Source organism: Paenibacillus sp. J31R109 (assembly GCF_059692055.1).
In genome coordinates this window covers 57672-153601 of record NZ_JCAUAR010000017.1, presented here as the reverse complement: position 1 = coordinate 153601, position 95930 = coordinate 57672, and the positions used below count along the sequence as shown (strand labels likewise).

86 protein-coding genes and 1 riboswitch (1 of these 87 only partly in view) are annotated in these 95930 nt (G+C 47.1%); of the genes, 28 read left to right on the top strand and 58 right to left on the bottom strand.

What is annotated here, in order from left to right:
• Positions 1-297 precede the first annotated feature (297 nt).
• From AC58QT_RS29600 to AC58QT_RS29575, 6 genes are all read right to left on the bottom strand, one after another.
• The gene (locus tag AC58QT_RS29600) at positions 298-1554 is read right to left on the bottom strand and encodes a CehA/McbA family metallohydrolase (RefSeq protein WP_497412107.1); all 1257 of its coding nucleotides are present in this window, start codon (positions 1552-1554) and stop codon (positions 298-300) included.
• Between the two features lie 15 nt (positions 1555-1569).
• On the bottom strand, positions 1570-2433 hold the full coding sequence (locus AC58QT_RS29595) for a carbohydrate ABC transporter permease (protein ID WP_497287620.1): 864 nt from the start codon (positions 2431-2433) through the stop codon (positions 1570-1572).
• 6 nt (positions 2434-2439) lie between these two features.
• Positions 2440-3315 (bottom strand): ABC transporter permease subunit, encoded by an 876-nt coding sequence (locus AC58QT_RS29590; protein ID WP_497287621.1) that lies wholly within the window; start codon positions 3313-3315, stop codon positions 2440-2442.
• 70 nt (positions 3316-3385) lie between these two features.
• The gene (locus AC58QT_RS29585) at positions 3386-4813 is read right to left on the bottom strand and encodes an extracellular solute-binding protein (protein WP_497412106.1); all 1428 of its coding nucleotides are present in this window, start codon (positions 4811-4813) and stop codon (positions 3386-3388) included.
• 27 nt (positions 4814-4840) lie between these two features.
• A complete protein-coding gene (locus AC58QT_RS29580) occupies positions 4841-5875 on the bottom strand; it encodes a LacI family DNA-binding transcriptional regulator (protein WP_497412105.1) in 1035 nt (344 codons plus the stop codon).
• Between the two features lie 261 nt (positions 5876-6136).
• Positions 6137-6646, bottom strand: coding sequence for a DUF2269 family protein (locus AC58QT_RS29575; protein WP_497412104.1), 510 nt, complete (start codon positions 6644-6646; stop codon positions 6137-6139).
• Between the two features lie 155 nt (positions 6647-6801).
• Between AC58QT_RS29575 and AC58QT_RS29570 the strand changes: the two genes are divergently transcribed.
• Together AC58QT_RS29570 and AC58QT_RS29565 are read left to right on the top strand one after the other, a co-directional pair.
• The gene (locus AC58QT_RS29570) at positions 6802-7494 is read left to right on the top strand and encodes a response regulator transcription factor (RefSeq protein WP_497412103.1); all 693 of its coding nucleotides are present in this window, start codon (positions 6802-6804) and stop codon (positions 7492-7494) included.
• A complete protein-coding gene (locus tag AC58QT_RS29565; RefSeq protein WP_497412102.1) occupies positions 7491-8858 on the top strand; it encodes a sensor histidine kinase in 1368 nt (455 codons plus the stop codon). The genes AC58QT_RS29570 and AC58QT_RS29565 overlap by 4 nt, the downstream gene beginning before the upstream one ends.
• Here the strand turns inward: AC58QT_RS29565 and AC58QT_RS29560 are convergent, their stop codons facing one another.
• The 6 genes from AC58QT_RS29560 to AC58QT_RS29535 form a co-directional block, all read right to left on the bottom strand.
• A complete protein-coding gene (locus tag AC58QT_RS29560; RefSeq protein WP_497412101.1) occupies positions 8859-9446 on the bottom strand; it encodes a nitroreductase family protein in 588 nt (195 codons plus the stop codon). It lies immediately after the preceding gene.
• Between the two features lie 212 nt (positions 9447-9658).
• Positions 9659-10444, bottom strand: coding sequence for a tyrosine-protein phosphatase (locus tag AC58QT_RS29555; RefSeq protein ID WP_497412100.1), 786 nt, complete (start codon positions 10442-10444; stop codon positions 9659-9661).
• Positions 10445-10521: 77 nt separating this feature from the next.
• On the bottom strand, positions 10522-11316 hold the full coding sequence (gene phnC / locus AC58QT_RS29550; RefSeq protein ID WP_497412099.1) for a phosphonate ABC transporter ATP-binding protein: 795 nt from the start codon (positions 11314-11316) through the stop codon (positions 10522-10524).
• Between the two features lie 20 nt (positions 11317-11336).
• The gene (locus AC58QT_RS29545; protein WP_497412098.1) at positions 11337-12128 is read right to left on the bottom strand and encodes a PhnE/PtxC family ABC transporter permease; all 792 of its coding nucleotides are present in this window, start codon (positions 12126-12128) and stop codon (positions 11337-11339) included.
• The gene (gene phnE / locus AC58QT_RS29540) at positions 12129-12920 is read right to left on the bottom strand and encodes a phosphonate ABC transporter, permease protein PhnE (RefSeq protein WP_497412097.1); all 792 of its coding nucleotides are present in this window, start codon (positions 12918-12920) and stop codon (positions 12129-12131) included.
• A 33-nt stretch (positions 12921-12953) separates the two neighbouring features.
• Positions 12954-13853, bottom strand: a complete 900-nt coding sequence (locus tag AC58QT_RS29535; RefSeq protein WP_497412096.1) for a phosphate/phosphite/phosphonate ABC transporter substrate-binding protein — start codon at positions 13851-13853, stop codon at positions 12954-12956.
• Between the two features lie 188 nt (positions 13854-14041).
• Between AC58QT_RS29535 and AC58QT_RS29530 the strand changes: the two genes are divergently transcribed.
• Complete coding sequence (locus AC58QT_RS29530; RefSeq protein WP_497412095.1) at positions 14042-14686, top strand: GntR family transcriptional regulator; 645 nt, start codon at positions 14042-14044, stop codon at positions 14684-14686.
• Between the two features lie 106 nt (positions 14687-14792).
• On the opposite strand, the gene AC58QT_RS29525 is transcribed toward AC58QT_RS29530, so the two are convergent.
• Entirely contained in the window at positions 14793-16016 is a 1224-nt protein-coding gene (locus AC58QT_RS29525; protein WP_497412094.1) for an MFS transporter, read from the bottom strand.
• A 141-nt stretch (positions 16017-16157) separates the two neighbouring features.
• Complete coding sequence (locus AC58QT_RS29520) at positions 16158-16871, bottom strand: FadR/GntR family transcriptional regulator (protein ID WP_497412093.1); 714 nt, start codon at positions 16869-16871, stop codon at positions 16158-16160.
• Positions 16872-17061: 190 nt separating this feature from the next.
• Here AC58QT_RS29520 and AC58QT_RS29515 point away from each other — a divergent pair, with 190 nt between their 5' ends.
• The gene (locus tag AC58QT_RS29515) at positions 17062-17457 is read left to right on the top strand and encodes a YuzC family spore coat inner layer protein (RefSeq protein WP_497412092.1); all 396 of its coding nucleotides are present in this window, start codon (positions 17062-17064) and stop codon (positions 17455-17457) included.
• A gap of 204 nt (positions 17458-17661) precedes the next feature.
• Positions 17662-19023 (top strand): S-layer homology domain-containing protein, encoded by a 1362-nt coding sequence (locus AC58QT_RS29510; RefSeq protein WP_497412091.1) that lies wholly within the window; start codon positions 17662-17664, stop codon positions 19021-19023.
• Between the two features lie 69 nt (positions 19024-19092).
• Here the strand turns inward: AC58QT_RS29510 and AC58QT_RS29505 are convergent, their stop codons facing one another.
• The 4 genes from AC58QT_RS29505 to AC58QT_RS29490 all read right to left on the bottom strand — a co-directional run bounded on the left by AC58QT_RS29505 (position 19093) and on the right by AC58QT_RS29490 (position 23749).
• Positions 19093-19890 (bottom strand): energy-coupling factor transporter transmembrane component T family protein, encoded by a 798-nt coding sequence (locus tag AC58QT_RS29505; protein WP_497412090.1) that lies wholly within the window; start codon positions 19888-19890, stop codon positions 19093-19095.
• Positions 19881-21383, bottom strand: a complete 1503-nt coding sequence (locus tag AC58QT_RS29500) for an ABC transporter ATP-binding protein (RefSeq protein ID WP_497412089.1) — start codon at positions 21381-21383, stop codon at positions 19881-19883. Before AC58QT_RS29500 ends, AC58QT_RS29505 begins: the two co-directional genes overlap by 10 nt.
• A 4-nt stretch (positions 21384-21387) precedes the next feature.
• Positions 21388-21984: an ECF transporter S component gene (locus AC58QT_RS29495; RefSeq protein ID WP_310501682.1), complete on the bottom strand. Its 597-nt coding sequence runs from the start codon at positions 21982-21984 to the stop codon at positions 21388-21390.
• Between the two features lie 136 nt (positions 21985-22120).
• Positions 22121-22231: riboswitch (TPP riboswitch) on the bottom strand.
• 72 nt (positions 22232-22303) lie between these two features.
• Positions 22304-23749, bottom strand: coding sequence for a methyl-accepting chemotaxis protein (locus tag AC58QT_RS29490; protein WP_497412088.1), 1446 nt, complete (start codon positions 23747-23749; stop codon positions 22304-22306).
• Positions 23750-23933: 184 nt separating this feature from the next.
• On the opposite strand from AC58QT_RS29490, the gene AC58QT_RS29485 reads away from it, so the two are divergent.
• A complete protein-coding gene (locus AC58QT_RS29485; protein ID WP_497412087.1) occupies positions 23934-24665 on the top strand; it encodes a DUF3105 domain-containing protein in 732 nt (243 codons plus the stop codon).
• Here the strand turns inward: AC58QT_RS29485 and AC58QT_RS29480 are convergent, their stop codons facing one another.
• Positions 24666-25448 (bottom strand): helix-turn-helix transcriptional regulator, encoded by a 783-nt coding sequence (locus tag AC58QT_RS29480; RefSeq protein WP_497412086.1) that lies wholly within the window; start codon positions 25446-25448, stop codon positions 24666-24668.
• A gap of 126 nt (positions 25449-25574) precedes the next feature.
• Between AC58QT_RS29480 and pyk the strand changes: the two genes are divergently transcribed.
• Together pyk and uvsE are read left to right on the top strand one after the other, a co-directional pair.
• Positions 25575-26987, top strand: a complete 1413-nt coding sequence (gene pyk, locus AC58QT_RS29475) for a pyruvate kinase (protein ID WP_497412085.1) — start codon at positions 25575-25577, stop codon at positions 26985-26987.
• Positions 26988-27541: 554 nt separating this feature from the next.
• Positions 27542-28489, top strand: coding sequence for a UV DNA damage repair endonuclease UvsE (gene uvsE, locus AC58QT_RS29470; RefSeq protein WP_497412084.1), 948 nt, complete (start codon positions 27542-27544; stop codon positions 28487-28489).
• A gap of 28 nt (positions 28490-28517) precedes the next feature.
• On the opposite strand, the gene AC58QT_RS29465 is transcribed toward uvsE, so the two are convergent.
• Positions 28518-29375 (bottom strand): YihY/virulence factor BrkB family protein, encoded by an 858-nt coding sequence (locus AC58QT_RS29465; protein WP_497412083.1) that lies wholly within the window; start codon positions 29373-29375, stop codon positions 28518-28520.
• A gap of 91 nt (positions 29376-29466) precedes the next feature.
• Between AC58QT_RS29465 and AC58QT_RS29460 the strand changes: the two genes are divergently transcribed.
• Positions 29467-31812 carry a UvrD-helicase domain-containing protein gene (locus AC58QT_RS29460; protein WP_497412082.1) on the top strand — a complete coding sequence of 782 codons (2346 nt, stop codon included), beginning with the start codon at positions 29467-29469 and terminating at the stop codon, positions 31810-31812.
• A gap of 90 nt (positions 31813-31902) precedes the next feature.
• Here AC58QT_RS29460 and tpx read toward each other — a convergent pair whose 3' ends face one another.
• Genes tpx through trxB form a run of 3 tightly spaced genes read right to left on the bottom strand, consistent with a single transcriptional unit; the run spans position 31903 to position 33747 of the window.
• On the bottom strand, positions 31903-32433 hold the full coding sequence (gene tpx / locus AC58QT_RS29455; RefSeq protein ID WP_310501674.1) for a thiol peroxidase: 531 nt from the start codon (positions 32431-32433) through the stop codon (positions 31903-31905).
• A gap of 35 nt (positions 32434-32468) precedes the next feature.
• Positions 32469-32780 (bottom strand): thioredoxin, encoded by a 312-nt coding sequence (trxA, locus tag AC58QT_RS29450; RefSeq protein WP_497412081.1) that lies wholly within the window; start codon positions 32778-32780, stop codon positions 32469-32471.
• Entirely contained in the window at positions 32770-33747 is a 978-nt protein-coding gene (trxB, locus tag AC58QT_RS29445; protein ID WP_497412080.1) for a thioredoxin-disulfide reductase, read from the bottom strand. The genes trxA and trxB overlap by 11 nt, the downstream gene beginning before the upstream one ends.
• Before the next feature lie 261 nt (positions 33748-34008).
• Between trxB and AC58QT_RS29440 the strand changes: the two genes are divergently transcribed.
• Positions 34009-34926, top strand: a complete 918-nt coding sequence (locus tag AC58QT_RS29440) for a peptidyl-prolyl cis-trans isomerase (RefSeq protein WP_497412079.1) — start codon at positions 34009-34011, stop codon at positions 34924-34926.
• A 207-nt stretch (positions 34927-35133) separates the two neighbouring features.
• Here AC58QT_RS29440 and pdaA read toward each other — a convergent pair whose 3' ends face one another.
• The 4 genes from pdaA to AC58QT_RS29420 all read right to left on the bottom strand — a co-directional run bounded on the left by pdaA (position 35134) and on the right by AC58QT_RS29420 (position 39099).
• Positions 35134-35898 (bottom strand): delta-lactam-biosynthetic de-N-acetylase, encoded by a 765-nt coding sequence (pdaA, locus tag AC58QT_RS29435; protein WP_497412114.1) that lies wholly within the window; start codon positions 35896-35898, stop codon positions 35134-35136.
• 117 nt (positions 35899-36015) lie between these two features.
• Positions 36016-37137 carry an HD-GYP domain-containing protein gene (locus AC58QT_RS29430; protein WP_497412078.1) on the bottom strand — a complete coding sequence of 374 codons (1122 nt, stop codon included), beginning with the start codon at positions 37135-37137 and terminating at the stop codon, positions 36016-36018.
• Positions 37134-37556, bottom strand: coding sequence for a response regulator (locus AC58QT_RS29425; RefSeq protein WP_497412077.1), 423 nt, complete (start codon positions 37554-37556; stop codon positions 37134-37136). Before AC58QT_RS29425 ends, AC58QT_RS29430 begins: the two co-directional genes overlap by 4 nt.
• Complete coding sequence (locus AC58QT_RS29420) at positions 37549-39099, bottom strand: sensor histidine kinase (protein ID WP_497412076.1); 1551 nt, start codon at positions 39097-39099, stop codon at positions 37549-37551. Before AC58QT_RS29420 ends, AC58QT_RS29425 begins: the two co-directional genes overlap by 8 nt.
• Before the next feature lie 156 nt (positions 39100-39255).
• On the opposite strand from AC58QT_RS29420, the gene AC58QT_RS29415 reads away from it, so the two are divergent.
• Entirely contained in the window at positions 39256-39900 is a 645-nt protein-coding gene (locus AC58QT_RS29415; protein ID WP_497412075.1) for a LuxR C-terminal-related transcriptional regulator, read from the top strand.
• Positions 39901-39940: 40 nt separating this feature from the next.
• Here the strand turns inward: AC58QT_RS29415 and lepB are convergent, their stop codons facing one another.
• From lepB to AC58QT_RS29395, 4 genes are all read right to left on the bottom strand, one after another.
• Positions 39941-40498, bottom strand: coding sequence for a signal peptidase I (gene lepB / locus AC58QT_RS29410; RefSeq protein ID WP_497412074.1), 558 nt, complete (start codon positions 40496-40498; stop codon positions 39941-39943).
• Positions 40499-40533: 35 nt separating this feature from the next.
• Positions 40534-41121, bottom strand: a complete 588-nt coding sequence (locus AC58QT_RS29405; protein WP_497412073.1) for a hypothetical protein — start codon at positions 41119-41121, stop codon at positions 40534-40536.
• Between the two features lie 66 nt (positions 41122-41187).
• Complete coding sequence (locus tag AC58QT_RS29400; RefSeq protein ID WP_497412072.1) at positions 41188-41955, bottom strand: hypothetical protein; 768 nt, start codon at positions 41953-41955, stop codon at positions 41188-41190.
• A gap of 80 nt (positions 41956-42035) precedes the next feature.
• A complete protein-coding gene (locus tag AC58QT_RS29395; RefSeq protein ID WP_497412071.1) occupies positions 42036-42494 on the bottom strand; it encodes a hypothetical protein in 459 nt (152 codons plus the stop codon).
• Between the two features lie 241 nt (positions 42495-42735).
• Here AC58QT_RS29395 and AC58QT_RS29390 point away from each other — a divergent pair, with 241 nt between their 5' ends.
• The 5 genes from AC58QT_RS29390 (at position 42736) to AC58QT_RS29370 (ending at position 47062) form a co-directional block, all read left to right on the top strand.
• Positions 42736-43029 (top strand): hypothetical protein, encoded by a 294-nt coding sequence (locus tag AC58QT_RS29390; RefSeq protein WP_310501662.1) that lies wholly within the window; start codon positions 42736-42738, stop codon positions 43027-43029.
• Positions 43030-43161: 132 nt separating this feature from the next.
• Positions 43162-43965 (top strand): helix-turn-helix domain-containing protein, encoded by an 804-nt coding sequence (locus AC58QT_RS29385; protein ID WP_497412070.1) that lies wholly within the window; start codon positions 43162-43164, stop codon positions 43963-43965.
• A 103-nt stretch (positions 43966-44068) separates the two neighbouring features.
• Positions 44069-45043 carry an ABC transporter substrate-binding protein gene (locus AC58QT_RS29380; protein ID WP_497412069.1) on the top strand — a complete coding sequence of 325 codons (975 nt, stop codon included), beginning with the start codon at positions 44069-44071 and terminating at the stop codon, positions 45041-45043.
• A 4-nt stretch (positions 45044-45047) separates the two neighbouring features.
• Entirely contained in the window at positions 45048-46067 is a 1020-nt protein-coding gene (locus AC58QT_RS29375; protein WP_497412068.1) for a FecCD family ABC transporter permease, read from the top strand.
• On the top strand, positions 46064-47062 hold the full coding sequence (locus AC58QT_RS29370; RefSeq protein ID WP_497412067.1) for a FecCD family ABC transporter permease: 999 nt from the start codon (positions 46064-46066) through the stop codon (positions 47060-47062). Before AC58QT_RS29375 ends, AC58QT_RS29370 begins: the two co-directional genes overlap by 4 nt.
• A 91-nt stretch (positions 47063-47153) precedes the next feature.
• Here AC58QT_RS29370 and AC58QT_RS29365 read toward each other — a convergent pair whose 3' ends face one another.
• Positions 47154-48188 (bottom strand): AraC family transcriptional regulator, encoded by a 1035-nt coding sequence (locus AC58QT_RS29365; RefSeq protein ID WP_497412066.1) that lies wholly within the window; start codon positions 48186-48188, stop codon positions 47154-47156.
• Between the two features lie 118 nt (positions 48189-48306).
• Between AC58QT_RS29365 and AC58QT_RS29360 the strand changes: the two genes are divergently transcribed.
• Entirely contained in the window at positions 48307-48891 is a 585-nt protein-coding gene (locus tag AC58QT_RS29360) for an NAD(P)H-dependent oxidoreductase (protein WP_497412065.1), read from the top strand.
• A gap of 60 nt (positions 48892-48951) precedes the next feature.
• Here AC58QT_RS29360 and AC58QT_RS29355 read toward each other — a convergent pair whose 3' ends face one another.
• From AC58QT_RS29355 to AC58QT_RS29335, 5 genes are all read right to left on the bottom strand, one after another.
• Positions 48952-52578, bottom strand: coding sequence for an Npt1/Npt2 family nucleotide transporter (locus AC58QT_RS29355; protein ID WP_497412064.1), 3627 nt, complete (start codon positions 52576-52578; stop codon positions 48952-48954).
• Between the two features lie 153 nt (positions 52579-52731).
• The gene (locus AC58QT_RS29350; RefSeq protein WP_497412063.1) at positions 52732-53166 is read right to left on the bottom strand and encodes a DUF6526 family protein; all 435 of its coding nucleotides are present in this window, start codon (positions 53164-53166) and stop codon (positions 52732-52734) included.
• A gap of 4 nt (positions 53167-53170) precedes the next feature.
• Positions 53171-53395: a DNA-binding protein gene (locus AC58QT_RS29345; protein WP_310501655.1), complete on the bottom strand. Its 225-nt coding sequence runs from the start codon at positions 53393-53395 to the stop codon at positions 53171-53173.
• Between the two features lie 85 nt (positions 53396-53480).
• Positions 53481-54236, bottom strand: a complete 756-nt coding sequence (locus AC58QT_RS29340; protein WP_497412113.1) for a GTP pyrophosphokinase — start codon at positions 54234-54236, stop codon at positions 53481-53483.
• Positions 54237-54369: 133 nt separating this feature from the next.
• The gene (locus tag AC58QT_RS29335; RefSeq protein ID WP_497412062.1) at positions 54370-56109 is read right to left on the bottom strand and encodes a methyl-accepting chemotaxis protein; all 1740 of its coding nucleotides are present in this window, start codon (positions 56107-56109) and stop codon (positions 54370-54372) included.
• Positions 56110-56981: 872 nt separating this feature from the next.
• Between AC58QT_RS29335 and AC58QT_RS29330 the strand changes: the two genes are divergently transcribed.
• Entirely contained in the window at positions 56982-57641 is a 660-nt protein-coding gene (locus tag AC58QT_RS29330) for a transmembrane-type terpene cyclase (RefSeq protein ID WP_497412061.1), read from the top strand.
• A gap of 259 nt (positions 57642-57900) precedes the next feature.
• Here the strand turns inward: AC58QT_RS29330 and AC58QT_RS29325 are convergent, their stop codons facing one another.
• From AC58QT_RS29325 to AC58QT_RS29305, 5 genes are all read right to left on the bottom strand, one after another.
• The gene (locus AC58QT_RS29325; protein WP_497412060.1) at positions 57901-60018 is read right to left on the bottom strand and encodes a CocE/NonD family hydrolase; all 2118 of its coding nucleotides are present in this window, start codon (positions 60016-60018) and stop codon (positions 57901-57903) included.
• Positions 60019-60030: 12 nt separating this feature from the next.
• Positions 60031-61191: a dipeptidase gene (locus tag AC58QT_RS29320; RefSeq protein ID WP_497412059.1), complete on the bottom strand. Its 1161-nt coding sequence runs from the start codon at positions 61189-61191 to the stop codon at positions 60031-60033.
• A gap of 12 nt (positions 61192-61203) precedes the next feature.
• Positions 61204-62157, bottom strand: coding sequence for an ornithine cyclodeaminase family protein (locus AC58QT_RS29315; protein WP_497412058.1), 954 nt, complete (start codon positions 62155-62157; stop codon positions 61204-61206).
• Positions 62158-62474: 317 nt separating this feature from the next.
• Positions 62475-62966, bottom strand: a complete 492-nt coding sequence (locus tag AC58QT_RS29310; RefSeq protein ID WP_497412057.1) for a CcdC protein domain-containing protein — start codon at positions 62964-62966, stop codon at positions 62475-62477.
• Between the two features lie 133 nt (positions 62967-63099).
• Positions 63100-64152: an NAD(P)/FAD-dependent oxidoreductase gene (locus AC58QT_RS29305; protein WP_497412056.1), complete on the bottom strand. Its 1053-nt coding sequence runs from the start codon at positions 64150-64152 to the stop codon at positions 63100-63102.
• Between the two features lie 221 nt (positions 64153-64373).
• Here AC58QT_RS29305 and AC58QT_RS29300 point away from each other — a divergent pair, with 221 nt between their 5' ends.
• Both AC58QT_RS29300 and AC58QT_RS29295 read left to right on the top strand, forming a co-directional pair.
• Positions 64374-65648 (top strand): MDR family MFS transporter, encoded by a 1275-nt coding sequence (locus AC58QT_RS29300; RefSeq protein WP_497412055.1) that lies wholly within the window; start codon positions 64374-64376, stop codon positions 65646-65648.
• A gap of 52 nt (positions 65649-65700) precedes the next feature.
• Positions 65701-65919 carry a hypothetical protein gene (locus AC58QT_RS29295; protein ID WP_497412054.1) on the top strand — a complete coding sequence of 73 codons (219 nt, stop codon included), beginning with the start codon at positions 65701-65703 and terminating at the stop codon, positions 65917-65919.
• Between the two features lie 17 nt (positions 65920-65936).
• On the opposite strand, the gene AC58QT_RS29290 is transcribed toward AC58QT_RS29295, so the two are convergent.
• The 3 genes from AC58QT_RS29290 to AC58QT_RS29280 all read right to left on the bottom strand — a co-directional run bounded on the left by AC58QT_RS29290 (position 65937) and on the right by AC58QT_RS29280 (position 69655).
• Positions 65937-66749, bottom strand: a complete 813-nt coding sequence (locus tag AC58QT_RS29290; protein ID WP_497412053.1) for a thermonuclease family protein — start codon at positions 66747-66749, stop codon at positions 65937-65939.
• Positions 66750-66885: 136 nt separating this feature from the next.
• On the bottom strand, positions 66886-67515 hold the full coding sequence (locus AC58QT_RS29285) for a hypothetical protein (RefSeq protein ID WP_497412052.1): 630 nt from the start codon (positions 67513-67515) through the stop codon (positions 66886-66888).
• Positions 67516-67735: 220 nt separating this feature from the next.
• Positions 67736-69655, bottom strand: a complete 1920-nt coding sequence (locus AC58QT_RS29280) for a DUF2334 domain-containing protein (protein ID WP_497412051.1) — start codon at positions 69653-69655, stop codon at positions 67736-67738.
• Between the two features lie 372 nt (positions 69656-70027).
• Between AC58QT_RS29280 and AC58QT_RS29275 the strand changes: the two genes are divergently transcribed.
• Positions 70028-70240, top strand: coding sequence for a hypothetical protein (locus AC58QT_RS29275; protein ID WP_310502391.1), 213 nt, complete (start codon positions 70028-70030; stop codon positions 70238-70240).
• 212 nt (positions 70241-70452) lie between these two features.
• On the opposite strand, the gene AC58QT_RS29270 is transcribed toward AC58QT_RS29275, so the two are convergent.
• Positions 70453-70824: a winged helix-turn-helix transcriptional regulator gene (locus tag AC58QT_RS29270; protein ID WP_497412050.1), complete on the bottom strand. Its 372-nt coding sequence runs from the start codon at positions 70822-70824 to the stop codon at positions 70453-70455.
• A 144-nt stretch (positions 70825-70968) separates the two neighbouring features.
• On the opposite strand from AC58QT_RS29270, the gene AC58QT_RS29265 reads away from it, so the two are divergent.
• The 3 genes from AC58QT_RS29265 (at position 70969) to AC58QT_RS29255 (ending at position 74025) form a co-directional block, all read left to right on the top strand.
• Positions 70969-71841 (top strand): SDR family oxidoreductase, encoded by an 873-nt coding sequence (locus AC58QT_RS29265; RefSeq protein WP_497412049.1) that lies wholly within the window; start codon positions 70969-70971, stop codon positions 71839-71841.
• A 30-nt stretch (positions 71842-71871) separates the two neighbouring features.
• Positions 71872-72582 carry a DsbA family oxidoreductase gene (locus AC58QT_RS29260; RefSeq protein WP_497412112.1) on the top strand — a complete coding sequence of 237 codons (711 nt, stop codon included), beginning with the start codon at positions 71872-71874 and terminating at the stop codon, positions 72580-72582.
• Between the two features lie 279 nt (positions 72583-72861).
• Positions 72862-74025 carry a GGDEF domain-containing protein gene (locus AC58QT_RS29255; protein WP_497412048.1) on the top strand — a complete coding sequence of 388 codons (1164 nt, stop codon included), beginning with the start codon at positions 72862-72864 and terminating at the stop codon, positions 74023-74025.
• 580 nt (positions 74026-74605) lie between these two features.
• On the opposite strand, the gene AC58QT_RS29250 is transcribed toward AC58QT_RS29255, so the two are convergent.
• From AC58QT_RS29250 to AC58QT_RS29220, 7 genes are all read right to left on the bottom strand, one after another.
• Positions 74606-77572 carry a rhamnogalacturonan lyase gene (locus tag AC58QT_RS29250; protein ID WP_497412047.1) on the bottom strand — a complete coding sequence of 989 codons (2967 nt, stop codon included), beginning with the start codon at positions 77570-77572 and terminating at the stop codon, positions 74606-74608.
• Positions 77573-77984: 412 nt separating this feature from the next.
• Positions 77985-78530: a hypothetical protein gene (locus tag AC58QT_RS29245; RefSeq protein WP_497412046.1), complete on the bottom strand. Its 546-nt coding sequence runs from the start codon at positions 78528-78530 to the stop codon at positions 77985-77987.
• Positions 78531-78585: 55 nt separating this feature from the next.
• A complete protein-coding gene (locus AC58QT_RS29240; RefSeq protein WP_497412045.1) occupies positions 78586-79818 on the bottom strand; it encodes a TerD family protein in 1233 nt (410 codons plus the stop codon).
• Positions 79819-79892: 74 nt separating this feature from the next.
• The gene (locus tag AC58QT_RS29235) at positions 79893-80468 is read right to left on the bottom strand and encodes a TerD family protein (RefSeq protein WP_497412044.1); all 576 of its coding nucleotides are present in this window, start codon (positions 80466-80468) and stop codon (positions 79893-79895) included.
• Between the two features lie 118 nt (positions 80469-80586).
• Positions 80587-81576, bottom strand: a complete 990-nt coding sequence (locus AC58QT_RS29230) for a LacI family DNA-binding transcriptional regulator (protein WP_497412043.1) — start codon at positions 81574-81576, stop codon at positions 80587-80589.
• Positions 81577-81675: 99 nt separating this feature from the next.
• Positions 81676-85014: a GH36-type glycosyl hydrolase domain-containing protein gene (locus AC58QT_RS29225; RefSeq protein ID WP_497412042.1), complete on the bottom strand. Its 3339-nt coding sequence runs from the start codon at positions 85012-85014 to the stop codon at positions 81676-81678.
• 24 nt (positions 85015-85038) lie between these two features.
• Positions 85039-87207, bottom strand: coding sequence for a glycoside hydrolase family 3 N-terminal domain-containing protein (locus AC58QT_RS29220; RefSeq protein WP_497412041.1), 2169 nt, complete (start codon positions 87205-87207; stop codon positions 85039-85041).
• A 400-nt stretch (positions 87208-87607) separates the two neighbouring features.
• Here AC58QT_RS29220 and AC58QT_RS29215 point away from each other — a divergent pair, with 400 nt between their 5' ends.
• From AC58QT_RS29215 to AC58QT_RS29205, 3 genes are all read left to right on the top strand, one after another.
• The gene (locus AC58QT_RS29215; protein WP_497412040.1) at positions 87608-88855 is read left to right on the top strand and encodes a sugar ABC transporter substrate-binding protein; all 1248 of its coding nucleotides are present in this window, start codon (positions 87608-87610) and stop codon (positions 88853-88855) included.
• Positions 88856-88967: 112 nt separating this feature from the next.
• Complete coding sequence (locus tag AC58QT_RS29210; RefSeq protein ID WP_497412039.1) at positions 88968-89855, top strand: carbohydrate ABC transporter permease; 888 nt, start codon at positions 88968-88970, stop codon at positions 89853-89855.
• A gap of 20 nt (positions 89856-89875) precedes the next feature.
• On the top strand, positions 89876-90733 hold the full coding sequence (locus tag AC58QT_RS29205; protein WP_497412038.1) for a carbohydrate ABC transporter permease: 858 nt from the start codon (positions 89876-89878) through the stop codon (positions 90731-90733).
• Between the two features lie 138 nt (positions 90734-90871).
• Here AC58QT_RS29205 and AC58QT_RS29200 read toward each other — a convergent pair whose 3' ends face one another.
• The 4 genes from AC58QT_RS29200 to AC58QT_RS29185 all read right to left on the bottom strand — a co-directional run bounded on the left by AC58QT_RS29200 (position 90872) and on the right by AC58QT_RS29185 (position 93924).
• A complete protein-coding gene (locus AC58QT_RS29200) occupies positions 90872-91885 on the bottom strand; it encodes an ABC transporter substrate-binding protein (protein ID WP_497412037.1) in 1014 nt (337 codons plus the stop codon).
• Positions 91886-92003: 118 nt separating this feature from the next.
• On the bottom strand, positions 92004-92816 hold the full coding sequence (locus AC58QT_RS29195; RefSeq protein ID WP_497412036.1) for a helix-turn-helix transcriptional regulator: 813 nt from the start codon (positions 92814-92816) through the stop codon (positions 92004-92006).
• An 87-nt stretch (positions 92817-92903) separates the two neighbouring features.
• Entirely contained in the window at positions 92904-93122 is a 219-nt protein-coding gene (locus AC58QT_RS29190) for a hypothetical protein (RefSeq protein WP_497412035.1), read from the bottom strand.
• Between the two features lie 193 nt (positions 93123-93315).
• The gene (locus tag AC58QT_RS29185; protein WP_497412034.1) at positions 93316-93924 is read right to left on the bottom strand and encodes a TetR/AcrR family transcriptional regulator; all 609 of its coding nucleotides are present in this window, start codon (positions 93922-93924) and stop codon (positions 93316-93318) included.
• Between the two features lie 172 nt (positions 93925-94096).
• On the opposite strand from AC58QT_RS29185, the gene AC58QT_RS29180 reads away from it, so the two are divergent.
• A complete protein-coding gene (locus tag AC58QT_RS29180) occupies positions 94097-94957 on the top strand; it encodes an NADPH-dependent F420 reductase (protein WP_497412033.1) in 861 nt (286 codons plus the stop codon).
• A gap of 319 nt (positions 94958-95276) precedes the next feature.
• On the opposite strand, the gene AC58QT_RS29175 is transcribed toward AC58QT_RS29180, so the two are convergent.
• Positions 95277-95930 carry the end of an S-layer homology domain-containing protein gene (locus tag AC58QT_RS29175; RefSeq protein WP_497412032.1) on the bottom strand. Its footprint extends 1383 nt past the window's final position, so the window shows 654 of its 2037 coding nt (coding positions 1384-2037); the start codon falls outside the window, past its right edge; the stop codon is at positions 95277-95279.

Genomic DNA, 95930 nt, shown 5'->3' with positions numbered 1-95930 from the left:
TTCATTATATCGTTGTCTTGAATCGCTCATGGACAAACACCTCTTAGTTCATAGTTAAGATTATTATTACTTCTACACTAAGAGACGTCCACTTTTTATTCTAGATGCATTCTGCCGAACTAAATCCAGGTTTCCCCTCGGCCACAGGCCGATAGTTCGATTCTGCCGAACTATTCTCCTATTTTCCCTACTTGCGACCCAGTTTAGGCGATTTAATTAGGCTAATTCGGACTAATCAAGATTTACCTCCGCGGATACTGAGATTAATTCGGCTAAATCAAACTAAGGATATTAAAATCAATCCATATACAGCGGATTACTTACAGCCGCGAGAAGCGTCTCTTGAACCTCACTGAAATAACGCCATACCTCTGCACGATAGAAGGTCCTCCCTTCCATTTCAGCCGACAACTCCAGTGATAGCTCATGGTGAGCAACACAGCTGACCTCCACGCCCCGATCTGAGATCAGCTTCACCGTATCGCCAACCTCCAGCTCATTAACTACAAGATCAACCTTGCCTTGACGCTCTGGTGCCTGCACAGGCACTACATCGCCCATGTGGTATATCCCTGCATGAAGTTCTAGGGTTGGCCCTTCCGGCGAAAAACTTAGAAAGACACGACCGGTATCAATGCCATCCAATACCCCTTTGGCGGTTCGACTAGCTGCATACACCCAAGTTGTCGGCATGCTATGCTTGACGTAGCCTCCTTGACGATGGAAATCACTGCCGCCTACAGCAATCATGCGTTTACCGCTGCAAAGCTGCTCGTGCCACCACGTCAGCGTTCGTTGATTGGCCTCACGCCAAGGACCATTCCAGATCTCTACCCAATCGTAATCGACAGACCAAGCCCACTCCCACCCACAGTTGGGACAGTGCGGATGATTGAGTACAATACGAGCACCGTTACTCCTCGCTTCTTGTATCCGTTCCTGCACCTGCTCCGAGCTTACTGCGCGGAAATCTTGCACAGGTTGAACCGCTCCCAGAAAATTGGCATGTCCATGATTCGTCGTCAGCTCCATGCCAGGGATCAACACAATACCCGTTTCCCTCGGATACGTAAGATTTTGACTATAGGTGTTATGGTCGGTCATCGCAAGAAAATCACAGCCTAGCTCTGCCATCATCTTCGCATTCTCAGCTACCGTCCATGCTCCATCACTATGAACCGTGTGCATATGGAGATCGCCCTTGAGCCAGCGGCCTTGCATCGTTGTGCATGTCACCTCAACACGCACCGTACAGCCCGCAGGCGGAATCCGGTACGTCCCTAGTAATACAGCCCACTCACCTGCCACTAATTCACCGGGAATGTAACCAGGAGTTGCTTGTTCTGCCTCGACGAAAAATTCAGTGCGTGCGCCCCCGCTCCAACCTCTTACACGAGCGGAATCTTTAACTCCTAAATCAATGACACAATCCCCTGGTCCATTCGCTACTACCTCGATCCGAACGTGAATACGTTCCGTGCCGCTCGTAACCTGAAAGGGCACCTCCACATAACGATCCGCTTCCTCATTTGTAATCAGACGAGTTATGATCATTGCGTTTCATTCCCCCTACTCCTTCGTTGCTCCGACCATTAGGCCGGTAACGAAATATTTTTGAACAAACGGATAGATCACGACGAGCGGTATTAGTGCCAGCATCACGCCAGCCATCCGTACATTAGGTGTCATAAATAAATTACTGCTCGTGGCATCCGATTGAATGACCAGTGCGCGCAGCGCTACTTGCAGGGTATAAAGCTTCTGATTCGTAATGTACAGCAGCCCCGGCGTCAGCTGGTTCCAACGGGACACGAATTCAAATAAAGTAATCGTTGCAAGTCCCGGTTTAGCTAGCGGCACATACATCGTAGCGAAAATGCGAAACTCACCAGCGCCATCGATCTTGGCCGACTCAGCCATTTCATAGGATACGGCACCAAAGAAATTCCGCATTAATAGGATGCTGAAGCCTGAAATCAAGCCATACAGAACGAGTGCGGAAACCGTATTTAATAGGCCAAGCTCCTTATTTACCACATAAAGAGGAATCATAACAGCTTCATTCGGCACCATCATCGTCAGTAGAATAAAGCTCGTCAGCAGCTTCCGTCCAGGCAAGCCCTTATGCAGCAGCACATAACCCGCCATCGCGCAGAGCAGCACATGTGCGAATGAGCCGAGTACGGTGACGAGTACATTCATGCCAAAAGGTCTCCACAGCTCCACACGCTGCCATACCGTTCGGTACCCTTCCATACTTAGCTCGGATGGCCACAACTGAAGCCCCGCATGCATGGATGAGATATTAGAGGAAATCGAAATGATAAACGTATTCCAAATCGGCAAAATCATGGTTGCCACAAGCAGCAACAAGAAGAGACCATTGGCTATTTGAAAGGGGATGTCTTGTCTAGTTAACGATTTACTTCTCACACGAATTCACTCCTCGTCATACCGAATTAATTTTCTAGTCGCAAACACCAGAATTAGCGTTGCCAGAACAACTAGGAAGCCTGCTGCTGATGCGACACCCATGTTAAACTCAAGGATCCCCTTTTGGTACGTGTAGGTCATCAAGACATCCACCTTCCGAGCAATAACGGGATTACTCAGAATCATCATTTGATCAAACATGCGAAGCATACCAATCATATTCAAAAGTGTAACGACCTTCATGGTCGGAATAAGCTGTGGTAAGGTTACATAGCGAATTTGCTGCCAGCGACCCGCTCCATCCATCCGAGCAGCTTCGTATAGAGAAGGGGATATCGAGACAATTGCAGCCAAGTAGAGAATGCAGGTAAAGCCCATTTCTTTCCATGTATTCGTCAGTATCATTAAATAGCGCGCATAATCAACCTCTGCAAAAAAGTGAATCGGCTTCGCAGCTCCTAAAAACTTCAGCAGCTCATTAACAAATCCGCCGTCTGGCGACAGCATCATGATCCATATCCCGCCTACAACAACCCACGAGAATAAATGCGGTAAATAGATGACCATTTGTGTTAGCTTTTTAAACCATGTTTTGAGTACTTCATTTAAAGATAAAGCCGTAATAATCGGAGCAAAAAAGCCAAGAACAAGCATACCCGCACCAATCACGAGCGTGTTTTCCAGTACGCGCCAGAATATCGGATCATGCCAAACCGTTTGATAATTCTCCAGTCCTATGAAGGGGCGATCTCCGATCATTCGGAATTTCTGCATCGATATTTGCAGGCCCTTAAACAACGGGAAATATGAGAAAATCGCAAAATAGATCACAATTGGTAGCATCATGACATACAACACACGATAGCGAGCCCATGCTGTCACTTGTTATTCCCCCTAGTCTGTGAATAGTAAAGCGAGGGCTGGGGAGTAATCCCCGCCCCCTCTTGCTCATTTAGTCAATTAAGTTGACGGCTTTCAGCTCATCATGCATCTTCTTCACAGCATCTGCCGCTGGCATTTTACCCATCATGGCTTGGAACGCATAGTTCGTGACAATTTTCTCGGCATTTGGCCAATCCTTCGTGGAATTCTCAATCGTCGCGTTGTTATCAAAAATGATTTGGCGTCCTTCTAATGCGCCTGGCAGTGTCCCGATCGGATTCTTAAAGTTGGTGTTGTTCGGGAATGGTGCTCCATGGTCCATCCCATGGCTAATACCATCAGGTGTTAACGAATATTTCCCATCTTTGACTGTGTAATCTGTCCCTTCAATCCCTAATGTACTCAGGATGTTTCCTTTGTCCGACTGCCAAAACTCCAGGAATTTCATAGCCGTATCCACATGCTCGGCATTCACTGGAATTCCCCATACGCTCGGGTCGCCACGGCGAAGCATTACTTTGCCATCTGGGCCAACCGCACCTGGAATGGCTTTCGCTACAAATTTAGGATCATCCGTCTTCTTCATATTGTTAAAGAGACCTACCCATGCATCCCAGTACGTAACCATACCTACACGGTTTGTTAAGAACAGCTCTCTCATTTTGCCTGAATCATTGGTCGCAAAGTTAGGATCTAGAATACCTTCCTTGTACAGCTTTGCAAACCATTCAAAGATGGGAACAGCAGCATCTGTCGCGTAAGGAATCGTACGCTTGCCATTCGCATCCATCACATATTTATACTTCACCCCTGCTGCGCTCATAAAACCTTGAATATCGTATAGGCCTGCAGTGGACAAACCGTACGTATCATCCTTGCCATTACCGTCTGGATCCTTCTCTTTAAACGCCTTCAACACCTGATAGAAATCATCCAGCGTTTTCGGTTGCTGCAGCTTCAACTTGTCCATCCAATCTTGACGAACCGTCGGCAGCGTACCGCCTTCCGATTTATTAAATACACTGTAGATTTTGCCGCCATTGTAAGTAATCATGTCCCATTCTTTCGTAGGGATGACCTTCGGGTCTGACAGCACTTTCGAGGCTTTAATCTTATCGTTTAACTGCGTTAGCGCGCCTTGTTCAACCAAGACGTCCATATTGCCCTTCCCCATATAAATGAGGTCATACTTTTCTCCAGCTGCAATAGCTGCGTAAAGCTTCTTATCGTAGTCAGCCGCTGGTTTCTCAATCGTCACTTTAATCCCTGTTAAGCGCTCAACTTCCTTTTCAAATAACGCATTCTCCTCTGGCGTCTTCCCTCCAACAACACCACTGAGAATACGCAGCGTTTCTTGCTTGGCTGGCTTGGACGTCTCGCTTGCTGGGCTTGCTGAGCTCCCTTGTGATTCTGTTCCTGTTTGCGTACTGCACGCCGTCACAAGTAAGCTAGTCGATAGGGCAACGGCTGCGATCATTCCTGCTTTTTTATTCAACATGGGTATGGCCTCCTATTGGGTTCTTCTCTATTGGGTAGGATCGGTTTTCACTTTGGCACAGGAGTCTCTAAACACGAGGCTCGCTGGAATTAAGATGCGTTTCACAATGGGATTCGGTTCTCGCAATTGTTCAATCAGCAACTTGGCTGCTTCACTCCCTAACACTTCTCCGTTTAGCCTGACACCAGTCAGCGGGGGCTTAAACTCAGTACCATGAATCGAGTCGTCGCTAAATGCGAACACAGATAAGTCCTCTGGTATTCGCAGCTTGTGCTCCTCAGCAGCTTGGTAAACGCCCAAAGCTACTTTGTCTGTATCCGTAATAATGGCCGTAATCTGCGGATAAGAAGCCAGTAATCGTTTGGTCATCTGATAGCCATATGCCGTCGATGTTAGTTTTTTATCTTTGTATACAATAAGCTTAGGTTCAATAGGCACATCCGCTTTTTGATACGCTCTAATGAAACCCAACTCGCGATCTTGCGCCACCGTTCGTTCCTTCTGTGTATTCAGAAATGCGATGTGCGTATGGCCTAGCTGCAGCAGATGTTCCGTAACGAGTTGCCCCATACCAATGTTGTCGTTATCGACATAGGACACACTAGATTCGAACTCTTGATGCGGTCTTCCAATAACAACGAGCGGCAGTTTGCGCATGATTCGTTCTGAGATTCGTTCATCATTCTCAGCGGGATCGAGAAGAATATCACCATCCACAGGATCTGTCGCTACATATTCAACTTGCTTGGAAAATTCGATGGATAGTGAATTCACGAGCAAGCGATAGCCTTGGCTATAGCACTCTCTTAACACGCCATTAAAAAGGCCAAGATGAAACTGACTGAATTTCACCTGCTCACCCGGCATATTAAGTCCAATAATATTCGTCCGTTTGTTCGCTAGACTTCGAGCCCAGTAATTCGGTCTGTAGTTCAGATCCAGAGCAGCATCCAGAACGCGCTTGGACACCTCCTTGCTAATGGGTCTCTTCTTGCTAAACACGTTGGAAACAGTACTTTTGGACACCCTAGCTACTTTCGCAACATCATCTATGTTTGCCATATGGGCTCGCCTCACTTCTTCTTAATAGTAAACCGGTTTTATCAACACAGTTTCATGGCGGAATAAATGAATTGTAAATAAAATAGATTCTTTGAAATAAGGAAATGCCAGTAAAATTAAGGTTTTTCTTGTATTTTCAGCATTTAACATGCATGAAATCATGAAACCGGTTCGACGATCTCCTTTTTACATAAAACAAAAAAGAAGAACTAGCGGCTTTAACTCTGCCACTAATTCTTCTTCTCGCCCTCGAGTTATGGACTAACTCGCAACCGTCTGTTTTTTCTTTTTCCACGGCCTAAACACCGAAATACAAAGGATAAACACTGTCACAACAACTTGCACGTAGACGGCATACTGACGCATCGTCTGATTGTGCAGAAACGCAGGATTGGTCAGTGCCAATGCTTGCTCTGTCTCTAGGAGGGTCATGTTGGCCAGCATTAACTTATCCACAACGAATATGCCAATGATGGTCTGTCCGACAAATAAAATCCATTTCACCGTGACCCACCGATGCTTGAAAAATCCCCAGCTCGTCGTCAGACCATACAAAACACCTACAAGCAAGGTACCCACCGCGCCTGTACGAATAATGCTGTCACTGATGATTACGATTCTTTTGTACGTAGCAACGGTGTCTTCATAGGTGGCAAGCTCAATACCCATACTCATAGCCACGGAACTCATGATGCCGCCAAAAAATAATGTCACCAGTGATATATGCAGGATTTTCAACCATTTCATGCCTGTTGGACCTAACTTTTTCATCCAAAATCCCTCCACATTGATTAACTAAGTTGCATTATACCTAGATCATGTTGCGAACTTGTGAAGATGCGTTGCGATTTGGATGAATCTCCCCACAAGCAGGGACAGTAAAGGTATACTAAGCTTAAATCGTTACGGAAATGAGGATTATTGGCATGGCACACACACTTTTACTCGTCGACGATGAGCGTCAGGTGCTCGAATTTATGGAGCCTTATTTGCGTCAAGAAGGCTTTCAAATCGTGACAGCAACAACAGGAACGCAAGCTTTGACGCTTGCTCACGAACATAAACCTGCACTCGTTGTACTCGATTGGATGCTGCCAGAAATGAGCGGGATCGAGATCTGTCGACGGTTGCGAAGCGGATCGAGTCATATTGGCATTATTATGGTGACTGCGAGGACGGAGGAAACGGACAAAATTGTGGGACTAGAGGTAGGCGCCGACGATTATTTGACTAAGCCTTTTTCCCTGCGCGAGCTTGCAGCTCGCATTCGTTCGGTTCTGCGAAGGCTGGCCGTCCATGAGGAAGGTCTTACAGAGGAGATACAGCGTGGAGAATTAACGATTCATGAGGCAAAATGCCTGGTGCGTAAACGCGGCCAAGAAATCTCGCTCACGCCAACAGAATTCAAGCTGTTACTTACACTGGCTGCGAGACCAGGGATCGTGTACAGTCGACTACAATTGCTGCAAAGCGCATTGGAGGATGATTTTCTGAACGACGAGCGCACCGTGGATGCACACATTAGCCACTTAAGGAAGAAAATTGAGGACAACCCCTCCACTCCGGCATTCGTTCAGACGGTATATGGGTTTGGGTATCGATTCGGGGATCAGCTATGAGTGTGCGGCGTAAGCTGTTTATCACGATGATTGCCTTTATTGTGGGGATGGGCATCATCTTTGCGGTGGTCACACAGTTCTTAATGCGGGACGTGCTGCAGGTGATGGTGGAAGCCTCTCGTCAGGATGAAATGAACGAAATCTCACAATCCCTTAAGCAGTATTATCAAACAAATGGAGGCGCTTGGAGAGGTATTGAAGCTTACTGGGCAGCCCATGTTCCGGATATCATAGGCGAAAAAGGGGCCAGTGTGATCCTAATGGCACCGGATTCCCGTGTCTTGTTAACGAGTGGGGATACTCCCTCCAAAATAGTTCGGACATTCGGCATTCGAAGTAATCTCATGTTAGGGGAACAGAAGATCGGCACGTTGATTTACCACGATAAGGGTGCCGAAATGATGTCGAAGCTGCGCATCGGTGTTCTCAGCTCGACTCGTTTTTTTCTCATTGTCGGTACCATTGCCTTTGTGCTATTTTCTCTAGCTCTCATCTATTGGCTTGCTAGGCGGCTAACCGCTCCACTTCGAGCGATCCTTCCTGTGCTTGACCGACTGGGCAAAGGAGAATACGGCATGCAAGCGCCTGTGACGAGTCGCGATGAATATGGCATGGTGGCTGAGGCGGTCAATGCCATGTCTGTTCAGCTTCATCACGCGGAGGAACTGCGCCGCAACATGTCTGCTGACGTAGCGCACGAGCTCCGCACACCACTGACGATCATCAGCGGCAAGCTGGAGCTGCTTCAGCAGGAGGCTCGGCCCATCCTGCCAGAGGTGCTGCTACCCCTGCAGGACGAACTCATTCGCCTGACGCGGCTCGTGGATGAGCTGCATCAGCTCTCGCTCGCAGAAGCCAAAAAGCTTCCGCTAGAACGGAAGCCTGTTGATATGCATGCACTTCTTCAGCGCATCGTGGAACATTTTTCTGCAGATGCGCAAAGCAAAGGGATTGCGGTATCGCTAACCACTTCCGTCGATCATGCGATCCTTTTCGTCGATTCGCATCGGATGACACAGGTGTTCTATAACCTGTTGACCAATGCCATTCGGTATACACCTGCTGGTGGCCAGGTAGAGGTTCTTATAGAGAGTGTTCACGGACAGTGCCTTCGCTTATCCGTCCGTGATACGGGTATGGGCATTGATGCCGAGCATTTGCCCTTCCTATTCGAGCGCTTCTACCGAATGGATGAAGCGCGCGCCCGCAATAGCGGTGGTATGGGGCTAGGGCTTGCCATCGCCAAACAATTGGTTTTGGCCCATGAAGGGACCATTGAAGTGAGCAGCCGTCTAGGGGAAGGCTCTGTTTTCACAGTTACACTCCCCATCGAAAAGAGCGCTCGTTCGGAAATAGCACGGTAGTTACTCCGTCACCCATTGCGTTTTTAGGGCAAAAGGAACACGCGCTGCCTTCGTTGGAATGACTTCAGGATAACCCACATAGATAAAGCCGACCATCTCTTCTTTGCCTGAGAGACCGAAGTTCTCTTGCATTTTCGGATGATACGTCGGATCACCGGTACGCCAGATGGAGCCTAAGCCAAGGGCATGTGCGGCTAGCATCATATTTTGTACAGCGCAGTGCACAGCCGCATATTCCTCAATCACGGGTACGACCGGCTTCTCCGACGGGGAGACAGCTACAGCAATAATGAGCGGAGCTCGGAACGCTTTTTTCTCATTGCTGCTACGCAGCTGCTCTTCTTCTTCCTCCGACAGTGCCGCATCTGCGCCTGCCTTCGCTTCTGCAAGGGCGACTTCGGCGTATCCGCGCCCCAACAGCTTTCTGCCTTCGCCTGACATCACCCAGAACCGCCAAGGTTCGGTATGCGCGTGGTTCGGTGCCCAGACTGCTGCTTCCAATATCTCTTCAATCAGCGTTTGCTCGATTGGGTCCTGCTTAAGCTTCCCAATGCTGCGTCGCTCGCGAATCGCTTCTTTCACATCCATGCTTCCCACTCCTTAAATGTTGTTGGTGTTGGTGCACTTTGCACATGCTAGATACCCCTTAATTTACAGCTTCCCCACGTTAATTTCAATTTCTATTCTCCCGATGCCGCCGCAAAATAGAAAAAGACCCCAAGCTTCCTATAAAGGAATGCTTGAGATCACTTGTCACTATCTAGTTGGTTACTTTCACTATCTACGGTCTAACAAGCCGTTTAGTTCTCCAAACAGTATTCCTGAAACTCTGCACGCTTCGCGGCTGTCATACCAAACTCTTGCTCCAGAAAGGCTGCTACAGACTCATATTTCTCATGAATCGCCTTAAATACAGCTTCCATGAACTCGCGGCGCAGCTCCATATTCGCCATAATCAGTTCCACATCTTCAGCTGGCATGAACTCGGAAAGTTGCGTTCGCATTTTTTCATTCATAGGTTGCAGCGTTACATTCGATATCAGATAATCCTCGATGATTGTTTCTTCCGGCACGCCAAGTGCGAGTAGTATCATAGCACCGCCAACACCTGTCCGGTCACGACCGCCAGCACAGTGATGCAGTACGCCGAGATTGTCTGAGTTCATGATCGTCGTCATCAGCGTTTGGAAGGATGCATTGTCGATCGCCATTTCCACATACATGTTGGCTAGAAAGTCTGGTGTCATACTCTTAAAATGACCCTGACGCATAAGCTCACGCATATCAGCAGGAATATCCTGTTTCATCGCGGATACGCGAATATTCGTAACCCCTGGAATCGCAGGATCTGGCTTCTGCTCCGCTTCTGAATCTGTACGGTAGTCAAAGATAGTTTTGATTCCCAAGGATTGGAACAAGGCCATATCCTTCTCCGTCATGCCTGTTAATTCCGCTGCACGAAATAAAATACCATATTTAACCTTACGGCCGTCAACGGCTTCATACCCGCCCATATCACGGAAGTTTAAAACACCTTCGAAAGGGAGTACGCGGTTTTCGGGATAGTTTGCAATTTGAATGGACATGGTCACAACACCTCATCGTATAGTTTGAACGTACATTTAACTCTTGCCACATAACAGTGGTTATCGTCAGGTTAGATTTAAGCAAAAGCAAGCTTTAACTCTTGGGGCTGATGAAAAGCTTCACTCTCTTTCCCCTCATAAATCAGCGACGTATGATAGTCCGTCAACGCTTCTGGAGGGCCGTCAAATACGATTTCTCCCGCTTTGATGCCGATAATGCGACTCGCATATTGCTTAGCCACCTCAACCTGATGCAGGTTAACCAAGCAAGCGATACCTTGCTCCGTACAATTACGGTGAATGGCATCCATCACGACACCCGACGACCGCGGATCCAAGGAAGCAATCGGCTCATCCGCTAGAATCATCTTGGGGTTCTGAGCTAGCGCTCGACAAACACCGACACGCTGCCGTTGACCGCCTGAGAGTTCATCCGCACGTTTATAGATCTCATTTTCCAATCCAACTTTACGTAGTAAGGCAATCGCTTCTTGCTTATCCGCTTCACTATAGCGATTAAACATGCCTGCCAATGAACTCATATAGCCCAAACGTCCATGAAGGACATTTTCTAGCACACTTAGTCGATTCACAAGATTATAATGTTGAAAAATCATCCCGATCTGCGAGCGTACTTTACGCAAATTCTTGGTATTCGCTTGTTCCACGCGTTGTCCAAGGAAATCAATACTCCCTGAGGTTGGTTCGATCAGACGGTTAATCGAGCGCAGCAGCGTTGATTTGCCGGCTCCACTGGGACCGATCACAGCGATAAACTCTTTTTCTTTCACTTCCAAATGACCAATATTCAACGCTCTAGTTGAATTGTTATATGTTTTTTGCAAATTTCGAATCGTTAATAGTGTTGACATACCTGTGACCTCCTTGGGGTTTAGCGACTGCGTCCAACAAGACGAATGCGAACTTGATTCGTCGTCATTTCGAGCAAGAATAACGTTACAAATACGACCAGAACGCCCATCCCTAAAGGAGCAAAGTCATAAAAGCCGATATACTCTTGCAAAAGCACACCTATGCCTCCCGCACCGACCATACCCAAAATGACCGTTTCAGCGACTGTCATCTCAAAGTTAAACGCGATAGATGCCAAGAAAGTCGTAGACAGGCTAGGCAGAACGCCATTAAAGACGACATGCCACCAAGTCCCTCCCGTTGCTCGAATCGCTTCCACAATGTCTTTACCGGATTCATCAATTTGCGCAGCGAACACTTTGATCAGGTACGATACAGTCGGAAAAATGAGTCCGAGCACGCCGGCCATAGGCCCGAACCCCATACTAGCTACGGCTAATAGTACCCACACTGTTGTAGGAATTGTACGAACAATAACAACAAAAGCACGTAATAGTTTAGCTGCAAATCGGTTAGGGCTTGTGTTGTCCGCCATTACAAAGGCAAGTAAGATCGCAATCACTACGCTAATTAGCACACAAAGAAAAGCAACAACAACAGAGGTCAATAGCTCCGCCAGAAGCATCGGCAGCTCATTGAAAGAAATTTGCATAAACTTTTGAGCGATATCCGGTATCCGCTGAACCCCATCCAGAAACTGTTTGGTATCCAGTTGAAGATAGAACATACAAGGAATGAATAATACGATCATGCCTAGGAAAAATAATTGCTGCTTACGCTGTGTAGTCTTATGGGCGATAGGCGTCTTCATTTATATCAATCGCTCCCTTATTCGCTGTGTCAGGAACTCAACAACCAAAATCATGAGTACCATAATGGTGATAACGGTGGCCGTTTTACTGTATTGGAAAAGATCCATGGTTAGCTTAATTTGGCTGCCGATACCACCCCCACCAACAAGTCCAAGCACCGCAGAGGCCCGAATTGTGATCTCAAACATGAACAGGGTCCATGAGATATACCCCGGCATAAATTGAGGAATAACCGCATGTCTTACCTTTTGAAAATAAGTGGCTCCTGTCGCATTGATGGCTTCCACCGCGTGTTTATCGATATCTTCAATAGATTCCGCATACACACGGGACAAAAAAGCGATGCCGAACAGAATGAGAGAGAAGATCCCCGGCATAGCGCCCACTCCGAAGAGCACAACTAAGAGCGACGTCCATACCAAGAAAGGCACGTTACGGAAAAAGGAAACAATACCGCGCAATACATATCGGATAACAGGATGCGGTGTTGTATTACTAGCCATCATGAAAGCAAAGATGATCGCGACAGCCGAAGAAATGAACGTTGCCACAACCCCAAACGCCAAGGTATCCAAGATCGGTTTGACATAACGGGATACATCAGAGGCGTTCGGCGGCATGAAATCAACGACTAAAAACCGCACAAAAATCGGAATTCCCATCATAAATTCCACGACATCAAACTTGATGTACCAGATGGAAAAAATGATGACGGAGGCAAGGAGGAGAAGCGACAAACGCCGCTTAACCTTCCTTTGCTTAAGTATAATTTCAGGGTGCATGACAGACATTTCTCCTTCTCCGGCTGTTACTTGATCGTTCGATTATTTAAGCAGGTCTTCTGTGCTAAGGTTCAGTGATTTCGCAATTTCACGAATGTTGTCATAGTTCTTGTCATTAGCTTCAATGAATTTACCATCAGCGGACCCTACTGTATTTTTGAAATATTCCGGATTGTTATAGCTGAGTAGAAATGCTTTTACTTTGTCCTTGATCTCTTGTGAGATATTGCCGCGAATACCAATCGCTGTTCCTGCGACCGATCCGGATTCTGCGATCACACGGTAGGAATCTTTCTCGATTAAACCTTTGGCTTCCAAAGTTGCAGGCAGCATAGCGGAAGTAGCGGCAGCGTCATACTGTCCTCTAACAACACCAAGCACAGCCTTGTCATGCCCTCCAGCAAAGGAAACTTCTTTAAAAAAGTTGTTTTCTAATTCTTTTGGCGTGATACCTAGTTGTTTAACGAACATCGACTTCGGTAATAAGTGGCCCGTTGTCGATACGGGATCGACGAATCCGAACGTTTTCCCTTTTAAATCGGCAAGCGTTTTGACAGGTGAATTTTTCGGAACGATAATGACTGAAGCCGGTTTACCAACCATGCTTGGCAGGGTAAGTTCAGCAATTGGCTCTACTTTTGCACGATCAACCGCAACGATGTAAGAGAATGGACCGAATAGGGCGTAATCGGCTTTATTATTTTTCATAGCCTCAATGGCCGCGTTATAGCTTGTAGCTTTGAAAGACTCAACCGGAATCCCTATTTTCTCAGAAAGCTTGTTTTCGAAGTCTTTATTAATTTCAGTACGCTTTTCATCACTTTCTTGTGGAAGGTAGGCAATAACAAACTTTTTCGGTGTTGCGCTGCTTGATGTGCTGCAGCCTGCCAATACAGAAATTAGAGCGAGTGCAGTAAGCATGATTGAAATGGTCTTCTTCATAGTACCCTCCTAAAATAACGTTCAAGTTGTATACAAGTTGAATTCTACTTGTTTATTGTTAGAAGAATATCTACGTGGTTTTAACGTTTTGTAAATGTTTCGTTCTGCCGTAAATGCCTTCACTTGGCCGAAAATCCATGCTAGACTAACTAGACAATTCCATTTTTATAGTGAGAGGAATAACTGAAATGTCTTCATCGTTGATTCAAGCCGCCTATGAATATATTCATACACAAATCATGCACGGAGAGTTTATGCCTGGCACCTTATTATCCGAAAATGAGCTCGCAGACGCGTTGAATATGAGCAGAACGCCCGTCAGAAGTGCTATCGCCCAGCTCGAACACGAGGGATTAGTTGTTTCTCTGAAAAATCGTGGGATTCTCGTGAAAGAATTATCGATGAAAGAAGCCATGGACACCATGGAGATTATGCACGCTTTTCAGTTATACACGTTGGACCATATGCAATCACAAGGTGAAATGCCCGACTTAAAAAAGCTCAAAACCATTCTGGATTTGCAATATGAGGCAACTGAACAAGGAGCCTATTATTTATATGTGAAATACAGCTTTGAATTTGCATGTAGCCTTATTAGCATTTTGAGCAATGCCAGCATGTTGAAGGTTTTGGAGCAGTCCATTAATAAAATCGTCCTTTATGCCACAATTAACTTTAAAGTCACTCCTCACGAGCCGCACTACTCAGCCAATAAACTCAATCAATCGGTCTATGATGCGCTGGTTGATCGCGATTTCGAGCTTGTAAAACGCATTATGAAAGAAGCGCATTTATTTAATAGAGAGCGCATGGTGCGATCTGGTCGTATCTAAAATTATGAACGATGAACGTACAGAGCCGCTGAGACGTAAAATGACCTCCAATCCACGAATGTGGAGTTGGAGGTTCTTTGTTGATTCGACTGTGCTTCGTATGCGATTAATTGATCATGTTCAATTTTTTATCCGTTGGCAAAAAGGCTGCAAGCAGTCCTAGCAAAGGTAAATACGCACATAGCTGAATCACAAAGCCAATGCTAGTCGCATCCGCCAGAGTCCCCAGCACCGCTGAACCAATGCCGCCTAAGCCGAACGCCAGACCAAAGAATAGCCCCGATACCGTGCCAACCTTGCCTGGCAACAGTTCCTGCGCGTAGACCACGATAACAGAAAATCCGGACAAAAGTATGAACCCGATACATGCACAAAGCACCGCTGACCAGAAGAGGTTCACAAATGGCAGCAGCAAGGAGAATGGCGCTGTCCCCAGGATGGAGAACCAGATCATATTTCGTCTACCGAATTTGTCCGCTAAAGGTCCACCCATAAAGGTACCGACGGCCCCAGCCGCTAACAAAATGAAAATAACAAGCTGCGCTTTCCCTGTAGTGACGCCGAAATGATCCATTAAATAAAACGCATAGAACCCCGTCATACTCGCCACATAAACGAATTTGGAGAAGAGCAGCATGATGAGAATAAACAACGCATAGGCGACTGTTTTTTTAGGCAGCGACTTCTTCACAACAGCCGATTTTCGCGCCACAGAGCGTACGACAATCGCGCCTTGATACCATTTTGCAACAAACACTTGAATCACAATCCCCGCTGCCGCGGCAAAAGTAAACCAAATGATCCCGAACTGTCCTAACGGTACGAAAATAAGTGCAGTAAACACAGGCGCCAACGCCTGACCAATATTCCCGCCTGTTTGGAAAATCGATTGCGCCAGCCCTCTCCGAGGACCCGCAGCTAAGTAGGCTACCCGAGAAGACTCTGGGTGCAGCACAGATGACCCTAACCCGACGAGAATAACGGCCATGATGACATGAGAGAACGTTCCCGCATAAGCCAAGACGATGATACCTATCAGCGAAAATACAACCCCGATTGGCAGCAAATAGGGCTTCGGCTTCGCATCTGTATACAACCCAATTAGCGGCTGGAACAAGGAAGCCGTCACATTAAGCGTGAAAGCGATCCAGCCGATCTGCGTAAAGCTCAACTGCAAGGAGTCATGCAGAATCGGAAAAATAGCGGGAATAACCGACTGAATGGAATCATTCAATAAGTGCACTAAGCTGATTGAAAATAAGATGGCGTACACCGTACGTGCCTGATCTTGTGCTGGGCTCGTTGCAGCTGTTGTTGCTGTTGATTGCATAAAATAAAATCACTCCTTATCATCATATCATCTGATGTTTAAATTTATAGAAGAGAAAGAGCTCCGTGGTGTCAGCCACTTTACTCTTTTTCGACTTTGATGTTGGCGATAGCTACTTTATATCCCCTTCTGTCGCAGCAGCTACTCCTGTTGAAGAAACTTTTTGACTTGCTGGACGGTTCCCTCCAGATTTTGAAGCGTCCAATTCTCCGCAGCGGCGACATCCTGATCTAGGATGGCTTGATACAAATTCACGTGAAAGAGATGATGGTGATCATGAACCTGCTCATCCTTCACTAAATTCGTTAAAGCTTCCAGCAGTACCGCTGAAAATGAACGATACAGATCGACAACAATGCTGTTCTTGCTCGCGACTGCAATCGCTTGATGAAACGCCAAATCCGCCGTTAGATACGCGTCCATATTTCCACTCTCGAGCGCCTTCAAACGTTGATGAAGCGCTTCTCTCATCTGCTCCAGATCCGCTTCATCTCGACGTTCCGCTGCGAGTCTGGATATTTCTAGCTCGAGCATTTTCCTGACTTCGTAGACTTCCAATATTTCAGCCCGACGCAGTCGGTGGACTAGCGGCTCCTGCATCGCAGCATCGGAATGCCCCGTTAAAAAGGTCCCAAAGCCCTGCTTCTTCTCCAGCAGACCCGCGTGCACAAGCACCCGTACAGCTTCACGAATGGTAGAGCGGCCGACGCCGAACTGTTCCATTAATTCCGGCTCTGTCGGAATTTTATCACCTATTTTAAGCTCGCCGTCAGAAATTTTCTTCTGCAGCTGTGTCACAACATCATCAACAAGCTTGGGGCGGCGGAGTGTTTGGAACGATACTTTCGAATTCATCTGATCATCTCCTGTATAAGTAGTATATCAGCTGTTTTGGGATTTTTCTATAGAATAAGAACAAGCTCATCCTTTTTTTATGAACAACTTCTCCTTAATACCCGCTCCATCCTAGCTTAACCATGCACACTCGCCCACATCTTACATATATTGCTAGTGCTCATCATTTTACAGAAAGGGGACGGTCTCCTTGTACAACGACCCAACCTTGTATCCTTATCGCCCAGTTCAGTATTACCTTTATCCGCCCCATCCTTACCACTATGCACCTTATTGGGCGTGGGATCGCGACTTTCCACCTGTGAATACCAAAACACTCTCCACCTCGGCCGCTACCTCTGAGCATATATTGAAGGATACCTCCCTTCTCGTCAAAAAGCTCACGGATCCCGCAATTGCTAAACAATTGATGACCAACGCTCAGAGTGGGAATAAAAAAGAAGTCGATCGCATCATACACACCTTCGGTTATGAATCCGCTATTGAAACAACGTACTCGCCAAGTGCTGTTCATTTCATTGTAGGTCCGCGCATTACAGGCAATCCCTGCTGCCAACTGACACTCATGCTCAAATGGGGCGAATAGTCAAAAAGAGCAATCCAACCCGCATTGGGTGAAAGGATTGCTCTTTTTTGACATTTATTTAGCACTCTCCTGGTGAGACTGCCAGAAATTTGACAATGACGTGGATGATCAGGCAAGCTATAGTTATAGCAACAAGACCAGCACGTGAAACACTAGATTGCTAGAAACACAAAATTCGCAACATGCCAAGGAGGCCTTTCCTATATGAAACCAAATAATAAACTTAAGCTTATTTCGACTACTGCCATGGCATTAACATTATTCGCTTCTCTATCACTGGTTCATCCTGCCTCCGCTGCTGTTAAAACAAGCGCTGATTTCACTGATTTGGCTGGAAGTAACGCAGCTTTAAAAACTAAAATTGATCGTATGATCGCTGATGGTATTTTTGAGGGCGTCTCGGATTCAACTTTCGGCATCTCGCAAAATATGACGCGTGCGCAATTCGCTAAAGTAGCTACGAAAATTTACAATATCCCGGTTGATCTTACGATTAAGGTGTCCAGCTTCACCGATGTTCATGCAGATGACGTGGCTAATGGTTGGGCGATCCCTTATATTGAAGCAGCCAAAAAAGCCGGTCTTATCGACGGTGTAACAGATACAACTTTCCTGCCTGGCGAGTCCGTTACTGCAGCCCAGTTGGATACCGTGCTTCTTAAAGGATTAGGCAAAACGGTTTCTATGACAAGTTCGCCTTGGTACACCGATGCAATCAAACAAGCTACTGCGCTTGGTATTCATCCAACTAGCAAAACTGGCGACCAAGCCGCAACACGTGAGGATCTCGTGCTTAGTTCATTTGGAGCTCAAGAAGCTTTCAACGCTCAGAAGCCACCTGTTGTAACACCAACTAACCCAAGCAATGTTTCCATTGTAGGTGATTACAAGTTAGCTAGCGTCATTGATAGTGGCCTTACAAGCTCAGCTACAGGTGTCTCACAAGCGGATGCGGAAGATCCTACTATAAGTAAATTTGCAAAAGAAATTAAAATAAAAGTAACCTCTGCAGCTGGTGAAGAAATTGCCATTCCTGGCGTTGTACAGTCCGTCTTCTCCTCCAATTCCAGCATTGCCAAAGTAGGTCTTAGCTCCGATCATCATGCTTATGTAATCGGAAATAAACCTGGAACAGCTGATGTAAGTGTGATGGTAAAAATTGGTGATGGGGAAGCTAAACAATTGCATGTTACCGTAACGGTCCAAAGCGACCCTGTGACTGTGAAGACATTAACAGCTGGGGAAACTTCCATTACCGAAACGATGACAGTTGTTGGTAGTGTGTATCAGGCTGACTTCAATGCTTATGAAGCCATGGATCTTACGGCTATTGATAGCTATGACAACAAGTACGAAGGCACCGATGTTTCAGATTACAACTTTGCTCTAGGAACTGTATTTATTACCAATGATATACAAGGCGAAGCAGGTTCAGCTGTTGGCTCCGTCATGGTCGAATCCGATGGTACTGTAAAAGTAACAGGTAATGTGACATCATTTGAACTTACAGCCGTATCCGCATCAGGAGTAAAAGCTACAAGCTACATTACATTAGTGAAAAACTAAGCAAAAATAAAAGAGCAATCCTTCCCCCTTCGGGGATTGGGTTGCTCTTTTTTTCTATGACAAGGCAGCCTATCGCACATCTACACTGTTCAAAATCGGCCAAGTCACGGCTAGCCAGTAAGCCGCTGCGATGAGCACAATCCAGTAGAGTATGTAATAGATATCTACCTTGGAGTAGGAGGATACATAATAATAAGTTCGTTGGCGACTCATCGAAAAACGCTTCGCTTCCATCGCCACCGCCGTCCGATGGGCACGGCGAATGCTTTGAGCTAGCAGCGGAATCGCAATCAACCGCATCGTGGTGTACCAGCCAGTGAGCGGATTCTGGCGCTTGGGTTTGCCCCTAACCTTGAGCGCATAGCGAAGCGTCTGCAACTCCTCAAGGATGACGGGCAGCATGCGCAGCGCTGCCAAGAAGCTGTACGCGTACTTCGGCGCGACCTTCCACTGCTGCATCATCGCGTAGAACAACGCGACAGGCCTAGTGGTCAAGCTGAACAGCAAGCCAACGGAGGCTACCTGCATACCGCGTAAACCAAGATGTATGCCGCGGTAGAAGCTCTCCTCCGTGATTCGTATAATCCCAAGGTGATACCACAACGTCTCACCTGTACCGAACATCATCATCCCCAGTGAGGATGAGATGAATAGAAGCAAGAACGGCGACGTATACAGCAGTAAGCGCTTAGCCGGATGCCCGGAGAGCAACGCTAGCGGAAGCATCGCACCGATTGTCAGAAACAGCATCATATTGATGTTATGGGTGAAGATGACCACGATGAATAGCCCAATCGATAAAATGAGCTTCACCCCGGGGTTCACCCGATGCAGCCACGTCTCCCGAAAGCTGAACGTTATTTGCATAGCAGCGGTTCACCTCCCGTGTCAGCGTGCACGTCGGTTAGAGCGGACGATGACGCGACCTCCGTCACGCGCCCCGCATCAACCTGCCAGGTGCGGGTGGCCCAGCGCTGGACGATCTCGTGATCGTGCGTGACCATCACGATCACGGTTCCGCTGGTGCGCAGCCGCTCCAGCCCCTCAAGCATGCGCATCGTGCCGCGCGCATCGAGCCCGAAGGTGGGCTCATCCAGCAGCAGGATGCGTGGCCGGCGAACCATCGCCGAAGCCACACTGAGCCTGCGCTTCTGGCCCAGCGAGAGCTGGAACGGGTGTTGCTCGCGCAGCGCGAGCAGGTCGTATTCGCGGAGCAGCCGCTCAGCAGCTGCCCTCTGGCCCTTTGACTGACCCTCTGGCAAGCCATAGGTCAGCTCTTCCTGCACGGAGTTCGTGACGAACTGGAACTCCGGGTTCTGAAACACAAAGCCGACTTGCTCCGCAAGCTGCTCGACTTTGTTGCCCTTCACGGCCGCGATGTCACAGCTACCGCGGGTTGGGATAAGCCGCATAATCGCGAGGAGGAGCGAACTTTTGCCTGCACCATTGGCACCGACAACGGTGATCCATTCGCCTGGATATACGCTGAAGTTATCCACAGAGGTCTTGATCTCTCCGCCGCGAAGCCCGACGAAATCCCGGAAAACCATAACAGGCTCCATGGGATTTACGACTTCTCGTGCTTCACTCGGCGTCCCAGCACCCTGATCTACCTGCACATTCTCCATGGCGTAATCTTCCCATACCTCGGGATACCAGATGCCGTATTCCCTTATTTGCTCTTTATAAGCTTCAAACATCGTAAGCGGAGGTCCATCTGCCAATACTTTTCCTTCTGGTGTCAGAATGATCAACCGATCGAGCAAATCCAGCATGCCGCTAATTTTGTGCTCTACGATGAGCAGGGTTTTGTTCTCGCTTATCAAGCGAATCGTATCCCAGACTTGCTTCGTACCCTCATCATCCAACAAAGCCGTAGGCTCATCGAGAAAGAGCACCTCTGGCTCTAGCGCTAGCACACTGGCAATGGCCAATCGCTGCTTCATTCCTTGTGACAGCGTACTGATCAGCGTGTGTGCATCCGGTAAATGTAACCCAACAAGGTTTAAATAATGGCGAATGCGCGCAGGCATCTCCTCCCGCGGCACTTCCTGATTTTCCAGCACAAACGCGATTTCTTCGTCGACGTATGGCATGCAGAACTGCGTATCCGGATCTTGAAACACATAGCCCCATCGGTCAGGTCTGTGAATCTCATCCACTTTGAGCGGAAGCTCAATCATGTCCGGGACAATGCCACTCAATACCTGAAGCAGCGTCGATTTGCCGCTGCCGCTAGGTCCAAGGAGCAGCACCTTTTCACCAGGTTTGATGTAAAAGGAAACCCCCTGAAAGATCAGGGGGGCGTCATCGCCGGGATATTTTAACCGTAGATTCGTAACGCTCATTCCTTCGCTCATCTTTTTACCCCAATACATCGTAATCTTTTTTGGAAACGGGGCGAATTAGATTCAGTACACCCGTGCGAGACAAAGCGCTCGTCAAATAGTAGGCGAACACACCTGCGATCAAAGCGCTGCCCAACAATCGCAAGCTGATGAATAACATGTAATTCCAAAAGGTTAGCTGCTCCATATAGCCATAGTAAGTATCCACGAAGATAGACATGATGGCTGATGCGAAAGATGCGAGAATCGTTACTCCTACAGTCGTACGGCGATAGCGGAATGCAGCAAATACCAGCTCTGCTCCAAGCCCTTGAAGCACACCGAACACTAGCGTCGCCACTCCCCAATGACCGCCATAGAGGGCCTCAATCGTGGCAGCCGCCACTTCTGCCAGTAAAGCAACCCCTGGTTTGCGAATGACGAGGAAAGCAAATGTCGCGGCCATGAACCACATGCCATAACTTAACTGCTCTGCATGCAAGCCCAGCGGCTTCATCAGGTCGTAAAATGGTCCCCAAATCCGATAAATCACACCGAACACTGCCGAGATCACAATCGTGATCAAAATATCGGTCAGCTTCAACCCTTGTTTACTTGCTTCCTTTTGCGCCATCTTCTACTCGACTCCTTTTCTCAATTCCTATTTGTCAATGAGATAGGCGAACACGCCAACCTTGGATGTATGTCTTCATTGCCCCCGAAAGGACAAAAAAAGCCCACCGGATTAACGGCAGGCTTGAACATTCGTGCAAAAAAAGCACATAAGGTCTCTACGCTGGCATTATCCAGATCAGATTAACGGTCAGTGGCATAGGGCCACTATCTCAGCCTGACTTCATCAAGCACCCGTGTTGCTATTCATTTGGCTTAACTGTAGCGGATTAGCCGCTTTTTGGCAATCCTTTTTTTTCCATGGGATTATCGCACACTGCTTATTTCTCAATCAAATGCTTGAGATCCTGCGTTAATCCGTTCAATTGACGGATGCTGTCTACGATATCCTGTACGCGATGCTGCTGCACTTCGGCGCTCGCCAACACTTCTTGAACGGATGCCGCAGACTCTTCGGTAATCGCTGCAACAGATGTCATTTCTTCCGCGACGTGTTGCGAAGAGATCTGCAACTGTTGATTCATGCGCTGCAAATGCCCAGCTTGCTCCATGACTTCCGCTGTATTCGTGTTGATAACCTCGAACAATTGGTTTACATTATCTGTCGATTTTTTCCCCGACTCTACAGCTTTAATCCCTACGGCAACCTTCTCAACCGCTGTCACGACTTTCGTCTGAATGGAGCCGAGAATCTCCGAGATATCGGTCGATGCGATGTGGGCGTTCTGAGCCAACTTCCGAATTTCGTTTGCAACTACGGAGAAACCTTTCCCATGTTCGCCTGCGCGAGCTGCTTCGATGGAAGCGTTCAGCGACAATAGATTCGTTTGGTTAGCGATGTCTGCGATCGTGGAAACGATGTTCTCAATTTTCACATTTTCTTCGTTCACTTCATTCATGATATCGGCGGTTTCTGTCACGATCAGGGTAATATCATTGATTTTGAGTGACAAATCCTGCATCTGTGTCTTGCCTTCATTCGTCATTCTCGCCGTATCTCGCGATCTGCTGCTCATCGTATTTGACGCCGCGGTCGTCTGTTCAACCGTTTCATTCACGTTTTGAATGGCGGTTGTAATATCGTTAATACTGGATGCCTGTGATTCAATACCTATCGTAATCTCCTGAAAAGCGGCAACCACTTCCTCCGTAATTCTGCCAGTTACAGCGGCGTTCTCTTGTAGGTTTCCACTAGATGTACCTAGAACTTCTGTCGTCGTACGTACACCTGCCAGTACTTCATCCGTCTTGATCTTAGAATTATCTGATTCCTTCGCGCTTCTCGCGACGTTCGTTAACATTCTGGTCCCAATCTGACTTTGACCGATGAGTGTCATAATCGTAAGGAGGTAGAAAGCATTGACTCCAATCGGGTCCACATGCGGAGTAAGAGACGTTATGTAAACATTCATATTAATGAGTCCGATGACACCATTCAGCACAAGCGGTTTGTAATCCATATATAAAGAAATGAGTGCTAAGCTAAGGTACAGTATAAAAAGACCAAATAACGACGCACTATTCGACATGAAAAAATAGGAAATCACACTAAGTCCAACCGCAATAATATACTTCGTATAGGGAATTGCAACCCTTTTCCAAGTTAGAATTGTACATATAATGGCAATTGGCACGCCAACCGATGAAAGGGTTATCATCATCGTAGCTGATGTGTACGCAGCCGCGACCCCCAGTGCAAGACACGCCCATAAAAGCTTAACCATTAAGCTATTTCTTCTGTTTAATTCGAGCAGTTGCTCCGACATCCTTACTCCCCCTAGATAACTTCTACAAAATGAGACATTTTCCTACACTATTCAACAAGGATGCTTGTTTACCCTCTATTTTAGATGCCAAAATCAGGATTAGATTAGAAGTTGACTTCTACCCCAAATAAAAACTACAATTTGTAGTGTCTTCATTTTTTTTCAATACAGGAACTTATCCAGGATGGATCATTCCACGACGCAGAAGGGGATTGAAACGATGACCATATTGCTCTATATCGGACTAGCTTTACTTATTGCCGCTATCATTGGCTATGTGCTCGCAGCACGCATTAACAAAGACAACACCTCTCGGTTGAAGAAGGCCGAAAAGCAAGCTTTGAAAAAGAAACATAAGACCTGGCAACTGATTTCACATGCCCTGCTCATTGTTGCTATCGGCAGTATGGGCACTTCACTCATTCAGAGCTCCGCCGGCAAATATAGTCTAGACAAGCTAAATCTACATGCCAACATTCAGGTCACGACAGATAAGGACTACGGACGCGATCACAAAGATGGTACCTTGATGTACGAGATGAAAATCCCTACTTCAGGCACACATAGTCCCCACGATTTGAAGTTCGGCTTCTATAAGGAGCGCCCTGGTTACGAAATGCTTGTCCACAACCTGGAGCATGGGGATATTATCATCCATTACCATCCCGACGCACCGAAAGAGCTGCTTGACCGCCTTGAGTACTTGACCCATTTTAAGACGGCTGGTGCTGGGGTGCTCGCTGTTCCTAATGTGGATGTGCCTGCTGATCAAGAGGTTGTCGTTACCGCTTGGACGAAAACGATGTCACTTACCAAATTTGATGAAGCTAGCGTTAGTACATTTATTTACGACAATATCAACAAAGGTCCTGAACAAATTCCAGCAAACATTCGACTGGGCGGCGGAACGATGTAATTATTTTCGAATCGTTTCACGATCTGAGACTAGCTCAGTCGGCACCAATCCTGTCATTCTCCGAAATACACGGTAAAAATAAGACGGATCGTTATAGCCGATAAATTCGGCTATTTCGGTTACAGTCAGGGCCGAATGGCGCAGCATATAGACGGCAGTTTTAATCCTTGTGACGTGCACAAATTCACTGATCGTCTGACCCGTAACCTGGCGAAAAAGGGAGGCTGCATAATTCGGTGACCGGCTGATGCAGAGGCCTAACTCGTCTTTAGTCACATGTTCGCGGTAATGATTCTGGATGTACCCCTTCATTTGCTCCACGAGAAGTGACGTTGCTGAGGTTGTAGCGGCCTGATCACACTCTCGTTGGAGGTACACAAACAACTCTTGCAGATGCGCTTCACACAGCGCTATGTAATAGGGCTGTTTATCTTGCCATCCACGATGAATCAACCGCAGCCGATCTGCGATAATATCGAACTTCCCCGTCTGACGGCAGGTGTGCGACGTTTGTTGAAGTAGAGGAAAGATGTGAGAGGCTGCTTGTGCATCCAGGTGCAGTACGAATTTCTCATGAATTTTTGTAGGCACACTTCGCCCATAATAGGGTGTGTCTCCCGGAATGAGCAGCCAATGCCCTTTGTCTAATACTTGTTTTTTCTCGTTGATCCAATACACACAGCGGCCATAGATCACAAAAATAAACGTCCAATCTTGGTGGATATTGGGCTGATCCTCGTTCCATGAACTGCTTTTATGATAGTCAAAGTCTGTTAGCTGCATAGATGACTCGGCACCCCTCTATCGTACTATATTGCATATATCATACTATAGTTCATAGAAACTCGCATCAATAAGGCATATAATGAAGCCAACTAATCTCTTACATTCGAAAGGAAGTCCTTCACGATGCGTAAAACGAAAATCATTTGTACAATGGGTCCAGCCTGCGATTCCGTTCCTACCTTGAAAGAATTAATTCGCTCTGGTATGAGCGTTGCTCGATTAAATATGGCTCACGGCGATTTGGATGAGCACCGCGGTCGTATCCAGCGTGTGCGCCAAGCAGCGCAAGAAATGGGTGTTATCATCCCGATTCTGATGGATATTAAAGGCCCTGAAATTCGCATCGGTCAATTGAAAGATGCTTCCTATGATTTGCAAACGGGCGATCGCATCGTCTTGACGACCGAACAAATTATCGGCGACTCCAGCCGCGTATCCGTGAACTACCCAGGCTTGCCGCAAGATGTTAAGCCGGGCAACCTCGTGCTAATCGACGATGGCTCCATCGAGCTGCGTGTCGAAATGATCGACGGCACAGAAGTGACTTGCAGCGTCTTGAACCCTGCTCAGCTAAAACAGCGCAAGGGTGTTAACTTGCCGGGCGTGCGCACGTCCTTGCCGGGTGTGACGGAGCGCGATGTCATGCATATTAAATTCGGCGTAGAAGAGAATATTTCCATCGTCGCGATGTCCTTCGTTCGTAACGGAAACGATGTTCGTGAGGTTCGCGCTCTTCTTGAGCAACACGGTGCTGGTTTGACACCGATTATCTCCAAAATCGAGAACGAAGAAGGCATGACGAACTTCGCTTCCATCTTGGAAGCTTCCGACGGCATCATGGTTGCCCGTGGTGACCTTGGTGTTGAAATTCCGACAGAAGAAGTTCCAATTGCACAAAAAGATATGATCCGCGCATGTAACTTAGCAGGTAAGCCTGTTATCACAGCTACGCAAATGCTGGATTCCATGCAGCGCAACCCGCGTCCTACTCGCGCTGAAGTGAGTGACGTAGCCAACGCTGTGCTTGATGGCAGTGACGTTGTCATGCTTTCCGGCGAGACGGCAGCTGGGAAATATCCAATCGAGTCAGTGACGATGATGGCGACGATTGCTGAGCGCGTTGAGCAAACAATGGTGCGCAGCTCCCTGGTGGATGCACAGCTGCAGTCCAACAACGAAATCACCGAAGTATTGTGCCAAGCTGTCGTATCTTCAGCGAACAAGCTGCATGCAGCGGCAATTTTGACGCCGACTGAGACAGGCTTCACAGCGCGCATGATCGCGAAATATCGCCCAGAAGCACCGATTATCGCAGTGACGAACAGCCAGCACGCGATCAGCCAATTGAGCATGGTGCAGGGTGTTATCCCTGTTCTTGGCGAGTTCTGCGAATCGACGGATGCGATGATTCGTGTTGCCATCGACAAAGCCGAGACGCTTGGCTATGTAAAAAAGGGCGACCTCACCGTCGTGTCCGCTGGTATTCCAGTTGGGAAGTCCGGTACGACCAACTTGTTGAAGGTTGAGCGGGTTTAGGGACCTGAGAAAGCCATTTTCGACCGCTCGGAGCGAGTTTGGTGCTGATGCCTTGCTGAGACTGCAAGTATCGACCGCTCATGTGGGAGTTTCGTCATTTCAAACTAGTTGGATTGCTGAGAAGGCTACTTTCGACCGCTCGGAGCAAGTTTGGTGCTGAGGCGTCGCTGAGACTGCAATAATCGACCGCTCGCGTGAGAGTTTCCGTCTATTCTGACTAGTTTGGTTGATGAGACTGCAACTTTGGACCTCTCAGAGTGAGTTTGGTGCTGATGCGTGGCTGAGAGTGCCTTTATTGACCTCTCATGTGCGAGTTTCGTCTGTTCTGACTAGTTGAAAAGTTACTATAGCTAAACTGCCTACGTAGTATAGACCATTAAGCCTCCCTTCCACCCTTGTCCTGTGGAATGGGAGGTTTTTACGTCCTGTTTCCAGTCCTGTTCGAGCCTGTTTGCTTCCTGTTGGCACCAAGATGAAAATTTGTGAGAAAGCTAGCTAGAAAAAGGGGTACACTAGAGTAATCCTTAACTAACGAGCAACGGAGGGCGCACGGCGTGATTATTCGACTTGGATTTGTTTCAACCGCAATGGCGATTTTTAATAACACACCTAGCTCGACGTTTACATACAAGCTTTTTTCGGAGCGGCCGCGCGAGGAGGCCATGCAGCGGGCTATTGACGTTGGCCGCAAAAACCTCCAAGCCACACAGCGCATCCTTTACTACAATGCTGCTCACGGCATTCGATTGTTTAGGTTGTCATCCGCGCTGATCCCACTGGCTACACATCCGGATGTGCGGATTGATATTGCCGCGGAGTATGCGGATGAGCTCCGCAAGCTCGGTGACTTCGCCAAGGAGCACGATATTCGGCTCAGCATGCACCCTAACCAGTTCACGTTGCTGAACGGAAGCGATAAAGTGGTCGATGCGGCCATTGATGACCTGAATTATCATGCAGCCATTTTAGATGGCATGGGAATGGACGAAGCCGGCATCATTAACATTCACGTCGGCGGTGTGTATGGCGATAAAGAAGCTGCGACGCAGAAGCTCTTCGACAACGCACCGAAGGTGCCCGAGCATGCCATGAAACGGTTGACGTTCGAGAATGATGACAAAACGTACACCTTAGAAGAGACACTCGCCGTTAGCCAGAAGCTGCAGCGCCCATGCATGCTGGACTTACACCATGACTGGTGCAATCCCTCGGCTCTATCTCCCATCGAGCTGCTTCCCCAGATTGCACAAACATGGGGCGATCTGCCGATGAAGATTCATGTCTCTTCACCCAAAAGCGAGAAGGAATTCCGTTCTCATGCTGACTACATCGAGCCAGAGATGTTGACTGCTTTTCTGAAAAGCTGCAAAGAGATCGATCTTCCTCGCGTTGACGTCATGATAGAAGCGAAAGTGAAGGATTTGGCGCTGTTCCGCCTAGCGGAGCAGCTTGGCAAAATTCGCGGCGTTAAGCGGTTGGAAGGCGGCGTTTTGAGCTGGTAAGTAGAAAAAGAACCGATTTCTGAAGATCTCAGAGTCGGTTCTTTTTCGTCGTATCCAGCGTCGCAGCATTCGCCATATTAATATTTTTCACATGTCGCAAAGCATTAATTTCGCCACCGATAATGATGATAAGCGCAGAAATGTAAAACCAGGTCATCAGCACGATTACCCCGCCGATACTGCCATAAGTCGCGCTATAGTTCGTGAAGCTATTAACATAGAAGGAGAACCCCAACGACGTACCTTGCCAACCGATGGCTGCAAATAAGGAGCCGGGCAGTACGCTTTTACACGTTAAGCAGGTATTAGGCGCTATGTAGTAAATACCGATGAAAACAATGAATATGATGACAAAATTAATAATCCATCGCAGGTGGTTCCACAGTTCAATATGTCCAGCAGCAATATGCACATGCTCCGCCGTCCAATCCCCAATCCGATGGCCAAAAACGCTGAGCAGCAGCGCCGATATGATTACCACGAGCATGCCTAAAGTAAGCATGACAGCTAGGAAGCGAGAATGGATGAAGCTTTTGCGTGCCGGCAGTCCGTACGCCTTATTCACGGAACGCACGATCGCATTCATCGCTGCGCTAGCACTGACAAGGGCCAAGATTAATCCGAAGGAAAGGGTCCCCCCTCTTTTGACATTGAATAAATTACTGAGCGTTTCCTCTAACCATCCTGCTACCGCACCCGGAATGTACTCTCTGAGCAAGCCAATCACATCGTCGGAGGAAAACGGCAAATACCCCAGTAAACTTATCATAAACAGCAGCAGTGGAAATATGGAGAGCAGAAAGTAGTACGCGCATTCCGCAGCAAGACCTGTGGCATCATGTTCGTTAAACTGTTTCCACAGCAATTTAGCGTAAGATTTAACCATACGGCTATTTTTCCTTTCATACGGCTATAATTGTGATAAAATAGGTAGTTCAGTCTTGCAAGAACATTGTTATGAAACAGGTGGTCGACTCATGAATTCCATGCCTATGTATACAACGCCATTAGGCTTTAAACCAACGACAGATCGTCCCGTGCCCCATGCGAAAATGGCACTTCTTACGAACAGCACGGCGCTCGTGCCGGATACGGATAATGACAGCTATTTTTTCCGTGATCTAGAGGAACACGGTATCCTTCTTAATGAAGCTCAAATCAAGGCAGTTCGCCATTATAAAGGCCCCCTGCTCACGCTGGCTGGCGCTGGTTCGGGGAAAACAACGGTGCTTGTGTGCCGCGTTGCTTATTTACTCCGTGTCCATCAGGTACAGCCTGTAAACCTGCTTTTAATTACATTTTCCAAAAAAGCCGCTGAAGAAATGCGGGAACGCCTCACCACGATGCCAGGTCTACATGCGAGTATGGCTAACGTGATGCAGGTGCGAACGTTTCATGCCTTTTGCCTGCGATTACTGCGAATGAACGGGCTGCAACAGGAAATTCTGAGTGATGGCCGTTTTCAGCAAATTGTGTTCAAGCGGATCATGCTTAGTATGGGCTTGCAGGACACATATCAGCCTGAGGTGCTCATCTCACTGCTTTCCTCCTATAAGATGCAGCTCACGGAGGTCGAAGATCTCCCGGAAGGCACGGAAGAGGAGCAGGAAGTTAAAAAGATTTTCTTACAGTATGAACAATGGAAAATGGAGCAACAGAAGATCGATTTCGATGATATTTTGATCAAAGCGTACCAACTACTCCTCCACAATGCTGACATTTTACGGTCCATGCAGCGGAAATTCACGTATATCAGCGTCGACGAATTCCAAGATACGAATACGGTTCAGTATGAAATCATTAAAATGATTGCAGCCGCACATCAGAATCTAATGGTTGTGGGTGACGATGACCAAACGATTTATTCGTTCAATGGGGCGAGAAATGAATTTATTTTACAATTTCATGAGCAGTATCCTACAGCTACTACCGTTACGCTAGATATTAACTATCGGTCAACGTCGAGCATTGTTGGTCTGGGCAATGCCATCATCAAGCATAATGTGCAGCGGAAATCAAAAACATTACTGGCTACAAAAGAGAGTACCCAAAAGCCGCATTATGTGAAACCGGCAAATAGTGATGACGAGGCGGATTGGTTAATTAGTGATATTCGGCTTAAAGTGGCCGAGGGTGGAAGCCAGTATGGGGATTTCGCGATTTTGTATCGAACAGCAAGCAACAGTCGGGCCATTATTGAGCAACTCATCCTGCATAACCTCCCTTTTGTGGATTATGGCACCAATGATTCGTTCTACGAGCAGTGGATGGTGAAGCCAATTATTGACCATTTGCGGATTGCGCATGAGCGGCGGAATTTCGAAGCCATTGAAGGCGTCCTCCCCTCATTATATATTGGACGAGACCAAGGCATGCGTATTATTCAAGATCAGGAAGCGATTCAGGCGAAAAAGTGGCCTTTAATCCACCTGCTCGGGCTTCCCCAGTTGAAGGATTTTCAGAAAGACAAGCTGAAGGCTCGCATTCGTCTAATCAAAACACTCGTTGAAATGACGCCGCTTGCAGCTATTCAGGCGATTCGTAAGGATTTCTACGATGCGTTCCTAGAGACTAACAAGCGCAGCAAGCTTACGCAGCATCGGGAGATGCTAAAGGAAACATTGGACGAGCTAGAGTCTTCTGCCAAGCGTTTTGATACGGTGGAGCAATTTCTTTATTTTATCCATGAAGTGGCGGAAAAACGCACCGAAATGAGCCGCCTGCCCAAAGAACAATTCGCGGATAAAATCTCGCTGATGACGATTCATAAATCGAAGGGACTAGAGTTCCCGATCGTGTACTTGCTCTGTGCGATTGAAGGCAATATGCCGCATAGCTCGGCACTCGATGCCAACCATTTGGACGATGTCAAAATGGCGGGGGTTGCGGGGCGCGACAAGGGAAACGCCGCGCTCGAGGAAGAACGGCGACTGGCCTACGTCGCCGTGACACGGGCCAAAGGCGAGCTGTTGATCAGCTCGCCGGCGTATTATCGCGGGAAGAAGGCGGAGCCTTCCCGCTTCCTGTTGTCCGCGTTCCCTGGCGCGGACGCAGCCGTTGTGACCAGCCGCAGCAAGCCGGCTGGTGGCGGTGCGGCCGCTAGCGCAGCAGCGGCCGGGCGGTCAGCCACGCGCGGAGCCGTGGCTGGAACTGCCGCGACCGCGACCGAGCGGGTCGCGGCGTGGTTGTGCAGCGCGACCGGCTGCAAAGCCTGGTCGCGGATCTCTTCGCCGCAGGAGGCACGACTCGCGGCGAAGGCGTGCCCGCTCTGCGGCGCGGGCATGGTCAAGGGCAGCCGCGAGATCGCGCTGTCGCGGCGGTAACGATCCGCCCGTTTTCAGCCTTTTCACGGCGGCAAACACAAACCAAAAGAGCAGCAACCCCACAAGGGATCGCTGCTCTTTTTTTCTACCTTACACTAACTCTTTCAACGCACTTAGAGCCGCCTCATAATCAGGGTGATTCTTCATTTCAGTCAAATACTCCACGTAGCGAACAGTATCATCCGCATCTACAATGAAAATCGCGCGTTGATCTAGCTGAATTTCTTTGATAAGCACGCCGTAAGCTTGGCCGAATGAGCGATTTTTGTAGTCAGACAGGGTGATCACTTTATCAATACCCGCCGCGCCACAGAACCGACTTTGAGCGAACGGCAGATCCACTGAAATCGTCAAGATAACGACGTCATCGCCAAGTTTGTCGGCTTCCACGTTGAAGCGGCGCGTCTGGGCATCGCAGGTCCCCGTATCGACAGATGGAACAACAGAGATAAGCTTTATTTTGCCAGCATAATCCGCTAAGCTCACTTCCGTCATCAGATCCTTATTCACTTTAAAATCCGGGGCCTTATCCCCTACTTTAATTTCCGGACCTAACAAAGTAATTGGATTTCCTCCTACAGTAGCTACCCCTGTGCGTTCTTGTACATGTGTTTGTGTCATATGAAATGCCTCCTAAAGTTAGTTGATTAAACGGCTTAAACGGCTGTAATAACTGCTTTTAATTTCTCTTTGCTCTGTACACCAACCATTTGATCGACCAATTGCCCGTCTTTAAAAACAAGCAAAGTCGGAATACTCATCACATTGTATTTCACGGCAGACTCTGGATTATCATCCACATTAATTTTCACAATTTTAGCGCTCTCGCCCACCTCAGCAGCTAATTCATCTAGGATAGGAGCGATCATTTTACAAGGGCCACACCATGGAGCCCAGAAATCGACGAGGACGGTACCTGTCGCTGTTTCATTTTGAAAGGTTGCATCGGAAATTGATTTAACGGACATTGTTCATTCCTCCTTGAAGTACTAGTTCTTGTTCTTGTGAAGCATGTTGTTCCGAAATAAAGCGTTCGGCATCGAGCGCGGCCATACATCCGCTGCCCGCTGAAGTAATGGCTTGGCGGTAGATTCGATCCTGTACATCGCCGCAAGCGAACACCCCTGGGATCGATGTCTGGGACGTACCTGGGATTACTTGCAAGTATCCAAGCTCATCCGTTGGCAGCTGCCCGCCTAAGAAACCCGTGTTCGGGGTATGCCCGATTGCTAAGAAAATACCGTCCGCTTCCAGCAATTCTTCTTCACCTGTCGCGTTATTATGAACTTTCAAGCCAGTCACACCCATTGGTCCCGCAACTACTTCAAGCGGGGTGCGATTCAAGCTCCAAGCTACTTTGTTGTTGCCGCGAGCGTGATCCTGCATGATTTTCGATGCTTTGAGATCATCTCTACGATGTACGACACGCACTTCAGACGCGAATCTCGTCAAGAACTGCGCTTCTTCCATTGCGGTGTCGCCGCCGCCAATGACGATGATCTTTTTGTTCCGGAAGAAGAATCCGTCACAGGTTGCGCAGGTACTTACCCCTTTGCCTATATTGTCAGCCTCGCCAGGTATCCCTAGTTTCTTAGCTGTTGCCCCCGTTGAAATGATCACCGAATCTGCCGTCAATTGTCCCCCGTCCTCGAGGAATAAGGTAAATGGACGTTTCGAGAAATCTACTTCTTTTACACGTCCAGACTGAATCGCAGCCCCGAAACGAAGTGCTTGCTTCCGCATATTGTCCATTAACTCAGGTCCTGTAATCCCATCTGGAAAACCTGGAAAGTTATCTACTTCTGTTGTTGTAGTCAACTGACCACCTGGTTGTATACCCTCTATTACAAGGGGTGTCATGTTCGCTCTTGCTAAATAAATGGCTGCGGTTAATCCCGCAGGACCTGTTCCGATAATGATTGCTTTATGATGCATAGGAATTCCTCCTTGTGGACAATCGCCTGATTAATATCTTTTTTAATTTCACACAAATTAATTTGAAACAAATCTTATGAACACATCATATCAATCGCGCCATTGTTTGTCAACAATTAATTTGTACACAATGTATTTGTGCGGTCTCATCTGTATTAAGCTGGCGTTCAGCTTACACTCATACTCTTTTCAGCTTGGACAGGCATAATGGGATACAGAACAGCACAATACAACAGCCACATCACGAGAGGAAGAATATAAATGAATTCAACAAATAATCGCAAATGGATATGGACATCATCGGTGCTTTTGGTCGGTTTGATCGCTTATGTGTCCGTTTTCCCACCTGTTTCTAAGAGTGAGACTGCTTCTACTAAAGCCGTTGCCAAGGTCAACGGAGTTGAAATCAGTTCGGCCAAGCTGTATGACGCGTTAGTTGCAAGTGGTGGCGCGCAAACGTTGGATTCGATGATTACTGAAGAGCTAATTAGCCAAGAAAGCAAAAAAGCTGGGGTTCAAATCACGGACGCTGATATCACAGCTGAAATTCAAACGATTAAAGACAGCTATGGCACTGAAGATGAGTTTACCCAAGCGCTTACCAACTATGGAATGACCATTGAAGATTTGAAAAAGAACATGCAATCGCAAGTTATGTTGAAAAAGATCTTAGAACCTCAAGTTACCATTACGGATGATGAGATCAAGAAGTATTATGATGAAAACTTAGAGTCGCTAAAAGTACCTGCACAAGTAAAGGCTTCTCATATTTCTGTAGCCACGGAAGCTGAGGCAGAAGCGATCATTGCGAAGTTGAAAGGCGGCGGGGATTTCGCGGCTATTGCGAAGGAAAGCTCCACCGATGCAGCAACGAAGGATAAAGGCGGTGATCTTGGCTATATTTCAGCAGGACAGGGCGATCCCGTTTTTGAAGCGGCAGCATTTGCTTTGGAAACAGGTGGCGTGAGCTCAGCCGTACAAACAGCGTCAGGTTACGATGTGATTAAGGTTACGGATCATAAAGCGGCTTCCACACCTACCCTTGCGGACAAAACGGAATCAATTAAGAAAAGTCTAGTTGATCAAAAGATTTCCACGCTCTCTCAAACCTGGTTAGAACAGAAGAAAACCGAAGCGAAGATTGAAAACAATCTGTCTAGCTTGTTGAAAACAACTTAATTCTAGCTCTAGCTGTACAAAATCCAGTTACTCGGTAGTGGGGGACGTCAGGTTGGATGAGCTGGCTATCTGGCGGGGTAGGCGGAACATCTGGTCACACGAGCAGGACGTCTGGCGAAACGGGCGAGGCTGCATGATAACTGCCTCGCGCCCCCTTTACAAACAAAGAAACCTCCTTAGCTATCTCAGCTAAGGAGGTTTCTTGCATTACGGCGTGCGCAGCTTCATCTCGTCCAAGCTTTTGAACTGGTAGCCCTGCGCCCGAGCGGCGTCAATAATTTTGCCAAGCGCTTCCGTATTGTCACTGGAAACGGAATGCAGCAGAATCACTGCGCCTGGATGCAGCTGGGCCATTACATTTTTGTACGCATACTCCCAGCCCTTCTGTTGCTTGGGCTCCCAGTCGCGATACGCAACAGACCAGAAGACATTTGTGTAGTTAAGTCCTTGACTGACTGACAGCGAACGGTCATTGAAAATGCCCCGCGGCGCGCGCAGATAGTGCATTTCCTTTTGCCCCGTAACCGCGGCGACCTCTTCTTTCACTTGATTGAGCTCTTTCTGAATGCGTTCCGCCGGAATTTGACTCATATCGGGATGACTCCACGAATGGTTGCCGATCAGATGCCCCTCAGCTGCCATGCGCTTCAATAGCTCTGGCTCCGTCCGGATATAGTGGCCTGTCACGAAAAATATAGCAGGTACCTGCTTCTCTTTGAGCACATCCAGGATCCGACCTGTGTAACCTTGTTCATACCCATTATCGAAGGTTAAGTACAATTCCTTTTGCGATTGATCGCCTGTAAAAACAGCCCCGCGCTGCTTCAGCAACCCCTTGAATCCTTCTTGATCAATCGACGGGGGTTGACCATTAACACTCTTTTTGAAACCAAAATGATAAGTACCGTCAGCAGCAGAAGCCATTGTCATTTGCCCCGCGAATAGCGCCAGGGAAAGCATGAGAATTCGCATGATGTTCACGTGGTTGTCTTTCACTCCTTGCCTTATGTGGTGAGTTGTGATGAGTTACAGCCAACTAGGACTGTTACTAATATGCCACACCACGGCAGGAGATTATGTGTACACCGCTTAATCTATCACTTTGCCGAACGCTTCAACGACGTCAGCTCGAAAGGACACATGCGTTAACTTTTTTATCTCAGCTAATGATTCTTTACTTGTGGTCTCCTGCCTGTAGGAACGCGGTGTCGTCAATGCCAGGTACACTTCGACAATACCGAGCATCTGCGAGAGAATTGGAATTTGAGCACCCTCTAGACGATACGGATAGCCTGTTCCATCTATTTTTTCATGGTGATACAGAAAAGCTTTTTCTACTTCTTGAAACTCTGGAATGCCTTCGCATAATTCCCTCGCCATATAGCAGTGTTCCTGTACAACTTCATACTCAAATTCAGATAACTTACCTTCTTTTTCAAACATATAATCCGGTAATTTAACCCGACTCACAAAATGCATAAGCGATAGCAAATCAATCTCCCACTCTTGTACCTTTAGGCCGCCATAAGCATGAACAAGCGCTTTTAGCAAAGCACTCATTTCACCAATTTCTTTGCGGGAAGTTTGTGTCTTCCTCTCCCCAACCGAAATAAATGATTCGAGGATATTAATCACTTGCTGCTTCTGTTTTTGAAAAGAGGCGGCATCTGCGTTGGCTTTGTATTGGTACATGGCAGCTTGAACGATACCTCCCAAAATAATAGCTCCTAAGGCATAAACGCCTTTGGTTGTCGCCATGATAATAGAGGAAGTCTCGCCATATGGGGTAAAGTTAGGCCCTAACATTTGAAAACAAACGAAATACAGCAAGAATAATAACGCGCCATACAGGTAAATCCTATATTCAACTAACAAACTGAGCATGACTGGAAAAAAGATAAGTGCAACCCACATTTGCTGTAAAGTCAATGGATTGTATAAGGTAACCACCACGATTACTAGAAAAATTAGAGCAGGTGCAACCACCTTCGAATACCTGCTGTGTGCTGGCATCATGTGTTGCAGTCCATACATCGCCCAACCAAATAACGTAACCGTCGCAGATGTCATCGTATATACATAGGACTCGCTATTCCGACTTATTAGCCAATAGCATAAACCACTCAACGTACATAGCCCAGCCATACTGCCAATGATAAACATACATAGTTGATGAATCGGTTGTCTACTGAATCGCAGCACGATATTCATAGCCTATTCTCCCCCGTCAAATGCACATGGTTCTCCTTGGGTTGAAATATGGCAGTTCCCCTCATGACTTCATGAATCGAAGCAAGGATTGTCTCCGGACTGGTGTCTTTCATCAAATAACCATCTACCCCCGCCTTATAAGCACGATAGATATCTTCACTTTCATCGAATGCAGTTAAGATGATAATCTTCATATGAGGCAAGCTTTCTTTCAACTTTCTGGAACCCTCTATAATCGATACCCCCGGCATTTTAAGATCAGTCAACAGTAAATCTGGCATGAGGGTCAGCGATTGGGCTACCGCCTCATTACCGTCAGAAGCTTCCCCCATCACTGTAAAAGAACCACATCCTTCAAGTAACATGTGCAACCCAGCTCGTACAATTTGCCGATCATCAGCTATAACCACGCTATACATACGCCAATCTCCTTTCTCGCGGAATATAGGCCGTAATGGTTGTCCCCTTACCCAGTTCCGAGTGAAAAGAAAGCGATCCGTTCAAAGATTTGATACGATTCTCCATGCCTCCAAGTCCGTAGCGCCCCTGCAGGTTTTCTTCAGACACATTCATTCCCATTCCATCATCCCTAATTGTGATCGCCCATTGCACACTTGTGACCTCTATTTGCACATCAATATGCTTGGCTTGCGCATGCTTAATGACGTTATTTGTTGCTTCCTCAACCAGATGATAAATGGCCTCCTCAATCTCAAGCTGTTCGTGTGCAATCCAACCATTTTTCTCAAAAGTTGGTTGCACTTCTGTATGCTCCGTCACTCGATGCAGCAACTTCTCTATCGCATGATGAAGATTAATTTTTCTTTTCTCATCCTTTAGTTCAATGATAAACTGTCTCATCTCACGGTGACTTTCTTTAACCTTTTTTTCAATTTCTACGACATGAGGGAGTATCTCGTCACGTACCCCTGCAGGAAGCGATTGCTTCAACTGAAACAACTGGATAGAGATGAAAAACAATTCCTGCGTGATACCGTCATGAATATTTTGTGCGATTGTATCACGCTCTTTCGCTACAGCCTTCTCAGCTGCGTTCACTAATTCCCCCCTAACAAAGTAATCTGCTTCCAAACGAATCAGAAGAAACCGAATATACATGTGATGTAGGAAAGACAATTCCTCCTTATCCGCATTCACAAGTAACCAACCATACATATTTCCCAAACGATCCCTCAGGGTTTCGATATAAAACGGTAATACCTCGCCTGTCGGAGAAGGCACGTTCGCATACATTTTGTGAGAGGGCGGCATATTTTGTTTCAAATAGTTCAAAAAGTAGGTCTGCCTCCAACTTCGGACTTTTTCCGGCTCTCTCACAGCCGTGAGACACAAGATAACATCGCGGTCATCCAGCACCTTCTTTAGTACGCTTTCCAAATAGGGAACGGCACCTTGATGTTTAGCTGAAGCCGCGTATGGACTAGATGCGTAAATCCTAGCGAGCTTCCTATATTCTTTATGTACAACCTTAACCCCATAATGTACCGTTCCGACACAAAGCATGAAAATGAGGGCAATAACACTATAGTCCAAATGCTTTCTTAGATACACATACATGGATGTCGAAGAAACACTGGAAAATAGAAGTGGAATTAACACCAGATAGCCAAGTATAACGGAATAAAATACACGCCATGTTACATGCCTTTTGATCGTAACCAAGCCTGTGAAGCTGTACACCAGGAATGGACTTGAAGGCCCCCCCGTATGGTTTAACAAATACATACTAAAGCATAGATCCATAACAGTTGCACCTATCCCTATACTCCTAGGCATCTGTCTGGTATGTACAAGGCTATATAGGGTTTGGAAAAGTACAGCCATCAATAGGAACTCTTGGGGAACTAGATGGTCTCGGACGTACAATAAAAGGCCAATAAGCAGCAATGTCCATCTGCAAGCGAGGAATACATATATGCCTGTTCTCTTTTGAAAAAACATGTCCAACTGCTCCTAAGCTTTATGTAATCTTAATGGTATTTCGCCAAAATGTGAGATATAATTGAGAATCGTATGAGGTAATAGTATAAAAGACCTAGGTAAAAAGCACTATAAACAACTATAACATAGTTTAGTTTTCTATAGGAGGTTAACCTTATGATTCGTATCATTATCCTTGATGACCATCCACTTGTCCGACAAGGCATTCGTACTATCGTAGCATCCAGCCCACTCCTGCACGTGCTTGGAGAAGCAAGTACCTCCAGAGAGGCACACTTGCTCCTTGAACAATTCATGCCTGACCTCGTTCTCGTTGATTTAAATTTAGGCAGCGAAAGTGGATTAGACATGATCCAGGAAGCACGCCGTGCGGGGCATACCTGTAAATTCTTGATATTAACTTCATCTATCACACGAAGTGAACTTCTATTAGCCCAGTCCCAACAAATTGAAGGCATCTGCTTGAAAGAAGCTTTTCCTGAGGACCTCTTATATGCGATCGAAGTCGTTGCTCGTGGACGTAAATATTACGATTCTGATTTAATGAGTTCACTGATGGAGGATAACACAGCTGATAGAGATCACTCGATTTCCGAGCTGACCCCCAAAGAACTTGAGGTCCTGCTAGCCCTTGGCAAGGGACGTTCAAACAAAGAAATTGCCAGCACACTATTCATCACAGAATTCACGGTTAAAAAGCATGTGAGTCAAGTATTGGCAAAGCTCGAATTAGCAGATCGCACACAAGCAGCCCTTTATGCTCTCTCCAAGGGATTAGTGCAATTCGAACTTCAACGATAATACGCCAAAGATCCGCCAGGATGACCCGCCGGATCGTTCATTATTTCAGCTTAAGTGGCATCGAAATTCGTTTCATTGGGAATAGAGAAACGGCTGCATATCCCTTCACATCTTTCATTTGAACCTGACCCAGGGATGGATCTCGACTATCCTTACTCTCACCGAAATTCCGATTGTCTCCGATAACAAACAAGTGCCCGCTTGCCACAGTTTGCTCTTTCATATCCTCTGACTTCCCGACGGTATACAATTCAGGCAAAGGATTTCCATTGACGTAAATGATGCCATTTGCAATGAGTACGTGATCACCCGGAACGCCGATCACCCGCTTAATGATGGAAAAGCCTAGCCGCTGATCCTTGATAACTACCACGTCTCCGTATTCAGGTAATGAAAAGAAAAGCGGGATTTTGTTCATGAGCAAGACATTCCCATTGTGTAAGGAGGGATTCATTGAATTGCCCGAAACTTTGGTAAGCCCGATCATATTATTAATTAACATGAAGATAAGTCCTAGGAGCAAAACAAACCGAATCCACCCCCACACTTCACTCCTCTGCCTACTTCTTGCTGGTGTCTCCACGATGATTTCTTCCAACTGTTATTCACCTCTATGACTAAATTAGGCTGTCGTTAGTTTTTGTAAGTAACCTCTACGACCGTACTTGGTTTGGATTGTACGCCGTATACGTCCCCCACAACGGTAGACGGTGGTGGCGGTGGTGGAGCTATGATTATGCTCGGAACTGTAGGCACAAACACAAGATTAGGTGGTACGTAACTGTCCACTAACGCGTCCATTCCCGCCTGAGCACTATCTTGAATCGCTTGAAGCTTGCGTACAATTTGCGCTCTGTCTTGCTCCGAACGTATATTCACTTTGCCTAGTAAATTTTGTGCATACTGTCCCAGTGCTGCCGAGTGCAACCTCTTCTGTTCCTCTGTGAAGGCTTCCAAATTTCTGGATGATGCTTCGAGTCGAAGCTGCAATTCTTTCTTCAACAATTCCTTCTGCGTCTCCGTCTCGGATGTAAGTGAAGCATCCAAGTTCTGCATAACTTGCCCTGTTTTCTTCGTAAACCACGAAGTCATAGAACCCGCTAAATCTGTATCCGCATAGGAAATTCCGGCTGAAGCCGTGATGATAACTGTTAAAGAGACAATTCCAGCAGCGACCTTTCGCTTCGACCAAGTCTGAACCTTCTTATTCCTGCTCTTCATCTTGCCAGCTCCTTCTGTTAAGAGAAGCCAGAGATCCACCAAGGTGAACCTCCGGCTATTGGGATATTATTTAATGTTTTTAACGATATCGTCCAATTTCTTTAAAGCATCTGCTTCAAGTACATCAGCACGTGCAACAATTTTCCCTTGTGCTGCTGTTTGAAGCTGAGTTGTTAGCTCGGCAAGTTTCGTTTGTAGTGCGCTAATTTTCGTATCAAGATTCGCTTTCACTTCCGCAGTTGCATTTGTTTTCTCTGTAGCTAACAAAGCTTCCAAATCTGCTTTCGTTTTAATAATATTCGCAGACAATTCGGCTACTGCAGCATCGCTCGTTATTTTAACGCCATCGTTCAATCTGTTTGTATAAACAGCTTCATGATTTTTGATACCATTCGTGATTTCAATTGTATCTGCAATTCCGATGGCCGCTAGGCTGCCATTCGTTACCGCGTTTGTTGTATTAACGACATCATCATACTCAGCGCCAATGCTGTTCGAGATGCTTGTTTTTTTGTTCGTAATTTGGTTCAGGTAAGTAGAATTTTGCGTGCCGATTGCACTGTTAACGCCAGCCAACTCAGCTTCACCTGTCGTCTTAATGTTCACACGCGCTGCGTTTAATCCACTATCAACATTCTCATCAAGCGCCTTTGCTTTGTTCAGGTAATACGTTCCAAAGTCACCTGCGATCGCTAGTTTAGCTGCAGTTGATGCTGTCGTATACCAGCTTTGAAGCTGTGCTCCTGCATCCGTTGCTGCAAACGCTGTCCCCATACCTGCTACTAAACCTGTTGCTACTACACCAATCGCCAATTTACTTTTCAATGCTTTCATTCGTCATCATTCTCCCTTAGTATTCGTCTATTTGTTTCATTGCGCTCACCGATAAGTGAACTCATTACTCACCTGACTGACTAGTCACCCAGCTTAGCTGTTAAACCTTGAATCGTTTCATCAGCCCATTGCGTCAAGTTATTGCTCATTTGGTTGGTCGAAGTCTGGATATACCGATCAAAAGCTTCCCTGCTAGACTGACTAAGCAATTGTGATGCGCGCTCTAATTGATCCGCGTATGCTTGCTGCGTTGTGTCTATGCTGCTGACAACTTTGTGGCCTGTATCCTCTGCCACCTTCTCCAAATGAACACCTGCGCGAGCAACCGACTCCTTACCTGATTCATCCAAGGCCTGCCTTACCGTGACGATCTCTTGTTGAAGCTTGCTATCAATCGCTTGCTGATGGATGAATAGCTGTGCCTTGAACCACGTCTGCAGTGGCGTACTCGCCTCAGAATACGCATAGGCGGTGCCCATAACTAGGAAAGTCGATAGGCTCAATGAGATGGTTACTACCTTACGTTTTAAAGGCATCATTGATTGGTGCCCGACCTCCTTCGTTAACTGCGCTCGCTTGCTTACATACATATTGTATCTTGTTATCCGATTTGTGCCCTCGCCCATAAGGGTAGTTTATAAGGGCTACCTTCGCGGGAGTCGATGGTATACTTTCGTACCATACGCCAGAGAAACAAACCTTTTTTCCCGACAATTCAGTGATAATCCCCCATTCCACTTAGCTTTCATCTGAATACAATAGAGTACATGATCTGTAGGGGTGGAGATTTCGATTCGTAGACGTGACACGAAACCAATTAAAGAAGATTTGCTGCATGTCCTGAAGCTTTCGTCAGAGGAAGATATTTATCAAGCACAGGTTAACGGATTCTCATTAGCCGATATTGCGAAAGCTAACCAGGTAGATGTACAGAAGGTGATTGAACTCCAATTGGCGGAGCTTACTGAGCAACTGCAGTTGCGATTATTCAATGGCAGCATCACACCTGAACAATATTTAGCGCAGCGCGCCGAGTTACCAGAAATTATTAGCAAAAGTGTATATGCGATGTGAGCACGCGGCACCCCGATCGGGGTGTTTTTTTGTCAGCGAAGGCTTGTTGCCGCCTTCCTTTTGTGTCACTATCAAGATGAGCATGTTCAATTAGACTAGATGTGTGAGCACATACGAAAGGACTGCATCTCTGTGAATTTCCATCAAATGATCCCGCTTGTACCGCTAATTGATCATATCCAGGTGGCTTCTTCCGCCGTAGCAATGACTAGCTCACCTAACAAATATCAGCTGGTTATTGTCCGCCAAGGTCATCTTACCTTGCATTGGTCTGGGCAGGAGCCGATTATTTGTTCCCAAGCCTATGCTTGTCATCCCGATCAGGGTGACTACACCATACAAGTGCCCAAAACCAAACTCGTCGATTACGTTATCATTACCTATACGATGCTGCCTGAAGATCATTCTTGGACCTTGCAGGGCCATCTCACAACGTTAAGTGAAATCAAAATCCACTATATGCTCGATGAAATTATCCGAAGAACGCAGGACCATGATCCGTTGACTGTCTGGGAAGACACGACACATATTATGCGAATGAGAATGATGCTGGAGCGTATCCTATTTATATATCTGCACGAATCCGATTTGACCCATGAGAAAAAATCCGCTTCAGAATCCATTGCGAGTACGATTTCCTATATGAATGAGCATTACATGCTCGAGCTTACTTTGCCGATGCTGGCCCGTCGTGCTGGAATGAGTGTGGGGTATTTTACGGTTCTATTTAAAAAAATGACGGGGAAGACGCTCATGAGTTACTTATATGCCTTGCGTATTGAGAAAGCGAAGATCATGTTTCTGCAGACAGATCTGCTGGCCAAAGAGATTGCTAGCCGCGTTGGTTTCGTCGATTACTTCCATTTCAGCAAAGTATTTAAGAAAAGGACGGGCTATACGCCTTCCGAGTATGTCACCCACCTCTCTAAAATCTAATAATAAGACATGTCCAATCTGCAAATTGGACATGTTCGACGGATCTATTATTCGGTATCATACTCATTGAGAATAATAATCATTGTCACGGAGGAATTCATCAATGAAATCTTTTTTTACGCGTATTAGCCTTATCGCACTGATCAGCGTTTTTGCACTAAGCCTTGCTGCTTGTGGCAAAGCGACGAATACCGAGTCAGCTGCTACAACCGCACCAGCTGCCGCTAGCCCAACCCCTGCTGCCAAAGCAGACGGAAAGATAACCGTTCAAGATGCTGTAGGTACAGTTGAATTGCCTAAGAAGCCTGAACGTATCGTAGCGATGGAATTCGGCTTCACAGACATCCTTGTCTCCCTTGGCGTACAGCCAATCGGTGTAGCGGACGATAGCTCTGCAGACCTTTTGATGGACCCGGTAAAAGCTTTGCTCAAAACTTACACTTCGGTCGGCTCACGCTACGAGCCTAACATTGAACTTATTTCCTCTCTTAAACCAGATCTGATTATCGTGGATATTAATAAACATAAAGCTGCGATTCCACAGCTCAAAGGTATTGCACCGGTTCTTGTTTTGGATGACTTCCAAGCGGATTACAATCAAATGGTGAAAAATGTAGGCATTATCGCACAAGCCGTTGGTAAAGTAGAAGAAGGCAAGAAGCGCCTTGCTGAGCACCAAACGAAGGTTGAAGCGATGAAAAAGAAACTAGCCGCATCAAATCTTAGTGTTCTTCCTGCAGTTGTGAATCCAAAAGGCTTCTTCGCACACTCGGATCATGCTTATAGTGGCTCTTTCCTGACTATGCTTGGATACACGGATCCCGTGAAAAATGCGACAGCTTATCCACAGATTACCCTGGAGCAATTAGTAGAGGCGAATCCAAAAGTCCTATTCTTGATGCCAACTGAGAAAGTTACCATCGTACAAGAGTGGGAAAAGAACCCGCTATGGCAGAAGATTGATGCTGTAGCTAACAAAAAAGTATTCACTGTTGAGCGACGCGACTGGTCCTTATCCCGTGGCATGATCGGGTCGGAGAAAATCCTCGACGATATCGTGAAGAATCTGGGGCAGTAGTTCGATGAACCAACCCATAAACCTTGAGAAGCAGAGCCGTAAATGGCCTCTGCTCTTCCTATTTTCTGCGAGCCTATTGGCGATTCTAATCGGAATTATTTCTAGTCTAAAATGGGGCCAATCCCCCGTGTCATGGCACACGTTGTACGAAGCTGTGACCTATCAAGGCAGCGATAAAGCTCATCTCTATATCCAAACACTGCGTTTACCGCGAGCCATCATGGCTTGCATCGTCGGGATGCAGCTCGGACTCGCAGGGCTGCTCACCCAGCTCACGACCAAAAACCCGCTAGCTTCCCCACACATTTTCGGCATCAATGCGGGTGGTGCGTTAGCGGTTGTCGTTGGCCTTGTTTTCCTGCCGCATTTCGGCAACATGGGGTTGATTGCTTTTGCCTTTGTCGGCGCAGCACTTGGAGCTTTGCTCGTCTGGTCACTCGCTGGAACGGGCAGCAAACAATACGTCTATATTGCGCTCGCTGGTATCACGATTCACTTCCTCCTGTCCTCGTTGACGGAAGGGGTCATTATTTTTAATCAGCATGCGACAGACAGCATGATTTTCTGGTTGGTTGGCTCATTAAGTCAAGCCGCTTGGACAGAAGTGCGCGTCATTCTTCCGTTTTTTATAGGAGGCATGCTGTTGTTTGCGTTCATGCTCCCTTCGTTTAAACTGCTGCTTGTCGATGATGACATTGCTACTGGGCTTGGTCAACGCATCACGTTTGTGCGTGGCATTAGTGTCCTGCTCGTCATTGTACTCGCTGGCTCCGCAGTAGCCTTATGTGGTCCCATTGGCTTCGTCTGCCTGATTGTGCCGCATATTGCGCGCGCTTTAGTAGGAACGAACTTGGTCGTTCTCGGGCCGTTAACGGCTTTATTTGGCGGAATTCTGCTGTTATATGCTGATTTTCTTAGCCGTTTTATCGCATTTCCCTTTGAGTCACCGGTTGGCATCGTCACATCACTGATCGGCGCTCCGTTCTTCATTTACCTAGCGTTGAAGCAACGGAGGGCACGATGATGACCTCAAAAGCCTTACGGATCCCTGTTATTTCATTGATCGTAACTTTCCTTATATTGATTATCCTAGCTCTCATCAATGCTCATGTGGGTGCGGTTCGCATCCCTTATCACCATGTATGGGCGGCTCTTACGGATGCGAAGCATCCTTCGTATTTTATCGTGCACCAATTGCGCTTGCCCCGCATATTGGTTGCTATATTGGCTGGCTTTGGACTAGCCGTTGGCGGCGTCATTCTCCAAAGTGTCATTCGAAACCCTTTGGCGAGCCCCGATGTGATCGGGATTACCAAAGGGGCTGGCTTTATGGCCGCTGGGGTCATTTTCTTGTTCCCTAAGCTGCCAAGCTATTACTTACCGATTGCCGCTTTCATCGGGGCATTCGCAGCCTTTCTCTTACTGCTCTTGTTAAGTCGCCGGTTAACCCTGCGTCCCTCCCATCTGGCCCTAGTGGGCATTGCGATTGGGACGATTTTTCAGGCTGGCATCCAGTATCTGATTATCCGCCATCCCAGTGACATCAATGCGGCGCTGCTGTGGCTCTCGGGCAGTCTATGGAATCGCAGCTGGAACAACGTGTACAGCCTGCTGCCATGGATTGCCGTGCTATTGCCCATCGTGTGGGCGAACTTCGCCAAGCTGAACGTGTTTCAGCTTGGCGACGAGATGACCGCCGCGCTGGGCGTGCGGATCGAACGGCAGCGCTTCTGGCTGCTGCTGCTCGCAGTGGCGTTGGCCGGCATCTCCGTGTCGGCCGTCGGCGCGATCGGCTTCATCGGCTTGATCGCGCCCCATATTGCGCGGAGCCTTGTCGGCGGCCGGCACCAGTGGTTGATCCCGCTCGCCGCCTTGATCGGCGCGGATCTCATGCTGCTCGGCGACCTCGTCGGCCGCGTCATTATTATCCCACGGGAGGTCCCCGTGGGGATTATGACGGCGGTCATCGGAACGCCGTACTTTATTTATTTGCTGCGGCGGGAGCGGAGACGGCGCTAGGTAGTGTGCAAAAAGGCAACAAAGAGGCGCATTCTGCCTCTTTGTTGCCTTTTGTTATGTTTGTTATGTTTATTTTATCGCAGCGAAACCCTCAGAACCGCCCCGAACTTACTACCTCGCGCTCGCGTTGACGGTATTCTCCGGGCGTCAAATTCGTCCATTTCCGGAAAGTTGTCTGGAACGCGCTCGGCTCTGAAAAGTGCAGCAAATAGGCAATCTCACCGATCGTATACTCCGGTTGTGCCAAATAACGGATAGCAAACTCCTTGCGAACCTCATTGGCCAATCGATTATACGAAGTATTCTCTGTCTTTAGCCTTATTTGTAACGTTCTAGGACTCATCAAGAACTCTTTGGAGGCTTCCTGCAAGCTCGGAAAATGGGACGGCATGCATGCGATGATCCACTTGTTCAGGTTACTCGTTAGTACGGAGTAATTGGAAGAAAGCTTGGCACTAACCTCCTCAGCCATCGCTTGAAAGACATCTAACAGCCGCGTGTCCGAACCAACAATCGCATAGTCTAGTATCTCTTTGCTTAACCGCATTGAATTGACTTTCTGACCGAAAAGCGGAGTAGTCCCAAAAACAACCTCATACTCTTCAATTAGCGACGGCGGGGCGTGCATGAATCTAATCTCTTTAATCGGGAGAGGCCGACAGCTTAAAGTGAGCAGCGTCTGATAGAAGGAGGCCGTCATGCACTCAATAAAGTGCCGGCCGGGATCTTCAAGCGAGTTGCTGAGAAACACGGAAATAACGACATCCTCACTCTCAATAACAATGTCGATGTTAAAGCCACTGCAATCGATGAAGTTATATGTCTGATAAGCCGATAGCGCTTTTCCCAACGTCTTGGAATGCATCATGACATAGCCAAGAACGCCTAAATCAGAAAGGCTCAAACGTTGACCCTGATGAAGCCCGAACATATCATCACCCGTATACCGTGCAGCCGCCTGGACAACACGCTCAAAGTCACCCTGAACGATGCGAGCTTCTGGAATTCGGAACAAACTGGGTTCGACTCCCGCGTAAGCGCAAAAGGAATCCCAATCGTACCCGCTAAGCGCCATCGTCTTCATGATTGGAAATGCAAGAGACACGGATACGTCGTCCCTGTTCATTCAACTCCCTCCTTCCTTTGCGCGAATGATCAACTTTTTCGCGTTTTTCATCATTTTGTTATCCTGTCTCCGAGCTTATTATTGCATTATAACGATCATAACATATGAGGTGTTAAATATGAAAAATAACAACATTGCTGTAATCATTGGACACCCTTATCCCGAAAGCTATTGCAACGCGTTAGCACAAGCCTATACAAAAGGTGCCTCCAGTAGTGGCGCCAACGTTCGTGTCATTGATCTCGGACAAATTCAGTTCGATCCCAATCTAAAACACGGCTACCATAACCGGACAGAATTAGAGCCTGATTTAGTAGCTGCGCAGGAGACGATCCGCTGGGCAGATCATCTTGTGTTCATCTATCCGAATTGGTGGGGCTCGATGCCGGCGATCATGAAAGGCTTCTTCGACCGCGTGTTTCTACCAGGCTTCGCCTTCAAATCCAAACCTAATTCTTTTATGATTGAGAAGCTGCTCAAGGGGAAAACCGCGCGCCTCATCGTGACGATGGATTCTCCACCCTGGTACTACCGCCTAGCTTTAAAGAGCGCCAATCACCTTATTATGAAGCGCGGCATTCTACATTATGTGGGCATCAAACCTGTAAAGGTCACTGAGATTGGCATGGTTAAGTTTAAGAAGAAAGAAGTGTTGGAGCAGTGGTTACGGAAAGTCGAGGGACTCGGAATTAAAAGGGTTTAATAGCCCCCCAATCCAAAAAGGATGCCAACCCTTTACCGCGGTTGGCATCCTTTTGTCACTTTAGATCATGCCTCGCAGACGATCCGCAATCACTCGCATCATGCTGCGCAGAACATCGATGTTCTGGAAGCAGAAGCTCAGCACGAGATCACGATGCAACTGAAGCAGCACGGTTGGTTCCTTCGCGGTGCAATCCGCCGAGCGCGGGCCACTGTCGATGATGGCCATCTCGCCGAAGAAGGCTCCTTCACTTAGCAGCGCGAACTCCTCGCTGCCACGGTGGACGCGGATACTTCCCTCGATGATCCCATACATGGTGTCTCCGAAGTCGCCTGCGCGACAGATCGCTTCACCAGCGTCATAGGCAACTTCCTCGACCATTTGCGCCAACCACATGAAATCATTGGGGCCTAGATGCGCAAAAAGGTCGATTTTCTGCAAGACCAGGATACGTCGTAAAATAATTTCATCCCTCGTCAATTCCTTGGCATCCGCAGTTGACTTCATCCCCACAGCAGCGGCCTCATCCTGTGCAAGTATCAGCTCGGACTGCGCTGCTGCATCCTGCTTATCTGGCTCTAGCACTCGTTCTTGCACAGGCTCTTCCTTCTGCTGCGCAACTACGGCTTTCCCTTGACCACGCTCCAGCTCAGAGCGCAATCTGCGGGATAGCAGCTTCATCATTTCAACGGCAATGCTCGTCTGATCAAACATCATATCGTAAAACACGGACGAATCTAACCGCCACAGTACCATATCTTCTTCCGCGCGTATGGTAGCTGTACGTGCACTATATGTCAGAATCGCCATTTCGCCAAAGCAATCGCCTGAGTTCAATCCTCCGAGGAGCTGATTGTTGCGATATACGCCAGCTCTGCCCTCATCTACCAGCATGAGGGAATCTCCTGGATCTCCCTCTTTAATAATGGTATTACCTTGGGCAACCACCATTTGATGCAATCGCTTAGCAATAACCGACAAGTCTCTGCTCGTGAGACCCTGAAACAGGGATACTCGACGAAGCAGCTGCACACGATGCATCAGATCTGCAAGCTCCACATTTGCTGACGAATCTGTCTTACGATGTGTATGATACTGGATCGTTTGCGTCAGCCATTCGTCTCCTTGCTCGGCTAACCAGCTCAGATGCAGATTAAGCTCGACCTTACTGACGGATACTTTCGTCAGCTTTCGCGAGCCAGCCATGAACTTGGCCATCTCCGTGCGCAAAGCGCCTTGAAGCGTCTGATCGATAACCTCCTCGGCGTTAGCCTGTTGACGTGAATCCCCTTCCGACCAGTCCAGATATACCGCCTGCATGGTCTGAGCATCATTTACCAATGCTAGCAGTAAGAAAACACGCCGAGAGATCGCTGTACGTATTTCACCAATAATCTTCTCAATTTCCGTAAATTCTTCTACACCAATCACGCTTGAACCATGTTCAGCAAACTGTGTATACAGCTGCAATTCTTGCAAAATATAGGCCTCCACTTTCCGGCCATCCAGCTGAGGCAATTGCTTACTCATCCGTTGCAACGCCTCTAGAATACGGTCGCGCAGCGCATAGGGCGCTTTCTCATAGCAAGCAAATAACATGTCCATCGCCCTTTGTGTTCCCACACGCTCAAACACCGAAGGCAAATACAAATTTACTTCCTGCTGCTCTAAATAGGGTGCCAAGTTGGGCAGCACATCATCCTCATCATAGGCCGCAAGTGCATCAATGGCATAGCGCCGGGTTTGGCTATCTTTTAACATCCCAATAATGGGCACGAGTAACGGAGGAACGTGAAGAATTGCCGCTGACTCCAAAGCACGAATACGAACTTGCGGACTATTATCCTGCAAAAGCGAAATGAGCGGCTTGTAAAAGTTTTTCACACGGATTTGTCCGAACAAGGCCGCCATCGCGATTCGTTCCTCTTCGTGTCCGCTTTCCATCATGGCTTTCAGCTTCCCTACCGCACGGAACATGCCTTCAATACTGTAGTATTTGACCAAGCCAGCAATGGTTGCCGCTTGAACCTCAACAGACGGGTCCTCTAAATACACAGTTAGTTCATCGACATAATCTTCATTCGCGTAGGCGGAGAGGGCAATAATAGCCTTGGCTCTAACCTGTATATGATGGGATGCAATTAAGGTCTGCAGGGTCGGTTCAAAGCCTTCAGGCACCCTCAACTCCACGTAGGCCAGGGCCTCTAAACGCATTTCAGGTATAGGGTGTTGCAGCAAGCCCTCTAGATGCGGAGTTAAGTCGAAAGAGCTCATCTCCTTCAAAAGCCCAAACGCATACAGCGCTTGCTGCTTGTCCGAACCATGCAACGTATCCATTAAGATTTGCCGCGTAGCAGAATCCATGAGATTCAGCTCGACCTTTTGCAAGTCGTCGCCACCTGTTTTGAGATTCGATAAGAGTGTTGTTAAGTATGCTTTCTTTACCTTGATACCGGCAAAAATGCCCACAACAAGCAGAACTAACACGAGATAACTTAGCTTCTCAGGGGCTACGAATCGTGTAACGAGGAGAAGACAGATGGCTGCAAGTCCTTTGGCACCATTTCGGACAATCCCGTCTAAGAAACCTTTCGCTTTATTCCGCCATTCCGGTGGTACCGGGAACATCACTAATTGGCTGACCGAGGAGTATATCGTGTCACCGACGACTTTATCGCTGCCTTTGACAACAACCGCCATAGCAAGAACCGGCCATACAAGTATGCCGAGACTCCCCGCGAAGAGTGCAATCGGGAAAATCAACAGCGCTGTCATCACCCCAAATCGCGTAATCACACGCCCCGAGACGAACAATTGCACACAGAGGGCAATCAATCCAGAGAAGCCGTAAAAGCTTCCCATGAAGCCGGCTAATGCTTCGTTTTGCAAGGTGCCGCGTAGAATGACTTTGAATTGATAGTCAATTAAAGTTAACGAAACGACGAGCGCTGCGGCCAAGATAGCGACATATTTGAGATGCGGCACACTCGCGAAAAGGCCACCTTTTTGCTGCACGGAGGACGACTTTACAGTAGGTTTACGCGTCTGGGCTGGCTTCGAATCACCACTGTCTTGGGTCATACCCAAAATAACAAACACCGCAACAAGACCGAGTAATTGCAGAGCCGCATACACGTAAATTAAATTCGCCGTACCTACCAGTGGAACAAGGACTTTGAGACCGAATCCACTTAGAATCCCGCCCATAATTCCCCCGCTGCCCACAAGCCCAATCATTTGCTTCGCCTTGCGCTGGTCCATTACCGATGTAGCGAACTGCCAGAAGCAGACGATCATCAGAAAATTGAACACATCATAGCCGATATAAATGACGGGAAACACCCATCGCAGCTCCATCCCCACACCGAATCTAGAGATCAAAACGAACGTCGAGATCAGTGGAATCATTAGTTTGAGGAGTGTTTCTAAGCGTACTTTGGGAGAGTATCGTTGGAACACGATCCCTGCCGTAATCATGACGAGTGCCTGCGGCAAGTACATCAAAGACAAATAGGAATTATCAAAACGACTTAAAAATAGCGTGTCCGCCGCCGTTCGACCGATCGTTGAAGCGGATACTACAAAGAATAGATAAGCAAATAGTAGAAATACCTTCCTATATTCCTTCTTATCCTCCGTAATTTTATCTATAAAAGAATGGTACGTTTTACTAATACTGCCGCTCACCAAGCCACCTCATTCTGAAATTAACCCATACGATTCTCCCTAAAATTGTACCAGAAGTCCTAGGAAAAAATAACTACTTTTTGCGCAAAACTGTGTGAAAAATCACAAAAAAAGACATCATCCGCAGATGTGTCTTTCTCTAGTAGACATGTATTAAATTCTAAAATGGTCGCCTCTCCAACTGCGAATCGCTTTCTTAATCGCATCTGGGGCCATTCGCTCTGCTGCCGCCTTCTTACAAAGTGCAGGAAATTCTTCATCCGATGCAAACCGTAAAGCCGTAATTTGACCCATCGTTAACTTTTTATCCAACAACTCTTGTGTTAGAACAAAATGCCGCAGGTTTTCTTCCGCCCGAATCGCTCGATCCTGTGCTTTGATTGGGTAAGAACGTATCAAGAGAAAAATCACAACCACAATGACTGCAATGAGGACAAACATGACCGCTGGCAACACCTGATCATCAGCCTGTATAGCGCTAATTAAATCCATAATGGATAGTACCACTAAGCCTAGCGCTAACAATGAAAATGCGTAGTGAAACAACGGATGCATACGTCGATGATTGACATAATTTTGAACCTTCATCTACTTATTTCCCCACAATCTCAGTAATCTCACTCTCTAATAAAAGGTAACGGTGCACACTTCGCATGATCGGCACTTTCGTTAAATTGTTCTTGTCCACATATTGCTTCATCTGATCTTTCGACATACCTAAAATTTTGCCTGCTTCCATTACCGTGAGTACCGCTTCATTGCTAGTCGCGTTGAAGGTTGTCTTCACCTTTTGATTCCAGTCTTCAAATGATTGCATGTTTTCGCACCCTTCTCAATCCGATCCTTCTATTATAGCACGAATACATCTGCATCACCCAATTACCTTCATCTGCCACCTAGGACTACTGCTCTTCACTCATGAGGGCAAGCAGCGCTTTCGGCAACGGAAATTGCTGATTACTGATCATAATCTGATTCATGGCATCTTCAGCGATATCCGCCTGTTCTTCCTTAATCACGCTGATCTCGGCATGCAGCCGTTCCATCTGTGAATCGAGCGCTGCCGCGGAGGCCGCTGCTTGCTTTAACTCCTCCAGGAGACGGGCAGGTACAGCTTGGTTACCTTCACTAAACTTATAAAATATCTTATGCTCCAAACTCGCCCAACAGTCCATCGCAATCGTCCGAATTTGAACTTCCATACAGACGCGCTCTTCGCGATCCGACATATGGACTGGCACTTCAATCAGCAAATGCAAGCTTTGGTACCCATTGGGCTTCGGGTTTTTGATATAGTCTTTTTCACTTAAAATATGTAGGTCGTTCTGATTTCTCAGCATCTCAGAGATCACATAAATGTCGGACACGAACGAGCATGTAATTCGCAGACCGGCGATGTCTTTCACGCTGCCTTTTATTCCTTCGAAAGAGAGCTCTCCGCCTTTTCTCATCAGCTTTTGAAAAATACTCTCCGGTGATTTCAACCGCGACTTTGTATGTTCAATTGGATTATATTCATGCAGCATCTCGAATTCTTGAACGAGGATATCGATCCTAGTCTCCATTTCGTCCAAAGCAAACTTATAGGTCATCATGAATCGTGTGATGTCGTTCTTGAACTTCTTCAAATCATTCATCGATAATTGATTCGTGATCATATTCATACGGAATTCCATCCTTTGGTCATATATTGCTGTTCTCTGCTAGTTTAAAACACGGTGATCGCCAGAAGCAAATGTTGCGAGCAGAAAAGACACCACGAGGGTGTCTTAAGTGTCCGTTGTATGTATATTAGTGCATTTTGTACGTATTGATCACATCTTGCAAGTCTTGGGCGATACTTGCGAGCATCTGGGAAGATGACGTAACTTCCTGAGAGGACGCCAGCTGTTCTTCCGTTGCCCCTGCCACACTCTGTGACAACTCCGAGGTCATCTTCGCGACATGCTCCATGTTCGTGACCGTGGCGGAGACTTGCTGTGAACTTGCGGCCATTTGCTGCGCAGCTGCTGCTGTTTCTTGAATCTTGGAAGCTACTTCGTCTGCAGAGCGAACAATGGCTTGGAAGCTCAGTTCCGTACGATCGACGGATTGAAGTCCTTTTTGTACCTCAACGAGTCCAGCATCCATCGCTTTTACTGCTTCATCTGTATCTTTTTGAATGTTGGTAACCACGCCTCTAATCGCACCAACTGACTCTCCTGTTTGCGTAGCTAGCTTGCGAACTTCTTCAGCAACTACAGCGAAGCCTTTACCAGCCTCACCAGCACGTGCTGCTTCAATAGCAGCATTCAAGGCGAGGAGATTCGTCTGCGTCGCAATCTCGCCAATCATTTGTGATACTTTACCAATATTCTGCGAGTGTTCTGCCAACTGGTGAATCGTCTGATTCGCCTGTGTAACCGCACTGCTCAAAGCGTGCATACTCATCGTGACATGTTTAACATCCGCTTGACCGTTGCGTGCTTGTTCAGATGCGTTAATCGATAGATCGGACACGTCCGACGTCGTTTCCGCAATGCGCTGCACGCCAACTGCTATTTCATCCATGGCGCGGGCACACTCCAGCGCATTGATGCGCTGTGTTTCTGCTTCTGCGGCAATCGTCTGAATGTCCACAGCAACATGCTGGGAAGCTTCGCTATTTTGCTCCGAGCTCGCATACAATTGCTCGGAAGAGGAGGCGACGGCGCTCGATGATTCCTGCATACGGGCCATGACTTCGCGCATTTGACGCATCATGCCATTTACCGCTTGAACGAGGACGCCAATTTCGTCTTTATTCGTAAAATGCAGCTCCGACGCCGTCAGATCCCCTTCTGCCATGCGATCCAGCACGTGAGATGCGGCAATAACAGGTCTTGTAATGTTGCGCACAATTGCCCATGTAATTGCAACAGATAACAACACGGCGAGGATCAATAGACTAACACCGCTTACGATACTGCTGTGATACGCGGCTGTATTCTTTTCCACACTTTCATTTGCGCCATTTTGGTTAAAATCAACCATTTTACGGCATATCGATTGTACAAAATTATAACTTTGAGTTAACTCAACATAGAGCCTAACCAATTCAGCCTCATCTGTTGCCTTACTGTACTTGATGTAGTTGCTTTTTAGATTGCCCCATTGCACTAGAATCATGTCGTAATTTTTCTTATCTTCTTCATTAGCCAATGAAGTGCCGTAGCTTTCTATGGTCTTGTCACCTTTACTGATCGTCTCTTCAATTTGGCTAGTTAACTCTTTCTTTATTGCAGCAACGTTCTGGTTGTGTACACCTACTAGGTCCTTCGCAAAATGCTCCGTCAAATAACTAAATTCCTGAATTTGCTGCGTTCCGACCATCCAGTTCTGAGCAATTTCCGTCATATCCTGCTTCATATTTTTCATTCTTACCATATCGGTAAGACCCAAAATACCCATAAACAGCAGAATAATTGCAAAGGAACCAATAAGTTTTTGCTTCAAATCCATTTTTACCTGCGTACGTCTCATCCACTCTTCTAATCTAGCTCTCGCTTGCATCCAAATCCTCCGATATTTCAATTTATGAGAATTTTCTCTCTCTCTTTATCCCAAGCATATGTTATCGGAAAATTGTAAGGAGAATTCCATAGAAACTATTAACTCAGTATGAGTTTAACTAACATTTTTCCAATTTTAGTCACAAAATAGTCAAAGACGTGGGGAGTAGGGGTTGGCGTGGAAGGGCGGAACTGGCTGGCGGACTTAGAGGGCAGGGGGACTAGCGGGACGGGTGGGACAACGGAGGACTGACTGGAGAACGCGGAAGCGCTCCGAGTAATTAACTGTAAAAACTACAGCTAATTTCGTCGAAATTAGCCGATTTGAGAGAATAACTGGATAACCGAGATTGTCGATTAACTGTTTATCCTGAATAATCATATGCATCATTTAAAATTTAGAGAAACAACGGGGAACTTTTGCAACTCGAGATAACTTATCGCTCCCGTGACATAGAGATGAACCTCGTTCGCAAAATAACGTTATGAAAACATCTTATTTGTTAGTTTAGAAGAGAATACGAGAGAATAACGTTATAAAATAACGCTATTTCACCATAAATGGATAAATACCACTCAGCGTCATCTACCACACCTTTATTACTCTCCCAATATCTACTGCAAACCCATGCAGCTTCCCCCACCATTTTATCTTCACAGTTAATTACTCATACCTTATTCACTCTGCCAACCCCCGTCGCCAACTATCAACCCTTTCAGCACTCCCCGCCATTCACCTCCGACGAACCTTCCAACATACCTCCCGTTCCTCTCTCAACCTGATCGTTTGGAGAAGACAAGTTCCTCTTCTTTTTTCAGAAGGTTGTACATAGAAATAGAAAGAGACACCCTCGAAAGGATGTGCGTCCCACTATGGTGATGCAACACTTGCTGCCTAATCAAATGGAGCTCTTCCTGCAATATGGACTAGCTATATTTTGGACAGTCACTTATATCCTCATCATTATCCAAGGATTCAAGGATCGCGCCTGCGGCATGCCAATTCCCGCTATTTGCGCTAATATTACGTGGGAGTTTCTATTCGCCTTCGTGATGCCTTTCCACCCGCTGCAGATGATTGTTTCGCTTGTTTGGCTTCTTCTGGATTGTGTCATCCTGTTCCAAGCTGTCTACTTTGCCAAACCCGAATATCCGCCACGTCTGCTCTTACCTGCGATCTTTTCCTTACTTGTCATAGCCTTGCTGCTCCATGTCGGCATGATCGTTGAATTTCATGATCAAGAGGGAAAATACACAGCCTTTGGCATCAATCTGATGATGTCCCTTCTGTTTATTAAGCTGCCTTTTAAACAAGGACTCCAAGGCCAGACTATTTACATCGCTTATTACAAAATGATTGGCACCCTGTGCGCATCCGTACTCTGCTACTCGCTGTACCCGGACTCTATTTTATTACTACTGCTTGCAGTGCTCACTACGGCAGCAGACATTGTATACATTGTGATCATTCATCGCGCTCTGCACATAACGAAAGGGTCGAATGCCCCGCTGGTACCTACCCTCCGCGCCTAGCAAAAAAACGACCTCCTTACGTCCTCACTCCCTCCCTCGAGGGAACGAGGATGTCCTAATTGCGGATAAATAGGAGAAATCATCATCGAAGGGGAACTACAATGCTCTATTTTGCCGATAAACTCGATAAATAACGAAATCAGCCAATTAGCGCATCCATGTTCCCCCTGTGCAAAGAATTAGCCAACCCTTCCAATAAAAAAGCTGACCATAGGTAGAAGAATTCTACTTATGCGTCAGCTACTTTTCATTTATTTCGCTACGCCAAAATCGGCAGCTTCAAGTGGCTCGGATAGTCCTCCGAGTGATAAATCTTCTGCGTCACCACAATCGGCTGCGGATCCTCATACGGATTCAAGCCGGTGTTTGTGTTCGGGAACGCAATCATCTTACTGGACGAAGTCACCGTGAAGCGCAGACGGTGTCCTTGCGCGAAGGTGTGGGCGATATTTTGCATGAAAATATCGTACTTCTCCACCTGCCCCGGCGTCAGCAGCGCCGGCGCATCCAAGCCGCCACGGTACTTCGCCCGTACGATGTAGTTGGACAGCTTGATGGAGTTCCCCTTCGGGTCCACATCGCTCAAGGTCACAACCCAATCCGTGTCCACGCCTGTGCTCGACGCGTACAGCTCACAAGACAGCTCGCCCGCTACAGTCACGGCCTCCGCCAACACCTCGCTCGTGTACACGAGGATGTCACTGCGCAGCTCATGCCGCCGCATGTTCTCCGGCTCACGCTCGCCGCTGTCTGCCACGGGCTCCTCCGGATTGTACACGTACGCATCCGAATCCGCCTGCTGCGCCTGAGAACCCAGCGTCAGCCCCCCATCCCCAAGGCTCGAGTTCGCTCGCCCGCCGCTGCCCAAAAACCATTTCGTCGCCGTCGCCTCGCTCGGCGTCCAGTCATCGGACACGCGCCACTCGTTCGTGCCGACCACATAATAACTAGCCCTAGGCTCCTGCTCGATGCCGTTGGCGACGCCCTTCAAAAACCGATCGAACCAGCGCAGCACGTTCACATCATAGTTATACACAACCGCATCGTTCCCAAAGCTGGTGTCGAGCAGATCACGGGCCCGATTCGGGCCGTGCTCCCAGGGGCCGAGCCAGATTTTGCGGTTTGGCACATCATGCTTGGTTAGCATCCGCCATGTCTCCGACACACCGGCACTGTCGCCATCATACCAGCCTGAGATCACAAACATCGGCACCTTTACTTGATCCCCGCGCTCACTATACGTGCAATCGCGCCAAAAATCATCATATTCCGGATGCTCGCTCCAAATATCCCATGGGCCGGAGGCCCGACCGATCATCTGCTGCGGAATCTCACGGATCGGCCTTGCATCAACAGCCTTCTCCGGGCTAACTGTCTTCCCCGCGAAGATATCAAAATCCGTCCGCGTTCCCACCGACTGCGCCAACGTCCAGCACAGCAAAGGCCACGAACACACGGTGCCGCCCTTGCGCACCGTATCCACGAACGGCGAACCGACGTTCACTTCGTTCACGACGGCCTTCAAGTTCGGGTGCCCGCTAGTCGCTGCGGCTGTGACTACGTAGCCGAGGTACGAAGCGCCCCACATGCCAACATTGCCGTCGGACCAGTCCTGCGCGACGATCCAATCGATCGTATCCGCGCTATCGTCGCGCTCATAGAAGAACGGCACGAGCTCCCCTTCGGAATCGGCTCGCCCGCGAACATCCTGATTAACGACGGCGTAGCCTTTGTTCGCCCATCTTTTAAAAAACGTCTTCCGCATATTCCGGTCATAGCACGTGCGGATCAGGATTGTCGGTAGCTTGGCACCAGGCGCTACGCCCTCAGGCAAATACACATCCGTTGCCAAACGAACGCCATCACGCATTGGCACTAAATCAGTCCCAAGGTCGTTCACGCCATAGCGCGCCTCCGAAAGCAGCGAATCCGCATATTCCCTAAGCGGTGTCACCCCCTCATAGCCATCCACGACCAGCACTTCCATGCCATAGCGGTTCGGTGCCACGAATGCCACAACACAGCCATCCACCGTCACGATATCGAGCGCGGTATCCTTACGCAAAGCCCATACCTGCGAAACGACCTCTCTGCCCGCTGCTTCACCCGTGTATTGGATATGCTTTTCATAACGCTCGCCATTGCCCAGCACGACGGCTTCCCCCTGCCACTCCGCACCCGCATAATGGGACTGATTCGCACTAATTTTGTGCAAAGGAAGGATGTAGCCCGCCGTCTCGGCCAACACATTCTCCTGCATCTGCGTCCGCCGACGTGCATCTACTTTAGCATGCATAATGGCACTCGCTGTAAAACGAATCGTCCCCTCATACACGCCAGCCGCATACAACTTATAAACTGTCGTTCCCACATTCATCTCCGCCATCTCCTATCCGCACACCGCTTCGAACACACGCAGCCAGTTTCCGCCCATCATTTTCCGAACATCCTCGTCCGAGTAACCTCTTGCCACCAGACCACGGGTAAAATTAATAAAATAGCTGTACTTCTCCAATCCTTTCACTGTTTCCGTCGAAGGTCCATCCCCTTTGGCGAACCCAATGCGAGGCGCAATATGCTCTTTAAAATAAACCAACGACCACGCCACATCGCTCATCGGCCAGTCCGTGCCAATACCGACATGGTCGACGCCGACCAGTTGGACGAGATAATCCATATGATCGAGCACATGCTCAATCGTCGTATCATTCGGATCCCCGTGGACGAACCACGGCATCGCGAACACGCCAATAACGCCGCCCGTTGCGGCAATGGCCTGGAATTCTTCATCGCTTTTGCAGCGCTTATGCGGATAAATGTTCTCCACCCCGGTGTGCGAAGCAATCACTGGCGCTGTTGAAAGCCGGCACGCGTCTAGCGTCGTTTGCTTGCCGCAATGACTCGTATCGACAATGATGCCTAGTTCATTCATTTTGCTAATAAACCGCGTACCGAACTTACTCACGCCGCCGTTGGCCTCTTCCATACAGCCGGAAGCAATATAATTTTGATTGTTATAGGTAAGCTGCAGCACTCTAAGCCCAAAATTGTACATCGCCTCGAGCAGCTCGAGATTTTTGCCTAATCCGTCGGTTTCCTGAGCAGTTACAATACCCGCCTTCAAACCGCTAGCCTTCGCTGCGCGAATCTGCTCCGCCGTCACTGCTTTCACGAGCCAGTCGTTCGCATCAAACTGACGCTGAATATCGCCCATGCTAATCAGGATCTTGTCCACACTTGATACGTCCAACTGACGATTGCCTGCGGTGATACCCGAACGGTACCATTCGTCTTTGAACTCGGAGATTTCTCCGCGAGCTGCCATGTCGTGAATGATTTTGCTCGGCATCGCGCTATATGCCCATGAATCCTCCTTGAAAGGCTCACACGCCTCCCGAACACTCTCGGAAATTGCCTCTGGAATCGCCTTCGGGGACAGCGGTCCCTGGAACAAAAGATCAATAATAATCGAGCTCTCATGCAGCTCGCGTGCGCGTTCTTCTTGCTCTGGCGTAAGATTGAATGGATATAGTCCTTCTGTCGAATTCATCGATGCTCACTCCTAGAAGTCAATGTGGGTTCCTTTGTGTGTGCGAATTGCTTCTTTGTAAATGTACTGCGCTGCTGCGAGATCTTCGCAGGCGAGTCCTAACGATTTGAACAGCGTGATGGACGTGGCAGAGCGTCTTCCTGCTTTCAAGCCTACCAACAGCTCCCCAATTTCAGCTAAAATGTGGTCCTCACCGATCGCCCCCTCCTGCAGAGGTATCAGGTAATCACCCGCTTCGTTCACAGCGGACTCCGTGCGATCCACGAACAGCTCCGCCCGTTGCACCAGCTCGGTATCGAGCTCGCGGTCTTTGGCTCGGCAGGCGCCAACGGCATTCACATGCGCGCCTTCCTTGATCCAGGCGCCCTGCACGATCGGCGTCGTCGACGCCGTCACCGTGCAGATAATGTCGGCATCCGCGACGGCCTCCTGAGCGGAGGGTGCAGCTTCTACGACGACAGCCGGATAGCGGCTTGCCGTCTCAGCTCTAAGCTTTTCGGCATGGGCCGGATTCGGCCCCCATACCTGGATCTTCGTGATCGGGCGCACCAGCAGCATCGCCTCGATGTGCGTGCGGGCTTGTTCGCCCGTGCCGATCACGGCAAGGGTCGCGGCCTCGGGCTTAGCCAGCAACTTCGTTGCTGCTGCGCTGACCGCTGCCGTGCGGATGGCGGTGATTCGGGTGCCATCCACAATCGCCTCCAATTGACCGTTGGTCGAATTGAACAGAGAGACAAAGCCTTGATGGGACGGGAAGCCTTTTCCATGATTACCAGGAAAAACGGTAATCACCTTGGCTCCGACTTTTTCATCCCGCTTCAAAAAAGTGGGCATCAGCCCCATCACGTTGCCGCCATCCAGCGGAACAACGGATCTTAACGCTTGTACGGCTTGTCCATTCGTTAGATCAGCGAGCACAGCCTCCATGATTTCAATACAAGCTGGCATGGCAAGCAGCTCCAGCACTTCGTTTGATTTGATGACTAGGATAGGGAATCACCTGCTTTATGTCTTTTTTTACATTATAGCAAAGACAATGGCCGCGGGGGAATCTCAGATAGATGGACGGGAACAGCGACTCCTTCCGGTGAGAACTGCTACCTCCATTAGTCCGAATTAGCCTAACTAAATCACCATAAACGGCCGCTAACAGCGAAAAATGGTCACTTCGTTAGGTAAAATCCAACTATTCATGCTTTTTCGCTAGAAATCGCCGATTTAGTTCGGAAATATCGAACTATTCAAAAAGAGCACCCTAGGGTGCCCTTTTAAGATCAACTATTTTAGTTAGCACTAACCTTCCTGTACTTGAGGAAGCTGCCAATCCGCCAGACACAAATGTATAGATATGCCATAACCATCGTTAACACCGCGAATTCGGTTGGATCCAAGCCTTTAAAATATTGTGATAAAATCAATCGAACCGCAATGACTGCCGCGATCACATATTTAAAGTTCGGATTAGGCTTCGAATAAACGAAACCATCCTCCCGCTTCTCATATCCCGTGTGGTAGAGCATAATACTCCCTAACGCCACGCCGAGCACGCCTGCACATAGCAGCTCCCATAAGGCAGGAATATGAAAAGGATGATCCGGTATATGTGTCAGCGAGTTAATACTAAGTCCGAACACAATGAGAAGCAGGAAAACGGGAATCAGCATGCCTCTTCCTTTATTCCGAATAGGTTTTGCTTTCCCTCGTGTTCGAAGCCAAATAACTAAAATAATAACAACAGCACCGATGCCATAACCGATGAGTGTTTCCGTGTTCATTTCATAGTGCTCCTTTCGACGACTAGTAGTATGAAAATTATACGGTCACTCATAAGAATTTACCTCCGTCTTGAGACGGAAAAAAGCACCCCACAGGGTGCCTAGTTGATTGGATATATGTAGCTTATCCCGATTAGGATTGAAACATTTGCTTCACTAATTCTTTATTCCGCTTCTTGAATGCTTGATTGTGCGAAGAGACCATCCCATAACTCTCAGCTGTTGGCTGAATGTACTGTTTCGCTTTATTCACCGCATTCGCCGCGTCTTGGAAGGCGCCCGCAATCAGATGCACTTTGCCTGGATGATTAAGAATATCCCCAGCTGCATAGAGTCCTGGCACAGAGGATTCACTGTTCGCATTACCTGCGATATAGTAATTTTCCGCTCTCTCGATCTCAATTTCACTATTTTCAAGCAAGGTTGTATCACGATCATAGCCATGGTTGATAATGACTTCATCCACCAACACAGAAGAAACTTCTCCCGTTTCATGATTCGTCAGCTCAACACGTTCAATAGATGAATCTTCACCAGCAGCAAATAACTTCGTAATGGACGTATTTAAGTGGCAGATCGCCGTGCCGTTCTGTAACTGTTTTACTTGGGCTTCGTGTCCGGTTAGCTGCTCTTTACGATAGCTGAGAATGACTTGCTTGGCGACAGGCTCCAATTCATTCGCCCAGTCCACAGCCGAATTGCCGCCGCCGGAAATGACGACCGTCTTGTTCTTGAAGCGCTCAAGCGACTTGACCGTATAGTTCAAATTCGAAACTTCGTAGCGCTCTGCGCCTTCGATCTCTAGCTTTTTGGGGTTAAGGATGCCGGAACCGACAGCGACGATCACGGTTTTGGAGTAGTGCAGCTGGCCTGTGGTTGTGCGCAGGATGAAGATATCGTCTTCATTTTTACCGATAGCTTCCACTTTCTCATTCAACACAACTTCCGGGGAGAACGTAAGCCCCTGCTCGACAAGCTGATTAATCAGCTTCGCTCCTGGCGTCGGTGTGACACCGCCAACGTCCCAGATCATTTTTTCAGGATATACATGTATTTTACCGCCTAGATGCGGTTGAAATTCAATGATTTTGGTCTTCATTTCACGCAGTCCACTATAGAAAGCCGAGTACAGACCTGCTGGTCCCCCGCCGATAACCGTTACATCAAACAATTCGTTCTCTTCCATGCTCATTTCACTCCTTAAGTACCCAATTGCGATTGAGAATCATTATTAATGAATAATACTGCGTTTTGGCGATTTTATCAACTGAAAAAATGCTGAATGCGCTGAGGAGGCCTCCTCTATCGGATAACTGGAAACATTCTTCCTTATATCTGCCTTGTTTCCGCACGAAGATTGGTAGTATGATAGGGTGACACTTATATTAACCAGAGGTAAATTAAATAATGAAGATCAGAGATTGGGACATTAATTTAAAAATCCGCCTCGGCGGAGAAACTGCTTTTAACGTTATTTTTTGGGCATTTTTCCCGTTTTTATCGATCTATTTTGCCAACTCTTTCGGTAAAGGCTGGACAGGCGTTCTGCTGATTTTGTCGCAGGCGCTTTCGGTCTTCGGCAATCTGCTCGGCGGCTACAGCGCGGATCGGTTCGGCCGGAAACGGATGATGGTGATTGCTGCTCTAGGACAAGCCCTAGGTTACGGGATCTTCGCACTCGCCGCTTCTCCCTGGCTGGCCATGCCTGTTATTAGCTTCATGGGCTTCAGCTTAGCTAGCTTTTCTGGCTCCTTGTACTGGCCAGCCAGTCAGGCCATGGTCGCAGATGTTGTGAAGGATGAGCATCGCGCCAGCGTGTTTGCCATCTTCTATACCGCCGCGAACATGGCTGTCGTCGTCGGACCTTTGCTTGGCTCGCTCCTATACAAGGACAATCCCTATCTCGTACTGGCCGCGGCTTCGGTCTTCTGCGTTTTGCTCGCACTCATGATGGCACGTCGCTTAAACGAGACACTGCCGCAGCAGTTAGCCGATCGCCATCGCTTACAAGCTGATACCCCTTGGTACCATGCCATTGCGGTCCAGCTGCGCGACTACAAGATCATTGCCACAGACCGTGTATTCCTGCTATTCGTCATTGCAGGTGTTCTGCTTTCGCAGACCTTCATGCAGCTGGATCTGCTCTTCCCCGTTTTCTTGGAAGAAACCATGCCATTAACGACGATCTTCTCCTACAATGACTGGGATCTCCAGTTAACGGGCAAGCAGCTATTCGGCTTAATTGTCTCCGAGAATGGTTTATTCGTCGCCATTTTCACGGTCATCGTGACCAAATGGATGCTGATGTATCGCGATCGCTATGTGTTCATTGGCGGAGCGCTTTTCTATGCGCTGGGCATGGTCATGTTCTGCCAGATGTCCACTTTCTGGGGACTGACAATCGCCATTGCCGTCTTCACACTGGCTGAGCTGATGTCAGCAGGACCACAGCAAGCCTTCGTGTCCAGATTGGCGCCGGATCATATTCGCGGTCAATATTTCGCGGCCTCCAGTTTGCGCTACACACTCGGGCGCACCATTGCGCCACTCTCCATTCCGATCAGCAGCTGGATTGGCTTTACGTGGACGTTCATCTTGTTGGCGGCACTTGCTGTTCTGTCAGCAGCCATCTACAACATGATGTTTAATCAATATGATCGACAGACTGCGTCTGCACAATAGACGTGGTTGAACAGAAAAAGCACCCTAAGGGTGCTTTTTTGGGAGAGGAGACATGATCCTGTATAGATTCATTTCATTTATCGTTGCTGCCTTAGTCTTCATTTCCATTTATATGATCTCTTTGAAAATTGTTCGATTTGTCATCTTAGATCACTTAACGCTGCGCTTACAACTGCAAAGTCTAGTTGAGATCATCACTCTGCTCATTATCGCCGTTATTTCTCTGGTTGCAACGGTCTCCTTACTGAGATATCTCGTGCGACATCGATAGCGTTTCACTTGTCGAGTCTACCGTTTGGCCTCACAAGCAACGCCATCGCCGTCACCATCCAGCTTGGCGCTGTAACCAGGCTCACCTCGCTTGATGTTATACGCACCAGCTGCATTCGCCTCCTTGCAGGAGTTATAGGCTGCGGCTGGTTTGGGTTGCGAAGATGGGCTTGGCTTCGGAGTAGCTGTTCCAGCTGTGCCCCCTTTCACCACACCTTCATGAAACCCATCCTCTTGCGCATAATTTTCCACGCTCCAGATGTTCAAGCCTTTCTGCTGTGCCTGCTTCTGAATCTCCCGGAATTGATCCACATATTTCACATTAGGCGGGTAGATATAGGCCACACGGGCATACCCATTTTCCAGCAGCAAGGCGTTGAACATCTGATCCCCAATGTAGAGATAGCATAGCAATCTGCCGTATTTATCCCGCTCCGACACATCCATTTCCAGTTGGACATCTTTGCCTGTAAGCATTGTTTTTGCATAATTGGACGCATCCAGCGCGAATGGTTGCACCGGCTTCTCAGGATCTACACTCTCTGGCGTATCCACAAGAAGTAAGCGAATTGTTTCTTCTTTAACTTTGCCGCCCTCGGTAAAAGAGACTTTCATCGTATCGCCATCAACGACGCGGACAACCTTAGCTGGAATACGCTTGCTGTTCTGCGCTGCTGAAGGCGCTGTCCCTGCAGTGGTGGCTACGGTCGATGACTTGCTGCCTTGTGCAGCTGATTGACTATTCTCTCCCTCGGAAGGGCTGCAAGCCGTTGCCAGCAGCATAAGTAGGCTGAGTCCAGCAGCGACGATCTTCCTTTTTGCGATTATCATGAATTCCTCCAAGTGATGACTGTTTCTATCTGTCTATGAAAGTATAGCAGACTTCAGACCTGGATGAATTCCTAAGCATGAAAAAAACGGCTTCCGCCGTCGTATTCGTACGCGATATGTCCATTGTTCCTACGAATCACCGCGTAATCACTTGGCCATCAGGCCTTACGATAACCAGCCGATTTCTGCTTGTCATTTTGCTCGCAGCAGCCACTCCATTGGTTGGAGGTGGAGGGACAGGAGGTGACGTTCCGCATGAACAATCCTTGCTGCATGAGGTAATGGAAAGGTCACCGTCTGGTACATTTACGTTAATTGAGCCTAGCAACGAGTTTACACTGTCCAAAATATCTAGACCAGTAAAAGAAAACATGACAACGTCATCTGTCGCACCTAGACTCTCTACTAAAGTAATGGCATAAGGACCTTGGAAGGTTATCCCTAGAAAATTAAAATAACCTGAACCGCTTATTTCTAATACCGTATCTCCTGTAAGCGAAGTATAACATTTCGGAAGACTAATGGAGCTGGACGTAAATGAACCGTCCTCCACGGTAAAATAGATTAAGCTCCCCTCCATCCTGCAATTGGGGCAAATTTGAAAACGCAACGTCAGTTCTTGTGCTTCCACATAACTGTTGACCATACCGCTGCAAGAGCAGCATTTTTTCTCTTTCTTCGACGTCGCGTTGCCTACATTGACATTAATAATTGGTTTCACGGAAACTTCAATTTTATTTTTTTGCTCTTTCTTTTTATCCTCCACAGTCCCTTCATCCTTTCTAGTTGGCATAGGCCCTGCAGGTACAAGGACCAATTACTCTATTCTATGAATAGCAACTAGTTAAGGTATGGGAAGATACATAGCATTCATGCACCTATTTACGCTTGCTAACTCACAAAATCACATCATACTTCACAGTTTTGTAACTATAACGGAAGCTGCAGACAGCAAAAAGCACCCCTCCGGGTGCTTTTTCGTCTACCTATCGCGTTCCACTACGAAACGAAAGCGCCAGATCCAACACATGCCCCGTTTCATCATAGGAGCCCATATCCATCTTCCGATTGCCATCAAAATCAGCAACAACACCACGTCTCTCTTTGCCTTGTGCCCAAGGGCCGAATTCGTTATCCAGCGGCTGGAAATGGTTATCGCCCTCGTTCTGGAATACCCGCCAGATGCCCGTCTCCGCGTTATACACAATCAGATCGCTTCGCCCATCACCATTCGTGTCGCCAACTAGCAGCTGATCGCTATTCCCAAAGGAAACCCCACCTGCTGTTTGCGGGTCAGCGAACAGGCCTTGCCCTTGACGATACATAATGGATACACGTCGATCCTTATGAGAGACACACAGGATATCATCCTCTGCAGCAGTGTCTTGCATATGAGCTGTGAACATTTCGGCATCTTCGGGCAGCTTCGTGTCGGTCTCTGTATACGTCAACTGCTGATTCAACCAGTTCACTTGCACGAGCCCCTTGTCACCTCTAGCAATCAAACCCATGCCGCTGCTAGATCGAAGCGTACGAAGAGAGGAAAGTCCTAAAGGCAACGCTCCCATTGCGCGAACTGGCAGGAACTGTTTCTGATCGGCTATGGCTACCCGCACATTTCCTGTTTCGGCGTTATACGCGAGCAGATCTTGTTTGCCATCACTATTGACATCCACAAGCAGAATCTGCTCTTCAGGAGCAAACGTCTCTCTTAACCATACTTGTGAAGCTTCCTGCGGGCGATTTCTGGGCATTTCATAATTTCCAGGAATAACTAGAATACGATGGAGCTGGCGCACGACCACATCCGCATGTCCACGACCTGTTACATCGCCTAGCATCACATTCTGCAGCTTCGTTCTAGGTGGCAGCGTAACACGATGTGCAGGAGTAAAAGGGACGATATCGTGCAGTGACATCCAGCGGTAATCCAGCTTCTTAAAGCCTGCAATCAATTTATGTAGGTAAGACGCTGTATCTCCCTCTTTATACTGATAGAGTGGAATTCCCTCTTTCACTGCAGGATTTCCATCCGTCCCTATGACTGGTTCAAGGTGTGAAAATTCTAAAAAAGGATGGAAGTAAAAGGAGGCTAATCCATCATCCTTTGCTGCCTTATCCAACATTTGATCAACTGATTTGTCGTCGCTGATGTAGCGATATGGCGCAGGGATATAGACCGAACCCAAACTATCTTGTCCGTACGTATTAATCGTATCATAGGTATTCATATCATCACGTGCGCTTTTGGCGTAGAGATCAGGTTGATACATCAGCCCGACGAAAGAACGAAACACGCCTTGCTGCTCGTGGGTATCTTTATAGTGGGGAGACTCCCAGAACGCGGGATGTAGACCTGCTCTTGCAAAGGCAGCCAAGCTTTCTTTCATCCGTTCCGCTGCATAAGAGAGCTCTTGCGTTTCCGGTGCATCTTTAATATTAAACTCAGATCCTATTCCTGAGTTTTGCTCGCCATCCGAACGATAGGTCTCCCCATATTGATGACGGTACCCATGCATGCCTAATACACCGCCATGCTGCTCAGCCTGCTGAAGAACCTGAATAAACGCGCTGACAACTTCGTCTGGATTGGGGTCGTCAATCCCCTTTTCCTTCCAGACACCATCATCTTGCAAGCTCATCCTTCTGGGAATTACCGCCACATGAAAGGGTACATCCTCAGACTCAATGTAATTCATGACGGCCCGCAATTTCCCCAAGCCTTCTAGTGTATTGTAATCACCGCCTAGTCCAACATCCTCCAGTCGGATCATGACATGACGTTTCCCTGCATTAGGGGAATCATTGGTCTCTGTCTGAGTTGGGATATAAACGGCCAGCGCAACGGCTGCTAACAGGCCACCAACGATACCAATTCCAATCTGCTGCCACAATTTACGTTTCACGCTTGCCTGCTCCCCCATTATGTAAAACGTAGATAATACCTATGATTTCGACATTTTCTCCTAAATTATATATGAATCTAGGTCTTCTTACTATAAGAGTTTGAACAGAGGTCAAAATGAGATAAAGCAAGGCGTAGCGCGATTGGAATCGCTTCCATTTTAATGGAAAAACTTCCTAAAACATTACGCTAATAGTGCCACTGCTTATAGGTAATAGATTTGCCTGCTGTCTCCTGTTTTCTGTTAGCTTGTTTCATTTTGTCGGAGTTGGGTAAGAATAAAAATAACACAATCTCTTTACTTCCAGATAATATTGCAATGACATAAACATCGTATCCTAAAGATATCTTATTGTGACGGAGGCATCCGACTATGACAGCAAAAATCGGTTTCGTATTTTTCTGTATATTGTCCCTATCGGTTCTAGGTGTTGCTGCAAAAGAGAGTCAACCAGAGAAGCTATCAGAGAAACGCACTGACAATCACATTGTTCGTCCTTACTCGCCTGCCCTTTATGACTCCACGGAACAATTTGAGTATGAATTCGAGTGGCAAAATGGAAAGATTATTGCAAATCCACAGTAAGAAACCTTTCCCTACATAAACGTTAATTGACTAGTGAACTCAAATAAACCCCCGACTTTCACAGTCGGGGGCTCTACTAATTGAACTTTATTTTGTCCAACTCATCTATAAAAGCAGATCTGTTGGGATATGTTAACCGAAAATGCTCAGCTAACTTCTCCGCACGATCGCCGCTTTCTTTGAAATTACGTCATACACTTCTTCTCGCGGTTTTACTGACTACGCTTCTTACCAATCTTCTTACTCATCGTCCCGTTCTTCTTCCCCCACTCGCCCATGCTCTCTAGGATCGGTATGAAGCTTCGTCCTGCTTCCGTCAGTGAGTATTCCACCTTGGGAGGAACCTCCTGATACACTTTCCGATGAACCATGTCATCCTTTTCTAACTCTCTCAACTGCGATGTCAGTATGCCTTTGGATACGCCTGGCACCAGTCGTTGCAGCTCACCAAATCTCCTTGTTTCCCGTAAATGCCACAGAATAAGGATTTTCCACTTCCCAGCAATGACATTTTGGGTATCGGTAATGGGGCAGACTTCGATTTGATCCTCTGGAATTTCCCCCTGAAATGTTGTTCGGGACATGTCGAATCCCTCGCTTTCTCCATGGTCTTATTTTTGTGACTATGTTATATAATTATGACTACTTACATTTTTAGAGATACTATAATAATATATGACTATAACGAATTAACCAACAACTTTTTTATAAATAGGAGGACATACATCATGTCAAAAATCGTGGTTACAGCAGCAACAGGTGAACTTGGTAAATTAGTGGTTCAGCACTTACTGAACAAAGTACCAGCGAGTGAGATCGCTGTAAGTGTTCGTAATGTCGAGAAGGCCGCTGAATTTGCAGCGTTAGGCATTGAAGTACGATACGGTGATTGGGATCATCCCGCTTCATTGGAGCAAGCTTATGCGGGTGCGTCCAAGCTTCTGCTTATTTCTTCCCCGCAAGATGAATCGATTAGTCGTGTTCGCAAACATGTTAGTGCAATTGAAGCCGCTAAGAAGGCAGGCGTTCCCCACATTATCTACACGAGCTTCGCCTTTGCTGATGTAGATGCTTTCGCTCCTCTAGCTAATGTACATTTAGCAACCGAATTTGCTCTGAAGGCATCAGACATTCCAACTACGATCCTACGTAATACGTGGTATCAGGAGCTCTATGTTAATCCTAGCTTGCAAGCGTACATTGATAACGGCAGTATTATAAATTCCGCTGGTACAGGAAAAATTAATACAGTGACACGCGATGACTTGGCGCTAGCGACAGCAACCGTTCTTGCCGAAGATGGGCATCAAGGCAAAGTCTACGAATTAGCATCATCCGAGTCATGGAGCTTCGCGGAATTAGCAGCCATTTTATCTGACATATCCGGCAAAAAAGTTACTCACCAATCTGTCTCTGATGCTGAGTCCTTCCAAGGTATGGTTCAAGCGGGGCTTCCTGAAGGTCTTGTACACTTCCTAGTAGCAATTGACCGTAAAATGGCCGCAGGAACAGAAGGACACACATCCCCAGATCTTGAAAAGCTCATCGGGAAGAAACCAACTTCCATTCATGAAAGTATTGCGCTATTATTCAATAAATAATCTATTTTATCCATTATTGAGGTGAACCTTATGCAAGTTGAAATTTGGTCGGACTTTGCTTGTCCGTTCTGTTACATCGGCAAACGTCGCTTTGAGCAAGCCCTAGCGAGCTTTGAACACCGTGATCAAGTTGAAGTTGTCTATCGCAGCTTCGAGTTAGACCGTCATGCACCTGCAAGCGTCCCGCACGACGTGTATGACATGCTCTCTTCCAGATACGGCATGAGCCGTCAGGAAGCGATCTCCATGAACGAGAAAATGCGTCAGCAAGCTGCGGCTGATGGGCTTGACTTTCAGTTCGATGGCCTCGTACTGACGAACACCTTCGATGCGCATCGGTTACGGCTATACGCCGAGCAACATGGCCAGGGTGCCGCGATCTCCGAGCTGTTGTTCCGCGCCTATTTCAGTGAGTCCAAGAATGTAAGTGACCACAGCATCCTTGCAGACATTGCGGAAGCGAAAGGACTTGATCGCGAAGAAGTCCTGTCCGTGCTCACCAGCGATCAATTCGCTGAGAACGTACGCGCCGAAGAGGAGCAAGGCAGTCGCCTCGGTATCCGCGGCGTTCCGTATTATCTCATCAACGGCAAACATGCGTTGTCCGGTGCACAGCCAAGTGGCGTCTACTTGAACGCTATGCAACAGCTATGGGATGCCGAGCGACCGGCACAGGTTGCTGAAACAGCCAGCGACGAGGCTTGTATAGACGGCACGTGTGCGGTTCCGAACAAACCTTAAATATCGACTTTACTCCTATTACCAGAAGAAGCACCCAGCGGGGTGCTTTTTTCTAGTTTCTTCGTTCTCAGAAAGCAATTTAAATCGCTTATACAATGTACCCCCTACCCCACTTTCACATAGAATAATCAAGCCAATAACGGGAAAAAGAAGCCGGAAAGAATTATCATGTATTAGTAAATATTTGGAAACACCTTACCTCGGTTTTATGGTAAAGTAATGATGTTCGACATTTTTTTGAGAAATCCCCCAAACTTCAACAGTCAGATGAGGTTCGAAATGGATCTACTTATCGATATGAAAACTATGCTGCTGACTCTCGTCATCGGGCAACTTTTTACGGCCGTGTTCATTATTGCCTACTGGCGGCGGCGTAAGGACGAAAGTACAATTCGGTATTTCTTCTATGCCAAATGTACGCAAGCCGCGGCTTGGCTGCTTTTAATGGTTCGTGGCGGCATTTCGGATACACTAACGGTATCTCTTGTGAATTCATTGCTATTTATTGGCTACGCATTTGAAACGATTTCCATCCTGAAAATTCAACATGCACTGAGCAGGTCGATTCGAAACATGTATGTGGCGTTGACCCTTTTCAACATAGTTGGCTTCCATGGCATCTTGTTTTTTTACAACGAAGAGAAGTTCCGCATTTCCTTTGTTTCCTTAGGCATCGCTATGGGACTCCTAGTTCCAGCCTTCCACATGATTCGTAAACAAGCCTCATCTACATTGACCAAAGTCATTGGCTATTTCTATCTAATCATCATTACTGTACTTCTTATTAGGGTCGTCAGTGCTTTATTCTTCGGCACGCTAATGAGCTATTATCAGCTCGGCGGTAATCAGACTATGATGCTGCTTAGCCAGTATCTTGCAATGTTTGCAGGCAATACGGGATTCATTCTCTTGATGAAAGAACAGACCGACCAGGCCTTACTTCGACTGGCCAACTATGACGATTTGACCGGTACGCTCAACCGGAGAATGTTCGTCACCCATACGAATCAATACATGGCTGACTATGAGAAGAAAAAGAAGCCGATTACCTTGATGCTGTTTGATATTGATAACTTTAAGTCAATTAATGATTCGTTCGGTCATGACATCGGGGATCAGGTGCTTGTTGATCTCTCGAAGCGAATGAAGGATCAGCTGGGTGCGGATGATCTATTCGCTAGATATGGCGGAGACGAATTTGCCATTATCATACCCGGCATGAATGAACGGGAATCGACGCTCTATTCTGAGAGGCTCAGACAAGCCGCTGAAAGCTCGCGTGTTTCTGGATTGAAGATCTCCTACACGATCAGTATCGGCGTTCTCACGATCATCCCCAATGAGGGGACACACTTTGAAGATCTTTACTCGACTTGTGACCAAGCGCTCTACCAGGCAAAAAGAAACGGACGGAATAGCGTGTATCGCGGCTCTGTAAACTAATAAATGAAGCTGTCGCTTTGTTGAGCGACGGCTTTTTGTTGTTGTGCCAAAAACCCGAAATCCGTTACATGAGCCGCGACGGCTTGATCACCGTTTGTGACAAACTATCAAACACTTCCTTTTTTCAAAATAAGGACGACAAATTTCCTGATACTTTTTAACTCATTCTTGTTAATTTAAGGCTAAGCACAAATAACCCTCACAGAGAGTAGGTAGGTAAGATGATTTCTCTAAATGATAAGCCCATGTATCTAGCACACTTTGCAAAGCTAATCCAAATGGATGAACATCGGCTATTTCGTATATGTAAGGGGATCGAGGACAACGGCTATCGATTTAACCGTAACGAAAATGGGCATATCGATTTATCGGAGAATGATATTACGGTCGTGTTGAGTTTTTGTTTGTAAAAGGTAAAAGAGATAACAAATAGACCTCCTTGGCCGATTGCGCACAAGTGAGGTCTTGGGCGTCGCCGCTGCTGGCCTGCGCATAAAAATTGTGCGCTAGGGCATCGTCGCTGCCCACGAAAAAAGGCCGCCCCTAAGTAGATAATTCTACTTTTAGGACAGCCTGCAATTTACTTAGGATCTTTCGGATCCTTTGGGTCCTTTGGATCCTTTGGGTCTTTAGGATCTTTCGGATCCTTAGGGTCCTTATGATGTTTATCCGTGTAATCCACTTTCGGCGCCTTCAACCCGCCGGCCAGAACGGTGTCTCTGATGTCCTCACCGAGGTAGAAGCTCAAATGCGGCGGCTGATTATACGCCGTGTTCTGCCATGCAATACCGTTTCGATACACGGGATCATGCATAAGTGTATAAATTCGATACTCCGTAGGAATAGTCGTACTGAAGATTCTCAGTTCCGAACTGTCCGTTGTCGGCAGAAGCACTTCCTCACGCCAATCTCCTAAGATATCCGCTTGTAGGGTCGGCGTCGCCTTCGTGCCATTGTTACTGACGACACCTGCAAAGCTTTTGAAAGGCTCAGCCTTCTTTGTGATAGGATTAAATTTGGTGATCGAGGTATTATCCAACAGCTCATTTAATAAATCCCCGTCCCAGAGAAGCGAGAAGTTAACCGATACACCTGCTGTTCTAAAGCTATCCACTTCAACCTGACCTTGGACGTTATAAATGCCACCGCCTGAAGCTGGCGTCGTTCCTCCAGTACCCCAGAATTCAAAGCCTGGGCTTGCGGTAATATTGGACGCCAAACCACGCCCTGTGTCTACATAACCATTGTAGGACATCAATGTTTCACCGGTTGCAGCATCATGGAGTTCTACGGATGCCACAGACGGAACTTCATGTACCGCCATAACCTGAAGGCCTTCCCGTGCAGGATCAAATGCCCCTACATGTAGCGCATCACCGTGTGAGCCCTGTTCACGCTGCATCTCGCCATCCATTTCATAGAGAATGGAACCGTCCTGATCCAGGGTCAACGAACCTGCAATTATTTCGTCGAAACCATCATTATCCACATCGGCAGTGGCTAGATTATGGAAGCCTAAGCCTGCACCTCTGCCCGCTTGAGCGGAGTCGAAGGTCCACTCTTCTTTGAGCTTGCCACGAACTAGGCTATAAGCCACATACGTCGTCCGTTCATAATAGCCTCTGCCAAAAACTGCGCTCGGCTTCACGCCATCCAAGTATGCTAATCCAGCAAGGAAACGGTCCGAACGATTGTGCCACGTATCTCCCCATGAAGCGACATCCCCTAGCGGGAATGCATAATTAATCGTGTCGATGACCTTCCCCGTTTCTCCTTTGAATACGGAGATATATTCAGGCCCACCGAAAATATGGCCAGCTTCATTCACCCATTTGCCATTATCCGCTGCATTGCCAATGACACTGATAACCTTAGTGCTATCGAACTTCCCGCCCGTTACCCCATAGACGGTAGTAGCATCCGCCGTTTTAATGAGGAACTCACTTTTGCCATCTCCATCATAGTCCGCAATAATAAACTGATGATAGTGGGCTCCCGATGTGAGATTAAGCCCCATATTCATCCGCCATAGGAGCGTGCCATCCATTTTATAAGCATCAAAAATCGTTGGCCCCGTCATAGCGTTCTGCGAGCTGTCGATGGCATTGGAGGGGTACCACTTCACAACAACCTCGTACTCACCGTCACCGTCCAAGTCGCCTACACCCGCATCATTGACACTATATGTGTAGCTGCCTGTGGCCGTTGTTCCTCCTTCAGGCTTTTGCATCGGGATAGAAAGATAATCGTTGGCCGCAGCTGTCGCCTCTGCTTTCGAATCTGATTTCCCCTTAACTAGCGTCTCTACTTTGTAATCATCACCTGGGACACCAGCTGCATCCACATAATTGGTAATCGACAATGGGGACGTATTCAGCTTAAGCCCATTGCGGTAAATATTGAACTTCACATCGCGATCATACTCATCTGCCAGCAGACGCCAACTTACGAATATGCCTTCATTTGATTTTAGAGCAATTACGCCTCTATCCAGCCATTCTGTCTGTCTTGCCTTGTCTGGTGGCGTAAGGCGATTGTAGACATATTGGGTCGCATATCTGCCAAAACCGTTCTCCAAACTTGCCGGAACGGCAAGCTCTCCCTGAAACGTATACACGCCAGGCACACGCGGGTTCCAAGGGGTTCCAACGTTGACCCACGAACTTACAGGAACAGTTGCCTTACTATTATTGGCCAGAGTAACGCTAACCGTTGGCGGTAATCCGATAGATTGAATATCCCGCTTCTTGTCTACATACACCGTGTGATAGGCTAACTTATCCACTTTTGTTATACGATTTTCGGGGATAGGCTTATGATACACACCGAAGTTATCGAGGTACGTCGTCCAAGCAATATTATTGCCAGAAGTCCGCATGCCCACCAGTTTTACCGAAGCTACCGAACCATCAAAAGCTACCCCTTGCAACGAGGACGTAAATTCTTGACTGGTACCCGCAGCTTTGTCGGTAAGCTTCAATATAACGGCTTCATTTTCCACATCGAGATTGATTCCTACCTTATACCACGCCTGAGGATTAGTGATCCCCGTACTAGCCCCAGGCTGCTTCCCAGCAAAATATTGCAACGGCGAGTTATTCGTATTATTTACCGTAAACACCGTATTGCCCGTGCTATCTAGGAGTCTAAACTCACCGCCATTTTCGCTAGGATTACTCGCGGCTTTATCATTAACCTTGCCAGGATACCAATCAAATTCAACGAGAATCTGGCTGCCTTTGACCGAAGTACTAAAGTTCTTGGTCGCTACACGCCCACCACTTTGGTTCGTCTGGGTAAACTGCAGCATCGGGGTGCTATTCCCAGCTACTCCATATGTATTAATAGATACGGTGGCATTCGCAGTCGTAAACCCCCAGAATGCAGGATCCAGCGTAGCCGTATCGCCAAAATCACTATAATAAACGCTGTCGAGTTCGGTCCCGCTTGTCCCTTCAGCTGCGGACGCCATGGACCAGTTTGGTATAAAGAGAGCGCTTGCAAGAAGTAACGAAACGACTTTTTTCCATGGTCTGTTAGTTCGCATTGTTATTTTCACTCCTTCTATTCGAGTTATGAGAGACGCTTGATTACCCTCGATACTTCCTCGTCGTGCAAGGTTTTACATAACTTACGAATCACCTTTTTGCCATCGGTCAGAACCGCTCCCTCATTCCCTCCCCGCCAGACAAGAATCGATGACCATGCCCCATACAGCTCCTACTTGCTGGTAAGTTGGCCCCTGTACTAACTGTAGAACCTGACAGATTGCACCGTCTATTAGACATTTTTATAAAATGAAACACTTAAGCAGAAAGCCATTTGACAGCGATATGACATTTTTGACTTCACTTCTCTTTTCTTGATTGGTTAGGTTAAAAAGTAAAAAAAACACAAAAAATAGACCTCCTTAGCCAATCTCAGCCAAGAAAGATCTATTTCCTAGTAATATCTATGATTTACACGGTTTTCGTAAGCTCCATCATCTTGGCCTGCGATTCCTTTAGAATACGCACCAGAGATTGCACCTTATCAAACTCATAATCCCCTGGACCATAGTTGTCCATGAACATTTTTTTCAACAAGTCTGCGTAAAAAGTAACCCGTTGCTCCAGCGCATCATGCTCGATCTGAATAATTTCTTCAATGGAATGATTGCCTATGAATTCTTCAGTCTCATCTACAGGATCTTGCCATCGGCCGCCCCTGCGCTCCGCAGGATTAGATACTTCTGGCTCTCTCGTTGGATCCAATTCAATCGATGTTCGTAAACTGGATAAAGCAATATTTTCTTTTGCCAACATGATTTGAAAATATTTGTTTTTGAATAAATCAATAATGACGAGTTTGCATAACTCACGGTTTTGAAGGAGCATGCCATCAAAGGGATGGATGGTCCAATAACCATTTTTCAGAAAAAGATTTAGTTTGAACATTTCGCTGCCATAGACATATTCGATGTTAATATTTGATTCGGACATAATCTCAAATGAGAACTCTAACATAGATGATACCTCCCCGGAACGATAGCCATTTCCTTTTCGCAGCTATTCTATAGGTCTATTTACTGCCGACAACCCATCTTAAACCCCAATTATAAGCTTGATCCATTTCGGGGTGTCCCTTAAAATGCCGTACAATCCGCTCAATACTCAACGTTTCATCGTTCACATTTTGAATCAAAGCAATCGCACACATCGGGAGATCGTTATCGTGCTCATCGAGTTTAACAATGATGTCAGGCCCGCCATTTTGTTTAACCGTTACAATGCCATCGGCCTCAGACCATCTCGAGACACCCTCATAGATGAAGGTAAAAATGAGTATCCGTTTGAAATGAGCTAGCTTCGTGCCATTAATTCGAATGTTCTCTCCGGTTTTAACAGAACCTGTGCGATCATCTCCATCAAGAGCTATAAAGGGTTCACGCGTAAGCGATCCAAATGTATTCCCCAGCGCCTGAATTAACCCTTTACTACCATCCTTCAGTTCATAGAGGCAGGCCAAATCAAGATCGATCCCGTTTGGTGAATCTACCCAGAAAGCGATGTCTTCTTTTGGTTTTTGATTCCAGTTTAGGTTGATTAAGATTTCCCCAAGAGTTCCCGATTTCTTCTCAAGGTTGATTTTATCTCCCTTTTTCGTTAACTCGATTTTCGAAAGTTTAATCGGTGCTAGCTTAGCCGGCTCCAGCTCCTCCTTCTGACTCTGCTTCGGTTCCGGTTCTGGCCGTGCGCTCTGCTGATCCTTATTTACAACGACGCCATAGCTCTGACAAAGCGCTTTAAGGCCTCCAGCATAACCAGCACCGATGGCGCCAAACTTCCACTCACCGTTGTATCTATATAATTCTCCTATAACAATCGCCGATTCTATGGAGAAATGGTTGCCCAAGTCATAACGAAGTATCTCTTGCCCTGTTGCTTGATTTACGAAACGGATATAGACATTGCGAACCTGGCTAAAGTTCTGACGCCTTGCCTCACTTTCATAGATCGTAAGCGTAAACGCTATCTTATCTACGGCTGTCTGTACACGTTTCAGATCGATCTGCAGTTCTCTTTCATTCGCCTTCTTCTCGATGTATGTCATAAAGCTATTGCTCGGGTTCCCGTAAAAGATAAGATCCTCGTCACCACGAACTTTATTGTTCTGCGCAAGTAAAAAGGCCGACGTATCGAGCTCGATATGATTTGGAGTCTCCCAACCGATAAAGACAGCCAAATTGGTAAGGGTAGCATGTACTTTCGTTACATCCACCTTTTGTCCTTTGATCACGGAAACAGCGCTCATGTTGACTTCACCCTTCTTCTAAAATATATACAGAAGGGTGGCAACCAGAAGGCAACCACCCTGTACAAGCTAACCTAGCTCAAGCCATAGTTCGTCACTAGCGCAGCCAAACCGCCTGCGAAGCCACTACCAACTGCCTGGAACTTCCAATCTACACCATGTCGATAAAACTCACAGAAAACAACCGCTGTTTCGATGGAAAAGTCTTCTCCCAAATCATAGCGAAGAATCTCATTGTTGTTAGCTTCATTGACTACTCTGACGAAGGCATGACTGACTTGTCCAAAGTTTTGGCCGCGTTGCTGTCCATCATGAATCGTTACCGTAATTCCAATTCGACTGATTGCAGCTGGTACTTTGGCGAAGTCGATCAAGATTTTTTCATCATCACCATCACCTTCACCCGTACGATTGTCTCCTGTATGAACAACAGCACCATCATAGGCTTTCAGGTTATTATAGAACACAAAATCACCAGCTGATTTTGCTTTACCATCTTCGTGAAGAAGAAACGCAGAGGCATCGAGATCGAAATCTCCACCGCCATTATATTTATTCGTATCCCAGCCAAGTCCTACAATGATTTTGGTTAGACCTGGGTTGGTTTTGGTTAGGTCAATGCGTTGACCCTTGGATAAATCAATCGACATGGTTATCTCACCTTTCAGACAAAATAATGGACGTCCATCTTTACTCTTCAAGTATATATGGTTATCTGCCTAATTCGCAACGATGCCTCCACCAAATCAAAGAAGCTAGCCACTGATTTCAACGGCTAGCTTCTTCTTGGTGTACAGCCTCTCCCACTGATTCTCCCTCTACTAACGTTACATAAACCCGCTCATGATCCACCGCTACACCCATAATCAACTTAATAAGCTGCTCAGAGGCTAATGCTCCCCATTTCCGCTTGGAATAGTCAATTGTCGCCAGACGTGGTTGCGTATACTGCGTTAGTTCAATATTATCGAAACCGATGAGATGAATCTGTTCACCAATTCGAAAATTAGCTTTCACCAGTGTGTTGTACAAACCTATTGCCATTTCATCATTCAGACAAAAAACGGCTACTGGCTCCTTATACTCACGTATAATTTGTTCGGCAGCCATTTCCCCCGATTCCTTCGTGAAATTACCCTCAATCTCCACATAATCCACGTCAGAGCTTCGCTCAATGGTTTGCTTTGCGGCCTGAAACCGCTGTTTGGAGTCATAGGAGTCCTTCGGTCCCGTCACAAGGTACAGCTTCTTATGGCCTTTTTCGATGACATATTCGACAGCCAACGTGGCTCCCGCTTTATTATCTAAGTGAACCTGGTTCACGTTCGGATGATTCAGTTCCCGATCCAGCACAACCAGTTTGTGTCCGCGCTCGGCCAATTGCAGCAGTTCTTCGCTAGTAAACGAATGATCCAGAACAATAGCGCCGTCGATCATTCGCTGTGGCAGTAATCGGTGAGAATAAGCGCCGCTGCAAACAATCAGATCATACCCTCGTTTGTTCAACACTTCTTTCATACCTTGCAGGACTTCTCCGTAAAAAGCACCACTGAAATCGGTTAAATACACACCTATGATTTTCGAGGCCCGACTTTTTAACGTTCTCGCTGCGGCATTCGGAACATAGTCCATTTCCCTAGCGATCTTCAAAATCTTCGCGCTCGTTTCCTCCGTGACTTTCGGACTGCCATTCAGCGCATAAGACACCGTCGAGATCGAAACGCCCGCTTTACTGGCAATATCTTTAATGCTGACCACACAAACAGCTCCTAACGTTACGCTCTCATTTCCATCTATTATATCACAAAGAGGCTTCCTTATAAGGAAATAGGCGACCTCGAAAGATCGCCGCTTACCTTACACAAACACGTCAATGACATTGGTATCTTCATTCAAAAGAGAGATCAAATGCTGTTCTCTGATACGGAGACCACCTTGACGGTAGCGGTTCGCAGTTTCTTCTGCAATCGCTTCTTTACCGTTCACCATCACACGCGAATTGCCGTCCAGATGATAGACGAATGTGACCAAACGTCCCTTCACCTCAAAATCGAAGCGCAGCCCATCCAGATCTTGCGGCAATACAGGATCGATGACAAGGTCGCCGCCGTCCAACCGAATGCCCAAGACATTCGAGATCAGCTGGTTCATGTAGATTCCCGGACCGCTGGAATAGATTCGCCAGCCGCCTTTTACAGGCACGGCGCCTTCTTTCAGTTCTTCGAAACTCTCCTGTGCTTCGTAGCGCGTATTGAACTGCCCATCCGAGCTGCTGAAATAGCTGTTGCTTTGGCGCAGCTCCGCGTTCGGAACAACACCACGGATGCCTACAGGGTTAATCATCTCGAGTCCCTTCCAAGCTTCGTCTGCTTTACCCAGCTTGGCCATAGCCTCTACAAAACGAATGTGCGCGTGGACGTACTGCAAACCAACCTCCCGACCAAAGTTCGCGGCTTGCTCCGCGCGTTTAAAATTCGTACTGACACCGCCAGCGTAGTTGGCTGGACGATTCATCAAACGAACACCATCTGGACAATATAATTCGTCCTTAATGATCTGGTAGTGCGAGAGAGCTTGCTCCTCTGTCAGCAGCTCGCCAATCATGCTGCGTGTCATTGGGAGCAAGCGGTATTGGATACCTGTCTTTTGATCCGTTGGGTGCAGCATGAGCTCTGCCTTCCCTGGCTCTTCCATATAGACGAAGCCTGGGATGACATCTGTCCCCAACATATATTGGTTGAAGTCGGCCTTAATACCAGCTGCCAAACTTTGAAGCTCAGCTGCCATACTTTCATCCGTTCCCACAAGGACCTCAGACAATTGATTGAATACTTGATATGTCAGTGCAACCGTCCAAGAGCTGACCATATATTGCTTTAACTGCGCGTTAGCCGGTTGAAGCGTGTCATCCCAATCGCCGTCGCCGTAAGAGGAGAGGTGCGTTCCATGTAAGAAATGATTCTTAATGTAGGCAATCTCTTTCTTGGCATGATCGTATAAGGTTGCTGACTCTTCCGTAAACTCGCCAATATGACGCTTCGTGTAAGGAACTTTTTCCTGTAAAATGCGATAGTCCTTGGTCGCGGTTAAATAATCACTCAACACTTTCAACGGCCACACGATAATGTCGCCATGGCTCTCTTCTTGCTGAATCGCAGCATAGCGATCGAACATAAACCACTGCGGCCAATTGCCATCGTCCTCATACTGGTGGGAATAGACCGTTTTGAGAATATCACGGACTTCGCCGTATTTATGCGTCGCTAGGAAATATTCTGCCGGTCCTTGGCACACGTCACGTGTTCCCCATGCAGCTCCACCATACTGCTCCAAGCCGTGAGGAACAGAGTAGTGAACAAGCATGTTGTGTGTATACCACCAGGCAAGGGTATTTACCTTGTTCAGGCTATCGGCTGTACCGTTGCTATGCGACAAATGAAATCCATTCATAACCGTGGCGAAAAAGTCGCGGTAGCGTGTGATCTCATCTGCAGCATTCACTTTAGTAAATGGCAGCTCTTCATCCCTTAGAAGACCTTGAATGGTTAGGCTCCATTCCCTGCTTTCGCCTAGCGCCATAACAACAAGGGACGCAGAAAGAGGCTGTGCGTTTTGCGCCAGAAGCGTCTCGTCATCCAGCTTGAAATCCGTCCCTTGAACCTGCATACGGTAGCACAGATTTGGCCACACTTTGGCGCTGTCGGATGCGGAGTCCGCATAGATGGAAACCACGGCCCCATCCTGCTGGATGTTAAATGGCTTCTCGTACTCGTTGTTGTTCATCGTAACTTGATTCGTGACGAGGTAGCGGTACGCTTTACCACTCGCGGAACGGACCTGCAGATGGATTTCAGGCGTATCCACTGTTGTCAGATTCGTGATGACAATCATATCGTTCGGCGTTTTGTAGTACCAACGGGCATAATTGAAGCCAAGCTCGAACATCGATGGCATCGTGAGCAACTGATATTGACCATCCATCTCGACGTAAATCCGCTGCCCCGAAGTCTTCATAACGTTCAACGCATTGCGTGCATTCGTCAGCATTTTGTTAAATGAGGTATTCCCGACCACTACCTGTGAATTGAAGATCCCGTACATATAGGACGTGGTCGTCATAACGTCTTCCTTCAGGCGGGCATTATCCCCCGACATCAGAATATGACCATGCGGGCGCTCCACACGAAGTTCTTTCTCCTTCAACACGACGTGTTCATGCGTTTCCGTGAAGAAAGACAAAAGCACATCACCGTCATATTCTTGCTGATGTCGGTTTGGGAAATAATGTCCGATTTCTTCGCGCGTCATAGAAACCGTAGCTAGCGGCGTACCGATGTTCTCGGAGAGTCTCACTTCTGCAAGCTGTTTGCTGGACTCGTTGCTTCGAGCCTCAGCTTTCTGCCAGGCATTCTGCACCTCCGATGCAAAGGCTAGCGTCTCGATAGCCTCCGGATGATCCGGCTTGAACAGACCGTAGAAGACGAAACGTGCTGTGCCGTTCACCTTCAACTTCTCAGATTGCAATGCCGTGTACGCGAATTCGTATTGGTACACCTCGTTAGCCAACATGTCTCGGCTCAGCGCTTCCGGCACATTTGTTTCCTTATACGACTTTCCAAAAAACTGAAAACCATCCGTCGAATACCCGACCACTTTGGTTAATCCACCTTGCTGCACATAAGGAAATGCTCCTTGTTGCGGCATGTTTTGGCGAGAACAAACGGCATAACCGTTTTGAACGTGCTCAAAGACAGCGTGATCGATGTATTGTGACATGTACGCTTCATTACTGCGAACGCCACCCTTGTCTGCAAGGCCAATATCCTGTGCATACACGATGTCCACATCCACATCATTTCCTGTCACCTTTACGTCCCAGAACCAGATGTCCCCTGGCGTCAGATGGAAAGTCACTTCATATGTGAGTCCTTCAGCGGACCCTGTCCACGTTACTGTCGATTCCGAATACTGTACGCGGCTTGCCGCATGAACACCTATCAGTGGTGTAACTTTAATGCCTTGAGCCGTATGCACACGTAAGAATAAGTTATTTAAAGAGCCATCAACTGGATTCGCTACCCATTGATTGATCATCGTGTTCTTATAAGTTATTTCACGGATATCTCCGCTATTTAAGAAGGAAAATTGCAAATTTCCTGATTTCAGTTGAAAATCCACCTGTTCGGTAGCTGCCATGCTATTCACTCGCTTTCTAATTGCTTACTTTATTAACTTAAACGAAAGTCCTTCTCTAGCATCCCGGCTATTGGGACCAATAAAAACAGTAAACTCCCCGGCATCACTTATCAAAGTAAGATCGGAATGATGATAGCGCAATTGCTCTTCTGCTAGCTCAAAAGTAACTTCCTGACTCTCGCCAGGCTGTAAAGAAACTTTACGGAATCCCTTCAGTTCTTTCATCGGACGGACGACTTCGCCTGCAACATCTCGCACATACAGCTGAACGACTTCTTCGCCTGCAACTTGGCCCGTGTTGGCTACTTTCACTCGCACAGTCAGTGGTTGATCTACGGTCATAACATCAGATGAAATTGAAGCATCACTGTATAGGAAAGTGGTATAGCTTAAACCATAGCCAAATGGATATAGCGGCTCGTTCGGAGCATCTAAGTACTGCGAAACGTAGCGAACCTGTGCGTCAGGAGCTCCCTGCGGGCGTCCCGTGTTGAAATGATTGTAATAGACAGGAACTTGTCCAACTGTAAAAGGGAACGACATTGTCAAACGCCCCGTTGGATTGCTTTCTCCATATAGAAGTTCAGCGACAGCAGCGCCGCCTTCCGTACCTGGATACCACGCCTCAAGTACAGCATCCGCAACGTCGTACACCCCATGCAAATCCAGTGGACGGCCATTGAATAGCACCGCTACCATGGGTTTGCCTAGGCTTTTCAGCTTGGCAGTCAAATCTAGCTGCGCCTGCGGTAGACGAATGTTAGCCCGGCTCCCCGCTTCGCCACTCATATCGGAGTGTTCACCTAGCGCAAGGACGATCACATCCGCATCACGCGCCACTTCCAGTGCTTCATTCAACTGTTCTTCTGTCACGTGTTCAATATTACTGCCTTGAGCCGTCACAAGAAGGGAAGCATCCACTTTCGACTTCATCCCCTCATAGAGTTGAACCGCATCTGTTTTGGAACCCAGCCACGACCATGGACCAAGAATGTCTCCATTTTGGGCAAATGGACCGATAAGCGCGATTTTCTGCGTCGTTTTGAGCGGAAGGACTTCCTCATTTTTAAGCAAGACGCAGGATTTCACTGCCAAATCACGAGCCGCACGACGATACGCTGTACTCATCACAATCTCTTGTTCACGGTCAATATCAGCGCCGCGGTACGGATTATCAAATAAGCCCAGCTTCTCTTTCAACTGCAGGATACGGAGAACAGCTTCGTCGATCAACGCCTCTTCTACTTCCCCTGATTCCACCAACTGTTTCAAATGATTCTCGTAACAGGTCGTCATCATTTCGATATCCACACCAGCCAGAATCGCTTTGCATGCCGCTTCTGCATCATCTGCAGCCACGCCATGAGGGATCATTTCCTTCACTGCACCCCAGTCCGAAATAACGACACCGTCGAAGCCCCATTCTTTACGAAGCAGATCACGCATTAATCGCTTATTCCCAGCAGCAGGAATGCCATCGATTGTGTTGAATGCTGTCATCACCAGTTCAGCACCCTCATCCAAGGCTGCTCGATAAGCAGGCAGGTAATATTCACGCATCTGGCGCTCTGACATATCCACGGTATTGTAATCACGACCGCCTTCGCCAGCACCATAAGCAGCAAAATGTTTCACACAAGCAGCTAGACGAGTAACGTCATTCTTCAAATCTTTCCCCTGGTATCCACGAACAAAAGCCCGAGCAAATTCACCGTTCAGGTATGGATCTTCGCCCGTCGTTTCCATGACACGTCCCCAGCGAGGATCACGCACCAAATCAACCATAGGCGAAAAAGTCACATGCACGCCGGCAGCGGAAGCTTCCGCTGCTGCAATTTCCGCACTCTTTTCAGCCGCTTCCATATCCCATGAACATCCAATCGCTAGAGGAACCGGGAAAATCGTTTTATAACCGTGAATGATATCCGCCATCACAAGCAGTGGAATCCCCAGACGGTTCTTTTTCAAATGAGCCTCTTGGGCGCCAATCGTTTCCTTAGCCCCAGACAAACCCAGTACAGAGCCTGTGTTTTTTATTACATCTTCCGTAAGTCCCATAGACGCCATCGGTCCGGTAATCTGCCCCTCAGTGCCCGTTCCTTCGAAGAAAGGCGCAGCCAACTGAAGCAGTTGGGAAATTTTTTCTTCTAGAGTGAGCTCCTTCAGTAGAGCAATCAATTGTTCATCCGTCATTAAGATGCCTCCCTTGGCATGATGCATTAATCTAATAGAAACGTTTCTATTTATATTATAAACATATAAAAAATAGGCGTCAACGTATTGAAAATTGCCAATAAGGTGTATTTAAACGTTTTTATTTCACAAAAATAACTAGTTGAATACGTTGATAACTTGTTTTATAATGACATCGAAACGTTTTTATTTAATAAATTGTACTTTTGTAAATTTTTTTGAATATAATCGAAACGTTTCTATTGATTGTGGTATTGCCGTATATTTATTTTGCAATAAGGGATACAACTCTATTCCTAAACTTTAGGTGCAGGTTCAAGATAACCTTTATTAGCACTTATATCTTTATGGAATAACGTGCACCCTACTATCAAATCATGACAACCGGGAGGAACAAGAAATGCGTAAATCAATTTTCACAGTAGTGGCCGGCACCGTGCTGGTGACAAGCGTTCTAGCAGGATGCGCTTCCAAAAGTAATACACCTGAAGGTTCTACAGACAGCAAGCAAGTAACCCTTAACGTTTGGGGAATGGGCGAAGAAGCGAAATCGCTTCCAAAAATTGCCGATAAATTTATGCAAGAAAATCCAAACATCAAAATTAACGTTCAAGCCTTGCCTTGGGATACTGCTCATGACAAGCTGTTGACTGCCGTTGCTTCTAAGAAAGGTCCAGACGTTCTTCAAATGGGTACAACTTGGATTCCAGAATTCGCTTCCGCTAAAGCATTAATGGACTTGAAACAGGAACTAGGCAAATATCCAGAACTTGCAGAAGCTAACTTCTATCCTGGTGCTGTCTCCACAACGAAACAAGGTGATGCTGTCGTCGGTGTTCCTTGGTATATTGATACCCGCATTCTTTACTACCGTACGGATCTATTGAAAGAGGCTGGATATAACGAAGCACCGAAAACTTGGGACGAGCTGTCCGCAGCGGCACAAAAATTAACTGCCCGCGGCAACGGTAACTACGGAATCAGCATCGATGCGAAAGAGCAATCCCTCGCTTTCATGTTCGCTCGTCAAAATGGTTCCAAGCTGCTTGATGGCAACAAACCGCTATTCAACCAGCCAGAGTTTGTCGGCGCCGTTGACTATCTGAACAGCTTCTTTAAAAACGGATCTGCACCAAAAGATCTAGGCATGGATATCGTCCCTGCGTTCCAAAAAGGAATTACCCCTATGTTCATCAGCGGACCATGGATGATCAAGTTGATCAACGACCAAGCACCTGACTTGAAGGACAAATGGGCTACTGCCGTATTACCGAAAAAACTAAACAACACATCTTCCTTGGGTGGATCTGACTTGTCTGTGTTCCAATATACCGAGCATAAGGACGAGGCCCTCAAGTTTATCGCCTACATGAGCAAGCCAGAAACACAGTTGGAATGGCTGAAGTTGACGAACACATTGCCTTCCACTAAGAAAGCTTGGGAAGACCCTGCTCTGACAGCTGACCCGAACTACAAAGTAATCGGTCAACAAATGAACGCTTCCGAGCCTATGCCACTAGTTAAGCCGTTTGAAGAAGTCGCTCAAAACTTCCTGAAAAGCTTTGAGAACATCTTCCGCGGTAATGCCAGCACACAAACTGAAATGGACGCTTTCAACAAAAAAGCTGAAACCATTTTGAACAAATAAGTTCATTGCTTGCCTATACAGCTAGCCGGCATCTCGCCGGTTAGCTGTTCATTTCCTATAAGCGTTTCTAAACGTTCTGAAGCGTTCCACCTCATAAAGGAGAGGACTTGTCATGAAGGGATTCACCTCCAAAAAAGCGCCATATTTCTTTATCGCGCCCACCTTGATTCTACTGACCCTATTTTCATTAATACCGATCCTGATCGCGCTGGTTATCAGTTTTACGAACATGGATCTGGCTGGGTTAGCCGATTATTCGAATATTAAGTTCATTGGACTCCAAAACTACAAAGATGTTCTTTCGGATCCTATTTTTAAGAAAGCCATTTTTAACACGTTGTTCTACGTTGTCATCGGGGTGCCCCTGGTCATTGTGTGCTCGCTCAGCGTCGCGATTCTGATTAACTTCGGAACCTCGCGCATTTTTAAAGTATTCCGAGTTATTTACTATCTCCCTTCCGTAACCAATGTTGTTGCGGTTGCTGTAGTGTGGTTCTATCTGTACAACCCGACATTCGGGCTATTAAATTACTTACTCAAATTAGTCCACCTTGGGCCAGTGCCTTGGTTGACTCACCCTATTGTTGCGAAAATATCGCTGATCTTATTGGCGTTGTGGAGAGCCATGGGCCTCAATATGATTATTTTCATCGCTGCCCTGCAAGGGATTCCGAAATCTTATTATGAAGCGGCTCAGTTGGACGGGGCGTCCCGTTTGCAGCAAATGCGCTACATTACGGTTCCTATGCTGCGTTTTGCAATCTTTTTCGTTTCCATCACCACCATGATTGGCTGGCTTCAGTTCTTCGAGGAGCCGTTCATCATGACACAAGGTGGTCCTTTAGACAGTACAACCTCCGTTGCTTTGTTCATTTATCGCAATGGTTTCCAGTTCAGCCACTTTGGTTACGCGGCCGCGGGATCCTTCATCCTGTTCTTCGCCATCATTATCGTGACCTTAGTTCAATTCCGATTCCAAAACAAGGACACTGACCTTTAATAAGAAAGGAGGCACACATAATGTCCGTAAAATCGGCACAAAATCAGCCTGTCGGTTCGGGAGTGAACGATCGGCTGCTCCAATGGATAGCCGGCATCGCCCTGACCGTGTTCGGATTTATGATGCTGTTACCATTTATCTGGATGGTTTTATCCACCTTCAAACCCGAGAGCGAAGTGCTGAGCATCCCGCCCACGTTGTGGCCACATGCCTTCACACTCGCTAACGTGGAAAAACTGTTTATCGACATGAACTTTGGCGTTTATTTATGGAATACGCTCCGTATCGTTTTCTTCTCCTTTATCGGTATGTTCCTGAATGCCATGGCTGGCTTCGGATTTGCCAAATATGTTTTCAAGGGCAAGGATGCCCTCTTTTACATCGTGCTCGCCACGATGATGATTCCTGGACAAGTAACCATGATTCCGATTTACCTGATCCTTAATGCCATGAATTTGACCAACACCATGACCGGTATTGTTCTTCCCGGCCTTGTTGGTGCCTTCGGTATCTTCTTGTTCCGACAGTTTATGTCCACCATTCCGGATGAGCTGCTCGAAGCCACACGAATGGAAGGCGCAAGTGAACTACGCACGTTCCTACAGATCGTGCTTCCAATTTCCAAGCCTATTCTGGCCGTTCAGGGCATCCTAACGTTCATCGCAGGCTGGAATAGCTTCCTCTGGCCGTTGATCATCGCAAACGATGAAAAGCTATACAGCTTATCTGTCGGTCTTTCCTTGATGCGCAGCCAGTCCAATCAGAACTTTGCCTTACAAATGGCTGGCGCCACCATGATGGTCGCACCAATCATTATCATCTTCATCATCTTCCAACGGCACATTATTGAGAACTTTAGTACTTCGGGGATGAAGTAATACACGAACGAGCAGGCCTTCTATGAGGCCTGCTCGTTTTTATGATCTAAGGATACTGCGCAATGCAAAAAGGAGCTTATGCCACGTTTATGGCAAAGCTCCTTTTGTTTACATACGTAATACGTATCTTCGTGACGATTACTTGAGCGCTTTTACAATGGCATCCGTACCGAACAATCTGCTGATCGGACCAAAACCATAGGCAATTGAGCCATCCATTTTGTACACATGATTTTCCTTCACAGCTTTTAAACTTTTCCAAACATCACTTTTTTCCCACTCATCCGCTAGAGCAGGCAGCGATTTATCGGTGTAATTAAAGTACCCTAGGAAAATATGATCCGGATTAATCTGCACCAAGCCTTCAAGTGTAAGTGCTGCTCCTTCACCTTTGGCTTGTTCTGGCGCTTTCAGACCTAACGGCTCATAATAATGACCAGCGTATTGCGTGCCTTGCAGCCACATTTGTTTTTCCCTTACTTGAAGGTAGGCAACATTCCCTTGCACACCTTTCAGTTGGTTCTTCGCCTCGGCGAACTTAGCTGTAAACTTGTCGATGGCTTGCTTCGCAATATCTTCTTGTCCAAGCATGTCACCAAACTTCGTCATCACACCTGGCCAGTCATTCCAAACATCCATCTTCGTTTCATCAAGAAACACAGTCGGCGCAATTTTCGACAATTGATCTGCTACTTTTTTGTTCGTCTCTGTACCCGCGATGATAAGATCAGGCGCATATTGCAGTAACTTTTCCAAGTTGACTTCCGTATTCTCCCCAACGATTGTAATCTCTTTATATTTGCTCGTATAAGGCTTGTACAACTCACTGCCCATTTGCGATTGCTTTTCCGTAAAAGGAAGTGCAACAGCAATTGACGGAACTTCAAAACTCAGGAAATCCTCCGTCAATCCCCAATGAACAAGCGCGACCTTTTCTGGTTTCTTCGCGATCGTCACTTGTTTCCCGTCGCCGCTGGCGATCGTTCGTGGAAAGCTTGCCTTAGCCGTCGATGCGCTAGCTGTAGGCGTCGCAGACGGGCTGTTGCTGCTCTCACTGCTAGACTTGGAGTTGCTGGAGCATGCGGTTAGTAAAAGAAATGCCACCATCACACACGCTGTTAGAAGGGGCATGTAACTTTTTTTCATCATCATAATCTTCCTCTCGTGAACGCTTATTGAATGATAACGATTATCATTATCGTTTTAATATTACCACTCTGTCCCGCTCACGCAAATAGAGATTTTCCCGATAGCGGGATGGATTTATTCCTTATTCGTTCCCTTTCAAGGAGGTTGGTGACCTACCATAATGCTTCTTGAACAGTCTGCTGAAATAATACGCATCCGGGTACCCTACGCTTCGGGCAATATCCCTCACGGCAAATGGCGTCGTCATCAGCAGCTCATAGGCAACCTTCATCCGATATTGAATCAAATAATGGATGGGACCGATCCCTGTATATTTCTGAAAGAGATGCGAAAAATACTTAGCCTTCATCCCATGCTGCTCCGCCAAGCTTTCCAACGTAATCGGCTCCGTATAGTGCTGGCGGATGTGCTCGATCGTCTGCTCCATCATCGAATGACTTTCGCTATTTTGCAAGTATCGCTCGTACGTCAACGTCTTATTCACTAATTGGTAAAATAATGTTTTCTTCTCAAGCAGCTCAATGTGCCCCAGCTCCGTCGAATAACGCCGTAGTTGCTTCATCAACTGTAGCAGCATCGCATCCAACTCGATATGAAGCAGATGAACCTCTCTTATCAGCAAAGACTTGCCCGAATGGGGATCCTCTGGCAAAAAATGAACCAAGAAATATTCGAACTCAGCCGAATACACTGTGATCTCAAAATGGCGGTTGTACCCGCCAATAATAGCCTTGCCCGGACTCATCGGGTAACTTATCCCGTCATATATGAAATCAGCTTCGCCCTTCAGCGCAAGAAGTACGCCGCTTTTGGTCGTCGGCTGCGCTTTGTGGCCCTGATACATGCCATTCTGTAGGTTCGTTTGAAATACACCAAATATATCGATGGGCATCTGCAGAAAAAAAGCGGCTAACGCATCATATTGATTTCCCACAAAGATCACCCCTATTCTGGATTCAACAGTTATTTACTTATTGTAATCTAGAAATGGGGTGTGCTCAATGTATCTATGACGGTCCCCCTACTTTCTTGGGAACATATACATTTGTGGCGGAGGCATGTGAATAAACGATGATTGTTTACGTGCAAATTGTTTACCGCTGATGCTAACGTGGTCTTCGTTATAACCCTCTATTAAGCCTCCTTCTGTAATTTCCTTATCACTAATAACCATTACATAATGACCAAATAAAGAAGCATTGTCGAAATCTATATCATATTTAAGCGTATTGTGTTCCATCTTTACTCATCCTTTCTTCTACAAAGAGTATCAAATAAATGACTAAAGTCAGTATACTTCGGTCACTTTTGTTTGTCAATCTTCCAGATTTGTCTAATTTAAAATACTATCTTCCCACTTATTGATAATCGGGACATAGAAAAGAAGCTTGATTTCTCAAGCTTCGGTGTGATCAGTTATGTCATTTTTAGTGTTATCGGAGACCTCTTATTAGCGCATCCACATATTTGTCGCTCTCTCTGACGATGTCGTAAGAAGAGCCTGAAAGGCACCATGTCATGAAAGCTCCTGTCAAAAAAGAGTAAACATAATTCACAATTTCTTCGACAGATAAATCATTCCTGAATAATGACTGCGATATTCCATCGCCGATAGCCTCATATAACAGATTTTGCTCAATACAGTCTGAAAAGAAGGCAGGCTCAGTTGAATTTTGCGATAAATTAACAACAAAAGTGAGTTTAGTTAGTTCGTCTCCAACGATGGATGGAAAGCCTAATGCCACCATAATAAAAGTTTTCAGCTTGTCCACTGGAGATGCATCTTTATTTTCAAGTATATATTTCGCAAAATTCTCATCCATATATTCGAACATATCGTCTCGAAATAATTTTCTGACGATATCCTCTTTCGACTTATAGTGAACATAAAATGCCCCTTTAGAAAGGCTGCATTTCTCGCAAATTTCATCCACTGTAACGTTGTTGTATCCTTTGGTCAAGATGAGTTCCTTCGCTACGGCGAATATCCTTTTCTTGGTGGCTTTCCCCTTCAGGTGCCGACTCGTTACCTTTTCCATCATCCTACAACCCCTCCACACCAACAACTATAACGCATTTGTTTTTAATTAGTCAAAGATTTACTCGGGGGTATTGACAGCACAAATATGACCGGAGTATACTGACTTCAGTCATAATGACTACGGTCACTTATTCGTGTCCAAAACAAAAAATCTAAGAAGGTAGGTTGTCAATATGAAAATAGCTATTATCGGAACGGGGCATATCGGAGGTAACCTTGCCCGGATTTTCACTCGCAAAGGACACACTGTTTCTATCGCGAATTCGAGTAACTCCCCAGCTTTGCATCAGCTAGCCAAGGAAACAGGAGCAACGGCCGCAACGGTCGACAATGTCACTCATGGCGCAGACGTTATTATTATCTCCATTCCAACAAAGGCAATTCTGGATTTGCCTTCGGACTTACTCATAAACATCGCTCCGGGAGCGGTTGTTATCGATACCACCAACTATTATCCATTGCACCGCGACGGCGCAATTGAGCCTATCGAGAATGGTTTGCCTGAAAGCCTCTGGGTCGAGCAGCAAATCAAGCACCCAGTTATCAAAGCGTTCAATGCCACCAATTGGTATAACTTGACGGAGGAAATTCAGTCGGAACTGCCTGGCCGCCTGGCGTTACCCGTATCCGGCGACGATACTAAAGCTAAAGCTATCGTATCCCAATTGGTGGCCGCGGCAGGATTCGATCCAGTTGATGCTGGTGAACTAGCAGAATCCTGGCGTCTACAACCCGGATCACCTGCCTATTGCACGGATCTTGGCGTAGAGGATCTGCGTAAAGCCCTATCCCAAGCGACCAAGGAGCGAAAACCAGAATCATCGGGCATCCGCTCGAACGAAGAAGAACTAAAAGCAGCGCAAGAGATGCAAAAAGCATTTTTTCAGACCCTCGGCAATGCCATTCAAGTTCTGATGGAATCGAACTCATGGACAGAAGCTGCTGCAACTAAGCAACTCGTTGCACAATTTATGACGGGCAGATCTGCAGAAGAAATTTTCAAATTCGTATTTGAGCATAAACGCCTAGCATAAGTATTGACGTCAGGAAACGAGAAAGAGGCTGTCTCAAAAGTCGATCTAGACTTTTCGAAAACAGCCCTCTTTTTCGTTCATGACCTTTGAGTCATGAACCTGCTTCCTTTCGCTTCCTGCAATCTAACTGGATATTCTCCATCTATTTGAAGAGGATTTCTACAATTCGAAAGGTTAACTGTATTTCCTGTAGTTAATTCCCTTCCATTTGCTCATATCTTCAAACTTCATGCAAATTAGCTGTAGTTTATACATCTAAACACGTAGTGGCAGTATGCAGGTGAGGGGGGAGGATGGCTATCCATGTGCCCCTCTCATTTTAAATATCAATGATTACTCCTGTTAATGCTGGATTTGAAACCGTAATTACGTATTGCCCAGGGAAGTCCACTGTGGATACATTATCTATCCTTTTTACAGTGAGATGATAATGATTACTTAGGTAATCAGCCACGACATTGATCGTTGTATCATCTGCTCCCGTTACGGTGACCCCGCCTGGACTATTGCGGTACCAAGGGAATCCACCTGCTGCAATATAAAAGCCAAGATCTTGGGCTACAGCCCAATTTTGCAATCCGAAATAAAACACGGTCAGTGATTGTTCATTATTCTTAAGATTGATGTAATCTATTTCATTCATTTCCGGTGGAATTTCGCCAGCTGCAACAGTCGTTCGGTCCAGCACGATCTGACCAGTAACCGGATCAATAGGTACTGGCGTTGTTGCAGACCATTCTATATTTCCAAGATATCCATTGTACACGAACGCCACAACATCATTGATATATTGAACATGAATAGCATGTCTTACAACGCCCTCATTTTGTGTTAACGATTCATTGACATAGGCGAACCATGTTCCACTAAAATCAGTTGCTCCACAATATTTGTTTACTATGGTGGCATTGTTTTTTATCCATGTCGTTTCTTCACCATACGGACTGCTCCAATCATTCGGTGTAACTAACAA

Excerpts from the sequence above, each read along its gene's own strand:
- AC58QT_RS29300 (WP_497412055.1), top strand. The coding sequence starts at position 64,374 with ATGAAGATCAGAGATTGGGACATTAATTTAAAAATCCGCCTCGGCGGA.
- AC58QT_RS29420 (WP_497412076.1), bottom strand. The coding sequence starts at position 39,099 with ATGTTTTTTCAAAAGAGAACAGGCATATATGTATTCCTCGCTTGCAGA.
- AC58QT_RS29465 (WP_497412083.1), bottom strand. The coding sequence starts at position 29,375 with ATGGTTAAATCTTACGCTAAATTGCTGTGGAAACAGTTTAACGAACAT.
- AC58QT_RS29305 (WP_497412056.1), bottom strand. The coding sequence starts at position 64,152 with ATGGAAGAGAACGAATTGTTTGATGTAACGGTTATCGGCGGGGGACCA.
- AC58QT_RS29290 (WP_497412053.1), bottom strand. The coding sequence starts at position 66,749 with ATGATAATCGCAAAAAGGAAGATCGTCGCTGCTGGACTCAGCCTACTT.
- AC58QT_RS29500 (WP_497412089.1), bottom strand. The coding sequence starts at position 21,383 with ATGAGCGAAGGAATGAGCGTTACGAATCTACGGTTAAAATATCCCGGC.
- AC58QT_RS29485 (WP_497412087.1), top strand. The coding sequence starts at position 23,934 with ATGGATCATTCCACGACGCAGAAGGGGATTGAAACGATGACCATATTG.
- AC58QT_RS29505 (WP_497412090.1), bottom strand. The coding sequence starts at position 19,890 with ATGCAAATAACGTTCAGCTTTCGGGAGACGTGGCTGCATCGGGTGAAC.
- AC58QT_RS29555 (WP_497412100.1), bottom strand. The coding sequence starts at position 10,444 with ATGTCCATTCAAATTGCAAACTATCCCGAAAACCGCGTACTCCCTTTC.
- AC58QT_RS29365 (WP_497412066.1), bottom strand. The coding sequence starts at position 48,188 with ATGAACAGGGACGACGTATCCGTGTCTCTTGCATTTCCAATCATGAAG.
- AC58QT_RS29405 (WP_497412073.1), bottom strand. The coding sequence starts at position 41,121 with ATGAAGAGCAGGAATAAGAAGGTTCAGACTTGGTCGAAGCGAAAGGTC.
- pdaA (WP_497412114.1), bottom strand. The coding sequence starts at position 35,898 with ATGCGAATTCTCATGCTTTCCCTGGCGCTATTCGCGGGGCAAATGACA.
- AC58QT_RS29380 (WP_497412069.1), top strand. The coding sequence starts at position 44,069 with ATGAAATCTTTTTTTACGCGTATTAGCCTTATCGCACTGATCAGCGTT.
- AC58QT_RS29525 (WP_497412094.1), bottom strand. The coding sequence starts at position 16,016 with ATGCAATCAACAGCAACAACAGCTGCAACGAGCCCAGCACAAGATCAG.
- AC58QT_RS29560 (WP_497412101.1), bottom strand. The coding sequence starts at position 9,446 with ATGGATGTGAAAGAAGCGATTCGCGAGCGACGCAGCATTGGGAAGCTT.
- AC58QT_RS29545 (WP_497412098.1), bottom strand. The coding sequence starts at position 12,128 with ATGAAGACGCCTATCGCCCATAAGACTACACAGCGTAAGCAGCAATTA.
- AC58QT_RS29200 (WP_497412037.1), bottom strand. The coding sequence starts at position 91,885 with ATGATGATGAAAAAAAGTTACATGCCCCTTCTAACAGCGTGTGTGATG.
- AC58QT_RS29415 (WP_497412075.1), top strand. The coding sequence starts at position 39,256 with ATGATTCGTATCATTATCCTTGATGACCATCCACTTGTCCGACAAGGC.
- pyk (WP_497412085.1), top strand. The coding sequence starts at position 25,575 with ATGCGTAAAACGAAAATCATTTGTACAATGGGTCCAGCCTGCGATTCC.
- AC58QT_RS29480 (WP_497412086.1), bottom strand. The coding sequence starts at position 25,448 with ATGCAGCTAACAGACTTTGACTATCATAAAAGCAGTTCATGGAACGAG.
- AC58QT_RS29265 (WP_497412049.1), top strand. The coding sequence starts at position 70,969 with ATGTCAAAAATCGTGGTTACAGCAGCAACAGGTGAACTTGGTAAATTA.
- trxB (WP_497412080.1), bottom strand. The coding sequence starts at position 33,747 with ATGCATCATAAAGCAATCATTATCGGAACAGGTCCTGCGGGATTAACC.
- AC58QT_RS29260 (WP_497412112.1), top strand. The coding sequence starts at position 71,872 with ATGCAAGTTGAAATTTGGTCGGACTTTGCTTGTCCGTTCTGTTACATC.
- AC58QT_RS29180 (WP_497412033.1), top strand. The coding sequence starts at position 94,097 with ATGAAAATAGCTATTATCGGAACGGGGCATATCGGAGGTAACCTTGCC.
- AC58QT_RS29350 (WP_497412063.1), bottom strand. The coding sequence starts at position 53,166 with ATGAAGGTTCAAAATTATGTCAATCATCGACGTATGCATCCGTTGTTT.
- AC58QT_RS29580 (WP_497412105.1), bottom strand. The coding sequence starts at position 5,875 with ATGGCAAACATAGATGATGTTGCGAAAGTAGCTAGGGTGTCCAAAAGT.
- AC58QT_RS29310 (WP_497412057.1), bottom strand. The coding sequence starts at position 62,966 with ATGAACACGGAAACACTCATCGGTTATGGCATCGGTGCTGTTGTTATT.
- AC58QT_RS29570 (WP_497412103.1), top strand. The coding sequence starts at position 6,802 with ATGGCACACACACTTTTACTCGTCGACGATGAGCGTCAGGTGCTCGAA.
- AC58QT_RS29240 (WP_497412045.1), bottom strand. The coding sequence starts at position 79,818 with ATGAGCGCTGTTTCCGTGATCAAAGGACAAAAGGTGGATGTAACGAAA.
- AC58QT_RS29325 (WP_497412060.1), bottom strand. The coding sequence starts at position 60,018 with ATGAATGTGGGAACGACAGTTTATAAGTTGTATGCGGCTGGCGTGTAT.
- AC58QT_RS29425 (WP_497412077.1), bottom strand. The coding sequence starts at position 37,556 with ATGTATAGCGTGGTTATAGCTGATGATCGGCAAATTGTACGAGCTGGG.
- AC58QT_RS29275 (WP_310502391.1), top strand. The coding sequence starts at position 70,028 with ATGACAGCAAAAATCGGTTTCGTATTTTTCTGTATATTGTCCCTATCG.
- AC58QT_RS29255 (WP_497412048.1), top strand. The coding sequence starts at position 72,862 with ATGGATCTACTTATCGATATGAAAACTATGCTGCTGACTCTCGTCATC.
- AC58QT_RS29340 (WP_497412113.1), bottom strand. The coding sequence starts at position 54,236 with ATGATCACGAATCAATTATCGATGAATGATTTGAAGAAGTTCAAGAAC.
- AC58QT_RS29370 (WP_497412067.1), top strand. The coding sequence starts at position 46,064 with ATGATGACCTCAAAAGCCTTACGGATCCCTGTTATTTCATTGATCGTA.
- AC58QT_RS29360 (WP_497412065.1), top strand. The coding sequence starts at position 48,307 with ATGAAAAATAACAACATTGCTGTAATCATTGGACACCCTTATCCCGAA.
- AC58QT_RS29250 (WP_497412047.1), bottom strand. The coding sequence starts at position 77,572 with ATGCGAACTAACAGACCATGGAAAAAAGTCGTTTCGTTACTTCTTGCA.
- AC58QT_RS29565 (WP_497412102.1), top strand. The coding sequence starts at position 7,491 with ATGAGTGTGCGGCGTAAGCTGTTTATCACGATGATTGCCTTTATTGTG.
- AC58QT_RS29190 (WP_497412035.1), bottom strand. The coding sequence starts at position 93,122 with ATGGAACACAATACGCTTAAATATGATATAGATTTCGACAATGCTTCT.
- AC58QT_RS29600 (WP_497412107.1), bottom strand. The coding sequence starts at position 1,554 with ATGATCATAACTCGTCTGATTACAAATGAGGAAGCGGATCGTTATGTG.
- phnE (WP_497412097.1), bottom strand. The coding sequence starts at position 12,920 with ATGTCTGTCATGCACCCTGAAATTATACTTAAGCAAAGGAAGGTTAAG.
- AC58QT_RS29220 (WP_497412041.1), bottom strand. The coding sequence starts at position 87,207 with ATGACGGATGAACAATTGATTGCTCTACTGAAGGAGCTCACTCTAGAA.
- AC58QT_RS29205 (WP_497412038.1), top strand. The coding sequence starts at position 89,876 with ATGTCCGTAAAATCGGCACAAAATCAGCCTGTCGGTTCGGGAGTGAAC.
- AC58QT_RS29495 (WP_310501682.1), bottom strand. The coding sequence starts at position 21,984 with ATGGCGCAAAAGGAAGCAAGTAAACAAGGGTTGAAGCTGACCGATATT.
- AC58QT_RS29460 (WP_497412082.1), top strand. The coding sequence starts at position 29,467 with ATGAATTCCATGCCTATGTATACAACGCCATTAGGCTTTAAACCAACG.
- AC58QT_RS29585 (WP_497412106.1), bottom strand. The coding sequence starts at position 4,813 with ATGTTGAATAAAAAAGCAGGAATGATCGCAGCCGTTGCCCTATCGACT.
- AC58QT_RS29440 (WP_497412079.1), top strand. The coding sequence starts at position 34,009 with ATGAATTCAACAAATAATCGCAAATGGATATGGACATCATCGGTGCTT.
- AC58QT_RS29215 (WP_497412040.1), top strand. The coding sequence starts at position 87,608 with ATGCGTAAATCAATTTTCACAGTAGTGGCCGGCACCGTGCTGGTGACA.
- AC58QT_RS29270 (WP_497412050.1), bottom strand. The coding sequence starts at position 70,824 with ATGTCCCGAACAACATTTCAGGGGGAAATTCCAGAGGATCAAATCGAA.
- AC58QT_RS29395 (WP_497412071.1), bottom strand. The coding sequence starts at position 42,494 with ATGATGCCTTTAAAACGTAAGGTAGTAACCATCTCATTGAGCCTATCG.
- AC58QT_RS29430 (WP_497412078.1), bottom strand. The coding sequence starts at position 37,137 with ATGAATATCGTGCTGCGATTCAGTAGACAACCGATTCATCAACTATGT.
- AC58QT_RS29510 (WP_497412091.1), top strand. The coding sequence starts at position 17,662 with ATGAAACCAAATAATAAACTTAAGCTTATTTCGACTACTGCCATGGCA.
- AC58QT_RS29490 (WP_497412088.1), bottom strand. The coding sequence starts at position 23,749 with ATGTCGGAGCAACTGCTCGAATTAAACAGAAGAAATAGCTTAATGGTT.
- AC58QT_RS29575 (WP_497412104.1), bottom strand. The coding sequence starts at position 6,646 with ATGAAAAAGTTAGGTCCAACAGGCATGAAATGGTTGAAAATCCTGCAT.
- AC58QT_RS29520 (WP_497412093.1), bottom strand. The coding sequence starts at position 16,871 with ATGAATTCGAAAGTATCGTTCCAAACACTCCGCCGCCCCAAGCTTGTT.
- AC58QT_RS29530 (WP_497412095.1), top strand. The coding sequence starts at position 14,042 with ATGTCTTCATCGTTGATTCAAGCCGCCTATGAATATATTCATACACAA.
- AC58QT_RS29330 (WP_497412061.1), top strand. The coding sequence starts at position 56,982 with ATGGTGATGCAACACTTGCTGCCTAATCAAATGGAGCTCTTCCTGCAA.
- AC58QT_RS29400 (WP_497412072.1), bottom strand. The coding sequence starts at position 41,955 with ATGAAAGCATTGAAAAGTAAATTGGCGATTGGTGTAGTAGCAACAGGT.
- AC58QT_RS29335 (WP_497412062.1), bottom strand. The coding sequence starts at position 56,109 with ATGCAAGCGAGAGCTAGATTAGAAGAGTGGATGAGACGTACGCAGGTA.
- AC58QT_RS29345 (WP_310501655.1), bottom strand. The coding sequence starts at position 53,395 with ATGCAATCATTTGAAGACTGGAATCAAAAGGTGAAGACAACCTTCAAC.
- AC58QT_RS29375 (WP_497412068.1), top strand. The coding sequence starts at position 45,048 with ATGAACCAACCCATAAACCTTGAGAAGCAGAGCCGTAAATGGCCTCTG.
- AC58QT_RS29245 (WP_497412046.1), bottom strand. The coding sequence starts at position 78,530 with ATGTTAGAGTTCTCATTTGAGATTATGTCCGAATCAAATATTAACATC.
- trxA (WP_497412081.1), bottom strand. The coding sequence starts at position 32,780 with ATGTCCGTTAAATCAATTTCCGATGCAACCTTTCAAAATGAAACAGCG.
- AC58QT_RS29320 (WP_497412059.1), bottom strand. The coding sequence starts at position 61,191 with ATGAATTCGACAGAAGGACTATATCCATTCAATCTTACGCCAGAGCAA.
- AC58QT_RS29295 (WP_497412054.1), top strand. The coding sequence starts at position 65,701 with ATGATCCTGTATAGATTCATTTCATTTATCGTTGCTGCCTTAGTCTTC.
- AC58QT_RS29225 (WP_497412042.1), bottom strand. The coding sequence starts at position 85,014 with ATGGCAGCTACCGAACAGGTGGATTTTCAACTGAAATCAGGAAATTTG.
- AC58QT_RS29210 (WP_497412039.1), top strand. The coding sequence starts at position 88,968 with ATGAAGGGATTCACCTCCAAAAAAGCGCCATATTTCTTTATCGCGCCC.
- AC58QT_RS29535 (WP_497412096.1), bottom strand. The coding sequence starts at position 13,853 with ATGAAGAAGACCATTTCAATCATGCTTACTGCACTCGCTCTAATTTCT.
- phnC (WP_497412099.1), bottom strand. The coding sequence starts at position 11,316 with ATGTCAACACTATTAACGATTCGAAATTTGCAAAAAACATATAACAAT.
- tpx (WP_310501674.1), bottom strand. The coding sequence starts at position 32,433 with ATGACACAAACACATGTACAAGAACGCACAGGGGTAGCTACTGTAGGA.
- AC58QT_RS29235 (WP_497412044.1), bottom strand. The coding sequence starts at position 80,468 with ATGTCGATTGATTTATCCAAGGGTCAACGCATTGACCTAACCAAAACC.
- AC58QT_RS29185 (WP_497412034.1), bottom strand. The coding sequence starts at position 93,924 with ATGATGGAAAAGGTAACGAGTCGGCACCTGAAGGGGAAAGCCACCAAG.